Here is a 115343-nt window from a genome sequence, read left to right as displayed (position 1 = left end):
CATTTGTATTACGGTATCGGCCACATCCAAGTAATCACCAGAGCCACCCATAACGATAATGGTTGAGATATCGAGCTCATCACGTAATTGCCCGATACGATCAACCAGAGGGGTTATTGGCTCATCACCTTTCGCCACCAGAGCCTGCATCCGTTCGTCGCGGATCATGAAGTTTGTCGCAGACGTATCTTCATCAATCAGCAGAGTGGAGGCGCCGGACTCGATGGACTCTTGAAGCCAGGCCGCCTGTGACGTTGAACCGGATGCATCTTGTGTGGTGAAGTCCGCGGTGTCTTTGTCCATCGGCAGATGATTGATGTAGTTTGAGAGGTTGAGGTGGTGAACGCACCGGCCATCTTCCGCACGGATTTTCATTGCATTGTAATCCGTAACAATACGTTCACGACCGTCACCCGGAATGTGGTTGTAAATGGATCTCTCTATGGCATTCAGCAACGTCGACTTACCGTGAAAACCACCACCGACAATCAGTGTGATGCCCTTCGGAATGCCCATGCCGAGTATTTTCCCTTGATTCGGCGTATCAAGTTCGATTTGAAGTGCTTGAGGCGACACAAACGCCACGGCTTCTTTCATCGGTAGATCGCAGTTACCAGCGACACGAGGCAGAACACTGCCGTTCCCTACGAACGCAGCGAGATCATGTTCGTCTAACTGAGCACGCAGGGCTTCCTGATCTTCAACCACCTCACAATGTTGGATCAGTGCTACTTTATCAAGCTCTCGCTCCAACGTGGCGCGGCGAAGAAACTTAGGCAAATGGAATGTGAGAATGTTATTGGCTTTCTTACCCAGAACACTGCGGCCTTCAGCGGGCAGGTTAAGACGAAAACGCAGCTCTATGCCTTCTTCGGTAAACAATACCGCGGTGTTATCCAGTACAGTTTGTCCGGTCAGTGCGATGCTGACACTGTTTTCCTGCTTAGCAAATTCAGCGAAACTGCGGGCAATAAAGTCGCGGGCGGCCATCTGATAGGCAGGAGACTCATCCAGAAGCCACTCCAGTCCGGTAAGGGGCCAGGCGCGAAGAGCGCGTAGGCGCGACGCTGAAGCATACGGATCGCCCTGGACGTAATCGATGAACAGACGAAAGTCGCCGAAGTCATATTCACCTTTGATTTGTTGATAGGCGCGGTAGTTTTGTTTTTCTATTTTTTTCAGGGTCGCGGTTAACTGATCCATGATGACTGCCTGGTAAGATGGAGAAAGGCGGGGATTATAGGAATCACCGCCCGGTGAGTAAAGGAGATGATGCTATTGTGGGTAACGAATTTCAATGCTACCAGTGTAATTTTGGTTGTTCAGGCAGGCTTCAAATTCATCATAAGGCATGGGTAACCCATAAAAATAGCCCTGACCAAAGTCGCAGCCTTCTTCAATAATAAACTGCTCATGCTGCTGACTTTCGATGCCTTCGACGGTCACTTTCAGCTCAAGTTTCTTTGCGACGTTGACGATAGAACGGACGATCTCTTTGTCATCATCACTACTGTCCAACTGCTGCATAAAGCTCTTGTCGATTTTAATGGCGTCAAAAGGGAATTTTTTCAGATAGTTGAAAGAGGAATAACCGGTGCCGAAGTCATCAAGTGACAATGTCACTCCTAGTTGGTGCAACGCTTCTAAGCTGTTTTGGGCCACATGTTCGTCTGCAATTAAGCTGCTTTCGGTCACTTCGAGTTCCAGATAATGAGCGGGAAGCTGATACGTATGCAGCAGTTCGTTGACCTGCTCTGCAAACAATGGATTTTTCAATTGCATGGCAGAGATATTCACCGCCAGCTTGAAGTCATCGATACGAGGAGCCCATTCGGCGGCTTTTTCGATCGCAGCCCGTAATACAAAGTTGCCGACTTCAAAAATTAACCCATTTTGCTCCGCCATATGAATCAATGTTTCATTACTGATATCCCCTAGAATCGGGTGCTTCCAGCGCAGTAGCGCTTCCGCTCCGGACCAGCGATGTGTGACGGGGGATACTTTAGGTTGAAAATAGAGTAGCAGGTCGTCGTTGCGTACCGCTTGCAGAAGGTAACCCTCGAGCTGGCTGATGTGTGACTGTGAAGCGGACAGATCCTGTGAGTAAAAGCTGTACTTATGCCCCGAATCTTTACACGACAGCATTGCCTCTGTAGCGTGTTTGAGTAGGGTTGTGCCGTTGATGCCCGGCGTGGCTTTGGCAATCCCGATGAAAGAGTGGAGTAGCAGTTGTTCGCCGTCCACCTCAAATTCCTGATACCCCAGTTCCACCAGCGCCAGACATAAGCGGTGTAAGCTGTCGTCCAGATGCTGACTTTTTACAACCAGAACGATATCGGTAGAGGTCGGTCGCGCCGTAATGGCTTCGTACTGAGAAAGGTCACCCAGGCGTTCCCGATACTGCACCAGCACCTTTTCCCAGATGGAATAACTGTATTTGGACTGTACACGTCGTGCATTGGTGAAGCCGATGTGGATCAGCGCTAATGGTTTGATTTTCTGATCCGCGCTTTTCAGCTGGGTATCCAGCTCGGCTTCGAGTGCTTTTCGGTTGAGAAAACCAGTCCCCATATCATGTCGTTTTCGGTAAGCGACCTCCTGCTCTGCAGCTCGTCGGCGGTCAATCTCCTGATTCAGTGAATAGTTCAGATCGACTAAGTCTTTTGTTCTGGTGTCGACCCTAGAGCGTAACTCTTCATTTAACACCTGGAGTTTCTCTTTCTGGTAGACGGTCGTGAGTTGAGATTCGATTGAGTCACGAAAGCTCGCCAGCAGTTGGCGGTAGAGCTCGTTGAAGTGGTTTTCTTGGGTATCCAGCACGCAAATGGTGCCAAACGGTGAATTGTCTGGCCAGTTTATCGGAATGCCACAATAGGCAATCATACCGAGCGCTACATCGGGGTTATCACGCCACTCGGGATCAGACAGAGCGTTCGGAACCAAGAGTTCACGCTGCTCGTTTATTACCGTTTCACAGTACAAACCTTGTCCTAATGAATCAGAGTCTCCTGTTTTATAGGGATTGGTGGTATTGCTGCTGCTAGAAAACACTTCGATATGCTGATCATGGATACGCATGACCAAGGCTGAGGGAACTTCAACAATGTCAGCAAGCAAATTGACGATCGTCTGCCAGCCGCTGAGCATCTCCGAAGGGATCGATAACTCGCGAGTATTGATTTTTGACATACATTCTTCCTTGTTGCGGCCAAACCGTGCTTCCGTGCACCAGATGTTACGACTAAAACGTCAAGTAATAACGGGCTGCTTTTTTATTTAATTATTATAGAGATTGACAATAATGTACGAAAAAATGCCCCACTTTGAGGTGGGGCACACAAGGAATTGGTCAAGTCTCAGCATTGAGATGAGATTAATAAAGCGTATCAATCCGTAAACGCGGTGAGATCGACATCCTGATTGTAATCCACTTGCTCAAAACCAAAGCCGTTCAGGCGCAGGAACTCCTGTTTATATCCGGCATAGTCACCAAGCTGTTGGAAGTTGCTCTGGTTGAGTTTGCCAAGGAGTGCACGAACTTTTTCCTGCGTATCGGGATTTAACTCCCAGTCATCCATTCTCACCAGCCGTTCTCCGTCGACCGGAACACCAGCCCGGCAGTAGAGTTTTTCCTCAAACAGGCGGTGCATTTGTTCGATACAGCCTTCATGGGTTCCTTTTTCTTTCATGACTTTGTACAAGGCAATCATGTAAGGGCTAAGACCTGGGATAAACACGCTTGCTTTGGTGACTAGGGCCTTACACACCGTGGCATAAGCGCCACCGTTATAGTTTGCCAGTTTTAGATTGAGCGAGTGACTGGTTTGGTGCAGGTCGACCTTGGCACGGCCCAGTGTGCCGTCGAGGTAAATAGAGTGTGTGACCTCGGGGCCAATATAGGAGAAGGCGATGGTTTTGCACCCCTCGGCGATGGAGTCATTATTGATCAGCGTATCAATCCAATCTTCCCAGTCTTCGCCTCCCATGACTTTAATGGTGGCTTCGATTTCCTTCTCTGAAGCGGGCTCCAACTTAGAATCGATCCATTGATCGTTTTCCAACAAAATCGACGATCCCGACACCGGTTCGCCAATCGGCTTAATCGCCGAACGCCAGAGCTCGCCAGTCTCTGGATTTGGTCGAACTCCGGTTGCAAGGCTGTATATCACCAAATCAACTTCGCCTTCAAAATAGGTTTCGATGGCTTCAATCACTTCGTTTCTTACCTGCTGGGAAAAGGCATCACCGTTTATATTGATGGCAATCCGGCCTTCTTTTTCTGCGTGTTGTTTAAAGAAATGATTGTTGTACCAGCCAGCACTGCCAACGCCTTTATCTGACGGGCCACGCTCAAAAGAGACGCCGATGGTGTCAGCATTCGCGCCGAAAGTCAGCGCAATGCGTGCCGCCAGCCCGAAGCCGGATGATGCGCCGAGAATCAGAACGCGCTTCGGGCCGTGGGCGATCGGTTTGGCAGATTTTACGTATTGAATTTGTTGAAGAACGGCTTGTTCGCAGCCGGATGGATGAGCGGAACGTGCAACCACGCCCTGAATAATAGGTTCAATCATCATATGTTGTGCACCTGCCCGGTGTAAGTGATCAGGATAAGTACACAACATAGCGTAAAGTTGCGTAAAGTTTATTGAGCTAAACCATTAAATAGTCAGGCTTAGAGTAAATCGACGATTGAATCTGCGACAAATTCGGCAATCCAGGACTGAGCTTCAGGTTTTGGGTGCAGGCCATCATCCATAATCCACTGTGGATTACTGGTGATGATGCCTTCGAGGAAAAACGGGATCAACGCTACCGAGCGATCAGTGGCCAGCTCAGGGTAAATACCGGAAAACGCTTGGGTATAGCGTTTGCCATAGTTAGGCAGAACGTGAATTTGCATCAGAATAGGCGTTGCACCAGCGGCTTCTATGGTATCAATAATGGTGTTGAGATTCTGCTTAATGATAGGGGGAGCGAAACCACGCAGCCCGTCATTGGCGCCGAGCTCGATCAACACACTATCAGGCTTATGCTGATCCAGCAGTTGTGGCAATCGGGCGAGACCGTTTCCCGTGGTGTCACCAGAGATGCTGCCATTGATCACATCGACCGGTTTGCCTTTTTGTACCAACACATCCGGTAACAAGCTGGGCCATGCTTTTTCAATAGGCATTTGATAGCCTGCACTGAGGCTGTCGCCCAGAATTAACAGTGTTTCAGCACGCGTTTGAACCGAAAATATCAGAATAAAAATCAAGGAAAGTAGTCGAATCATGCAAACATCCGTTATTAAAGCTGAGTCTCTTAGTAAAGTAGTCTCCACTAAACAGGAAAGTTTAACAATCTTAACCGACATAAATCTGGACATTAAAAATGGTGAGAGTGTGGCGATTGTCGGAACGTCAGGCGCAGGAAAATCGACCCTAATGACATTGTTGGCCGGATTAGATACAGCGACCGGTGGAGACGTTGAATTGTTGGGGCAGTCTTTGTCGCAACTAGACGATGAGGCCAGAGCGGCAATCCGCAGTCAGTCCGTCGGTTTCGTGTTTCAGAGCTTCCTGTTAATTCCGAGCTTAACGGCGCTGGAGAACGTAACATTGCCGTGTTTGCTCAAAGGTGAAGAAGAAGACACTGAGCGTGCACGGGAACTGCTGTGTTCTGTTGGATTGGAACATCGGATGGATCATTCACCATCGCAACTTTCGGGTGGTGAACAACAACGTGTTGCTCTGGCACGGGCGTTCATGATTCAGCCTAAGATTCTGTTTGCGGATGAGCCTACTGGCAACCTGGATCAGAAAACCGCAGCCAAAGTTATCGAGTTACTTTTCGACCTCAACCAACAACACGGCACAACGCTGGTTCTGGTTACCCACGATATCAATCTTGCCCAGCGCTGTGACCGCCGACTGCATATCCAGTCAGGTCGGTTGGAGGAAGCATGAGTATGTCTGGCACGGTGAATCAGTCCAATAGACGTATCTGGTCGTGGAGCTGGAATGAAATCCGCCATGGACAGTTGTGGCCCATTTCAGTCGCGTTGACCTTAATCATCGCCTGTATTTTTGCTTTGTCTGCTCTGGCAGAACGCATGGAACAGGTGGTTGTAAAACAGGGGAAAGAAGCGTTAACCGCAGACAGTGTTTACGTCAGCGCCAATCCAGTTCCACCAGCGTTGCAGGCGGCGGCACGAAATCAGCAACTGAACACCTCTGTTATGACACGCTTTGCCACCATGGCTTTTAGTGAACAGGCCATGCAGTTGGTAACCGTAAAAGCAGTGCAAGAAAATTATCCCTTGCACGGTGAGATGCGTTTGTCGGACGGGAAAATAGAGCGCCAACATGTCAAGCCAGGCGAGTTGTGGCTTGATGAACGGGTATTCAATCTGCTTGAGGTCACCATTGGTGACAAGGTCACGTTAGGTGACGCCGATTTTGTGATAACAGGCCGTATCGTTGAAGAGCCAGGCTTGAGCTTCAACCCGTTTCAGCAGATGCCGGCGGTGTTGATCAATCAGGCCGATGTGGAGAAGACCGGTGCTGTGCAACTGGGAAGTCGAGTTCGTTACAGTTTGTTTGTTAATGGTACGGATGAGCAAATTGAAACACTCAAAGCGTCATCAACGTTAACACCGAGCGATCGCTGGCGCGATCAGAACTCAGCCAGTCGGACCAACGAAGTATTCCAGCGTACCGAACAGTATCTGTCACTGACGGTGGCGATAGTGGTGATTATGGCCGCTACGACACTGGTACTCACGTGTCAGCATTACGTTTCGACCAGGAAAAAGACCATTGCTATGTTGAAAAGTCTCGGGGCAAGCCGCCGCTGGATTCGGCGTTGGTTGTCAACCCAGGTACTGATTCTGTCTTTGATTGCTTCTGTCTTTGGCATCATCATTGGCATATTACTTGAAGTTCTCCTGCGCATACCTCTAACGGATTTGTTGCCCAATCCGCTGCCGGGGTATGGAATGGTACCGGCGCTGTTGGCGATTGGGGCCAGTGTGTTGATTGCTGTTCCGGCACTTGGCATCCCGTTGCTGTCGTTGCTGAATATCAACGCGGTCAATGTGATGCAACCTCAGGCTGATGACAAAACCAACCGGCGTTATGCCTGGCTGATACTGGTTCCTCTGCTGCCAATGGTTTACGCCTACAGCGACAATCGTTTGGTGTGGATTGTACTGCTGGGTATTTTAGTGTTGTTCATTGTGCTGGGGATACTGTCGGTGTTGGTGACCCGTAGCCTGACGCGTCTGCCATTGTCGACATCGTTTAAACTGGCGCTAAGCCGCATCAACCGATCCTCTCTGTCTTCCGGTGTTCAGTTTGGCGCACTGGCCCTGTCACTGATGTTGCTGGCGGTTATGTGGCTGGTTCGCACAGATTTGCTTAGCGATTGGCAGCGAACCATTCCTCCTGATGCCCCCAACGCATTTGCATTGAACATCGCTGCTTACGAAAAAGACGCTTACCTCAACACCCTCGATAGCGCGAGTGTCGACCGCTCAGAAGCCTATCCGATTATTCGCGGACGCTTATCGAAAGTAAATGGCGAAGACGCCAAACAAGTCGCCAATGGTGGGGAGGCAAGTGATGCCTTGCGTCGTGAAATTAACTTTACCTGGGCAGACGATGTGCCTGAGCACAACGACTTATTACAAGGGGAGTGGACGGATGAAAATGGGGTTTCGGTAGAGTCTGATGTGGCGACTGATTTGGGATTGATGCTTGGTGATGAACTAACGTTTGTCATTAACGGGCAAACGCTCAGCGCCAGAGTTAACTCAATCCGTCATGTGGAATGGCGAGACATGAAGCCTAATTTTTACTTCATTTTCACTCCGGATGTGCTGAGCAGCATTCCGGCCACCTGGTTGGTCAGCTTCCGGATTGATCAACAGCATGATGCGTTGGTCACGTCATTGTCGCGCAATCATCCCACGGTTAGCCTGATGGATATTCGCAGCATGGGGGCCAAAATCCAGCAGTTATTAACACAGATTGTCTGGTCGACAACTTTGCTTGCGGCTATTGGTGTAGTGGCTGGGCTGTTACTGATTTTCACTCTGCTGCGGCTGAGTTTGTCACAACGCCAAGACGAAATTCGCCTCTACCGGACGTTAGGTGCGAGTAAAAAACGGGTGACACGCACTATCTGGGCGGAGTATGGATTGATGGCGTTGATTGCAGGTGTGGTTGCCAGTTTCGGTTCGGAGCTGGTTGTCGCCGGTGTGATGAAATTTGGGTTTGAATTGTCCCCAGCGCTGCACCTTTCCATGTGGTTAATGTTGCCTCTGGCTACTTTTTGCACACTTTTTGTGGTGGTGAGTAGTTTAATAAAAAGGCTATTAACCCCTGTAAATAAAGAGTTTAGTTAAGTCAAGTCGGGGATGTTTTTCTAGTTATCCACAAAAACAGTGGATAAGCTATGGGATAACTCAAACTGTAGATAACTGGCCATTTGTCCTAGCCCAATAACTACGGACTTTTGGCCAGTTTTGTTATTCACATGGTTAAAAAAACGCCTCTGGCAAATATGTCCGTCAAGCCTTTTTTTTAATTTTTACGTCTTGCAACTGAAATATATCTGAACTAAAGACGCGAAAAAAATGTGATTTTTTTAATGGCATAAAGGCTTTAGAATATCGGCAGAATTTGAGTGTCAGCAGTTTTAATGTCTCACCTAAGTAAACATACATCGCCTGCACACGTCGCCGTGATCGGTGGAGGTGTTGCCGGAGCAACCGCAGCACTGCACCTGGCAGAAAGAGGTGTGCGTGTCTCACTGATCGAAAAAAGTGATGGATTAGTCAACGGACCACCGATCTGTCATTTGCATGCTGGGGGCAACCTCTATCGAGAAATCTCCCAGCAGCAGTGCATCGAACTGTTAAAGCAGTCCATCGAATCTGTACGCTTGTATCGACATACACTGAATGTGAGGCCAACAATTATTGCGGTACCACACAGTGATGGCGGTCAGCCAGAAGAGCTCTTGCCGAGGTTGACAGTGGTTGCTGATTCCTACCGTGAGTTGGTCGAACAGAACGAAGCCAATCGAGTTCTAGGCGATCCTGAAGACTATTATCGAGTTTATGAAAAATCAGAGCTGTTGGCTCTGAAACAACAGGTTCAGCCGAAATGTCCGATCACATTTGATGAATGGATGATCCCGTTTGCTAAACGAGTGGATCTGGAGCAACTCAAGTTTCCAGTAGTGATGGTCAACGAATTTGGTTGGAGTGTATTTCGTTTAGCTGCGACTGCGACACTGGCTTTTGACCAGATGCCACATTGTGATGTTCAACTGAATACGCGTTTGATAAGCGCAAGCCATGATGGCCAAGAGTGGCGCCTGACGTGTAAAGATACTCAAGACAACGTATTCCAACTTAAGGCCGACTATCTGGTCAATGCCTGCGGATACGAAACTGGAAAGTTGGACGATCAGGCCGGGTTTAAACGCAAAAGGCTGGTGGAATTTAAAGCCGCGTATGTTACGCAGTGGCCACAGTGTGAAGAACAGTGGCCCGAAGTGATTTTTCATGGTCCAAGAGGCACGTCAAAAGGCATGGCGCAACTGACGCCATACGCTGACAACGTGTTCCAGTTGCATGGCATGACAGAAGAGATCACGCTGTTTAAAAACGGCTTGGTTGGATCCTCCACCACTTCTTCTCAACCACAGTTGCCCCTTGAGTTGCAACGCAAAATGGACACCGGTTGGTTGGAAGATATCAGCGAACGTCGCAGCGTGCGCGCGATTGAACACGTGGCTCAGTTTATTCCCAGATACCAGACAGCGACGCCAATGGGAAAACCTTTGTACGGCGCGCAGCAGATTCCCGGGGATGATGCGACTTTGCGAGCTGCGGATGTAACGTTTGAAGCCAACGGGTATGCCAGACTGGAGGTGGTTAAGGGTTCATCTGCATTAGAAGCGGCGCGAAAACTCGTGCAGCACTGGCAATTGGATGATGGCGATACGGCTTCTATTGAAGCATTGCACCCGGTGTCTCTGTCGTTAACGGCAGATGCCATCGAAAACCAGGCGATCGTTCTGGCGGAGCAGCGAGGTTATCCGTCTGCGCTGGCTAAAGTGGTTGGGATCAATAACCAAAAAACTTAGCCCACTTGCACCAGGCATCTTGCAGTCCCAGTAAATCGCCTGGTGTGAAACTCACCGACTGACCTGGCTTCGCCTGTGCAAGGCGGGGAAGATCAATTCTGGCTACACAGCCGATTTTGGGGTACCCACCGATGGTTTGTCGATCGTTTAACAGCACGATCGGTTGCCCATCCGGGGGCACCTGAATCGCCCCTAAAGCAATCCCTTCACTGAGTATCGCGTGCTGAGGCGCAGGGATTGTGCTGCCTGTCAGGCGATAGCCCATCCGGCTGCAATGCTGGCTGATCTGGAATGTACGTTGGTACATTGCGTTTTTGGCGTCATTGTCGAACTGATCAAATTGATAGCTTTCAATCACGCGTAACGTGATCGGTAAGTTGTAGTTGGGTTGAAAGCGAAAAGACACCTCTCTCAGTGGCGTATTGCAGCGGTGCTCGTGAAAGTACAGTTGATCACCTTTTTCCAGCGCCCGGCCATTAGAATGTAGACCCCCCAGTTTATCTTTGGCCACTGTCGCGCAGCTGCCCAGTTGCAACGGAACATCGAATCCGCCTTTGATGGCTAAGTATGCTCGCAAGCCATTTTTAGGCAAACCAAAGCTGAGTGTTTGCCCACGGCGCATTATGAATACCGACCAGTTGGGTAAGCGAACTCCATCCAGTTTGGCCTGTAAGTCTCCGCCACATAATGCCAACTGGCATTTGTCTTGCGCAACGAATTCGGCCTGACCCAATGTGATTTCCAGCGCGGCACAGTTGATGTCGTTATCCAGTAAATGATTTGCCCAACTGTAGGCGTAGTCATCCACTGGGCCTCCGGGAACAATACCGATCTGTGTGACGCCGTAACGACCAAAGTCTTGAACCAGAGTTAATTGACCGGGCTTTTTCACCTCTAGGTGAGGGCGGTGTCTCATACAAAATCTTCCTTGTGGATAGTGCCACCCAGTTCGATGAATTCGGCTTGGCTAATGGGTTTGAATCGCACTTTCTGACCAACAGTGAACGGAATCATCGGTTCTTGGTTAGGGGAATAAAGCACCAGTGGGCAGTTGCCGATGATGTTCCACCCTCCGGGCGAACTGTCGGGATACACTGCGGTTTGTTTTTCAGCGATCGCGATGCTGCCTTTAGGCAGTGACAGGCGTGGCGTGTCTTTTCTGGGGAGCTTTAACTGCGGATCGACTTCGGTCAAAAACGCAAAACCGGGCGCAAAACCAATCGCTCCGACCGTATATTGCTTGTCCGAATGAAGGCGAATCACATCCTCGAGTGACAAACCTCTGTCGAAATAAAGTGTTAAGTCCGGCCCGACGGATAGATCGTAGTAAGCCGGAAGCTCAATTGTATCGCTGTGCGCGTTCAGTTGTGGCTGGAGAGAATTGATCAAAGTTTCTGTCCTGGTACAGAAATCAAAGATAGAAATGCGGTGCGGTAAGTAATCAATCAGAATGGTGTTGTATGAGGGGGTAATGTTCATCAACCACTCTGCCAGTTCTGCCTGTAGTGCGTCACTGACGCAACGCACTAACTGAGACGTTTCAGCATTGGGTTCGTGTTCGAATACAATCAGAATGCTGCATTCTGCGATAGGTTCTATTCGGTAATCGAAATCCAATCTGTTACTCCTCTAGGGCCTGACGAATTTTGGCAATCAGTCCGGCTGATGATTCGTTATCGCCGTGCACGCAAATGGTGTCGGCTTCTATCGGGACGACAAAACCATCTTTACTGGTGACTTTCGCGTAACGTGCGATCTGACGTACCTGATTTATGATGTCTTCTTCGCGTGTTAGCACTGCGCCGCTTTCTGAGCGAGGGCACAATGAGCCATTACCCAGGTAGGCTCTATCAGCAAACGCTTCGAATAATAAAGGCACTTCGTATTTGTCCGCGATGTCAAAAAACGCCTGACTGTCAGAGGTCGCCAGGATCATCAGTGGGACATTAAAGCATGACACGGCATCCACGACGGCTTCAAAAATAGCCAGATCTTTCATCATGTCATGGTAGAGCGCGCCATGTGGCTTCACATAGCTGACTTCGGTGTTCTTACTTTCACACAACGCTTTCAGTGCGCCAATCTGATAAATCAGCATCTCACTTAACTCGTTGGTCGGGTAGCTAATGGATCGACGGCCAAAGCCCTGCAGATCCGGATATCCAGGGTGTGCACCGACTTGTACGCCATGTCGGATCGCGAGGTCGATTGTTTGGCTCATTACATGTGGGTCTGAAGCGTGAAAGCCGCAGGCAATGTTGGCCATGTCAATCCAGGGCATGACTTTGTCATCACAGCCCATTTTCCAGGGGCCAAAACTTTCGCCCATATCGCAGTTCAGGGTCAGCGTGGATTTAGTCATTGATGTTCACCATCATAAATCTGGTCCAAAGGGTGATCTGTTTCATTATTCAATCGGTTTATTAAGCGTAAGGTATGCTTTTTCTATAATTTGATACTATTCAATGAAATAATAGCTCAGTTTCATGATGCTCAACACATACGAGTGTTGAGAATCTCATGTCGTTGCAGCAATGGAAATGGCTTGCAAACCAAATTGAGAACAGTACGACAAGTTTGCTGTCATCATTTAATTCTGCCGTAAACGGCAGGGCCGCGGCGTCAGGCAAAATAAAGAATCAATAATTTACGATTGAAAATGGAAGTTTAATCGGGCGAGGTTTGCCTGCTAAGTGTCTGCCAGACACGCCCGGGGGCCTTTAAAACAACAATGAAGTTACTCAACCAACTCTCGCTCAGGAACAAATTGGTTCTGCCAATTATCGTTTTTACAGGAGTGATTTTTTTCGCGTCTCAAGTTTATATGTTCAGATTGAGCCTCCAGCGCGAAGAGACCAATCTTATTGAGCGAGTGACCGTCCTGGCTGGTGGCATTGCGCATAATCTGCATACCTCTTTGTATTCAGAAGACAGCTTGGCTGCTCAGTTAGCCCTGTCCGCGTTCAATGCCGACCCAGACGTACTGGGCGTAAAGCTGTTTACTCGCTCAGGGCAACTGTTTGCCAGCTACGTCAGTCCAGGTTTCAAGTTTAGCCAAGAAGATGAACGGCAATTGTCCGGCCTAACCAGTGGTATTCATATCGGCCAAAATTGCATCTATTCCGCTATTCAAATTCAGTGGGGGGAAAAGAGCATCGCGGTCTTGAAAATGGCCATATCTAAGGATTCCCTGAAGCTGCTCTATCGAACGGCTGTGGAAAACAGTGTGCTGTTTTTGACCTTGATGATCGTCGCGAGTGTTGTGCTCTACCTGACAGTACAAAAATACATTGTGCATCCAGTCTTTGCGCTGAATCGCGCCATGGGGGACTTCATTGATAATCGCAGTCGTCGAATTATGTTGTACCCAGAGTCAAACGACCAGATCGGTGAGCTGTTCACGGCGTTCAACACCATGGTGGAAAGATTAGGTCAGCACGAAAAACGCGTGACGTTTGCGTTGGATAAACTGGAAGTGGAAAAAGCGTTTGCCAATGAAGTAATCGAGACCGTTCAACACGCCTTATTGGTTGTTAATCGCAAGGGGGAAATCGTTCACCACAATGCAGCGAGTCGTGAAGTCTTCAGTTGTACCGATGATGTCATCCAGAACGCCTGTCTGATGGATCTGTTTCGGGTTCCAGATTGCAGCTTGTTCGATGATGCTTTGAATTGTGGCAAAACCTTTGATGATGAACTGGTGTGGGTGACTGATCTGCTGTCTCGGAAAATCTTACTTCAGGTGTCGTGTCGGGTACTTTCCCGATCGGAGCAGATGCTGTTTGCGATTCAGGATGTCACTGAGGAAGAAGCGCACCGCGCACGGCAGAGGCTGGCGGCTGGCGTGTTTGAAAACAGTCACGACGGATTGATGGTGCTGGATCATGATGGTGTCATCACCATGGTGAATCCGGCCTTCAGTCGTATGTTGGGATACCATCAAAACACTGTTCTGGGCAAGCCTCCCGGCGAGGTGATGGACTGGCATCAACTGACCTCTTTGATGCCAACCATAACGGATGCTGCGTTTGAGTACGGCCTGTGGCAAGGGGAGATCTGGGAAAAGCACATCGATGGTCGCCTGATCCCCATGTTTGTCAAAGTGAATCTGATTCAAAATCATGAAAGCAGCTCCGCGTATGATTTAGTGTTTATCTTTTCTGATCTGTCGAGCACCAAAGAGATGGAACGGCTGGAGTATCTCGCGCACCATGACTCTCTGACCGGGTTGGGGAATCGTGCTCAGTTGTGCCGGATTGTCGATGAGCTGCTGGCGAATTTCTCCGAGCACCAAGGATTTGGTGTTCTGTATTTGGACCTGGATGGTTTTAAAGCGGTCAACGATACTTTTGGTCATGATGCGGGGGATGCGGTATTAAAGCAGATCTCCGAACGGTTGTTGTCTCAAGTGCGTGCGCACGACCTCGTCTCTCGTTTGTCGGGCGATGAGTTTGTCATTATTGTGAATCATACTGATCGGGAAAATACCATCAAGCTGGCCAAACGTTTATTGCAGCTGTTTCGTGAGCCCGTTGTGTACCAAGGCCAAACTTTACATGTAGGGTCAAGCGTGGGGGTGTATTATGTGGAGCATGGTAATGAGACGCTGGATAGCATTCTGAAGAAAGCCGATGCCGCCATGTATCGGGCCAAAATGCAGGGCAAAGGTCGATTGGTTTTAGCCTGATGCGTTGCATACAGTAAGAAAACCTCTAAAATACCTTTCAAATTCGTCAGTTGGAAAACAGAATGAAAGTACTAGTGACAGGTGGTATGGGTTACATCGGTAGCCATACCTGCATTCAGATGATTGAAGCGGGAATGACTCCGGTCATTTTGGACAATCTGTACAATAGTAAAGCCAGTGTACTGCCGCGTATCGGTGCAGAAGCGGGAATGACTCCAAAGTTCGTTCAGGGCGATATTCGTGATAAAGCGCTGTTAGTCGAACTCTTAAAAGCACACGCGATTGAGGCCGTGATCCACTTTGCCGGGCTCAAAGCGGTGGGTGAGTCGGTTGAAAAACCACTGGAGTATTACGATAACAATGTGAATGGGACGCTGGTTCTGGTTGATGCTATGCGCAAAGCCGGTGTGAAATCCCTGGTGTTCAGTTCATCTGCCACGGTATACGGCGATCCGGCAACAGTGCCGATCACGGAAGACTTCCCGACCAGCGCGACCAATCCTTACGGGCGCAGCAAATTGATGGTAGAGGAGTGTCTGACGGATTTCCAACAGGCGAATCCGGACTGGAGCATTACTTTACTGCGTTATTTCAACCCAGTGGGCTCGCATCCAAGCGGTCATCTGGGAGAAGATCCTCAGGGGATCCCAAATAACCTGATGCCGTTTGTTTCTCAGGTCGCCGTCGGGCGCAGAGAATGCTTATCTGTGTTTGGTAGTGACTATCCAACCAAAGACGGTACCGGTGTGCGTGACTACATTCATGTAATGGATCTGGCCGATGGCCACGTAGCGGCTCTGCAACGTGTCGGTGATAAGGCAGGGCTACACACCTATAACTTAGGAACAGGTAACGGTTATAGTGTTCTGGAGATGGTCCACGCGTTCGAACAGGCTTCAGGTAAGTCGGTTCCGTATCAACTGACGGATCGCCGTCCTGGAGACATCGCAGAATGTTGGGCCGACCCGGCTAAAGCAGAAGCCGAATTGGGCTGGAAAGCGACACGCTCTCTGGACGAGATGACACAAGACACCTGGCGTTGGCAGTCGCAAAACCCGCAGGGCTACCCAGACAAATAACACGCACAAAAAAGCCACCTCAACGGTGGCTTTTTTATTCTGACTCAGGATTCTTTGTCTTTCCACATGGAAAGCAGCCAGATACAAATCACAGCGACGGCGGCAAAGCCACTAAGGATGATCACAGGCATTGCGCTGTAACCGAGAACGTGCCAGATAACTGATTCTAATGTACTCATTCAGGTTCTCCTTATTCCCAGCCTTCAACGCCATGCATGTCTGGTAAGTTGTGTGCGATACCTTTATGGCAGTCTACACAGGTCTTTTCACCAGATGCCAGAGCGGTTGAGTGTTGTTTGGCGCTACGTGAACTCTGTTCGGAGAAATCCATGTACTCGAACTGGTGACAGTTGCGACATTCAAGAGAATCGTTCTTTTTCAGTCTTGCCCATTCACGTTCTGCGAGATGAGCACGGCGTGCCTTGAATTTCTCAGGAGTATCAATGGTACCAATGGCCCATGCGAACAGTTCTTTAGATGCCTGAACTTTACGCACGATCTTATCTGTCCATTCATGCGGCACGTGGCAATCAGAACAAATCGCACGTACGCCGGAACGGTTCGAGTAGTGAATAGTTTCCTGAATCTCCGCCACAATCGGTGCGTGACAGCCAGAACAGAATTCTTCGGTGTTGGTCGCTTCCATCCCGGTGTTGAACGCGCCCCAGAACAGAAGACCACCAGCAAACCCCATGAAAAGCACAATACCAACGGCAGCTTTACTCGGGCTTGTCAGTCTCTTCCAAAACGCTTTAAGTAGTTTCATAAATCGCCTCTTTTAGTCGATGCCTGAGTTAGCGAAGCGAATCAACGCGTTCATATTCATTTTTGACCAGAGGTTTTGCGTCTGCCTGAGGTACGTGACACTGAAGGCAGAAATAGCGGCGAGGCGACACGTCGGCCAGCACCGCATCTTCACGGTTAACGAAGTGGGTCACACTGATCTTGGTTGCGCCCATTTCACTCGCATTCTTCCAGCTGTGACATGAAAGGCACTTATTCGCATTCAGTGATACTTCATAGTTGCGAATGTTGTGTGGAATCAACGGTGGCTGGTAAACGTAATCACTTTCCAGTGCTTGCTCACGAGGGTATTTCTTCATCGCGTCTGCGGGACGAGTCTCTTCCAGTAAGGTAGTTCCTCTTAGTGATGCGACTCCGCCCACGCCGCCGGGGTTATCCAACTCGGCTTGTGCAATACCGGTGATCACAGCGCCTACAGATATCAGTGCAACAAGTAGTTTTTTCATTTTTGATTCTCCGCCTGATGGCTCAATTCTTTAACCAGGCTGCTTTCGCAGCCTGTACATTCAAAGAGTGGGGGTTAAGCCACTTTGGTGATTTTGACCGGACACTTCTTAAAGTCGGTTTGCTTCGATAGTGGATCCGTTGCGTCAAGAATCAATTTGTTAATCAGAATGCGTGCGTCAAAGAACGGCACAAAGACAAGGCCTTTAGGTGGTTTGTTGCGCCCACGAGTTTCAACCCGAGCCCGCACTTCACCCCGTTTATTCGAAATCAGAACTTCATCGCCGCGGCGCAGGCCTCGTGCAACGGCGTCGTCGTGATGCATAAAGCAGACTGCGTCAGGGAAGGCTTTATACAATTCGGGAACACGACGAGTCATGGTGCCGGTATGCCAGTGTTCAAGCACGCGGCCAGTACATAACCACAGGTCGTATTCTGCATCAGGCACTTCCGGCGGCGCTTCGTATGGCGCGGAGATAATCCAGGCTTTACCATCCGGTTTGCCGTAAAAGTCCCAATCGCTGCCTTTTTTCGCGTATGGGTCGGAACCTTCTTTAAATCGCCACTTGGTTTCCTTACCATCCACCACAGGCCAGCGTAGGCCGCGCACTTGATGGTAACGGTCGTAAGGAGCCAGATCGTGACCATGGCCACGCCCAAAGGTGGCGTATTCCTCAAACAGGCCTTTTTGCACGTAGAACCCAAAATGGTGTGCGTCATCGTTTAATTCGCGTGCTTCCTCAATAGGGAAGGCATCCACCTGACCATTGCGGTAGAGTACGTCGTACATGGTTTTTCCGCGATACTCCGGTTTCTTGGCCAGTAATTCTTCAGGCCACACTTCTTCTATCTTAAAGCGCTTAGCGAACTCCATGAGCTGCCAAAGATCCGATTTTGCGTCACCAATGGTCTCGACTTGCTGATACCAGGCTTGGGTACGACGCTCAGCGTTACCGTAGGCACCTTCTTTTTCTACCCACATCGCCGTCGGCAGAATCAAATCCGCAGCCTGAGCCGTTGCGGTCGGATACGGATCCGAAACCACGATAAAGTTATCGGGATGACGGTAACCAGGTAAACGCTCCGTATTGATGTTCGGACCTGCTTGCAGGTTGTTATTACACTGAACCCAGTAACAGTTCAGGACGCCATCGTTGAGCATGCGGTCCTGTAATACGGCATGGAATCCCGGTTTCGGCGGGATAGTGCCTTCCGGCAATTTCCAAATCTTTTCGGCAATTTCACGGTGTTTCGGGTTGGCGACAACCATATCCGCTGGCAGACGGTGTGCGAACGTTCCGACTTCACGGGCAGTACCACATGCTGACGGCTGACCAGTCAGTGAGAATGGACTATTACCCGGAGTAGCGATTTTTCCGGTGAGCAGATGCAGGTTATACACCAGGCTTTGCATCCAGACACCGCGAGTGTGCTGGTTCATGCCCATTGTCCACAGTGACATTACTTTAGTGTCAGGATCGGCGTACTGTTTGGCCAGAGCGATCAGTTTGTCTGTCGACACGCCAGACATTTCAGACGCTTTTTCTGCGGTATAGGGAGCTACTGACTTTTTGTATTCCTCAAAGGACATGTCAAACATGTCGCCCGAGTTCGGGTGTTTTGCTTTTTGCTGTAGAGGGTCGTTATCGCGCAGTCCGTAACCGATGTCGGTTTGAGCCTGTTTGAAATGGGTATGTTTGTTGACAAAGTCCCAGTTAACCGCATCGTTTTGAATGATGTAGTTGGCAATAAAGTTAGCGATCGCCAGGTCAGACTGTGGATGGAAAATGTAGCCATGATCCGCTAACTCAAACGAACGGTGGTAATAGGTAGATAGAACGTTGACACGAACGTGCGGGTAGCTCAGACGACGGTCAGTGATTCGTGTCCACAGGACCGGGTGCATCTCAGCCATGTTTGAACCCCACAGCACGAATGCATCTGCGTTTTCGAAGTCGTCGTAGCAGCCCATGGGTTCATCAATACCGAATGTACGCATAAAGCCAACCACGGCAGAGGCCATACAGTGACGAGCGTTAGGGTCGATATTATTCGAACGAAAGCCCGCTTTCATTAATTTCGATGCCGCGTAACCCTCCATCACGGTCCACTGACCAGAACCGAACATACCAACACTCGTTGGGCCCTTTTTCTTCAGGGACGCTTTCCATTTTTCAGCCATGACATCAAAAGCGGTATCCCAGGACACAGGCTCGAAATCACCGTCTTTACTGTACTTGCCATCCTTCATGCGAAGCAGTGGCTGAGTCAGTCGATCTTGACCGTACATGATCTTCGACAGGAAGTAACCTTTGATACAGTTCAGGCCTTTATTGACGGGCGCTTCAGGGTCCCCCTGTGTTGCCACAACACGGCCGTTTTGAGTACCGACCAAAACAGAGCAGCCGGTACCGCAGAATCGACAAGGCGCTTTGTCCCAATGGATCTTTGTTTGGTCGGAGCTTGCAATCAGGTTGGTCGCGGAAGCTGGCAGTGTAATGCCTGCCACGGCCGCTGCCGAAGCGGCTGCGTTTGCTTTCACAAACGCACGTCTTGTCATTTTCATACTTCACCCTCAATTTGGGAAATTTGCGTTCCAGTGTCAGAATCCGTGTCGCCCAGGTTGGTTTCAATCTGGTGATAAACCAGCACCGCGCTCAGGACGTTTGGTAAGTTGTTAATGGCATCTATCGTGTCAGTGACAAAACCCTGGTTTTCGGTTTCTAACACCACGACAATTTTGCCTTCCGGGCTGTCACCATAAATCTCTGCGTTTTCAAACGCCGCGATTTGTGTTTTGACGGTTTCCAGGTCTTCCGGTAGGGCATGGACCACCAAGCTTGAAATGTGCACTTCATTTAGTGACATAAATTGCTCTCGTATTTTTTATAAAATATTGCTCACATTGATTGCTGAAGTCGGGCAGACAGAGACGCACGCGCCACAACCATTACATTCAGACAGATCCAATATCGGCTGTGACACCCGGCCGATTTCAGGTTTAAACTTGATAGCCATGGGATCGCAGAGATCGCCACAGCTCCGACAATCGACATTTTGTTTTGCCAGACACTGCTCTGTGATGGTGGCTTTTGCATTCCAAGGCTGTACATCTTTGGCATTAAACAGGGGTTCAGGACATGCTTCGGCACACTGATAACAAAATGTGCATTCGCCGAAGGTGAAATCCACGCTGGGGTAACCACCATCGCCAATCTTGATGATTTGAGTTTCACAAGCACTTACGCATTTTCCGCAGCGTGTACAGCCGTCTACAAACACCTGATTATCAATTAACCAAGGGAGGCGAAGCGTCTGCTCGTTGATGTCTCTGCGTGAAAAAAAGCGTCTTTTTGAAAGATCGACCACTAATCCACCTGCGATAGAGAAACTTAACTAAAGTCTAGTTCACATTTCTCATTAACAAATTGTCATTTATCCATACACAAATTGTAGTTTTTGCCATATTCGTATAAATACCCCCTAAGAGGTAATTAGGATGCAATGTTGTTTTGGATCAATAAATTCCGGAGAGAGTGATCACATATTGTGCCCATATTTACTTAGGAATATGGTAAATAATAAGTCGAAGTGTTCGTGGAATAGAGGTGTGGCTTGAGAGGTCAAGTACAAAAGTCGGTAACCAGTACTATAGCAAAGGCCATGCTGTTGATTCTGCTGCTGTCCGTTGCGACAACCAGCTTTGCAATTATTACCTTGGCTTCGAGCCTGAATGATGCCGAAGCGGTGAACGTGGCCGGCTCTATGCGGATGCAAAGCTATCGTCTGGCTCATGATATACAGAGTCAATCTGATAACTATCAGTACCATATTTTCCAGTTCGAGCGTTCGATCTATTCCAGTTCGATGAAAGCCTTACAGAAGTGGTATGTTCCCGACGACATCACTCAGGATTATTATCGACTGATCGTTCGTTGGCACGAATTGAAAGCTGTGCTGGATGGCGATGGCCGGGATCAGTATCTTGTTCTGGTTGCGGGTTTTGTCACTCAGATCGATGCTTTTGTCTTCAAACTTCAAGAATATTCAGAGAAAAAGCTGATCAATCTGGCTTGGGTGGGTGGCCTTGGATTAGGTGCAGTTTTGTTGGTCAGCATTTTTGTTGTTGATTTCATCCGCAGTGAAATAGTGAGCCCGTTGAAATCATTGGTCGCGGCCAGTGAACAGATCCAATCACGTTCGTTTGATGTTTCGCTGGATGAATCGAGCAGTAATGAAATGGGCATTCTGGCTCGAACGTTTAACCGAATGGCCGCAGAGCTGGGTAAGTTATACCGTGGCCTCGAGCAAGCGGTGAATGAGAAAACGCACAAGTTACAACACGCCAACCAGTCTCTGAAAGTATTGTACAACTCATCACAAGAATTGACGGCGGCACGCATCAGCGTCGACAACTTCCAGGCAATATTGCGTCATATTGTCAGCATTGAAGGTATCACCGGGGTCAGAATTGAAATTGAAGAACCCGGAGAGAAAAATCTGATCCTGGAAGAAGGCGCTTTTTATGGTGAGAACGTCGAGCAGAAGGCGTTGTCTTTAGACGAACATCATTTAGGAACCTTGCAATGGGAATACGGGCTGCCCTGTCCGGACAAAGCGCTGATTGATAACTTCGTCCAGATCTTATCCCGCGCGGTGTATTACAATCACGCACAGCGTCAGGCCGAACAGCTGTTGCTAATGGAAGAGCGGGCGACGATTGCAAGGGAGTTACACGACTCTCTGGCGCAATCATTGTCGTATCTCAAAATCCAGGTTGCTCTACTGAAAAAAGTGATCAACAAACTGCCGCACAGCGAATTTACGCCGAAAACAACGCTGGTTATCGGCGAGTTAGATACCGGTTTGTCTTCTGCGTATACCCAGCTCCGCGAGCTCTTAACGACGTTTCGCCTGACTATAAAAGAAGGTACATTCGGCCAGGCACTGCAAGAGATGCTTGAGCAGTTAAACGAACAGACCAGCGCTCAGATCCAACTGACGAATGAACTGTCTTCGGTCGATTTGGATGTACACCATCAGGTGCACCTTCTACAACTGATTCGTGAAGCCACAATCAATGCCATTAAACATGCGAATGCCTCCTGCATTCAAGTGAGGTGTTTAGCGTTGGGTGACGTTGTCACGGTGTCAGTGAAAGATGACGGTGTTGGCATGAGCGAGCACAATGAAAAAATTAACCACTACGGCATGAGCATCATGCAAGAGCGTGCGAACCGGCTTAATGGTGAGCTGAAAGTCCACTCTTCGCCAGATCAGGGTTGTGAAGTCGTATTAACTTATCAACGTTCAAAGGAAGCAAAGTTTGACAGTGTGTAACGTAATGTTGGTTGATGATCACCCGCTGATGCGTCGTGGGATCAAACAATTACTCGAATTTGAAGACGACTTCAGTGTCGTAGCTGAAGCTAGTAACGGGGCGGATGCAATTGCACTGGCTCATGAGGTTGAACCTGAGTTGATATTGCTTGACCTTAATATGAAAGGGATGTCTGGTCTGGATACGCTTAAAGCGCTCAGAGCGGATGGCTCTGATGCGAGTATCGTGATCCTGACGGTCTCTGACAGTCCCGCGGATATTGAAGCTCTGGTTAAAGCCGGAGCAGATGGCTATTTACTCAAAGACACCGAGCCCGATGAACTGATTGAACTGCTTATACAGGCGGTTGGGGGCGATAAAGCCTACAGTCAGGAAGTTGCCAGATACCTGAGTGACAGCGAAGGCCGCGAAGATATTTTTGACTCGTTGACCGAGCGTGAGACTCAGATCCTGCAAGAAGTCGCACGTGGATACCGAAATAAACAAATTGCAGATCGCCTTTTCATATCGGAATCGACCGTGAAAGTACACATGAAGAGTTTGCTCAAAAAGCTACGGGTTCCTTCTCGTACTGCGGCGACGGTGCTGTATCTGGAACGTTATGGTGACGTGAAGTAAACATCGGATAGAAACAGAAAAGGCGCTCAATGAGCGCCTTTGTTTTTTTGTTTGTTGTTACGTGATTTAGACGTACATCGGTACGAGAACCATAGTACCGATAATCACAGTGGCCAGTCCGCACAATACGGGTACAGAAGTACGTTTCACGACCTCAAACGGGCTGACTTGACCCATACCGGACGTGGCAACCACAACACCGGACACGGGGGAAATGGTTCGGCCCAGATTCGAAGCTTGCAGCATTGGAATAATCAAAAAAGCAGGGTTCAGGCCCATTTTGGCCGCCAGCGATGGTGCCAGTTCGACAAATGCGTAAAAAGGAGCATTACCCGATCCAGTGGCGATGGCTGCGGCCACCGTCAGGGCTGTGAGGATCAGCATCAGAGCCACTCCACCAGCGCCGGCGGTTTCTGCCAGATGAAGCAAGTTGTCAATAGCTCCGATAGACATCAGGCCTTGTGCAAACACCCCGGCAGCTACTAACAGCATGACCACACCTTTGAAGGCATCCGCCATACCCTGATAGCAAGATTCCAGGTCGTCGAGGGTTTTTTGTCCATCAAAACGTTTGGTGACAAAGTCGACTAGCGCACCAATGAAAATCGACAAAACGACGATGGTATAGATGTCAAGATAGAGGCCTTTGATAGTCTCCCCATTAAAGACGAACACGCCAATAATAGGAAGAAAAGGCAGAGCCGCATAGTAGGCTGGTGCATTGACTTCAATTTCAGAGACATCAATGCGCTCCATTAGTGAATTGTCTTTTTTGTCCAGATACTGGTTCCAAAAGAACGCCGCAATAGCCATCACGATGATGGCGCAAATGGAGACAGGCAATACGGTTTCCACGGCAAAAACATGCAGAGCCAGACCGGATTTCTCCGCTGCGATAACTACATCACCTGATGTCGGCGATAAGATGATTGCCGCCGGTGAGGCGCACACGGCCACAGCCGCAGGACGGGAAATGCCCATTGCAGTCATCATTGGGAACAGAGTCGCCATCAAAAGCACACCGAGACCCGTCGCAGAGCTGACGGCCAGGGACATTAAACAAGCCACGATATAGGCAGCAACAAGCAGGATATATGGAGATTTGATGACCGACAATGGTTTCGAAAACTGCTTCACCACCACGTTGTTGGCGCCGATATGGGTCATGTAAGACGCGAAACCGCACAGTAACATGATCTGCATGCCTAAACCGCCACCACGGTATTGGAGCATATATTTCACGTACTCCAGTGAATCGGTCAGCATGTTGCCCGTAGACTGAATGGAGTCAGGTAAAACGGTATGGCCGATAATTCCGGTAAGAATAAGCAGTAATACACCAGCGGTTAGCAGGACACCGGCAGGCTTATAGCCTTTCACGATGAAGTAGCCGACAGCCACAGTCACTACTAATCCAATCAAGAGCTCCAGCATAGATATCTCCGTTAGATTCTGAAAATGATAAATAAAATGTTTCAAACTGTGACTCGAAATGTACAGAAAAGCGTTTTGTAGCACGAGAGCTACTTAAACTTGTCATGATCTAAAACAAGAAATTAACCAATGTGTTAACACTCAGAAGTGAAGATGATTCAATGAGGTAGGGGAAATGTTAATGATGATTTAAGTGTCAATAAAAAAGTGCTAAGTTGATCAAAATGACACAACGCCCAGACTGAACGAAGAGGCAGAGTAAAAGAGACGTTTTTACTATTTAGATATTATTAACCGACGTGCTGGAGCCCTTGAACGATGGCTTGTGGTTCAGCCAGGTAGTAGCCTTGCAACATGTCGATATTCAGGCCTCGCATGGCGTTGAACTGCGCTTCTGTTTCAATGCCCTCTACCACGATCTTCGCGCCTTTATTGCGGATGGTGGTCAACGCGTTTAACAATGGAGATTGTGTTCCGTTCACGTAATCTTGCATCAGGCTGCGATCTAGCTTAACGATCTGTGGGTTTAACAGATTGAGTCGATACTCGTTGGACTCTTCGACGCCGTAATCGTCGATTGCAATATTAAATCCATACTCATGCATACGCTGAAGGGCGTTTTGTAGCAGATCGTCCGATTCAGATTTTGCTTCGATGATTTCCATCACAATGTTGCTGGCATCGATTTGGAGTTCTTTTAGCCGCTTAGCCAGAAGAGTGCACTCAATGTCGGTATACGCATATCGTTCGCTGGCTGCGGGAAGCATATTAATAAACAGGGCGACATTTCTATACGTCGAGAGGCTATAGTTGCGAATGTGCACGACACGAGAAAGGCATTCCAGATTGATTTTGTCTTCCGTGTTGGTTTCTTCGCCAAGAAAAATCGTGTCTGGCATCATGCACTCGCCAGTCAGCGTGTGGATTCTTGCCAGCGCTTCGACGCCGACAACATTTAAATGTTTATCGAAGATCGGTTGAAACACGCTAGACACACGCAGTCCATTGTATATCGCGTAAAACTGTCCCTGAGCATCAACAAACAAGTACTGCAAAATCTGTTTTCGAGTGGCAAGTAGCATTTGACCAAATCACTAATGAGTTAAAGTTTATTCACATAAAGTCTGACGTTCGGTAACCCAGCAATTCCATTTATGGTTACGTTCATCTTACGCAAAACATTTTCTTAACGTTCACTCTTTTTGTCTTATGTTTGAGATTATAAGCAAGAGTGATGAATTTTTATCAGGTGATTGTATTGATATATGAATAACTTAATCATACAGCGAATGCCTTCATCGTGCTGCAGAGGTTTTGATGTGTTTGTAATTAAGTCTCAAAAACGAGATTTGGATCATAGTGGAATGAGGCAACACGCTACCTTTCATCAAAGAAATCTTTATTCCGGATGTATTTTGACATTAAGTGATATGAAAACGGACGAATCAGCCAGGAGCCGAGAGAGCGCCCTAGTCGTATCAGTGTTGGGGTATTTTCGTAAATCCGCCCGTTGTATAGCCAGAGAATTTTACCGACGTGCCAGTAGAAAAAAGGAAGTGGAGGGAGAAAGGTAACGATATCGAGATCGCAGCATACCCGATAAGTTTTGTGACTTAACAGATAACGTCGTTTAAAGCGCAGACCGCCAATAGCCGGTTGTCCAAAAGTAACAACCCGTTTAATCACTTTCGGGTAGTGATGCTCAATGTAGTCGGCTATCACACAACCTATTGCGCCACCGGACGAGTGCCCAGTAACAGAGACTCGCTTTCCTTGCTCAATCAACGGAGTGACAATACTCATCACTCGCTCGAAAACTGATAAACCCAAGGTGTCGTTTTTGTGCGCTGGCAAACTTTCTTGGGTCAGCAAATAGTGGAAGCCAGCGTGAATGGGGTAACTCAAGCCAAAGTTTCGACAGTGCTTCTTCCACATCACCAGATTGAGTAGCCAGTCCCAAATATTATGCGAACCTTTAATGACAATAATGACTTCGTCGGATTCTTTGCTCCAGAGAACGCGAATGTAGGTTTTGCCGAATCGGTTATTGATGATCCGCTGTCCGGTGGGAGAAAAACCATAGCGGGTTTGTTTGAAGACTCGTTGGTAAGCAAGATTGCATAGGACGGCGTAGCGCTCATATTGGTAACGTTTGAGCTTTTTCACTTAACCTGCCTGAATTTATCGACTTAGGCTTAAGTGTCACACCGTCACATGAAAGATTGATGACAAATCAGTTCCATTGAATCACGGCGTAAAGTTGGATGTATTTACGCACGAGTTGTTGATTGTTGGAACGTTTCAAAGGATGAGAAAATTTAATGTAGTAGGGGCTAAGCGCGTATTGCGCTTCAAGCATCTGTGACAGCAGTGAGTCACTTTCGTACAGGCTGATTCCTTGTGCGTTGTAGTCGTCAAGTTCATCCGGCAGTTGTCCTGTCCACCAATGCAGAAGTTCTCGGCTCTGTTTACTGCGGCTGATCCAATGATCGGAAAGCAGCAGCAATAAATCGTTGGGTTGAATGGCGTAGCCGTATTCCTGCTGCCATAAACCAATTTGTTTCATTAATTTGTGTCGACAGCCGTTTCCAGCACTGACCAGATGAGAGGTCAGGACCCAGACGGTGCCGGCATCTGAGCTGACGCGGTAATGGTGGGGAAGATCGTTGTTCTGATGAATGTCCATTGGTGCGTATTCGCAACCGTGACCAAACTCATGGAGCGTACGAGAAAGGCGTCTGGCAAAGGCAAGCCCCAAGTGATGTTCACTCATTCCACCGTTATGTATGGTTGGGTAATGTTTTTCGCACAACGCCATGCAGTCAGCCTGAAATTCGTTCACACTTTGAATCAGCACATCCAGTAGCAACGCATATCTCCTCGAAATGAGCACAATGCTCAATATCAGCAAAGCGTACCATAAAAATTTCAAACCACTCGTCTAAATTTCGCAACTTCATGATCTTTCCCGTTATTTACATCACGAATTTTTGTTATTCAAACCCGCTTATGTCCAAGTTGCTGACTGAAAACTGTTAGGATTGGGTCAATTGATCACTTAGCCGATAGGCGAAAAATAGAGAGCCTTCGTTACACATTAAGAGAGAATGAGCATGTCAGAGATTGAATTTACCCACGAACAAAAACAAGCCATGGCAGAAGCACTGCAACGCTTCCTTGAATCCGAGTGCGATACTGAACTGGGACAGTTCGATGCGCTTTTTCTGGTGGACTTTATCAACAAAGAACTGGCGCCAGCGTTTTATAACAAGGGCGTTTCGGATGCGAAGAGTGCTCTGGAACGTAGAATGTTGGACATCAGCGATGACTTTTATTCGATCGAGAAAGATTCGAAGTATTAACCATGATGTAACGCTTTGTTACATGTTTGACTGCGGTTTTTTCTTAGATGAGAGACAAAAACAATAGTGATTAACTTGTTAATATTATTGGCCTTTCGTTGATCTATCTAGGCTTGTCACAAGTGAGCGAAAAGTTGTTCGAAATATTTGAATAACTTATTCAGGTTACTAATATTCCCACATTGTAAATATTGGTAAATACTGTGTTACGCCAATGAGATAAATCGCTATGATAGACATTCTCATTCGGCGCTGGGCACATTTTGGAAACTAAAAATGAGTACAGAAGTTAAAAACTATAACGCGATGGTACGGGCAATCCACTGGATATCAGCGGCCGTCATCATTGGTATGTTTGCTGTTGGTTTGTGGATGGTTGATCTGACTTACTACAGTCAATGGTACAAAACTGCACCTCACTGGCATAAGTCGGTTGGTATCATATTAGCGGCGGTCACAATTTTCCGGATCGTCTGGAAGCATGTAACTTTGTCTCCAAAGGTGGAGGGCAAAGCTTACGAGGTTATCCTGGCTAAGCTGGCCCACAGTGCGATTTATTTATTGCTGCTGGTTATCTTTATTTCTGGCTATCTGATCTCGACAGAAGATGGTCGCGGAATCGATGTATTTAACTGGTTTACCGTCCCAGGAGCGGGGGCGTTTTTTGAAGGTCAGGCAGATACTGCCGGTACCATTCATTATTACGCTGCCTGGGCTCTGATTTTACTGGCCGCGCTGCATGCTGTCGCGGCACTCAAACATCACTTTATTGATAAAGACAACACGCTACGCAAAATGATAGGAGCTTCGAAATGAAAAAAACGTTAATTGCTACCGGATTGGCTATGGCAGTTGCACTGCCTTTTGGTGCAAGCGCAGCGGATTATGTAATTGATTCAAAGGGCGCTCACGCGTCGGTTAACTTTAAAGTCAGCCATCTTGGCTACAGCTTTATCAAAGGTCGTTTTAACAAGTTTGAAGGCGATTTTTCTTACGATCCAGCGAATATTGCAGCCTCTAAAGTCAATGTAACGGTCGACACCAGCAGCCTGGATTCTAATCATGCTGAGCGTGATAAACACATCCGTAGCTCAGACTTTATTGATGCAGGTAAATTCCCATCAGCAACATTCACCAGCACGAAAGTGATTGATAAAGGTGATGGCAACTTAGATGTTATGGGTGATCTGACTCTGCATGGCCAAACAAAACCAATCACAATCAATGCACACTTTGTGGGGGCAGGTAAAGATCCATGGGGCGGTGAGCGTGCAGGCTTCTACGGCACCACCCGTCTTGAACTGGCAGATTTCAATATTGCAGTAATGGGTGATTCGAGCTACGTAGACATGGAACTGCATGTGGAAGGCGTGAAACAATAACGCATTTTGCTTTGTCAAGTAGCCCCCGCATTGCGGGGGCTTTTTTGGTTAAGCGACTTATTTCCCAACCAAAAATCGGTTAAGCCAGTTCGAGTTTGGTTTCACTTTGGTGCTGAACTCGTTCGCCATAAACGGGTCGTAGTGCGGCCAATACATGCTCACGGGTTACCACGCCAACAAACTCACCATCGTCCAGCACAGGCAGCAACTGCGGTTTACTGACTTTCATCGCTTTAGCTCGCTCTTCCAACGATAATGATGTCAGGCGAGTGGCGATGCCCATACTGCTTGTCGGGTATAACTGCTCTTTGTCGATGCACATGAATTCCACAACATCGACCAGGCGGTCATTTGCATTGACTGCAATCACATCTCGCGACATCAGGTCGACAACTTTCTGGTCTTTTTGTGGAATGTAATCCTGGCACCACAGATCAACCATGACATCGTGTGCTGAAAAGAAGCCGACTAATCGTCCTTGCACGTCACATACTGGCGCGCTGGTTAAATGCGTATCGAGCAGGCTATCAATCGCTTCTGGTACCGGCATGTCTGCGCTCAGCGTGATAGGGTGGATGTTCATGATGTCACGGACTGAAACTTCTGAGCTCATAATGGTTTCCTTTTCTGATGTGATAGTCGTGGTCGTGCTGATAGGTGTGATGGTCGCGGACTTTAATTGCGGTCGTCGATAAATACTCCAGTTGGCTAAGCCGACTAAAACCGCGCCCCCTACGATGTTTCCAAACGTCACCGGGATAAGATTGGCGGTAATAAAGTTCGCTACGGTTAGATCCTGAAACTGCATTGCTTCAAGGCCCAGTTGCGCCCAGAAACTTTCAGGTGCAAAGGCATGAATGGTAATGCCAAGTGGGATCATGAACATATTGGCGACACAGTGTTCAAAACCACTGGAGACAAACATTGCCACTGGCATAATGGTCATCGCCGCTTTTGTCATTGCGTTAGCCGAGCTGAAGGTCAGCCATATTGCCAGACACACCAACAGGTTACATAAGACGCCAAGAAAAAAGGCTTCCAGAGTGGTGTGGTGCAATTTGTGCTGGGCAATATTGAGCGCATTCAGACCCCATTGACCATGATCCATCTGATACAACCCGGCACCTGAGACGATAAACAGCAGCGCCATTGCACCGATGAAATTTCCCAGATAGACCTTCCCCCAGATAGACAGCATTTTGCGCAGGCTAATCTGCTTGTTGGCCCAGGAAATCGAGGAGAGGACGGAACTGGTAAACAATTCACCGCCACAAATGACAATCAGTATCAAGCCCATGCTGAATGCCAGCCCGCCAACCAGACGAGTTAGCCCCCAGCCAGCGTTCCCACTGCCTGTCGTCACCGTGATATAGAAAAGAAATGCCAGGCCGATAAAAGCACCGGCCATCACCGCTAAACTCAGCGTCATACCGCTGGTTTTTTTTGCCTTGCTGATCGCGAATTTTTCTGCTTCAGCCATCATCTCTGATGGAGAAAACAACTGGATGTTATTGGATTGGGTGGTCGACATACGCACTCCCTAATCTATTTTTCATTATTACCTCCTTTTCAAACAAGACATTATGTCCGTTTGCCAGAGCAGATTAGGATGGGAAGCGATAGAGGTAAAATTGATAATGTTTAAAAACCTTATCAAAATTATTGATATAGGTGATTTTCACCTTACAATGAAACCGTTTGCTCATGATCAGGCATGAGAACAAGGTCAAATCACCAACGGAAAAGGATGGACAGTGCGGTACTCATTAAAACAACTTGCAGTATTTGATGCCGTCGCAGATACAGGCAGCGTCAGCCAAGCCGCAGACAAGCTTGCACTGACACAATCGGCGACCAGTATGTCGCTTGCCCAACTGGAAAAAATGCTCGGACGGCCCCTGTTCGAACGTCAGGGCAAACAAATGGCGCTGACGCATTGGGGGATGTGGCTACGACCTAAAGCTAAACGATTATTACAAGACGCCCAGCAGATCGAAATGGGGTTCTACGAGCAGCACTTACTCAGTGGTGAAATTCGTCTGGGCGCCAGCCAGACACCAGCGGAACATCTGGTGCCTGACCTCATCAGTATTATTGATAATGACTTTCCTGAAATGCGCATTTCTCTCGGAGTGAAAAGCACCAATGGTGTGATTCAGGGGGTATTGGACTACAAATACGATCTCGGCGTGATAGAAGGGCGATGCGATGATAATCGCCTCCATCAAATGGTGTGGTGTCGCGACCATCTTACGGTTGTCGCATCTGCGCATCACCCGTTTGCCAAACGAGAAACGGTCAGTCTGGCACAGCTCGAGCAAGCCAAATGGGTGTTGCGTGAGCATGGTTCTGGTACGCGCAAAGTCTTTGACAGCTCAATCCATCATTTGATTGAAGATTTGGATGTCTGGCGTGAATACGAGCACGTACCGGTGCTGCGCTCTCTGGTTGCCAACGGCCCCTATCTGACCTGTTTGCCTTATCTGGATGTAGCCAAATTTATTCACAGTGGCCAACTGGTCGCGCTTAACGTTCCTGAGTTGGATATGGAACGAACCCTGTCGTTCATTTGGCGCTCGGACATGGCTGAAAACCCGTTAGCTGAATGCATCAAACGGGAAGGTTTAAGAATGATGAAAGGGCAGCCTACAGTGTTGTAAGTTGGGGGTAATAACCACCGCGTATCCATTCATCAAAAAAATTGATGGAAGCCATTTGCAATTCATGTCATGGATTCGAATACGATATTTATAACGATAAATGTTGAATAAACGTTTGCGTAGACATAATGATGAAAACCTATGTCCGAATTGAATTCTAATTGTGATCTTTGTCAGGAAAGTTGTTCGATTTGGTTTTAATATTCTCGCTTGATTCACTGATGTTGCACAGGCCTGATGGGGTCGTTGGCACACGCGAGGAATATATGAATACACTGGTTGCTATTTCGTTAACTACCGGAATTTTATCTGGTGTTTGGGGATGGATAGCTGTGTCATTGGGCTTACTTTCCTGGGCTGGGTTTCTGGGCTGCACTAGTTACTTTGCTACACCAAATAGTGGACTGAAAGGTTTGGGCGAAAGCCTGCTCACCAACATGACGGGGGTGTTTTGGGCAATCGTGATCATCAAATCGTCGCAGTATATCAGCCTGGAAATTCTGGGTTATGTGATTACCGCGATTGTGGCTTTCTTTATGTGTATTCAGGCTAAGCAAGCCTGGCTTGGGTATATCCCGGGCACGTTTATTGGTTCGTGTGCCACATTCGCAGCTGGCGGTGATTGGCAACTTGTGGTGCCGTCCCTGCTGCTAGGTGGCCTGTTTGGTTATCTAATGAAAGCCTCAGGATTGTGGTTACACCAGAAATCAACCCAACCTAAAGTGAGCTCAAAGGTAGTCGCTGAGACGCAATCTCAGTGAGGGCAGCTTGAGGTTAACCCCCGATTGATTTGTATCAGCACATTGCAATTATATTAGATACAGGCACTCCATGATGGAGTGCCTTTTTTTGCTCGGTGCTTGCCAACCTTAAGTGTTGCCGTTTGCCATGGTAATGACTCGTTTAAGCGTCCAGCGCAGTAAAAGTGGGATGCATTCCATGCCACGTTCTTCACAATGCGACACGATGGCCAGAGCCAGATCCGGTTTGGCGTGCTTCTTGAGCACCCGAGTGACCACTTTTTTGGCTGGGATCGGATGGTCGTGCGGGATCTTCACCATGTCTTTGAAGAAATTTTCAAATCCGTGGGCGTATAAATAGTGTTCGATGTCTTTGTCCGGCAGCTCAGTCAACCGGTGACGTTCCTGATCATGCCCCAGCATGTTTCTGACCGTATGCGCGTATTTTTTACCTGCCGGGTCACCGTCGGTCACCACGTGCCAGTCAATGCCAAAGGCTTTTGCGACCTTGATTAGAGATTTTAACCCGGATTGGGCAAATTCAATGATTTGTACTCCTTCTGCTGCCAGGTTGTAACCACATTGATTCGCCAGTTCGTTAAAAAGCCAGACTTCGGTTTCACCTTCAACCAGTAACCAGCATCGGGCGAACAGAGCGCCCGAGCGATGAAAGCGGATGTGGAATCCGATGCGGCGCAATTCGTCTTTGCCTAACCGTTGAGTGGGCAAATAAGTCGCGACGGTCCTGTCTGACTGACGAACCAGGCGCCGGATCGAATTCAAAGGCAACTGACGCAGTAAATCGGCACTGTTGGTGGTCAGAATTTTTTGCATGGGCAGAAGTTGCAGCAAACTCCAGGCGCGTGCCAGGTGAGTCGGGTGAAGCCGGCCTTCTGGGTCTTCAATAATCAATAGCGGCCGCGCGCAGCGACGCAAATCATTGGGCCCTTTGGCTTGCAGATAAGCATTCAGCAGCCCCATTAACAGCAGCCGGGTCTGCTTGTTGCGAGTTTCTTCAACAATTTTACTTAGATTGCTGTCGCTGGGCGAAGAAGTGAAGAACACACCGTCCCGTTGTTTTCTCGGGTTTTTACGACTTTGACTTTTGAAAGAGAAGTAGTGCTCAATCAATGAGTTCATCGATGCGAGACTGCTTTTCATTTCGCCTTTGTTCACGTGTCCGGGAATCGCCATTAGTCGTCGACACGTGTTATTGATGCGTTTTTCAACACGCGCGTTAACCGGGTCAGTGGAGCTGATTGGGCGATCAAAGCGGCGTGAGTCGCGCAAGCGAATCACCGGATGTAAGCTCATCAACTCTTTTGCCAGTTTGTCAGCATGGTGTAACGATTTGGGATTGCCTTTGGCATCTAGGAACGCGTAGGTGGTGGTAATGTCATACAAGTTTCTTGATGCACTGATCCGGTAGTAAATCCGGTGATTTCCGTCTTGATCTTCGACCCACAATGGTTTGATTCTTCGATATCGACCGGCTTTCAACTCATGCCTGTCGCTGGCGATCAGGCTGAGTACAATTTGCAGATGCTGGGTTTGAGGATGTGAAATCGAGTAATCGACATGAAAATCCATCATCTCAAATTGATAAAGTTCGCCATCCGCTGGCAGTGCGACGGACAGGGCGTCGAGCAAGGATGACTTGCCCCAGGTGTTTTCGCCAATCAATGTCGTCAACTCATCAAACGACAATGACAGGCGACGAATGCCACGGAATCCTGAAATTTCTACTCTATCTAACTGCATACTGACATTCCTTGCTGTTCCGGGGAGCTGCGAACGAAGGCGCTGAGACGGGTGAGATGCAAAAAAAGAAGGCACGCTCGATGTCAACGTTCATTTACAGCAAGTTAGTTGCTTACTATTAAGCATAATTGAAAAAATCAATATAAGCAGATATTTAGCTCACAGAACCTTGTGATGCACGTCGGTGTTATACAGTCAGTCGTCTGCTTAAATAAATTTCTTTGCATCCTCGTTTCATAAAAGTCACGATTCTGTCATGATCGGTGCGCTAGGATGGAATGGAATAAAAGAGAAAGAATATGACACAAAAAAGCAATAAACCGGTGAGATTGACACTGGCACACATTAATGACACCCATTCCTATTTTGAACCAACGTCACTGCAGTTAGACCTGACCATCCACGGTCAACGCATTCATCCATATGTCAGTGCAGGTGGTTTTGCCCGTATCGCCACACGCGTGGGTCAGCTTCGTGATGATGCTGTGCGGATGAAACGCGGTTTCCTTTTCCTGCATGCTGGGGACTGTTTCCAGGGGACACTGTATTTTTCGCTGTTTAAAGGTAAGGCGAATGCCGACATGCTCAATGCGTTAAATATTGACGCGATGACACTGGGAAATCATGAGCTGGATATGGGAAATGAACCAGTCGCGCATTTTGTTGAACGTATCCGTTTTCCTTTTCTAGCGGGCAACTGGGATCTGAGCAACGAAAGCCCGAGTAAGGCTGCCACAATAGGTTCTCATCCGCGCGTTCACAGTTATCAACCACACACAGCAACGGCCGATTGGATAACGAAAGATATTGACGGCGAAAAGGTCGCTATTTTTGGTTTGTCCCTCGACAAAATGGTGGGCATTTCTAACCCGGATTCAGATACACCTTTTGTTGATGCAACCGAAACGGCCAAAAGAACGGTTGCTGCGATCAACGCACAAGGCATCAATAAAATTATCCTTTTAAGCCATCTTGGCTACGACGCCGATTTGGCTCTGGCTGAGGTAGTGAACGGGATATCCTTGATCGTCGGTGGCCACAGTCACCGCCTTCAAGGCGATTTCAGTGACATTGGCCTTGAAAAAGACGATGAATACGGTGTTCGCATCAACGATACGTATGTTGTACAGGCCGGATATCATGCATTAAGCATCGGTCATTGCATGATTGATTTTGATGCAAGCGGGCGAGTTGCTGCATTTCACGGTCAGAACGAATTGTTGTTGGGACGTCGATTATTTTTGGACGCTAGCATGAGTGAAACCGGCGATGATGAAACGCATCATGCGGCGTGTGATTATCTTAATAACCATCCTAACGTCGTCGTGTGCAAGAAAGATAAAACCGTTCAGGGGATCCTGCTGGACAAATACATTCCACGCGTACGCAAACTGCAGCAACAAATCATTGCTACCGCGGATGACATGCTCCGGCATGTGCGGATTCCAGATGATAAAGGTCCGAGCCAGTTGGCTCCTCTGGTGGCAGAATCGTTCCACTTCGCCATGAACCAGCGGGGAATGAACGTACAGTTCGCGATTCATAATGCTGGAGGGGTGCGTAACTCGCTGAATGCCGGTGACGTCTCGGTTGCCGATATTGCCGGAAAGTTACTGCCGTTTGCCGTTCCGATCGGTGTATACGAAGTTCTAGGACGTGATGTTGCCGCTGCGCTGGAAGGAGCCATCAATAATGCGACTAACAATGGTGTGGAAGGAACTGGTTCGGGTTCGTACCCTTATACGTTTAATCTGAGTTACGAGTATGATGCCAACGCTGAAGCCGGAAAACGTATTTGCAATCTAAAGCTATACTCGCCGAACGTAGGTTGGCAAGCTATTGAATATGATAAGCTTTATCGCGGCACTTCATCGGCTTATACCATGAAGGGCAAGGAAGGCTATGAAGCATTACTGAACATGAAGGGCGATGGCCTGGTCACATGCGTGTCGATGGCGGATTGTTTTATTGAGCTGTTAAGTGTAGAGCCAACCAAGCTAAACAGAAAGGACAAAACTGAGGTGGTGATTAAATAACCTAGTCTGGCACGCTTGTTGCTCTGGTTAGATCGGCGTTTCATTTCATCAGGAACTGTCTGAATGACCGGAGGAAATATGTGGAGACGCGACTGGATTGACATAGCTCTGGTAGTAACATGGGTCGGTGTCTGGTCAGCCTTAGTTTATCTGGTACCAATGGGTGGTATCTGATTAACAACAATTCATCTTATCTTTGTCCTAATGAAAAAGGAGCAGGAAATCTTGCTCCTTTTTGATTTTTTCATAGACGTAAAGCCATCGGAGGATTAGAATTCGCCCTGTTTGGGGAGTAGTCGCCTCTGGTTTACTTATCGTCATCTCGTTAGGCCTCTGTCTATCCGGTAAGTATAAACTTCGTCTCTTTGAGTACGTGGTTTCGACGAGACCAACGCAATCAAGGTTGATCGTGTTTGATCAGCCATTGTTGTTTGCGGACGGTTTCTGAACTCGGTTGATTACACCAACAGGATCCTTCCGCTCAAAGGAGGACTCATGACCCCAATGACCTATCTGGGCTTCGGCCTATTGACTCTCTTCCTCGTATCGCTTGACGTCTGGCAGACGCGTGGTGGAAAAATCACCATTCGCAGAGCGGTTGTCTGGAGTGTGTTCTGGTTTCTTCTGGCGTTCCTGTTTGCCGCTAGCATTTATTTGTTCTGGGATCTCTATGCGCCGGGCAGCAATTATTCAGCTGAAAAAGCCACGGTATCCTTCATTACTGGCTATCTGCTAGAGAAGTCACTCAGCGTCGACAACTTGTTTGTATTTGCGATTATTTTCCATCAATACTCTGTACCTGAATCTCTGTGTCCGCGTGCGTTGTTATGGGGTGTAGTTGGTGCACTTTGCCTGAGAGCGCTCATGATTGCCGTAGGTGCTCAGTTACTGGCTGACTATCACTGGCTTCTTTATGTGTTTGCCGCCTTCCTGATTTGGACAGGTATTCAACTGGCGATAGATAAAGGTGAGGAAGAACTCAGCCCAATGCCAGAAAAACTGATACGAAAGTTTGCCCATGTATCCAGTGACTTTCGTGGTAATGCGCTATGGACTAAAGAGCAGGGGACGTGGATGGTAACACCGATGATGATCGTCGTCGTTGTAATAGCCTTTATGGATGTGATGTTTGCACTGGATTCCATTCCGGCGATTTTTGCAGTCACCCGCGAACCGTTCCTGGTTTTGGCGGCAAACGTATTTGCATTGTTGGGGTTGCGTTCACTGTATTTTGTATTGCAGGGGATGATGGATAAGTTTATTTATCTCAAACCGGCGTTGGCGTTCATTATGATGTTTATTGGTGTAAAGATGCTTTTGGTCGGGACTCAGTGGGAGATTCCAACCGTTCTGTCTCTGACCGTACTCTTAGTGACCATGGTGATTGCTGTGATCGCATCGGTGATCCAAGACAAACGGAATCAGGCTGAGGCAACGGCCAAACAGCAGAGGTAGATTACCTGTATTGATGGTAATTTATTAAGAGTTAACAAATTTTCTTGTAACCGTTTTGTTAACTCTTATTGGCACAAATTGTCAGGGTGAGAATTTATTAAGCGATTTCGGTTATTTTGTCATACTTATTCATGTTTTAAGGATAATAAAAAATCGCTCTGTTAATACATTGTTTCATTAGAAAAACTAATCTTGTTTTTGAAATTTTGTCATTTTTTAACCAATGAAACATCGCCTAGAATTCATCCCATCAAAACAAGTTAACTATTTGAACCGAGAGGCAATTATGGCTCAAGCAATGCAAATAAGCACAATCGCTGCAAGCACCTCTATGGACAAAAAAACCTACGCGGTTAACTTCAAAGGACTGATTGCACATCTACTGGATATTCTGTTTGTAGACAATACACCACGTACTTATCACGCATGTGATTTGTCTGGTCACCTGCAAAGAGATATCGGCCTGTCTCGTTAGTATCACAGACAGACTCAATAGATAGCTCGAAAACCAGCTCACGAATGAGCTGGTTTTTTTATTTGAAAGCGAAGCCAAAACCCCTGACGGTCTTAATCTGTTTTGGAGACGACAGGAAAGGGAACGGACAGCAAAAAAGCTATTTATTTTGGCTTGGGTGACGTTTTCGCTTGGAGCCGCAGAATGGATTTACGCCGGTGAAAATAGAGGGATGCATTTTCAGCATGATTTTGTCGCTTTGGGGCGACAACAACAAAACGGCAGGATGAAGTAGCCGTTTATGTTAAAAAAGGAATAACAAGGCGCAGTGATTGTTGTCTGACTGACTCATCCAGGTGAAATTCGTCCGGTTCGGAGGGGGGTAAGCGAAGCGTGCTGGAATGAAAGGCGCCGAAGCGCCTTTTAAACATTATTTCTTACGGCAGTATTCTGCAATGACATACATTGCCTGACCGTTCACCTTGCCCTGAATATGGGTTGGATCCGTGTCAGAAACGTTGATGTTGCGAACAACCGTGCCTTGTTTAATCACCTGGCTTGAGCCTTTGATTGGCAGGTCTTTGATGATAGTAACATCGTCGCCTTTTTTCAGTTCAGCGCCATTGACATCACGCGGTTTTTCCTGGTTTTCATCCAGACCTTGCTCCGCCCATTTAGCAACTTCTTCGTCCATGTACATCATGTCAACCAAGTCTTGCGCCCAGCCTTCACCAGCAGCGCTTAGACGCTTAAGCTGACGCCATGCCATAACTTGTACCGGAGCTTCCTGGCTCCACATACTGTCGTTCAGACAGCGCCAGTGGTTTACGTCTACCGTTTCTGGGTTTTCGATTTGACCTTTACAGGTATCGCACAGTATCACTGCATGATCGACAGTAATCTGAGAGTGTGGAGCGACAACAAATGGCGCAAGAGGAGATTCTGCACCACACAGTTCGCATTTTGAGCCACAGCGTTCTAATAGAGTTGTTTCAGTAGACATAGTTACCCACCTAATAAAAATTGTGAGGCGGTATTATCCACTTTACGCACAGAAAATAAAGGGGTATTGGGACGATTACGACGCGATTGTTACGTAAAATACACAAATACGTTCAGTATTTATGCCTAATAACCCTCTGTTTTATAATGAAATGCTTGTCCTTTTGTTGCGTTGTCACTTTTTGTGGTTGGCTTTACCAGACAGGGACCGACAGGCATAATAAGTGGGTTAAACATGACCAGAGTGATGACATTGGAACTATTTTCAACAGAATTTTTGGGTAAGTCTCTGCGTCTGGAAGGCTCAATGGCCGGATGGCAGCAACTTTTTTGGGATAACAATCTTGTTTCTCAATTGAATGCGGATGCTGAGCGCGGACACCAGAGTTTTCATCAATTTAACCTGATTGCCGGGGAGCACGAGTTGGTGTGTGCTGTCGATGTCAGTTTGAATTGGCAACCCTTCAATATTGAGTATTCTGCGACGGTTAATGGAGAGACAGTATGCCAGGGCGCGAGAAACGAAAAAGACATTGAACGTCAGACTCCGCACACACCGCCACCCAGCGAAAAACGCTTTAGTCTGATTGGTCTGATTTCTCTGGGAATGAAAGCTCTGAAAAGCGCGAAATTGATTAAAGTCGTTCTCGCTTCCGCGAGCTTAGCGGCATATTCCTGGTTATTTTCCTTTCAGTTTGCTTTAGCGTTAATCGTGTGTCTGGTATTCCATGAATACGGACATATTCGTGCCATGAAATACTTTGGTATGCAAACCAAAGGCATCTATCTCGTCCCTTTTCTGGGTGGGCTGGCGTTATCAGATGAGAAAATTAACACACGCTGGCAAGATGTGGTGATTTCCATTATGGGGCCTTTGTTCGGCCTGATATTGTCTCTGTTGCTGATGGTTGCCTACTGGGTTACCGGCAACCTGTTTTTCGCTGGGCTTGCCACGTTTAACGCTTTTTTAAACCTGTTTAATTTACTGCCGATTTTGCCACTTGATGGCGGTCATGTATTAAAAAGTATCAGTTTTTCAATGAATAGCGTGGCCGGGATTGTGATCTGTGCGCTTGCCGCAGTGGGAGGTGTAATACTGAGCTATTCGCTGGGGCTGACGCTATTTGGCTTTTTGCTGATCATGGGCAGCATCGAAATCTTTTTGGAGTGGCGGGGGAGACACCATAGTCACCTATTACCTCTGGATCGTTACGGCCAAATAGTCTCCACCGTGTGGTACATCGGGCTGGTTGCCGCATTGGTTGGCATTATTTGGTATTTCGCTTCGACGGGCGATGCTTTGTTGTCTCTGCCAATGCAGATACTTGGCACGTAAACAAAAAGAGGGAGCGGACAGCTCCCTTTTTTGACTAGCCGCAGTTAGGATGCGACACATTATACGCGGGTAACTTTTTGATTGTATCCTGTAAGTCTTTAATTCGTGTACTGTGGGAAGGGTGTGTTGAAAGCAGCTCCGGAGGCTGCTTACCACCCGAGGCTTTATCCATGTTCTTCCATAATTCAATACTTTGGTTTGGATTGAAGCCCGCTTTGGCCATGAGATCCAACCCCATTACATCGGCTTCCGACTCTTGAGTCCGCCCATAAGGGAGGATCACACCGTACTGAACACCAACTCCGAGTGCCGCCATCGTTAATCCTTTGTACTGAGCGTAATTGGAAGCGCCGAGAGCAACGCTGGTGATCTGCAACCCGGTGTTAGCGAGTTGGCTTTGTGACAGCCTTTCGTTGCTATGCTCAGCCAAAACGTGGGCGATTTCATGGCCAATAACGGTGGCGAGTTGGTCTTCATTTTTAGCCACGCCCAGTAGCCCGGTGTATACGCCGATTTTCCCCCCTGGGAGGGCAAATGCATTGACCTGTTCACTGTCAAACACGACCACTTCCCAGTTTTGGAATCCGGCTTGTGGTGGAACTTGAGACGTTACCGCTTTCGCAACACACTGGACATACGCATTGGTCTTCGCATCTTTACTGATCTTTTGATCCTGTTTCATTTGTTCGAATGATTGAGAGCCTAACGAACTCATATCTTGATCAGAAAACAGCAATATTTGGTTTCGTCCAGTTGGAGAGGCACTGCACGCAGTCAAGCCTACTGCTCCCGCCAACACCGCTAGCTTTGTCCATGTTTTCATGGCAGTCTCCATATGCAATTCACTTTTGGACAATCATAACATCTTGTTAGAATAGACAGAAATACCATAAGACGGACAAAACGAATGAGTATCTGGAAACGTCCTATCAGTCTGGAACGTCTGAACGCTACAAACAAAAATACGATGATGGAGCATCTTCAGATCGTCTACACCGACATCGGTGAAGAAAGCATCTCTGCGACGATGCCTGTGTGTCATTTCACTCATCAACCTCTGGGAATGCTGCATGGCGGCGCATCGGTTGTACTGGCTGAAACGCTGGGCTCTGTTGCTGCAAATTTCTGTGTGGATGACGACAATTACTGTGTTGGGTTGGATATTAATGCTAACCACATTCGTTCGATGCGATCTGGTTACGTCACTGGAACTGCGAAACCTATCCACATCGGTGTGTCGACTCAGGTTTGGCAAATTGAGATCACTGATGAGCGTAGTCGCTTGGTGTGTACCAGTCGTCTGACTATTGCTGTCAAAAAGACTCGCAACACGAAACAGCAACTTAAGGTGTAACTATGATCATTGAGTTTTCATCTGGCAAAGTTATTGTGACTGTCCATGAAGTGGTTATCCGCCTGGCTGGCGATCACCGAACGACATTGCATGCACAAACCGATGCGATTCAATTGATTGGACGCGGTGCGAACGTTATTTCTGCGGTCGGGAGTGAAACCAAGTGGTCGATTAAGCTTGATAACGAACAACAACTGCGCGATATCGCCACTGAGATCGGGTGTGATATTGAGTAATTTCCGGCACTTATTGCATAACCGGACTAAAATAAGGAAACTAGAGTAAATTATAACTAACGTGAGTTTTCCTCTTTATGGGAAGTCCAAGATTAAGAGTCCAGTTTGAGACTTTATTTGAGCACTATGACGGAAAAGATTGTGGTGTTCAGTTGGAAGAAATTACCGATATTCTGTTTTGTACCCGTCGTAACGCCCGTATCGTACTGAACAAAATGGAGGAAGAAGGGTGGATTGAGTGGCATCCTTCTCCAGGACGGGGAAAACTCTCGCAACTGATTTTTAAGCGTAGTCGGACGGATGTCAGTGAAAACCTGGCGCGGCGTTACCTGGAAGAAGGAAAAATCGGTCAGGCCTTGAGGGTGTTGGATGACGACCCAGCCAAATTGGCCCAGGTTGTTGAAAGCTATCTTGGTGTTCAGCATCAAGAAGGCTTACAAGTGGTTAGGCTACCTTACTACCGACCACTGTCGATGCTGAACCCGTACAAACAAATGCGCCGTTCAGAGCAACACATTGCCCGTCAGATATTCAGTGGGTTGACTCGCCTAGACGAAAGCGAACAGTTACAACCCGACTTAGCACATAGCTGGGAGCAAATCAGCGCCATTCATTGGCGTTTTTATATCCGGCCCGGGGTGCGATTCCATAACGGCCATCTGCTGTCTGTCGATGTCATAAAAAGTAATTTCGAAACATTAAAAACCACGCGCTTGTTTGATCATATTGATACCGTTGACTCACCGTCTGAGTGGGTTGTCGATATCCATCTGAGCAAGCCAGATCATGCTTTACCACTTATGTTGGCAGAAGCGTGCGCCAAAATATTACTTCCTGAATCTGAACGAGCAGAAAACTTTGATCAGTTTCCGATTGGCACAGGGCCGTATAAAGTTATTCAAAATGACGAAAAGCGTCTGATTTTACAGGCATTTGATAGCTACTTCGGTTTTCGTCCATTGCTCGACCGTGTGGAAGTTTGGGTGATTGATGAAGTGCATTCGTCCATGATTTTCCCAAGTTTAAGCAGCCCGATTAAACCGGAAGGGAATGCGTTCAGTGACGAGGTCGACCTCGATCCTGGTTGTACTTATCTGTTGTTGAACCGGAAAAATGGTGCCGCCGCGGACGATAGCTGGGCATCGTACTTATGTAATAAACTCAATACGCTTAACCTGTTCAGGCAGCTTCCGCAAGACAAGATCGTGGAGCTGGGGGTACTTCCTGCTCACGGGTTAAAACCGGGCTGGTATCACCAAACACTGGCTGACGACAATGTTTTGCCGCCAGGGGTGAAGAAAATCACCATTGCTTATCACGGACAACACCCGATGTTTCCTACATTGGTTAAATTGATCGAGAGCACTCTGCGAAGAGATCGTCTCGAGGTGGAGTTGATCAAATATGATCTGACGGTTGCAGATACGCGAGATGTAGATATCTGGATTAAACCGATGGGGATCGCAAATCACAGAGACGACGCGTTAGCTGGTTGGCTGCTCGACTACAGTGATATAGAAGCTCTAAGTAAACCGGAGGATTTTGAATATTGGTCGACGCTGGTGGATGAATGGCGTGCGAAGGCACACACGCTCTTTCCTGCTAAGGCGCTGGCGAAGTCACTGGTCGAGCAGATGCAAATTGTTCCTATGTTTCATTGCTGGCTTGGAGTCAGCAAAGATCAGTGTGGCTCTCTGCAAAATGCAAAATGTAACGCACTTGGTTGGTTTGATTTCAGCCAGGTATGGGTAAAACCGGAACTATTGGGAGGGCAGTTGGATGGCAAAGCCAAACAAGAAACAACCAACGAAAACGGTTAATATCTTTTGCAGTCAATGCAAAACCCAACTTTATAAATACCGGAAAGGGGGAAAGGGCGCGCTGGTAAAGTGCTTTATTGAGCGAATTGTTTATGACTATACAAAAATGCCTTGTATCTGCCCGGGATGCGGACTGGAATTTGCTCGGCAAACTCTGATCCGTGGGACGCCTGCCTTTAAAATGGTGGGCGGGAAAGTCACCATGAAATAGTTAATTTTTGTAGCGTTTTGTGCGACTTCTGCCAGAGGATAAATGTTGAAAATAGGAACCTCATAGTGCTTTTTGATCTACGTCGATAAAAATCGTAAAAATCTCGTTAACAGGTATCTTATTTTTGTAAAGGTGTTAGACTAACCTTGTTTCTAGTTAGAAGCCCTTAATATTACTGTCCATACTGAGGTGTTGCTCATGGAGCTAGGTCTAATCATCGCTTTCATCATTGCTTCTGCTGTGATGGTTAAAAAAGAGATGGCGAGCTCAAAATAATTGATTTCATTCATCATTTTATCTTTTCCTTTCGAATGAAAACAATAAAAAGCCAGCATTGCGCTGGCTTTTTTGTTTCTGCTATCAGAATTGATAGTCTACCGAGATACCCCAATTGCGTCCCGGCTGCGACTTAATGTCTTTGCTGAAGGTTGAGTGGCTATCTGTGCCTGATACATCATTGTACAGCCAGTATTTCTTATCTAAAGCATTAAACAAGCCAGCGCGCAGTGTCAGATCTTTCATCGGTTTGTAATAGCCGGTCATATCCACAGTGGTGTAACCCGCGACATCCAGGTTATCTTCAGATTGCCAGTCATCTTTGCTGGCGACCATTTTTACGTTCGCTATCGCGCCATAATTATCTCGCTCTAATCCAAGCCCTACAACACCAGTGAGTGGGGCTACGCTATTGATTGAGTTGCCGGTTTTTTTGTCTTCACCATCTGCATAGGTTATGGACAGCCGTGTATACATTCCTTGTGGCGCGTTAAATGCACTGTCTAAATGCACAGTGGTGCTAAATTCCGCACCGTAAATGCGCACTTCGTCTAGGTTCTTCTTCGTGATGACGTCTTTTCCGCCTTCTTCACCGGTTTTTTCTTCCGTAATGAAATCACGGTAATCATTATAGAAAGCGGTAATTTCGAAGTTGGCAGACGGGTTTTGTCCACGGAAACCCATTTCATAGGCCAGGCTTTTTTCTGCTTTCAGGTCTGGGTTGGCTTCGATGATCGCACCTTGATTGTAAAAGTAGTAAAGATCGTAAACAGTCGGTGCTTTAAAGCCCTGACTGATCTGGCCAAATACCGAAAGCTGATCATTCAAGTGGTAGACCGATCCTAGACGACCGGTAAAGGCATCGTCTTTATTCGCCTTGTACGAGGTTGTGTAACCATCGTCTGTTGAAGGATCTGCCTTAAAGTTGTCATAACGCAGGCCTGCGGTCAGGATAAGCTTGTCTTGTAGGAAATACGCCTGATCCTGAACAAACAAACCCCATTGCGTGACATTGGCATCGGGAATGCCTGTGCTGCCGGGAGATACGGTACCGGCATCGAGTTTGTGATCCGTATTATCAAGCTCAAACTGATTGTAAAGGTAATTCATGCCGTAGGTGAACTCGTGTGCATTCCCCAGAATATCAACCAGTTTGGACAGCTGAGTGTCAAACTGGACGGTTTTGTCTGAGGCTTCTCGTTCGCGCATACGGCGACCGTTAAAAGGGGTTGTGTCGTAGTTTTTATTCAGTGAACTCGAATCCTGATAGTTAACAGACCAGTTTAGCAAGTCAGCAAGCAGTGTGTTCATCATCATCTGATGCTCGAAGCCAACACGCAGTCGTTCATTGGTATCTTTATTGTAGTTATCCGTATACGTGAACCCAGGCATGATGCTATAGCCGTTATAGTTCAGTTCATCTTCATCATAGCGTTTGTTGTAATACTCAACCGTCAGGCCGACACGGTTGTCATCATTCACTTGGTAAAATGCTTTAGCGAGGAGGTTACCAAGCTTACTGTCAGCCGGATTTGCGGCGCCTCTGTCTGGTCCTTCAATGTCTGCTCCAGAGCTGTGTGTTTCAGTTTCGTGGCCTTGAGCGTATGTTGCCATCAACAACGTTTCTAACTTGTCCTGACGCATCGCCCAGGTAAGTGTGGTTTTGTATTCTTCATTGGCGGACATGTAACCGGATTTGATCCCAAATCGATGCTCATTTCCGTCGGTGATTAAGACATCATCAGGTTTTTTGGTTCTCAACAGAACCGCACCTCCCATGGCATCAGAACCGTATAGAGTTGAAGAGGGGCCTTTATTGATCTCTATATTCTGTAGTGTGTCCACTTCGATAGCATTGGGATACTTGCGTTGTTCACTGGCACCAGGGTTGTACGGTACAGGTTGCTGTACGCCATCAACCATAGTTTTTACACGACTGCCTTCAACACCACGAATATTAAAACCAGCAATGCCAAATCGGCCCGAACCTTCCACTTCGACACCAGGCGTGTATTGCAACGCCTGTTTGAGGTCAGTGGCTAGGGTGTCGTCGATTTGAGCAGATGAAACGGTTTCAATGGAAGAGGAGACATCCTTTTTGTTTTGTTCTGTTCGGGTTGCCGAAACCACAACTTCATCAAACAGTGAGTAGTCTTCCGCGAAGGCTGAAGGAGAAAGTGCGATCAGAATTGACGCAGACAACAATGATTTTTTATACATTTATAATTACCTTAAATCCAATTCAGGTAGAAACAACGGGCGTCATTCTATTAGATCTAAATGATAATTACTATCGTTTGCATTTGCGTAGGGCTAAATTTGTTCTTTAAGTTTGAACTGACATTCTGTAATCTGCTTTTATTACATTGACTTAGAAAATGAATGTCATAAGTTATAAGTATAAAACCAAGTCATATGTGTGATTAGAGTCACATAAAATAATCGATCACTCAATAAGGAAGCCGAACTTGCAAAGTCCAATTACGCTTGAAGCACTGCATATACTTGACGCTATCGACAGGCGAGGAAGTTTTGCTGCGGCAGCAACAGAGCTTAATCGAGCCCCATCATCTTTGAGCTATCAGATTCAAAAGCTTGAACAAGATCTGGATATTATGATCTTTGATCGTTCGGGACATCGGGCGAGCTTTACTGACGCCGGTAAGCTTATCCTTGAGCGGGGCCGGGCTATTCTGACTGCAACCGAAAAGCTGGTGCATGATGCCAGTGTGCTGGCAAATGGTTGGGAACTCGACATCACCGTCGCATTTGATGGCATCATTCCGATTCACAACTTTTTCCCTATGGTTGATGCGTTAGGCAATGTGAGCAAAACACGAGTGCGTTTACAGGAGGAAATCCTGGCGGGCTGCTGGGAATCTCTGGCTGAGGGCCGCGCTGACCTGCTGGTTTGCCCAAGAATCGATTCTTTGCCCCATGATGTGAAAGCCGAAACTATCGGTGAAATGAGTATGATTTGGGTGGCAGCAAGCGATCATTATGTGCATAAGCGTTCGGGGCCGTTTGACGATACAGCACGTGAAAAATATCGTGTGATCGCCATCGCGGATACCGCCAGAGAACAACCCGCCATGAGTGTGAACATTTTGCAGCGCCAGCCACGTCTGACCGTTACCAGTTTTAGTGCCAAAATAGAAGCCCTGACCGGTGGTCTGGGGATCGGAACCTTGCCGTCTCATGTGGCTCAGCCCTTGATTGAACAAGGAAAGTTAAAGCAAATCGCGGATACGGATGAAACCGGTATAGAAATTATTCTGGCATGGCGACGCAATAAAATTGGTGAAGCAAAGTCTTGGTGTATCCAGTATCTGAAAAAAAATTGGAAACTGGCCTGAATTCTGCGGCGTCTTTGCCTGACACATTACCACCCACCCCAGCGTCAAAACGACAGTGGGGTGGTGACTTTCCTAAATTTTCTATTCAGCATTTAACGGCAAGACCATATCGGCGGTACCATCCTCAAAGTGCACGTCCAGCGCAAATCCCATCTTCTGCGCCAACATCAACATGCCTCGGTTCGATGGCATGGTCATCCCCGACATTTGTTTGGTACCTTTTTTCTGACAGTAATCAATGATCTTGCGCATCAGTATCTTACCGAGACCTTTACCTTTTAGATCGGAACGAATCAATATCGCGAATTCAGCATCGGTATTCTCAGGATTAATCAGTGCTCTGGAGACGCCGAGAATCGAAGGGTGCCCTTCGATATCATGCTCGACAGCGACAAAGGCCATTTCCCGGTCATAATCGATTTGAGTCAAATTCGCTAATGCTTCGTGATTAAATTCGCCCACATCGGAAAAAAAGCGCTTATATAAATCCTCTTTCGACACCCGATGAATAAACGCTGCATGATCCGGTTCATCTTCCGGAAGGATCGGACGAATTAATATTGTGTCGCCGTCTCGCAATGTCACGTGTTCTTCAAATTCAACGGGATAGGGGCGTATAGCGAGTTTTGTTTGCGCATCACCTTGATAGCGTTGCAGAACAAGATCGGCGTCCAGAATGATGAAATCATTTCCATTAGCCAGAACTGGATGTATATCCAGCTCATGAACTTCCGGGCAATCTACTACCATTTGCGAAATTCTGACCAAAAACTCTGATAGACCAGTGATATTCATTGGTTCAGGCAGCTTTTGCAGTCGGATTTTGCCACGTTTAATTGCGCGCACAATAAGATAGCGAGCCAGCGTCATATTTAATGGGGGGAGTGCCGCCTCTGCATCAAGTGCCTCATCCCACTCGGATCCACCTTGGCCAAGCAAGATCACGGGGCCAAATGTTTCGTCGGTTTTCACTTTGATTCGAATCTCTTCCCCTCCTGCTAGTTTTGCCATGCCTTGCACTAACAAGCCGTGAATATTGGCTGATGGGTAGGAAAGTTGCGTTCTATCTAGTATCGCTTGGGCGGCGCTGGCCACTTCCTGACTGTTACGAAGGTTCAGCATGACGCCCTGAACGTCAGATTTATGAGCAATATCTGGCGAGCGCAGTTTCACGGCTACTGGGTATCCGATTTGTTCGGCGATGTGCACCGCTTCGCTGGTATCCGAGGCTAACCAGGTGGGGAGCACGTTAAAATCGAAACACGCTAAAAACTTACCAATCTGATGAGTGTCCATGGATACTGTGCTTTTATCCAGTAATCTTTCTTCTATCCACTTTTTGGCGGTATTCAATTCTGCAACATGAACAGGTTCGGCAGTTGTTGGCGTTTCCATCAGTTGCTTCTGGTTACGCCGATACTCGACTAAGTGCATGAAAGCGGTCACCGCGCTTTCTGGAGTCCGATAGGTTGGTATCCCGGCTTGAGTGAAAATTTGCCTGGCCGGCTTTGCGGTCAACTCTCCTGACCAGTTAGTGAGAATATTGAAACGTTTATGCCGTGGGTGTGATTTGATCGCATCGACGACTGCCAGTGCGGTGTGCTCGGAATGAGCAATAGCCGAGGGGCTGTGCATAATAAGCAGGGCATCCGCACAATCGCTGTCTAAAACCGCATTGATGGTTTTCACATAACGCTGTTGGCCTGCATCACCAACCATGTCGATCGGATTTCGATGTGACCAACTTTGTGGCAGCACATGACTGAGCTGGTCATAAAGAGGAGGATCCAAATCGGCCAGCTTGCCGCCACGTTCCAGCAAAGTGTCGACGGCCATGATCGCCGGACCGCCACCGTTAGTGATAATCGCTAACCGCTCACCACGTAGAGGGACGGCATGAGTTAAGGTCTCAACAGCGGCAAACAATTCGTGCGTATTCTTTACCCGCAGCATCCCGGTTCGGCGGATTGCTGCATCATAAATGATGTCCATGGTGTCGGCGCCGCCAGTATGAGCCTGAGCTGCCTCTCGACCCGCTTTCGTCCGACCGCCTTTTAAAACCAGGATACGACGGTTACGTGAAGCGGCACGCGCTGCAGACATAAATCGGCGAGCATCCTGAATGGTATCCACATACAGAAGGATAGCGTCAGTGTGACTGTCTGTGCTGAGGCAATCTAAAAGATCTGAAAAGTCGATATCTGCTGCATTGCCAAGGGAAATAAAAGCCGAGAATCCAATATCTTTATCATTCGCCCAATCGAGTATGGTGGTACACACCGCTGCTGATTGAGAGATAAACGCGATATTGCCTTTACTGGCTGTCACCGGAGAAAACGACGCGTTGAAGTTCAACCAGGGGAGAATCAATCCAAGACTGTTGGGGCCAAGAACCCTTATCCCAGCTTGTTTGGCAACGCGTAAACACTGCTCTTGTATAGAAAGACCGCTTGCATCAATCACGTGCATGTCGGACGACAATACCACAGCCGATTTCACACCTTTGTCTGCCAACTGACGAAAGATGTCGAGATTCCGCGATGCATGCGTACATAAAACGGCAATGTCCGGCACCATAGGAAGTTGATTCACACTCTTGTAGGCAAGCACACCACACACAGAAGGGTACTTAGGAGTAACAGGCATGATTGCGCCTTCAAAACCACCCTGGAGTAAGTTTTTCATCACAATGTTTCCTGCCCGTTCACTGTTAATGGACGCGCCTATTACAGCAACTGAGCGGGGTTTGAGCAACGCAGCGAGTGTGTTCATAATTCACCAGTAATGGCCCATTTATGACCATAGATTAACCAAAGCCAAGGCAGCAAGCTGCGCCTTTTAATATCACTGTGATCGAATGCGCATCTTTTGCGTGTCACTTTGTGTTCAAAGTCACAGGTATGCTTAGATATTTTGATGATTCGGGTTGATTCTACGCAGCTCTAACGGCATGATTTACATTAGTTTCTATTATAGGCGTTCGAGATTTCATGAAAAAATTAGCAATTGTTAGCTTGTCTTTGGGTTTGGCCGCTTGTGCCTCAGATACGTATATTACTGACGTCACCTCAGAGAGCTACCGAGAGGACTACACTACCGCTAAAGTTGAGCAGCCAGTAGTGACAAAGGACGGTACGGTTAATGGGATCACTGAAAACAACGTCGTAAAAGCCAAACCCGCACCGCAAAAACCGATGACGAAGCCACAACCAGTCGCAAAAAGTAGTACGACTGTCGCTTTGAAACCGCCATCCGCTAAGCAAAAAGCCATGAGTTCTCGTTATGGTTACACCATTCAAGTAGCCGCTGTCGGTTCACAGAATAAAGTGGATTCGTTCGCTCGCCAACTACCAGCTAATGGCCAACCTATCTGGGAAAACTATAAAGTGGTAAACGGAACAAAGTGGTATACCGTTTTGTTTGGTGATTACGCGACTCATGCAGAAGCGCAAGCTGCGATTGCCAACCTGCCAGCCAACTTCCGGAACCTGAAGCCATTTGTGAAAAGCATCGATAAAATCAAAAACTCTGAGTTTCCAACGTTGAATAAGCTAAACTAACTGAAAGTTGACAGGAAAGGGGCGAAAGCCCCTTTTTTATGTTTAACAATTAGGCGAACAGGCTGAAACATTAAACCAAATACAGTACGACCGGTGTAAGTTGTGACTGAATTGATTATTATGGTTCCCACTTAATCGGTTGTATCACGGAAAGATTTTAAATGGCTAATACGACTATTCTTTTATTATGTGGCGGTGGCTCATCCGAGCACGAAGTGTCACTCGTTTCTGCAGACTTCGTACAAGCTCAGTTGAGTATGACTCCTGGCTTTGATGTCATTCGAATCGAAATGAAGCACGACGGTTGGTACTGTGCCGATGGCGAGCTGGCTTACCTGGATACCAATACAGGTACAATCAACACGGACTCCTTCTCCAAGCAGGTCGAGTTTGTTGTTCCTTGCATTCACGGTTTTCCAGGGGAAACCGGTGATATCCAGTCGATGCTCGAGCTGGCCGGCATTCCTTATTTGGGTTGTGGCCCGGAAGCCAGCACCAACAGCTTCAACAAAATCACCTCGAAGCTCTGGTACGACGCCTTAGGGATTCCCAATACCCCGTATTTGTTCCTGACCGACAATAATGAACAGGCTTATGCTCGAAGCTCAGAAGCGTTTGATACTTGGGGACAGGTGTTTGTTAAAGCAGCGAGACAAGGTTCATCCGTCGGTTGTTACAAGGTCACAAATAAAACGGATCTTCAAACTGCCATCAATGATGCATTTGGATACTCCGATCAGGTTCTGGTTGAAAAAGCAGTCAAGCCAAGAGAACTGGAAGTGGCAGCTTATCAAATTGACGGCGAACTCTTTGTCACGAAACCAGGAGAAATCATCGCTCCTGAGGACGTGTTTTACACCTATGAAGAGAAGTACAGTACAGACAGCCATTCAGTCACTGAAGTTGAAGCGAAAGATCTGACGGATGAGCAGCAACGTATCATCCGGGAAAGTGCGCTAAAAGTGTTTACACATATGAAGTTGCGCCATTTATCTCGCATCGATTTCTTTTTAACCCCAGACGGTGATATCTACTTGAATGAGGTAAATACATTCCCGGGAATGACGCCAATTTCAATGTTTCCTAAAATGCTGCAGCACAATGGCCATCAGTTCCATGAGTTTTTGGCCAGTTGCGTTTATGAATCCGTTAAACGTTGATTCACTCGAGTGGTTTAAACGATAAGTAAGCCATCTTCTCAGCCTCTGCAGCCGCTTTGTTACCAGTATACTGATAAGGCATTGCAGGGCTGAGCCATCGACCAAATTCTTGAATCTCTCTGACTTTCAATCCTCTCTTAGCCAACTCTTTTGCCGCGCCTACCCGCATCGACTGACCTGAAAATTGAATCGAAACGCCAATAATGTTACTTACCGAACGCACAACACGGTAAAGGGATGAGTCGTCCATCAGGCTCAATGATATATTGCCATGTCGATCGATGGCTCGGAATGCTGGTCCGGTGGAATAGGGAAGTGCGGTAAACCATTTAGTCATGCTGTCCCTAGCGGGAGCACTTAAACGATACGTTTTGTCTCCGATAGAGAGTGTCATGCCCATTTCGGTATCGGAAAATTGCTCCAGATTAAGATTCCTGACTTCATTGCGTTTCAATGCACATTCGAACATCACATAACAGAGCGCGAGGTTACGTAGATCCCGAATAGACTTTGAGCGTGATAAAGCATTGTCCAACGCCCCCATATGTTTGGCGTTAAAAGCGGCAGCCTGAGTCGCATCACCATGTTTGGTTAAACGCAGACCTGACAATGCCGATTTCACCACCGAGCTTGACGTCGGATCTTTCTGAACCAATATGCGATGAATAACACTTATGGTGACGGTGTAACGTTTAAGGGTGGCGTATTTTCTTATTCTGGCTTCTTTTTCCAGAAACAAACGAACAGCTGTTGTCGAGCTGGGCAGTGATTTGACTCGTTTTGAACGACAAAACTCACTAAAGAGGTTCCAATCTTTGGTCATCGCCATCAGCGAGTTTCGCGCATATTGATGATAGGTAAGCTCATCCAAATCTTGAAGCGTGATCCCACTATTAAATTTTATTAACCAACAGGTTAATTCTTCGGAATCTGTGATCTCGGGTAGATTTTTTTTCATTCTGACGCAATATAACTATGAGTCTTGGAACTAAATATACTTGATAACCATAGATTTACAATTATTATTTAATAGAACAACTGGACAGATAAGATTCTATATGGCTGTAGCTAATTATAGAGGTTTTAACCTCAAATCAGCCGGTGGCACAATGGATATTTGGCAAGTCCAAATTAAGAACCATGTGTTATCTGGTAACCTTGCTGCTGTAAAAAAGAGTATCGATTGGTTTTGTGATACAGCGACCATTATCGATCCTAAAGAGTTCAGCTCCGTGGGACGAAAAAAAACCGAAAGCGGGAAGCCTTCATCAGAAGATTTCCATGGTTTTGTGCTTAAAAACGATACAGGAGAACCAAATACTTGGTATTGCATGTTCAATGGTAGGTTGATCAAGGGTTCAAAGATTGCTATTCAAAAGCATATCGAGGCATACTTAGTGGCTAAGCAAAAAGCCCAGATGCAACAGAAGAAGTAATCTTATGACTCTTGTATATTCCACTGAAGTCGGCCGAATTAAGCCAGAAGAGCAAAAAGCAGAGCGACCTAAAGGCGATGGTATCGTACGGATCCAGCGTCAAACAAAAGGTAGAAAAGGAAAAGGCGTTTGTATCGTTTCAGGTTTGGATATGGATGATGCTCCACTTAAATTGCTCGCCGCTGAACTGAAGAAAGTGTGTGGTTGTGGTGGTTCAGTGAAAGACGGCACGATTGAAATCCAGGGCGACGCCCGTGATAAAATTAAAGCGGTACTCGAGAAGAAAGGCTTTACGGTTAAGTTGGCCGGAGGTTAACCCTCAAAGCCATGAAAAAGAGCGCGTGATGCGCTCTTTTTATTATGAATTATTCAGCGGTGATCACCGCCATGACCAGCTTGCCATCTACACGAACCGGACCATCTTCTTTAGCCCCCAATGTGTACTCAAATACTCCAGTTTTCATACCACCTTGCTCGCCGTGCAGCATCAGCATCAACATATCACCAGGTTCTACAGGCTCGGTCAGTATCGCTGAAACGTCTTTATTTTCACCCATTTTGAGCGGGGCATAACCCACGACTGGGCCAGGCTTCATAGCGCTGTCAGTACGATGAACCACAAGCCAGCCGTTTGCATCAGCATGAATCATGTCAGCGGTAACGGTTCCGCCAGACACATCCTGATTTGTACCCTTAACATCCTGTGCTGCGCTGACCGTTGCCGACGCGCCGAGTAGCAGGGCGAGGAATCCTAACTTTTTAAGAGAGTTCTTAAAATGAATATTCATAATCTTTCCTTGTATATAGGTTTGAATAACCGTACTGCTGAACGACTGGTTAGCCGTTATAAAGCTTACGACACACAAGGTGAAAAGTTCATCCGATATTAAACTATTTTCTTATTCGCGTAATAAACAGTTGAGAATCGCAGATTAACAAACTGTTTATTAGCTATTTTATGGTAAATACAGTTATGTTTAATCTGAGCCACCTTAAAGTTAGTAAGGGGAGCAAAACGAATCAGAATCCAAGCTAACTCATAGTTAATTTAACATAAGATAGATAATACGCATTTAAGCTGTGTGTGCAATTTAGTAATATCCTTTTAAAATGTCCTCTTCTGCTTAATGAGCATGTTGATCTTTGAGGGCCTCACCGGTGCTAATTCTCATGAGTGGCCGAGACATTAATCGTTTTTAAGTTCAGGACATTTAAATGGGATTCGGATTCCCTAACTTAAGTTACCTTAAAATTTTAGTGACTTTAGAATCCAGTACTTTAAAACCAACGGTCGTATTGCTTAGAAAGCTGCGAACCGAAGTAACATCAAGGCGCATTTTGTGGATTACGTTGTTACGCATTCTGACAAAGAGAATTCCGGAACAAACACCTTGTCATTTGATGACGTGCACGCGCGTTAGACATCCATCATTTGATGGGCTCTTATCATTGCGTCTAAGAGATACAGAGTAAACTGTTACTAAATTCCTACAGCTAAAAAAAAGCCACTCCTTCCAGTGGCTAAAAGTGACGCCGATACGACACAGTAAGAAGATAATGTCCATGAAACAAAGAACACGCTTACTGTAACCTAAACCTCCAAATGCAACCACATGTATATTTCATTTTTGAGACTATAACGTCGCAATCCTGTAACTGACGTTTCCATCGTTTTCCCTTTCTTGAATGTGGTTAACCAAACCAACGTCGTGACATCGTCACAACGTTTAGTGACGACATGATATATGCGAGTACTCACCACTTTTAAAATGACTGGTTTTATTGATGATGAGTGACAACGTAAGCTGGCAGGATAAATCACTAGGTTAATTGTCTTACCTTGAGGATTGTGTAATTAAGTTACATCTACACCTTCAATCCAGATCTTTCCAGGTAATTATATTGCGTTATCTTGTTGTTTATAAAGAGTATATTTGGATTTCCATGGTTTTGTAAGTCTTACATGGTGACTTACAAAGCATTCAACTATTTTTGAAGTGAAGATTTACTTAGGCGATAACTCAACTAAATAAGGAATTTAGAGACACTAAATTTAGTTATATTGCATTAGAGACAAAAAAGGACGGTTAACCGCCCTATTCTTTGTCTTTCTGCTCTTGTCTGATTTGTTCAGCCACAATTTTGATGGCTTCACCAGTGCTTATACCCGTTGCCATTAGCTGTTGGATTCGCTCTACAGCTTCTTGTTGCTCTTGGTGGGACAGTGTCGGAATATCGTTAAACATAAAAAAGGCTCCTGTGGAAAAGGAGCCTGACTATAAACGTAAATACGTTGTTCTTCCACTATTAGTAGCTACCCAGGAAGTTGAGGTATACCCCCATCGCATCTTCGTTAGTGTAACTGGCACCGATATCCATTTGGAATAAGTTGAGTGGTGAAAGACCAATACCGGCTGTTACCGTTCCATCTTGGTCACTGTACGCTAAGTTTTTCTTATAACCCGCACGCAGTTGCAATTGACGCAGGACATCGATTTCTCCACCTACCCTAATCCACTGGGTATTGTCATCAAAATCTTTATAGCGTTCTTCTTCATTCAGATCGTAATCGACACTCAGTGTAAAGTAGTCTGCGACGATACCGGCACCAACGGTGTACTGCGGTTTCATCTGGTATTCGTATTTCAACGTTCCGCCATTACGTGAAGCAATGGTTTTCGTTTCGATGTCTCGGCTGACCAGGTTAGTGGCAGCAAAGCCAATTCGAAATGGGCCGTAAAACCAAAGTGCACCCGCATCCATGTTGAACATGGTTTCCGCTTTGTCGTTGTCTCGGATGTCTTTGATATCGTAATCATCTAAGCTGGCTTCATAAACGTAGGTGTAGATACGCTGAAGTTTCGGTGTTACACCAAAAGCAATGTGCTGCTCTAAGAATGTCTGATATTTTGCCAATGAGATACCGGCCTCCGCTACGCCAATCGAAACGGCGTTAACCGTCGAGTTGCGAGCGCGTGTTTCGATATCGGCATCATCAGAGATTTGCGGAGTCGCGTACGATTCCGTGTAAAGTTTGCCAAACACGTTTGCGGCCACAAATTTGTTCGGAATCGCAAACGCGACAGCGCCACCTAAGTCAGCTTTGACTTCAGTACTTGTAAGGTTATCAAGTGACTGTTCCAGTTCAGGAATTCGGTTCGGATCCTGACTGTCGATAAGATCGGACACGCGATCGAGTTCATCGACCATGCCATCTTCATCGTTATAGGTTAAGCCTACGCTTGGGATCAACATACCAACATCGTCGTTACGTCGATAGATGGCAGTTAACGCAGGGTTGTAGAAAGGCGCAGTTAAAAAGTTTGCTGACACAACACCGACACCACCCATGGCTTCACCACGGGCTTCGATAGCGTAGTTGGCTGCAGATGCAGAACCGGTAGCAAGGAGAATCGAGCAAGTTAAAAGTTTTATAGAGGTTTTCATAGTCGTTATATAGTGTCCACTTCCGTATGGGTTATAACGACCTATTCTCTATTAACTTTAGTTATTCCTCTACTGAAACATCATAGGTCTTACTAATAATTTGGGTTTGTTCCACAATTATTGGACCTTGCCAGCGTTGATGTGTCATAGAAATCGCTAACACATAACGCGCCGGAGGAACGTTGACCAATTCCAGTGATGTCGGATAATCGGATTCGTACGTCTTAGACCATACCTGGTTGTATGAACCATCAACGTAGTCGTAAAACGCAACATTGAGTTTCGGCAGCGGACAGTACTTATTCAGCAAAGCGTTTTTCTCAACTCGCCACTGATCTTTCGAGGCCCAACGTACGGTGTATTTGGCTTTTGGGTCGCCGAGAATCAGCCAAGAGCTCCACGACGTTTGGTCTTTGGCGGTCACATCAATTCGATAAAGCCCCATCGAAACACGACTGTTTAGGTTGTAGCGTTTCATATAAACTTTTTCGTCACTGTTCGCCGAGGGCCCAGCGTCACTGATGGTCATTTCATCGTCGGCAGACATCGATTTATCGACCCACTTTTTCAGTGTTATGTCTGCCAACTCTTTGTTGGTGCGGATTTCTACACTGGCTCGGTAGGCATCTCGGCCGGGGCTTTGGATATCGGTTCTTCTGACTAAAACCGATTTTATCCAGTCTGGTAACGGCTTGTTTTCTAGGCTTTTGCCACAATCGACATCAAATGACTGGACAATTAAGTCATTTAGGTGAGGCTCAATTGATGGATTCGTTTCTTGTTGCCACACTTCAACCAACGATGAGAACATCGAAGGTAAGTCATTGTCGAGCAGGTGCTGATGGGCCTGAGTCAATGGTGTGTTTTTTTGAAACCAATCGACTGCTTGGGTTTGAAAAGGCGCGCATACCAGCGCGCCAATCAGCCAGTAAGAACCTCGCATTGATTACGCTTTCATCTTGTAACCAACACCACGCAGGGTTTCAATTTCTAACCCTGGTAATTTTTGGCGTAACTGAAGTACGTGCGTATCTACGGTGCGAGTTGTCGGGAAATGGTTGTAGCCCCATACGTGATCCAACAATTCATCACGAGTGAACACGCGACCAAGGTTACTGGCAAGGAAAAGCAGCAAGTCAAACTCAGTACGAGTCAGTGTGACAGACTCCTCTTTGTAAAACACTTCGCGAGTGGCTTTGTCGATCACCAAGTGTTCGGTTTTCACTTTTGAGTCGTCTTGTGCATCTGATTCCGGTAGACGTAACTGAGCACGAATACGAGCAAAAAGCTCGGCTTCGGCAAACGGCTTCGTCAGATAATCATTGGCTCCGGCATCCAAACCTGTCACTTTGTCTTTTACAGTGACCAGCGCCGTCAGCAGGATGACAGGAACGTCTTTAATCTTTTTCCATTCAGGAAGATGCTGAACTGAATCGCCATCAGGAAGCTGGCGGTCCAGGATAACCAGATCGGCTTTATCCCAATGCTGCGCAACGCCCGCGATAGTTTCAGAGTGGAAACATTCATATCCCGCTTGCTCTAAACTAACCAAAAGGCCATCAGCTAGGTTTTTATCGTCTTCAACGAGAAGCAACGTCTGTTTCACAAGGTATCTCCAATATAAAAGTGGTTGGTGGTCCGGCTAGGGTCATCTTTCCGCCCATTCTGCCGACCATCGACTCTACGATAGTTAATCCTAAACCAAGCCCGGCCTTGCTCACAAATGGCTTTTTCAACTGACGCCAGTCCTTGTGAGTGAGTTCGCCTTGGTCAATAACTTTTACGGTAATGCCGTTGTCTGTTGTCGCCACATCCAAAGTAATAGGTGGAACACCATACTTAACCGCATTACGAATCAGGTTATCAATACATGTACCCAGCCAGTAAACATTAAGCTTAGCAGCGACATCTTTGTTTATGGTCAGCTTAATGTCACCTTCAAACTCTTCTTCAATTTTAAATGATAACCACTCTTCTATCGATGGCACCCATTCGGTCGCTAAAGGTTTACTGTCTGATTGCAAATAGTCCTTACTCGCCTCAGCGAGTTGCCGCAAACGACGCGAGTCTTCGCAAAGTCGCCGAAACTCATCGTATACCGTTTCAGGCAGTCGCTCAAATTCACGCCGGAACCCTTCCACAGTCAGTGACAAGCTGGCAATAGGTGTTCTCAGTTCGTGTGTCAGGATTTGAAGAATCAACATGCGACTCTTCATTTCCTTGCGTTTTGTATTCCATCGATAAACCGACCAACCCAACACCAACAAAATGTTGGCGATCACCAATATGACCATACTGATGCGCAAAATGTTGGCGTGATCTTCGACATTCCAACACAGGTTACCTCGTTGGACAAAACAACTGGTCGATTGGTTCGATAAAGAAAAGCTTAATCCGGCCTGGCTTATATTCGCCTTCCAGACATCTTCAGGAAAAATATAATAACGATCCCCTTGCCTCAACCAAAACTCGCCACGTTCCATAAACATGCTCGCACCGGAAATCAGAGCCGTGATCGCATCTTCATCCATGCGCTGTAAACGCCCAAGCAACGTATCGTTGTCGGCAAGTGGGCGTTCTGAGATTTGCATGTATTGCTGGAGTTCATCCTGCTTGTCCGGGTATTTCTCCACATAGCGAGCTGCATAAGAGCCTCCCCCCGGATGGACAAGCCCGCTGCGTGCGAACCAACGTGTACTTAACTTTGTGCCTTTACAAATCGCGCGGGTGAACACCAAAGGTTCGGTAATTAGCGGGCTTAACGGTAACTTGCCAGTACAGGTCTTAGCCAACTGGTAAAGTTGCTGAATATCTTTCAACGGATATTGGGATGTCTGAGGCAGCATCGACTCGGGAGTGATCAATCGGGTTGGATATTCTGTCTGAATCACCCGGATATCATAAGAGACGGTGGCTGAAGAGGTATCAAAGAGATCGACGAACTTGTCAATACGCTCAGGCAGCGAATCGGCACTCACCTGCATAGAGGCAAACGCAAATAGCGTGAATATGAATTTAGATGCTGCTTTAATCAAGGGTATTTGTTCAAATTCAGTACGTTACGATAACTATAAGGCATTATGTACCAAGAATACATGTGAAATGTAATATTGATGTCAATAATGTGTTCTTTAAAAAACAAGAAGCCAGCAAAATTGCTGGCTTCTTTAAGCGTTAACTTCAGTTTATAGCGCTTTCGATATGGCGTCTACACTGTCTTTGGCATCGCCAAACAACATATGGGTATTGTCCTTAAAGAACAACGGGTTTTGTACCCCAGCATAACCAGTATTCATTGAACGTTTGAACACAATGACGTTCTGCGCGTTCCAAACTTCGAGGACAGGCATACCGGCAATCGGGCTGGTTGGATCTTCCTGAGCGGCTGGGTTGACCGTATCATTTGCACCAATGACCAGAACTGTATCGGTATCACCAAAGTCGTCGTTGATTTCGTCCATTTCCAGAACAATATCATACGGGACTTTCGCTTCGGCTAGCAGCACGTTCATGTGACCAGGTAAGCGCCCTGCTACAGGGTGAATCCCGAAACGAACGTTTACGCCTTGTGCACGAAGCTTCTCCGTGATCTCATGTACTGGGTATTGAGCCTGAGCAACCGCCATGCCATACCCCGGAGTGATGATCACTGACTTAGAGCCTTTCAGCATATCAGCGACATCTTCCGCAGTAATTTCGCGGTGCTCGCCATGATCCACATCGCTGGAAACCACCACTTCCTGACCAAAACCGCCGGCAATTACGCTAATAAATGAACGGTTCATCGCCCGGCACATAATGTATGACAGAATGGCACCTGAAGAACCCACTAATGCTCCCGTTACAATCAGTAGATCGTTCGCCAACATGAAACCGGCTGCGGCGGCTGCCCAGCCAGAGTAGGAGTTCAGCATCGAAACGACGACTGGCATATCCGCCCCACCGATGGACGCCACCAGGTGGTAACCAAAAGCAAACGAAATCAACGTCATAACGATTAAAGCAAACATACTGCCTTCCGCTTTGACAAAATAGATCATCAGGAGCGTAGAAATTACAACGGCCGCCAAATTCATTTTATGTTTGTGCGGCAAGTTTAGCGGTGAAGATGAAATGATCCCGCGTAATTTACCAAATGCGACCACCGAACCGGTAAATGTGACGGCACCGATAAAGACGCCCAGAAACACCTCCACCATGTGAATGACGTGTTCTGCGTGTATACCGGCCAGGTCTGTCGATACTGGCGCTGGTGGCTCAAGATAGCTGTTGTAGCCCACTAATACGGCGGCCATACCAACAAAGCTGTGAAGAATTGCCACCAGCTCTGGCATCTCTGTCATTTCGACTTTCTTAGCGAAATGAATACCGATCCCGCCACCGATCACCATTGCTAAGATGATCCAGGCTAGGCCTTGTGCCCCTGGGCTGAAGATCGTCGCGATCAAAGCGATCGTCATCCCTGCGATGCCGTAATAATTACCGCGTTTTGCTGACTCTTGCTTCGACAAACCAGCCAAACTCAATATGAAAAACAGAGCAGCAACGATATAAGCCGCCTGTACTAATCCTGCAGACATATGTTACTCCCTATTTAACGGTCTTTACGGAACATTTCGAGCATACGTTTGGTCACGGTAAAGCCACCAAAGATATTAATGCTCGCAATGAGAACAGCGATAAATGAAATGAAGGTCACTAAACCGTTCCCCTGCCCAATTTGCAGTAAAGCACCAACGACGATAATGCCTGAAATCGCATTGGTCACCGACATCAACGGGGTGTGCAGGGAATGCGTGACATTCCAGACAACGTAATAACCGACTACACAAGCCAGAACGAATACCGTAAAGTGAGACAAAAATGCTGCGGGTGCGACCGATGCCACCCAGGCAAAGGCAGCCACACCGATGGCGACACCCGCCAGTTTTTTCACTGGTGACGCTGGCTCTTGTGGTTTCTCATCTTTCTTGGCAGATTCCACAGCTTTTGTCTGAGGCTGTACAGAAACCTGAATCGGTGGCGCTGGCCAAGTAACTTCCCCTTCTTTCACTACCGTAACACCACGAATCACCACATCATCAAAATCGATATTGACAGTGCCATCTTTTTCTTTGCAAAGCAGTTTCAGTAGGTTTACCAGGTTGGTAGCGTAAAGTTGCGATGATTGCGTTGGCAATCGGCCAACCATATCGGTATAACCAACAACTTTAACGCCGTTGTCCGTCGTGATAACTTTATCGGCCTGGGTGTATTCACAGTTACCGCCATTAGCGGCTGCAAGATCGACAATCACACTGCCCGCTTTCATGCTGTCGACCATTTCTTTGCTGATCAGCTTCGGCGCAGGCTTGCCAGGGATCAAAGCCGTGGTGATAATGATGTCGACGTCTTTTGCTTGCGCAGCGTAAAGCTCAGCCGCTTTCTTATTGAAATCATCGGACATCTCTTTCGCATAGCCGTCGCCAGAGCCAGCCGTTTCCTGAAAATCGACAGTCAGGAACTCAGCCCCCATCGATTCGACTTGTTCTTTCACTTCCGGGCGAACGTCAAATGCGCGCACGATAGCCCCCAGACTGCCTGCCGCGCCAATCGCCGCCAAGCCGGCAACACCAGCCCCAGCGACCAGGACTTTAGCAGGAGGCACTTTACCCGCTGCAGTTATTTGCCCAGTAAAGAATCGCCCGAATTCATGTGCAGCTTCGACGACGGCACGATAACCTGCGATATTCGCCATTGAAGACAAGGCATCAAGCGCCTGAGCTCGTGAAATACGAGGGACGGCATCCATGGCCATTACATTGATGTTTTTGCCTGACAGTTTTTCCATTAATTCAGGATTTTGTGCAGGCCAAATAAAACTGACTAACGTTGCGCCCTCTTTTAACAACGCAATTTCATCAACTTCGCCCTCATAGAGTGGCGCATTCACTTTTAGAATGACATCTGAAGACCAAACGTCTTGTTTGGAAACAACGTTTGCCCCCGCCGCCTCAAATGCAGCATCATCGAAACTAGCCAGCACCCCCGCTTGCGTTTCGACAGAGACATCAAATCCCAGTTTTATTAGCTGCTCTACCGATTTCGGCGAGGCAGCTACTCGCGTTTCACCCGCGAGTATTTCTTTTGGCACACCAATTTGCATAGCGATTCCTTGACTATTGGCAGAATGACTTATCCGTTTTTATCGGACCAAAAAATGAACTGCAAGTACTTTGTAACAAAAATACAAAATATCATGAGTTATAACCGTATGTAATGAATCATCTTGCTGACAAGATTGTAAGAAAACAACGTATTCTTGACTCAGCAGAGGTCAAACCAGTAACAAAAAAGTTCAAATTAAACAGTAGATTACAATCGTATTACATATAAAACGAGCCATAAGAATATCGACTTATGGCTCATAAAATACTGATTGGAATCAAAGAGAAATTTGATAAATTAGAAAATGTTATCGCCCATTTGATCGATAAACATTTGCGCCTTTTTCAGCATGAATTCATTAGCATCGCTTTCTGAGGCTAGGACATCAGAACGAATAAAGCGATGTGTTTTTACTTCACCATCGATTTCTTTGGTTATCCGACCGGCAATCCGATATTGACCGCCTTCTGCTATCGCTTCCTGATAAATCAGAAAACCTTTGTATTCTACTGGCTCTACCTGTTTTGGTTCTTTTGGTTGACTGCCACAAAACAGGCGTGAAAATAGACCCACTCACTACTCCTTAAGAACGTTTAATATTAATGATTGGTTTCTCGTACCACTCCAGCGTATCGCTTTCACCCTTATTTGACGAACGAATAAACGGAATGTGTTCGTCGCGATTCTGACGTCGATCGTCAATGATCATTGACTCGGCAGCGAATACTGCATCTTCCGCCGCCTTTTGAAGTGACAACATTTTATGCTCAGGCAAGGCTGACAAAAAATCAATATCGTACCGAATATAGACCGGACGAAGCTGACTAAGCGCCAGGCATGCAAGGTCAGCGAGCTGATCATGAGTAAAGTGGTTGGCGTAAGCTTCCCGGGTCAGAACCTGGCCGACCAGCGTCTCCATATAGTTATGAACATCCACACTAATTTGCATAACGTCATTCCTTCGCAACAGGATTAAACAGGTTAATTTATAAACATAGACCAACTTTTACTCTGATAGTTTAGTAAAAAGCTTGGCAATTCAATAAATAGAAGTATTCTTATACTCAATTTTCGAAATTGTTATATTCATCGGGCCGAGTTTTTCGTTTTATGTCGTACTCCATAGTCACTACGAACTGGTTTCGTTTAGCGTTTCCGCTATTGCTGGTTACGCTGCTATGGACAGGTATGAGCAATGTCATCACGGTGACACAAGCTAATATAGGATTCGCGTCACATCTTCCCTACATTATTCTGGGATCAGTTTTTACCTTAGGCCACTTTTTTAAGCAAAGTCGAATCTCTATGATTTCTGCTGCGCTTATTTTATCTTATTGGGTGATCCAGGTCAGACTTCAAAGCCCTCTCACCACGGGCTCAACGCTGTTAGAACTCTCTTTATTAGCCTTTTTACTGCCCGTCGCCAGTTTTTTGGTTTATCCAATGAGTGATACGGGCATCAATAGTCGTACATTTGGTGTTTATATACTGGTTCTGCTGATGTTCGTCTTTTGGGCATACCTCATTGTGGCTCACTACAACGACGGAGGCTTCAGCACGTTCAGCAATGCATTTCTTTACTATGTGCCACAGATATCGCGCCTTCCTTTGATTTTAGTGCTCTACCTGGCTGCTCTGGTTGGGATCAGTGCCATTCTTGTATTGCGTAATAATCGGATTGTTGATGTTTCCGTCTACTCAGTTGTGTCGTTAACCAGCATCACGTTCATCTTTTTTCACGTTCACTACGTCTCCAGCACGATGTTTTCAGTCGCCGGTATCTTGTTGCTCATTTATCTGCTCTCAGCAAGCTACGAGCTGGCCTTCAATGACCGGCTGACTGGTATACCAGGACGATTGGCATTAGACGCTGATTTACGCCACCTTGGCCGACACTTTACTGTCGCCATGGTGGATATTGACCACTTTAAATCATTCAATGATACCTATGGTCATGATACTGGCGACGACGTTTTAAAGCTGGTTGCTTCTAAGCTCACCAAAGTGGGCGGCCGGGCGCGTGTCTACCGTTACGGGGGCGAAGAGTTCACCGTATTATTCAAAGGTAAAAATGCCGATGAAGCCACCTCGCATCTCGAAACATTGAGGCAATCTATCGAGGGCTACGAAATGTACCTTCGCGACGACAGTCGGCCGAAGAACGATAAACAAGGCTTGCGGCAGCGTGGCAAAGCGAAAAAACGTGAATCGGTGAGCGTGACCATCAGTATTGGTTATGCCGATAGCAAAACAAGCCGCAAAGCCGAAGAAGTCATGAAACGCGCCGATAACGCGTTGTACAAAGCAAAAGAGAAAGGTCGCAATCGGATTGAGAAAGCTAAGGCTTAATCTTGATTAAAAAACAACACGATACTACCGCCCTTGTAATCGGACCCGTAGTTAACATTGATACCGATGCCGATATTATCGATCCAGTCTGCTTCGAATGGCGGCGTCATGAGCCAGCCGATGGACGTCTCGTAGTAGTAGTCTGTGCCAAACTCACTCGGCGTGTCTCCACCCAAGTCAATTCGACTGATACTGGCATATAAAGACTGCAACGAGTTTCCCCACTGCGTGATGTTGTAAAACAGTTCTGCTCCGTTAGAAACATACCAGCCTTCCGGGTTACCCACATTGCCACTATTGGCATCACCCCAGCCATAACCATAAAAATAGTGCCATGATGAGACAACTTTCCATTTACCCCACTCCGGCTCGTCGTGATACTCGAATTTTAGCGTGGGTTCATAAATGTTGGACCAGGCAGACACATCGACTAAGCGGTCTTTCAGAAAAACATCTATCAATTCCTGTGATTCTAAGCTATTGGCAGTAAAGTCATTTTTATAATGAATCAGATGAGTGCCTATACCCGGGATGAGTCGCCAGTTTTCAGTCAGGTTCATACGATAGCGATAGGCCGCAAAACCAGAAATGATCGTCTCTTTTAAGTTGTCTTCTGGCACGTCGCCCTGAAGTAACTGGGTATCCGAATCAGTGAAAATGCCCGACAGGCGGAGATAAATACGATGTTGGTTGTCTGAGTCGGGCTCATCAAACTCAAACGTGAGCGGGATGGCCACAACCGAATTTTGTTTCCGTCGCTCGACAGCATCATCCGAGCCCAGATTTTCGTTGTCGAGATTTAATGCCCGATTAGGATTAAAGTCGTTCACCCCGAATTTAATGACATCGGTATCAGTCAGCACGACAACTGAGGCAAATCGATGTTCAAACGATTTGATTATCGCGTCATCCAACTGATTCGCTGAGATCTGTTGTGAAGCGGTAAGCACGCTAAAAAACAGCGCTACTCGATAAGTTAAGAAGGTCCGTTTCATCGTTTCCTGTACAGCAAGTCTTAGAGAAGACTATCCAGTTCTTTCCAAATCAGACACGACTACAAAGCAGTTTCGCCCGTTACTTTTCGCTTGATACAGTGCATCATCGGCGGCGCCGTAAATATCTTCATTAGATTCACGCCCTTTGGGCAAAATACTCAACACGCCAAGTGACACCGTCACGTAAGGTGTGCCATGATTGTAGTCATGCGGATACGCGACGTCTTTAAACCGGTCCATGATGCGTTGCGCTGCCTGGCTCGCCTGCTCCAATGACGTATTCGCCAGTAAAACAACAAACTCCTCACCGCCATATCGACCTACAAACTCACCGCTGCGGCTAAATAGTTTAGACGTTTCCTGAGCAAGTCGAATTAAGCATCGGTCTCCTTCAAGGTGGCCGTAATTGTCATTAAATGCTTTGAAATTATCGACATCAAACAAAAGCATGCCAAGTGGCAACTCCTGCCGTCCATGCCAGGCGATCAACTCCTGCAATTTGTCATCAATAAACCGGCGGTTGAACACTTTAGTCAGCCCGTCTTCGTTAACCTGCTGTTGTAAGACGTGATTTAACTCTTCAAGTTTTGCCGAAGTCTTTTTCAACTCACGACGCATGAAGGCTATCCGCTGCATGGCACGTAGCTTAGAGTTCAGTACGATTTTATCGACCGGCTTAATAAGGTAATCGTCTCCCCCGGCATCAATGGCTTTCGCGATCATACTCGGTTCATCATGACCACTGAGGAAAATGATCGGCACCCACTCCGGGTACAATCGTCTGATCTCGTGAGAGAGCTCGAAACCGTCCATTTCCGGCATCGAAATATCAAGTAGCACAAGCTCAGGGTCAAAGTCACTGTATAGCGCCAAGGCAGCACGACCACTGGAGACAGCTTCGACAGTATGACCAAGCTGTTTCAAGCGAATCGCAAGCTGCATTCTGTCCAGCTGAACATCGTCAACCAGTAGAATACGCATTGATGAACCCGTTTCACTCATGTAAGTACCAGAAATAATTGGATATATTTAGATATAGCACAGCAGCCTCTTTGTTGCACCGTGTATTATCAATAACTTGCTTTTAAATTATCTAAGCACCAAGCAGTAAAGGAGCAAACCCCGGCAAAGTCACTTAAAGTTGTTTGATTTTCAGCATTTATCTGTTGATATCACGCGCTAAGATGAGTTTGAGTATTGACTTTTCGCTGTGAGTTTTTAGGATCGCCCTTTTTCGATACGAGAATATGTCAATGTCTGACACCAACCAAACCGAACAACAAACTGTCGATCTGGAAACGATTTCTCCTGAACTACGTCAGGTAATCGAATTTGATCAGGTGCCTGAAGCGATGCACTTCATGGTTTCCTCTATTCACGAAGTGTCAGAAGAAGCCGTACGCGAAGCTTGGGACTCACTGCCTGCCAGCGCACAGAATGTGCTCGACAACTTCGAGCAATTTCACTCTCTGATTTCTGTGAGTCAGGCTTTTGCTGGCGTTAACGTGATGGAAGAGTTCCCAACGCTTAACCTGCCGAAAGAGATGACGGAAGAGCAGAAAGAACAGTACCGCGCAGAACTGCTGGATGAAGTGCTGCACAACTGTGTGAAGGATATGGTGAAACAAATCAAGAAAGCTCGCCGTGATCCTATTCTGAAGAAAGACTTCAAAGACGTATTCGTCAAATAAAATCAAAAATCAAGCCGCGTTCACCGCGGCTTTTTTATTTCAGTGCGTTAAGGCAACATCCCGTTGCGTCACGCTCACCCCTTTAACCTGGGCAAACACCTGCATCCCGACATGTAAGCCAAGTTCATCTCTGGCCCAGGCAGTTACCGTGGCCCATAGACAGCACCCTTCACCCAACGCCAGTTTTATCGCCACGCTTTGCTTATCGCCTCCATGGCGACGAGTTTCTAGCTCCACAATCTCAGCCGGTAATATATTCCGGATAGAAGTCGAGCGCGGTTTCTCCAAAGCGAGTGAGACGTCATTGGCCCTGACCTGAAGACGGACCGATGTGCCCACTAGAGCATCTATTCGCTGAACCCAAAGATGAACACCCGTCGCCAACTTAAGCTGACTCAACGCGTAGTCGTCATTGTGCGTCTCGATTGAAGCTTCAAACAAAGAGCTTTGATCAGAAAAAGACTGCCAAGGGCGCATTGCTTTGGTTGACCAAACCTGTTCTACCGGTCCAGAAGTCACCGCCTGACCGTCGTCGATGATCACTAAATAGTTCGCCAGTCTTAGGATCTCATTCAAGCTGTGAGTGACATACAGAATTGGGATTTGAACCCGATCGGCTAGTTCTTCCAGAAATGGCATCACTTCACGTTTACGTGGCATATCCAGAGAGGCGAGAGGTTCGTCCATTAACAAGATATCCGGTTTTGCCAGTAGCGCTCGGCCAATGGCCACTCTCTGCTGTTCTCCGCCAGACAGCTCGCTTGGAAAGCGGTCTAACAACGGTTCAAGGGCTAACAACTTGATGATGGTTTCCACGTGGTCAGGATCCATCTTCTTAACGCCATAAAGCAGATTGCCTTTCACCCGGTAGTGAGGGAACAAACGCGCATCCTGAAACACATAGCCAACGTTACGTTTGTGGACTGGTACATCAAGGTTCTTCAATGACGAAAACAACGTTCGGTCTTGAACCACTATCTCACCTTCATCTGGTCGCAATAGGCCTGCAACCACGTTGATTAAAGAGGTTTTTCCGGCTCCGGAGCGGCCAAATATGGCGGTAATGCCGCTTGCTGGTAAATCCAAATCAATGTCAAAGTGCGTGTCGCCCAATACCAGGCAATATTTTACCCGAAGCAATGTCATCGCACGGCCCCCAGACGTTTCGCTGTCCGACGTGCCATCCATTCCGAGATGAGTAGTGACGCTAATGCGATCACGATAGAGATGGCGCACAAACGTGCCGCTTCGAGCTCAGAACCGGGGGTTTCAATAAAATTATACATTGCCAGAGGAATGGTTTGTGTTTCGCCAGGAATGTTGGAAACAAAGCTGATGGTAGCGCCAAACTCACCTAGGCTACGTGCGAAAGACAACATCGTACCAGTTATGATGCCGGGAATCGTGAGTGGTAAGGTTATTGTCATGAATACCCGCCATGAAGAAGCTCCCAGTGTTGCTGCAGCTTGCTCTAGTTTCGTGTCGACACTTTCTAAACTAAGACGAATCGAGCGCACCATTAGAGGAAGCGCCACCACAATACATGCGAGCGTGGCGCCTTTCCAACTGAAACTGAAGACTAAACCAAAATGTTCTGCCAGCCACGCTCCCAATATACCTTGCCTGCCCATCAGGACAAGCAACAAGTAGCCGATCACAACGGGAGGAAGCACCAAAGGTAGGTGAATCAGGCTATCGAGTAAGCCTTTACCTATAAATTGCTTACGCGCCAACATCCAGGCCAACGCAATACCGATCGGTATTAACCATACGATGGCGTAAAACGCGACTTTTAAGCTCAGCAGCAGAGCTTGGTATTCATATTCAGATAACAATGCTTATGCTCTTAGTTAAATCCGTACTTATCGAGGATCGCTTTACCTTGTTCGCCGTTGAGGTAATCGACAAAAGCCTGGGTTTGCGCATCCTGATTGAAGACCGCCATGGGATAACGTATGGGCGTATGCAAGCTATCGTCAAATTCCCGAACAATGCTGACCTTGTCCGACAGCAACGCATCTGTTTTATAAACAATGCCGAGATTGGACTCTTTACGCTCTACCAATGCCAGCGCCAAGCGTACATTGCTGGTCGGAGCCAGATGTTTTTCAAGCTCTGGCCAAACCTTCAGAGCTTCTAAACTCTCTCGACCATAAATGCCGGCCGGAACGGCCTGTGTGTTGCCTATCGCCAGTCGGGTTGGACCTAACGCATGAATCCAGGAGTCGGCACTCTCCAACACCAAATTCGTATCGCCACCTTTCGGCTCTATCACAACCAGTTTGTTGGATGCCCACTCAGTGACAGCGTCACTATTTATCATCTCTTTATTGATCAGATAGTTAACCCACTTTTCATTGGCTGAGACAAACACATCCGCCGGCGCGCCATTCTCTATCTGACGTGCTAGCGCTGACGATCCGGCGTAAACGGGAACAACCTTGATGCCATCATGACTACTTTCATAACTGGTGATCAAATCATTCAACACATTTGTCATGGAAGAAGCAGCATAAATGCGCACGTCCTCAGCGGATGCGGAAAAACTGATGGTTAGCGCAACAAACGTTGCTATATAAGGTACTTTCATTGTGCACTCTTTTGTAGCTGGGGCCATAACAAACTCAAATCGAGACACTGCTCAACAGCGTCGGCAATTTGGTCTATCGCTTGTTCTTTCATTGTTTCATGTGATTGCAGCTTTACGGCTTCACACCCTGCCCACTCACAAATCAGTTGCAGTGCTTCAGGGCTGTCTAATATACCGTGCAGATAGGTCCCAAAGATTTGATTGCAATCACTGATTTCACCGTCTGTTGTGGCAGCATCCAAGATCACAGGGCTCGATCCAGAGGTTTGAGTGCGACCAACATGTATTTCATAGCCTTTGACGGGAACGGACCGGGTGTTCAAAGTAAGTGACCCGGTCACATTAGTGAGCGCTTTTTGCTTAGTTAATACCGTTTCAGCGCTCAATAGTTCAAGTCCACGGCTGACTCCAGCAGGGCCTTCTACGCCGTATGGGTCATCAATAGTACGTCCCAACATCTGGTAGCCACCGCAAATCCCCATGACTTTTCCCCCTAGGCGCAGATGGCGCTGAATGTCTTTATCCCATCCCTGCTCTCGGAGGTACGCCAGATCTGCGCGGACCGATTTTGTCCCAGGCAAAATGATCAAATCAGCATGGCTGAGGCGTTCACCTTTACCCACATAACGTAAATTGATATCAGGGTTTAAACGCAATGAATCGAAATCGGTATGATTGCTGATCCGAGTAAAAACAGGGACGACAACATTTAACTTAGCGCCTGAATTCAGATTTTGTTGGGTAGTGATGGCGTCTTCCGCTTCTAAGTTAAAACCATGAAGATAAGGCAGAACCCCGATCACAGGTTTGCCGGTTGTTTTTTCCAACCAATCCAAGCCCGGTTGCAAAAGCGAAATATCCCCGCGAAAACGGTTGATGACAAAGCCTTTGACGCGCTGCTGCTCTGATTCAGACAAAAGCGCCAGCGTACCGAATAAATGCGCGAACACTCCGCCCCGATCGATATCGGCAATGATGATCACCGGAACGTCAGCCTCTTCTGCAAACCCCATGTTCGCGATATCGTTTTCTCGCAAGTTGATCTCTGCCGGGCTACCGGCACCTTCAACAACCACACAGTCATACTCACGACATAAAATATCAAAAGACTCCAGAACCGTGGGCAACGCAATCTGCTTATAATTTTGGTAGCCCACCGCTTCCATGTCCTGTATCGCCTTCCCCTGCAAGATGACCTGCGCCCCTGTATCTGAGTTTGGCTTGAGCAAGACCGGATTCATATGCACGGATGGATCAATACGACATGCCTGGGCTTGAACAGCCTGCGCGCGTCCTATTTCGCCGCCATCAGGAGTGACGGCACTGTTAAGTGCCATATTTTGCGGCTTGAAAGGGGCAACGTTTACCCCTTTTCTGTTCAGCACACGGCATAAGCCTGCCACTAACGCACTTTTCCCTGCATCAGACGTTGTCCCCTGAACCATCAGAGTGCGAGGTGATAAATCCATAACTATTCCAAAAACTTAAATCTACGCCTCTATAATACTCACATCCCTGCTGGTGTCTCAATAAATGAATAGAGTATGAATGGCCTACTCACCAAGGGTTCAAGTGCTGCGTGTTGTAATTCCACCATCAAACAACCATATATAAGGACACAAAAGATGAAAAAGACGATAATTGCACTTACTGCCGCTCTAACCCTGTCACCAGCTCTTGCCCTGGCCAACTCTACTCAGACAGGCATCCAATACAACGGTCCGGTAGAAGTCAGTTCTGTGAAACAACTGCTGGCCGATGCCAATATGTTCACAGAAAAAGATGTCGTGGTAGAAGGCCATTTGCTGCGTCAGGTTCGTAAAGACACCTTCATTTTTTCTGATGGTGATGGCGAAGTCCAAATCGAATTCGATGATGACATTCATTTCAACACACCGCTCAATGCAGAGACTAAAGTGCGTTTATACGGCGAGTTTGAAGGTGGTCAAACACCGGAAATTGAAGTCGAGCAGGTTCAACTGCTGTAAAGTCGTTCGAATACAGCTCCAGATTGGTAAACTGGTCTGCTTTTTGCAGACCTTTTTATTAACGCCAAAAATCAATCACATCCATCTGGAGTTGTAATGAACAAACAACGTTTCGCTGTCTGCCTGGCAGCGCTGGCAAGCTCTCTGCCTCTTTCCGCACAAGCCAACAATTTTGACTACAACTTTTTCGAAGTGCGCATGGGAATGAGTCCGGAAACCGCTGGTGTAGAAGCCAGTACTTTGATCACTGAAAACCTTCACCTGGTTGGCCGGATTGATTCAAAGTTGGATCACGACTGGGACGCTGCGGCGGGTATTGGGTTTAACGGTCCGATCAACCAATTTGCCGATGTATACGGACAACTGTTGGTACACAATATCCAGGAGTCAGAAGAAGACGGTGATGACAACAATACACAAGCAGAAATTAACATTGGTGTACGTCTGTGGCTAAGCGATCAACTAGAGGCAACCGGCCGCATCGGTAAAAATGATGAACGCTCTGTGTTTCATGCCGGGGTGCGTTTCCACTCCACCAATCAATTGTCTTTATCAGCCGAAGCTCGCAACAATGGTGTGTATGGCCCGCAGGCTGTCATGTCGGTTCGCTTCCAATACTAAGTCTGTGACAAAGGAAAAGGTAGCCGACGCTACCTTTTTTGTTGCCTTACCACAATTTTTCTCGGTATCAATTCTATTCCGGGGTTGTAGCGCTTGGCCGTCGCATTTAATGCCAGCTCAAGGGCACTGTCGGCGATTAACTCAAACTGTTGTGGTAGAGAGTTAATTTTTATCGGTAGGAAATCCAGTAAACGGTTGTCACCGAAAGTGGCCAACTGTATCCGGTGCATTAACTCGGGGTGCTCAAACAACACATCCAAAACGCCTTCGAGCAGCGTGTATGACGTTGTAATAAGAGCCTGAGGGATAGTATTATCGCTTACCCACTCTTCAAACACTTTTTTACCATCTTCACGGTTGAAGTGTTGACCATAGCCGACCTGAAAGCGTTGTCCTGCTTTTTTGACCGCGGCTTCAAATCCCAATTGACGCTCACGGGAGATATTAAGTTCTGGCAATGCGCCAATTAATCCAAAATTAGTGACGCCGTCACATACTAAAGATTGTGTTAATTCAAATGCTGCGCCGAAATCTTCACTGATAACACACGAAAAATATTCGTCGTCTAAAGGACGGTCAATCGCAATCACCGGTGTACCCGATTTTTGTAACGCGAGGTAAAACTCGCTCGCGTCTGGCATCGCACTGGCAACAAACAACGCATCAATACGACGACTCACTAACGCATCTGCGACTTTCTTTTCCGTTTCTGGATTGTCATCAGAGCAACCAATCAGAATCTGGTAATCTGCGCTACGCGAATTTTGCTCAAGCAGTTTTGCCAGACGTGCATAACTGGTGTTCTCCAGATCCGGAATGATCAGACCAAAGGATCGACTGTTCCCTGCCCGCAATGAGGTTGCGGCGTGATCCGGACGATAATTGTGAGCCTCAACCACCGCCATAACTTTTTGCTGAGTCTTTTCACTAATCCGATATTTCTGGGCCTTACCATTGATGACATAACTGGCCGTCGTTTTCGACACACCGGCTAATCTGGCTATTTCATCAAGTGTCATATCAGTGCCTTTAATTTGTGGTGTTGATCAAATATCACCACATTCGATCTTAGGATTATTTGCATTATAAGCTGAAACGTTTCAGCATAAAAGCTGAAAGGATTCAGCAAAATCAAATTTGTGAAATAGATTGAGGAAATCAATCAATAATCAGCAAATGCACCTACACTCATATTTTGATGCGTGTGTTTTGCTGAATTTTTTTGAAAGAGTGCTGAAACGATTCAGCTAGCCGTTCAGTAAGGTTCAGCTGCGCACTCGAGGGATAGAACACATCAGCGCTCTGTTGCTGATAAGCAGAATATAAGAGGCAATTATGCTCCAGTTAACTATTCAGGATATCACGCTTAATCAATCGCATTCCTCAAAGCAGGATGCGATCCGCGCGATTGCACAGCAACTCTCAGATAAGGGGTTGGTGGCCGACGGGTACGTTGAAGGTATGCTCAACCGCGAAGCGCAAAATTCAACCTTTCTTGGAAATGGAATCGCGATCCCACATGGCACAACAGACACTCGCGATATGGTTAATCATACTGGCGTTGCCATCCAACACTTTCCTCACGGCGTTGACTGGGGCGACGGTAATACGGCATACATCGCGATTGGTATCGCTGCAAAATCTGATGAACATCTGGGCATCCTGAAACAACTGACGAAAGTGCTTTCCGCAGACGGTGTTGAAGAACGCTTAAAAAATGCCGGCAGTGCCAATGACATTATTGCACTGCTGAACGGTGAAGTTCAGCTTGAAGCTGATTTTGACGCATCCTTGATCCAACTCTCCTTCCCTGCCAGTGATATGGTGCAAATGACGGCGGTAGCGGGAGGCCTGTTAAAAAATACTGGATGTGCAGACAATGAATTTGTCGCTGAACTCGTGACCAAGTCCCCCACTCATCTTGGACAAGGACTGTGGTTAACCAGTTCAAACAAAGCGGTCAAACGTACCGGTATGTCACTGGTTACCACAGCAAATCATTGTGAATATGAAGGTGCACCTGTGAAAGGCTTAATCGCTTTTGCTGCATGCAACGCTGCACACCAGAAACAACTCGACATTCTCGGCCAACTGGTCTTTGAAGGTCGACAAGATTCGATTCTGAGCGCATCCGCCGATCAACTGCTTACTCTATTTAGCGGAGAAGAGGAAGCAGCATCAAATGACACGCAAGAAGCCTCTTTCGGTAACACGGCGATCTTCAAAATTCGCAACTCGCATGGTCTACACGCCCGTCCGGGAGCGATGCTCGTCGCCGAAGCGAAAAAATTCGAATCAACCATCAAGGTGGCCAATTTGGATGGTGATGCCAAACCGGTGAATGCCAAGAGCCTGATGAAAGTGATCGCCATGGGCGTGAAACACGGACATCAGTTACAGTTCACCGCCGAGGGACCAGACGCTCAGCAGGCGCTGACCGCCATTGGCACAGCGATAGAATCAGGTTTGGGTGAAGGTTGAGGTGCTGAGTATGGTCAATAAAGTCGTCACGATAACGTTAAATCCGGCCTTAGATTTAACCGGAAGCCTCGACACGCTGAATCCCGGCTCGGTAAGCCTGGTCAGTCATAGCGATCTGCATGCGGCAGGCAAAGGTGTGAATGTCGCTAAAGTCTTATCTGACCTGGGCGCACAAGTTACCGTCACCGGTTTTCTCGGCCGGGATAACCAAGAAATGTTCTGCCAATTGTTTGCTCAAATGGGCGCAAATGATCGCTTTGTGCGGGTTGAAGGCTCGACTCGTATCAACGTCAAATTAGTTGAACACAACGGTTCGGTCAGCGACATCAACTTTCCCGGCGTGACGGTCACCGAATCCGCGATGGCTGAATTTGAACGCACCCTGCTTGCGCTTTGCGAAGATCATGAGTTCTTTGTGCTCGCCGGCAGTTTGCCTAAAGGAGTGAGCCCCGAGCAGTGCGCCCGTTGGATAAAACTCTTACACAGCAAAGGCAAAAAAGTTTTATTCGACTCAAGCCGTGCTGCCTTAAGTGCGGGCTTGGACGCTCACCCATGGCTGATTAAACCAAATGATGAAGAGCTGTCAGACTTTGTTGGCCGAACACTGACTTCTGCAGAGGAGTGTCAGTCGGCGGCAATGACACTCTCCGAGAAAGGCATCGACAATATCGTGGTCTCCATGGGAGCTGATGGCGTCATGTGGCTCAATCAAAATGAGTGGTTACGCGCACAGCCTCCTCGCATGCAAGTCGTTAGCACTGTGGGTGCCGGAGATACCTTAGTTGCCGGGCTTTGCTGGGGCCATATGCAGAACCTGCCGAAAACCGAATTACTGTCGTTCGCAACGGCTTTATCTGCCCTCGCCGTTAGCCAGATAGGTGTTGGTGTGGACGACATCCAAGAAGTTCAATCCCTACAAAAACAAGTAAAAGTACAACCGCTTTCTCCAGTAGAAAGCTAAAGGACAAAGGTCGATATTATGAATATAGCGATTATCACAGCCTGCCCTAGCGGCGTGGCCAACAGCATTATTGCTGCCGGTCTGCTGGACAAAGCAGCGAAAGCGCTGGAGTGGAATGCTTCGATCGAATGCCAGTCGTCGGTACTCGATTCTCAGCCAATAAACTCAGAAAAAATCAACGATGCAGACGTGATTGTGATTGCAGCGAATACGCCAGTCGATGACACGCGTTTTGTCGGCAAGAAAGTCTACCGTGCTGACATCAGTGCATGCACTCATGACCCAAAAACGTTTCTACAAACAGCAGCGGCCAAAGCGGAATTACTCACGACTGCAACCACCACTATTTCGCCAGCTCAGGTTGATTCATCAGCCAGCAAAAAAATCGTGGCGATCACTGCTTGCCCAACAGGCGTGGCTCACACATTTATGGCGGCGGAAGCACTGGAGGAAGAAGCCACTCGTCGAGGGTATCAAATCAAAGTAGAAACCCGAGGTTCTGTTGGCGCGAAAAATCAGTTAACCGAAGAAGACATCGCTCAGGCTGATCTGGTCATCATTGCCGCTGACATTGAAGTGCCACTTGATCGTTTCTCTGGTAAATCTATGTATAAAACCAGTACCGGTTTGGCACTGAAGAAAACCGAACAAGAACTCGACAAGGCCTTCAATGAAGCCACAGTTTATCACCACAGTACTGGCACGAGCACAGGCAGTGGTGTTACTGAAGAGAAAAAAGGCGTGTATAAACACCTGATGACAGGGGTTTCACATATGCTGCCTGTCGTGGTTGCGGGTGGTCTGATCATTGCCCTTTCGTTTGTGTTTGGTATTGAAGCCTTCAAAGAAGAAGGGACACTGGCGGCGGCGCTAATGAGCATTGGCGGTGGTTCAGCGTTTGCTCTGATGATCCCGGTACTTGCAGGGTATATTGCGTTTTCTATCGCCGACCGTCCGGGTCTGGCACCTGGCCTTATTGGCGGAATGTTAGCTAGCTCGACCGGCGCAGGCTTTTTGGGCGGTATTGCCGCAGGCTTCATCGCGGGTTACTCAGCTAAATTTATCGCAGATAATGTCAAGCTACCTCAATCGATGGAAGCCCTTAAGCCTATTCTGATCATTCCGTTCATTGCGAGCTTGTTCACCGGCCTTGTCATGATTTACGTGGTGGGTGGTCCAGTGTCTGGCATCATGGCTGCAATGACAGAGTTCCTAAACAACATGGGCTCAGCGAATGCCGTGCTGTTGGGTGTTATTCTGGGCGCAATGATGTGCTTTGATCTGGGCGGTCCAGTTAACAAAGCTGCATACACATTTGGGGTCGGCTTGCTGGCCTCTCAGACTTATGCACCAATGGCGGCGATTATGGCGGCCGGTATGGTTCCGGCACTGGGCATGGGGCTGGCGACCTTCCTGGCCAAAGATAAATTTGAAGCGGGCGAACGTGAGGCAGGTAAAGCGTCCTTTGTTCTGGGGCTGTGCTTTATCTCCGAAGGTGCGATTCCATTTGCAGCAAAAGACCCTATGCGAGTCATTCCAGCCTGTATGGCAGGTGGCGCACTGACTGGTGCTCTATCTATGTTGTTTGGCGCGAAACTAATGGCACCTCACGGTGGTCTGTTTGTGCTGTTAATCCCAAATGCGATAACACCGGTACTGATGTATTTGGTTGCGATCGCTGCCGGTACACTGGTTACTGGCTTTGGCTATGCATTTATGAAAAATCGCAGTGGCAGCAAAGCCAACAAACCTGCCGAAGCGTAAATTTGCCTACCCCCGACTATTCAGGCATTCAGCACCTCCTTTCCGGAGGTGCTTTTTTATCTAACTCTCCTGTAGGCAACTACACTGTGGGAGTAAACCGTTATCACACAGCAGATATTTTCCGCCAGGTCGTGCCGCGCCAATAGAGTGCAATTGCCACATGACCGTTCACGCATTTGGTGCAATGAGGTAAAGCACGTTAAGTATATTCATGATTATTAAAGCGTACTTGGATTGGCTTAAATCTTGTAGCGGGTACCAAAAAGGAAAATACATTGCACTGTTTCAGGGAGAACCAAGATGCAAGATACTCTTACCGTTGTACTCGCCGGAGGAATGGGATCACGACTCAGCCCTCTCACGGATGACCGCGCCAAACCTGCCGTCCCCTTCGGAGGGAAATACCGCATCATTGATTTTACGTTAACCAACTGCCTTCATTCCGGCCTACGACGTATTCTTGTCCTAACTCAATATAAGTCGCACTCACTACAAAAGCACTTGCGTGACGGCTGGTCTATTTTTAACCCAGAGCTGGGCGAATTTATTACTGTAGTGCCCCCACAGATGCGTAAAGGTGGCAAATGGTACGAAGGAACGGCTGACGCGATCTACCATAACCTGTGGTTGCTCAGTCGCAGCGACGCTGAGTACGTAGTTGTGTTATCTGGAGACCATATCTATCGCATGGACTATGCCGCCATGCTACAAGAACACAAAGAAACGGGTGCCGAGTTGACCGTTGCGTGCATGGACGTTTCGGTAGATGAAGCCAGTGCGTTTGGCGTTATGGCGGTTGATGACTCGCATCGTGTCACCTCATTCGTCGAAAAGCCAGACAATCCCCCTTCAATGCCAAATAACCCCACGCGTAGTCTGGTATCAATGGGTATCTATATTTTTAATATGAGTACATTGCAGGCAGCACTGGAAGAAGACGCCCATCTAGAGGATTCGAGTCACGACTTTGGGAAGGATATCATTCCGAAACTGATCGGTCAGCAAGGCGTCTACGCTTACCAGTTCGGCCGGGATAAGGGACGAGTCGCGGCAGATAAATACTGGCGCGACGTGGGAACCATTGACTCCTTCTATGAAGCTAATATGGACTTGCTCGAGCCGGTTCCTCCGATGAATCTCTACCAACCCAACTGGGCAATACGAACTTATGAACCTCAGCTACCGCCTGCCCGAACGGTCTCCTCAGGTTCGGGGAATGAAGGAATATTCATTAACTCCATGATTTCTAACGGGGTCGTTAATTCCGGAGGTTCTGTTCAGCACTCGATCATTTCATCGAGTGTTAAGATCAATGATGGCGCCACAGTCGTGGACAGTATTTTATTTGACGATGTCGAAGTCGGCGCAGGTTGCCAGTTGGTCAACTGCATTATAGACAAGCACGTGAAGATCCCGCCCGAGACTCAGATAGGTTTAAACCGCCTGGAAGATGCGCAGCGTTTCCATATCTCAGAAAAAGGAATTGTTGTGGTTCCGGAGAGCTATCAATTCTCTTGAAAAAGAGTAGTAGAGCGAATCTTGCGTATCAATAAAAGAGCCACCGTTTGGTGGCTCTTTTTTACTTCGGATTAAGGACAAGTCACTTCGTCCCAGAACCAGTTTGACTGGGTTGGTGTATCCCATGTTCCAGGATTGTTTTTCGCGACAAAACATTTGCTGTTGTACGTCACGGTATCGCCGTTGCTAACTTGAGTGACACCCGGCTCCCACTGAATTACCGTACCACTTCCGGTGTCACCGCCACCGTTATCTCCGCCATTGTTGCCACTGGAAAGATCGGCCAGTGGTAAGTCAGGTTGTTCAAACTTGAAGGCGTAATCCACGCCGTTGATCTTCACGCTGTAGTTCGCAGGGCCAGAGATTGGCAGGTAGTACACCATATCCAGTTCATACGTTCCTCCAGCCGGTAGTTCCTTCCATGATGGCAGTGAGAACGCAACACGGTGCATCGTACCATCTAAGCCACCAATATTGTTACCACGGCTATGGCCTGATGCAATCACCTGTAAGCCGCCTCCCGACTGATCTTTTGCGTTGTCCGGTGTCGATACAGGAATATCAAACTGGAACTCTGTGCCACCAGGGATGGATTGTCCGGTGTTGTTGGTAAACGTGATCTTCGGATTAATTGGGTAGTTTTGATCACCCACTTTGAACCCGCCAACAGACACTGCAATATCCACTGCTTCTGTAGCAATAGCACCCGTGGCAACTTTATTTCCGTAAGGTGTCGCCGATTTGAACTTATCGTAGATAGCCTTGGTCATGGTGTTACCCATGTGATACTCACCATTGCCGGTTGCACAAGCCTGTTCCGTTTCATCAACACTGGTGCGATTTCCATTGGCATCCAGAACATAGCAGTTGTAGTCACCCGCCAGCTCCCAGAACATGATACCGCCAATTTCCTGGTCAATAACGTAGTCAGCTTTAACGTTGACCGACGCTTCATCTTCGGTCGAAAGGAAAACCTTCTTATCGTTGTTCCACAGCCATGGTGCCACCGCTACGCTGTCGTAATGACGGGTGTACTGACCAACCAATTGATCGGTTGGGTCATTAACTGGATCCAGCTTATACGCTTCTGCGTAAGAACCCCAAATGCCTTTCTCAAGGTTTTTGGCATGCCACATCGGGTTAGAACCAGCCCCCATTTCGTTGCCTTTAGGATCGGTGTCGTGCCACATATTGTCGATGCCGACAGCACCGTAACCACAGTTGTTTTTCTCGCCCTCCCCAGTACCTGCCGGGCATTCAGACTGATTTGGTAGTGCTGCACGGCCCCACAGGCCATCAGTGCCACCCGTTACACCTTGCCATCCGCGAGTATAATAAGGAACGCCGATATTGATACGGCCCGCAGGCATAGAGCCACGGAAATAGTGGTAAGCCCAATCGGTATTCAGGTAACCAATACCACCGTACTGCGCTGTGGTGTAAACACTCCACTGAGCCAGCTCTGAATCTTCACCAGTATCATACAACGCCGCATTATGTCCCACGTGATCGTTCCATGCACCATGCAGGTCATAAGACATGATGTTGACGTAGTCAAGGTATTTGGTCACATCAAACGTTTCCATACCACGCAGCAGATAACCCGAAGACGGCGCCGCGATAGTCAGCATATAGTGGTGACCATCTTGAGCCGACGCTGCATCCAGCTTGGCGCGAAGAACTTTCATTAACTCTTGATAAGACGCCCACAAATATTGGCGACGTGGTTCCATGAAGTCTTTGTCATATGGGTTGCCCGCCCCCGCCATGGACGTTGGGTATTCGTAGTCGATATCCAAGCCGTCAAACTTATATTTACGCATCATTTCGACAGCAGACGTCGCAAATTTCTCAATACCGGCATGGTTGATAGAACCATCTGCATTGGTTGTCATGGTGTAGAAACCACCATCTGCAATACGCTCACCATTGGTGTCAAAGTGACCGCCAGTTTCTGCCCAGCCGCCGATCGAAATCAGGGTTTTCACATCATAGCGCTCTTTGTAAGTTGCCAGAGCGCCAAAGTGACCTTTGAAACCAAGGGCTGGGTCAATATCAACGCCATTCCACTCTTTGCCTACAGCGGCGTTGTTCGGGTCATTAACATCACCGATATTCACTTTTCCGTCTGAACCGATGCTGACGAAGGCATAGTTAATGTGCGTCAGTTGTTCCCATGGAATGTCTTTCACTAAATAGGCAGCTTGAGGATCATCACCGCTACGCCAACTGGTAAAGTAACCAATGACACGTCGAGGGTGATCGACGCCCATTTTCTCACGGCCTTCCTCATCATAAATCGTACAGTAAGGAACGTTCACACCTTCGGTCTGATACAGACCATCCGGGCGACAATTTGCAACACTCGGTGCGCCATTCACGGTAAGCGTCACCAGAGACGAATCTGTACTGGCGCCAAGGTTATCCGTCGCTTTCGCGTAAACAGCCAAAGCACCGCTTTGCGTCGTCGTATAGTCCAGTGAGTACGGTGCACTGGCAACTGTACCGACCAATGTTCCGGCTACATAGAAATCAACCTTGTCAACACTGCCATCGGTATCAGCAGCATCAGCCGTCAAGGTGACCACCTCTCCCAATTCAACTTGTGTCGCAGATACTGCAACGCTCACCGTTGGCGATTCATTACCAGGCTGCGAAGACGATACTGTCAGCGTCACCGAACTTTCTGGGCTAACGGCGTCTTTATCATCATATGCCATCACAGCGAAAGTATGACGGCCTGCGGTTGCCGTCCAGGACGCTGAATATGGCGCACTGCTGACTTGCTGCACCACCACGCCATCAACCATAAAGTCGACGCGCGCAACTGTACCATCAGTGTCTTGAGCACTTGCAGAAAGAGTGACAACGTCACCCTCGGTAATTTGATCTGAGGCTAACGGACTGAGTAGCGAGGCGCTTGGCGACTCATTCGGGTCGATTGGCCCGGTATCGCAGGTATCAATGACTTTCCAGTGTGCGTAATCACCGTTTGAGGTTTCTGGATCATTTGCCTGAGTCCAGTAGTTTGCCTGGTAGACGGTACCGTTTTGTTGTACTTGTTCGCCGCCGTTGTAGATTGTTCCTGCATCCCATTCTGGAACGCCAGTACAATCAACGGCTGCGTAGCTGCCGAATGCCATCAAGCAGGATGCTGTCAAAGTGCTGAGCGTAAACACGCTTTTGCCTACTTTTCCGTTACGATGCATAATTGCCTTTCCCTTAAGTAGTTGTTTCACATAAAAATAAATATTCTCAGTTCTGTAAGAACACTTAAAATCTCAAGTAAAACAACTCTAGGAGAGTTAACGAAAATTACACGCAAAATATGTGATATTTATATAATCACTCGCAATATATTGTTGTGGCAATGTAACGCCACCCTACTTAATTTGCATCGATAACTTATTTTCTTTTATTTTGAGCATCTAAAAAAAGCCCGCATTTCATGATGAAAATGCGGGCTATTGGAGCGAGATTGACTAGATCTCTATAGGGGTTAAGAGAATTATGCATCAAACCAAATTGTTAAAAAACAGTAAACAACCAACAGGTTAGTTTCCTCTTTTATAAAAGTTGCGAGTCAGTTCGCTCTCACTCCACTTGGTGTCTCGTTGAAATGACGTTTGTACTCACGACTGAACTGCGACGAGCTGGTATAACCCACCAAACGTGCCGCATCATTCACACGACGTCCTTCAAAATGAATCAGTTCTCTGGCCTTATTGAGTCGCACCTTTTTGATGTATTGCAATGGTGATTCAAGCGTCACAGAGCGAAAAGCAGTGTGAAACGCGGAAATACTCATGCTTGCTTCTTCCGCTAACGCCTGAACCGTCAGTGTGGACGAATAATCTTTGTGAACTTTATTGAGCGCTTTGGCAACCCGTGCATAGGCCCCCTCATGCTGCGCCAGATCAAACAGCACGTACCCCTCTTCGCTGGTCAATGCGCGAAACACCATTTCCTCCAACAGTATTTCTCCCAACATTTCGGCCTCCAGATCATCACACAGTGCTTCCACCAGACGCTTGCAGGAACTCAGCATCCTGTCATTCATATGAACGGATCGTAAACCAGGCCCCTGTTTATGTCCCGTGCGCGGAGAGTGGCGATAACCAATAGCCTCAAGTTTGTTCACCATACGATGTAGCAGTTTAGGATCAATATCGATATTGAGTCCCAACAGCGGTTTACCATCCACAGCATGCGCTTCACACTCGAGCGGCATCGGAACCCCCACCACCAGATAGTCCTCTGGCCCGTAACACACGGGCACATTGCCGATATGTATATTCTTACATCCCTGGCCCAAAATAATGATGCCAGACTGATAAACAAATGGTGTGCGCTTATTGCCCGTGCTACTGCGATAAACCGTTACGCCGCGAATCGCCGTCGGTGCAATTCCTTCCAGCTCATCAAGATGATGTTTGTCTATGTACACTTGCAGCAGTTGACCAAGACTTTTCATAAGCCCCTCCCTATCGAACTGTACAATAGATTATCGAATTTGTAGAAATAGGCAATATAAATGGAGAAATTGGTATTTAAAGCTCCATCCTCAAGGACTAATATGCACACATTCCATTTATGAAAATCCATTGCACACCATCAAAAAGGGAAAGTAATGAACTTTACATACGTCAACCCAACACAAATCATATTCGGTCAGGGGCAAATTTCATCAGTCGCGACGACAATTCCTCAGCAGCAAAAAGTCCTGGTTATTTATGGCGGTGGCTCGATTAAGAAAAACGGCGTTTACGATCAGGTTGTCGACGCCCTACAACATCATCAGTGGACTGAATTTTCCGGGGTTGAGCCGAACCCAACCAAAGAAACTCTGGACAAAGCGGTAGCTATCGCAAAAGAACAAGCGATCGACTTTATCCTTGCCGTCGGCGGTGGATCCGTCATTGATGGTTCCAAGTACGTTGCGGCGGCGGCAAAGTATGACGGTGATGGCTGGGACATCATGACCCGGAAACACCAGGTGACGGAAGCCCTGCCGATTGGCGCTATCCTCACACTGCCAGCAACCGGTTCAGAATCCAACATGGGGGCGGTGATCACCAAAGCAGAAACCCACGATAAACTTCCGTTTATGTCTCCGGCGGTTCAGCCTAAGTTCGCCGTCATGGATCCAGATGTGATGAAAACCCTGCCTGAGCGTCAGTTGTTAAATGGTATCGTTGATGCCTGGGTTCATGTTTGTGAACAATACCTGACCATGACGGGTGATGCGATGGTTCAGGATGGCTACGCAGAGGTATTATTGCGTAACCTTAAAACTCTGGGTGAACAGTTCGACCAACGCGACAATGACACCTGGCGCGCCAATCTGATGTACTCCGCCAACCAAGCGCTCAATGGTTTGATCGGCAGTGGTGTGCCTCATGACTGGGCAACGCATATGATTGGCCATGAGTTAACCGCTCTGTGGGGCGTCGATCACGCACGCTCGTTAGCAATTATTCAACCATCGTTGTTGAGAAATCAGCTTGACGTGAAACGCGCCAAACTCGAACAGATGGGTCGCAATGTATTTGGATTGGCTCAATCCGCTCACCTGGCCGAGCAAACTATCGATGCCATAGAAGCCTTCTATCTTTCGTTGAACGTACCAACCAAACTGACGGAACATGGTGACGATAAAAACGCAGCCATCGAAGCGGTGATTTCCCAACTCGAAGCGCACGGTATGACCCAACTTGGTGAACATCAGGCAATCACGTTGCCCGTTTCGCGTAAGATCCTTGAAGAAGCCATCGCGTAAATTCAAATAAGTATGAATTATCAGTCGCTTTTAGCCACGTAAGCGATAAAATAAAAAGCAGTGTACAAAACGTACACTGCTTTTTTATTAACGGAGCACCTATGTGGCTGGCAATCGGACTCACAGCACTTATTCATATTCTATCTATTGATCGTGGCCCTAAATGGATCTTTTACCTATCCAAACCAACACCCATAGTGTTGATGATGGCGGTTATCTTCCATTCCGATATTGCCTCACTGGGATACGCGCAGTGGATTCTTGCAGGCTTAGTTTTGTCCGCTATCGGGGATGTGTTTCTGATGCACCCTAAAGACAAGTTCGTCCCCGGTTTGCTGAGCTTTTTACTGGCGCATATTGCCTATGCCATTGGGTTTTCTGAGTTTGCCAACCCGCAAATCACTCACTGGATTCCTATCTTGTTGCTGTGCAGCGGCGTGATCGTGTTTCTTTTCCTGCTGCCAAACCTTGGCAATATGGCCATTCCGGTGGCCTTCTATATCTTGGTCATCATGGTTATGACATGGTGCGCGATGGAATACTGGCACGACATTGGCAGTCAGTCAGCGAGCCTTGCCATGATGGGGGCGTTCATTTTCATGTTGTCTGATCTAGTGCTGGCGATTGACCGTTTCCGCTCAACCTCAAAATTTTCCCGCCACGTCATCATGGTTACATATTACACAGCACAAGCTTTAATTACGCTCTCTGCGGTCGCGCTTTCTACGCGGGTTCTGACGTTTTAACCAGGTAGCGATAAATTAAATCATCGTATAAAACGCCGCCAATTTGGTAGGCGTTTTTCTCTCTCTCAAATAACTTAAAGCCACATTTTTCCAACACCTTACGTGAAGCGATGTTGCCGTCTGTGACGATCGCCGAAATTTTTTCTACCGGGAAATTTTGCTCAACATGCCTGACTAAAGCCACCAACGACTCGGTGCCATAACCCAACCCGTGGGACTCCGGCAATAGCATATAGCCAATCTCGACATCCGCTTCGCCTTCTTCTGAAACGCATAACCCGGTTACGCCGATTGCTTTCCCAGACCATTGTTCACGAATAACCAGACACAACCAATGTTTTGATCCCCACTGCCAGACAGGCAAGCGTGACTCAAACCGACGGCGAATGTCTTCAACTTCCGGCTTATCAAATGCATATCGAATCACTTTCTCATCTTGATGAAGACGCTGAAACAATGCCCAGTCGTCCTTTGTTAACTGAGTCATAGATAGTCTGGCTGATTCAATATTGAGCATAAAATTCTCCGGTTATTGGGTATAGTCCTTGAGTGCCTGAGTTGACTGAATAAGCAATGTTTCCAGGCGGAAACGATTGACTGAATAGTCCTGGCATGCGGTTTTGCTGGTTTCGATATCACGACACAATGCCATCAGAGTGTTCAGACCCAGACTCGCCGCCGACCCTTTGAGTTTATGTGCCAGCGCTGTCACGCCATCCTGATCATGCCTGCAAGCGGACGCGTCCAGATAAGCAACGGTTTGTTTAGCTGTCGTCTCAAACATACTGATGATTTCCTGAACTTTATCAAGTCCTAAAATACGAATATCAGAGTCAATCACCGAGGTATCCAATATTACATCATCATCATGGCTTTCATTGGGCGTGTTCTCAGCCCCTGCTGTTACGTAATTTCCTGCCAATGCTTGCTGGATAGAATCAGAAAGTTCATCTTTATCCAAGGGTTTGGGTAAGTACCCATCAAAGCCTGCTTCTAAGTAGGATTCCACCTCTTCACGAAACACATGTGCAGAAACAGCCACATACTTAGTGACAACGTCACTAGAAATGGACAAATCCATCTCACGCAGTTCTTTCAGCAACTCAACACCATTGATGTCCGGCAGGTTGATGTCCAGCAAGACGATATCAAAACGGTGAGCCACAAAGGCTTCTTTAGCCTGATGTCCATCTTCAGCCAGAGTCACGTCATGGCCAAGACTTGTCAAAAAGCCTTCAGCAACCAGACTGTTAACATCATTATCTTCTATCAGCAATACCGAAGCTTTCTTGTCCGCGCTATATGGCGTTTCCTGCTGTTGCTGAGAATGCCCCTGGGTCAGTGGAATGGTAAAGCCGAACCGACTTCCCTGACCCAGTTCCGATTCAACAAAAATCGCGCCGCCCATGGCCTCAACGATACGCTTACTAATGGCAAGACCTAATCCAGTTCCGCCTCTGCTGGAGATACCACTTGACGCCTGGGTAAATGCGTCAAATAAGGTTCGTTGTTCTTCGGCTGAAATCCCTACCCCTGAGTCGCTAACATCAAACAATAACTGCCCTTGGTTATCTGGGTCTTCACTGATGTAAACGTCCACATAACCGTTTTCAGTAAATTTAATTGCGTTGCCAATCAAATTCGTCAGGACCTGGCTGATGCGTGTCCTATCCCCGAACCAATCATGAGCAAGTTCGGATTCCAATGTCACGGTCAACTCTAATCCTTTTTCTTCCGCTCGTCCTTTGTACAACTCGGCAACGTCAGTCACCATGCTGCGGAGATTAAAATCGTCTGGCCTAATTTCGAGATATCCGGCTTCAATTTTCGAATAGTCCAGGACGTCATTGAGGATAGCCAACAAGGTCTTGCCGCTGCGATTGATCACATCGACATAGTGACGTTGCTTCCGATCCAGCGAGGATTCCTGCAATAGACGCGCGGTACCCAATACCCCATTCATCGGCGTACGAATTTCGTGACTCATCGTGGCGAGAAACGCCGATTTTGCGCGGCTGGCCTGCTCCGCATCGGCTCTGGCCTTGGCGTGATTCGTCACTTCCTGATTCAACTGCTGATTGGCCTGCTGAAGCTGGCCGGTTCGTTCCGTTATCAACTCTTCCAGATGCTCTTTGTGTTGCAGCAGCTCTCGCTTTGCCTCCGCTTCACTTTCCGCCACGATCTTTAATGCCTGAGCGGTATTTCTGGCGGTGATAATCGCTCGTCCCATTTGCGCCAGTTCGTCATGCCCCTCAGCTTCAATATCCAATTTAAGCTGGCCTTTTGCGATGGATAACAACGCTTGCGAATACCGGTTCAAACGTTTAACCACTGAAATGTAAACCACTTTCCAGACAATGATGACCGCCGCCAACAGACCCGCTAACGTCAGCGCCAACAAAGCGATCTGAGCAAGCTGTAAGGTGCTTTTCAGTTCCGATATGGCTTGAGTTGTCGTCTGATTTGACGCATCCACCAATTGATTAACGGTGGTGTTAAGCGCTGAAAACTGCGCTAGCGTATCTTGCATTAATTGATGAAGTTGCTGCTCATTGTCATAGCGCTGCTGTAAAACATCAAACAACAGCTGCTTCTGTTCCAGTTGCCGCAACAATTGAACCATTTGCTGTGATCGAGTCGGATCCTCAACCGCCTTAACACGCCGCATCATGATAAGGAGGTTCTCAGAGAACGCCTGTCGAATGTGCTGAATGCGTGAAGCATCAGTCACAGTGCGAGTTTCCTCAATCTGATTGAGCATTTTAAACGCAAGCAGGTGCAATTCATGCAAACGTTCAGAAAGATCGAGATCGACTTCCACCAGCGCATCAAGGGCTTTATATGCTTCGGTGGTATCTTGCTTATCCAACAGATCATAGATGTGCGTGACATTGGCCACGGCAATAGTGCTGGTATTCAAAACCTGTGTGCGGGTCAGTTGCTCAAGCTCCAGGCCGATCTTACGCATCTCCTTCACTCGTTCATTCAGGTCTTCAGCAAGCTGAAGTTTTTCTTCCACCAACACTCCCAGGTTCGCCAGAGTATCAATGATGTTTTGCACATCGGCAGCCAGTTTATCGAGCAAACCGGCATCAAAAGAATCGGAACCCAGCGCACCGATATGTTCAAGGAGAGTTTGAAGTTGGCTGAACAAAGCGTCGCCGGATTGTTGACGCTGTACCTCGGTTTTTGCATTTGACAATACCTGAACCGACGCGATAATCCGGGAGCTTAATTCCGCGACCTGACGCGCTTCGATCATTGCCGGGATCGCTGAATTCACCACGTTGCGCTCTGTTCTGGCGACCGATGAAAAGCCAAACATCCCAACTAAGGCTGAAGATAATACCAGCAGCGCCATAATCAAAAAGGCGAACAACAATTTCCGACCGATGCTGGCTCTGGCTAATAACATTCTGAAACTTCACTTCTTTACACAGCGGGAATACGCTATATTTTTGCAGTGTTTACACTGCTATGCCAACGAATTGATCAATGTCTCTGACTAAACGCTCCTTTTCTTTCGTCGTAGGATGTCTTTTTATCTTACCGTCTCTACAGGCGTCGGCGGCCACCTCCTCAAACACCGTATTTAAAATGTGTGCGCTCTATCCGCATCTCAAAGATTCCTACTGGCTGTCGGTAAACTACGGAATGGTCGAGCAAGCGCGAAAACTGAATGTCGACCTACGTGTGCTGGAAGCGGGTGGCTATCCGAATGAGGCAAAACAGCAAGAGCACATTCGTTTATGCGTAAAATGGAAAGCCGACGCCATTCTTTTGGGGACTGTGGCACCTGATTTGTATCGCGATACCTTAACTCAGCTCGCAGGGTCGACGCCGATCTTTGCAACCGTCAATCAACTCAATCTCAATGATGCTGGTGTATCAGCGCTGAAAGGAGAAGTTGGCGTAGACTGGTATTCGATGGGATTCCAGTCCGGCCAATACCTGGCAAAACAAGCGGCAACCAAAACAGACGCTCTTCGGGTATTGTTGCTACCAGGGCCTCGCTCCAGTGGTGGAACCAAACCGGTAATCGAAGGTTTCTATCAGGCCATAAAAAAGAGCCGTATCGAGATCGTCGCCACCGAATGGGCAGACAACGATAAAGAGTTACAACGCAATTTTGTGCAAAAAGCCGTGGAAGACGGAGCTATTGATTATATAGTTGGTAGTGCCGTCGCCATAGAGGCCGCCATCAGTGAGCTACGATCTGCCGGAAAAGTTGACGAAATTGGGTTGGTGTCCACCTATCTCAGTCATGGCGTCTATCGTGGTCTGTTGCGGCACAAAGTTGAATTTTCGCCGACAGATAAAATGGTCGAACAAGGCCGCTTGTCAGTGATGCAAGCTTATGATTATTTGAGCGGGAATCCATTCTCCCCCGTTCAGGCCCCCGACATCGCGCCCCTGACACCGGAGAATTTGGATGAGAGTGTGATCAGCGATTCGCTGTCCCCGTCCAAATACCGACCGGTATTCCGGGTCAAACCCGAATCGCGTGACACATATTAGGAAAGTTAGGACAAGACATGAAGAAAACCATACGTACAATGCCAGCCCACAAACATATTGCGTTGGTCGCACACGACAACTGCAAACCTGAACTACTGCGCTGGGTTGAAGAAAACAAAGAAAAGCTACAACGTCACTTCCTTTACGCAACGGGCACCACCGGCAGCATGCTGAGTAAAGAAACCGGGTTGGCGATAAAGAGCATGATCAGTGGTCCAATGGGCGGCGATCAGCAAATCGGTGCATTGATCTCTGAAGGGAAAATAGATGTGCTGATTTTCTTCTGGGATCCGCTGAATGCCGTACCTCATGATCCGGATGTAAAAGCACTCTTGCGTATTGCCAGTGTGTGGAACATTCCTGTGGCCACCAACCGAGCGTCGGCGAAGTTTGTTTTTTCCTCTTCTCTGCTCGAAGAAGAAGTCGATATTGAAGTGCCCGACTATCAAGCCTATTTAAGCGATCGTACCTGATATAAACAAGCCCCGCGATGCGGGGCTTGTTTATTTCTATTTCTGTTTGATCACCGGGTAATCTCCGTCGAGTAACTCTTTGACAAAACTGGACCCGCTGGCCGAGTGCGTAATCCAGACTTTCTCTTTTGCCCGAGTCATTGCAACGTAGAACAAGCGCCGCTCTTCTGCGTGCGGGAAATCATCATCCGACTTGGTCAACGCCGCATCCAGGTGCAATGATTTCTCTTTGGCCGGGAATTGCCCTTCATCCACCGAAAGAATAATCACGTAGTCAGCCTCTTTACCCTTACTTGCATGGCACGTCATGAACTCTATCGATAGCAACCCATAGTGTTTTTGCCAGTCTGCCAACAACTCCGGTTTGTGGTAATGATTACGACCAAGTAACAACACGGTTTTCTTGCCTTTTGCGCTTCGATTCAGTTGGTCCAGAATCTTCTCAACATTGTTTGACGGTGCCGTATAGACTGCCTTGGCTTTCTGCTCCTTGTGACTGCGTAGCGCTTTTGGCAACTGAGCCGGGTTAGCCTGAATAAACTGATTCGCGACATCACCAATTTGGTTATTAAAACGGTATGTCGTATCCAAATAATGCACCGTCGAATACGGGAAGCGGTAATCGAAGCCGGTGGTCAGGTCGACATCAGAACCGGCAAACTGATAAATAGACTGCCAGTCGTCACCAACGGCAAACAAAATACACGGCTCTGTGTCTTTGCCTTTTTCACACAAGGCTTCAATCAATTCAAGTCGCTCTGGTGAAATATCCTGATACTCATCAATCATGATGTATTTCCACGTTGGACGATAACGCCCACGTTTCACATACTGAGTTGCACGGCGAATCATGATGTTGAAATCAATCTGGCCCGTCTCTTTAAGCATTTGTTGCCAGGCTTGATAGCATGGCCATACTAGGGATAATTCGCTGTTTAAGCGCGTATATTCCGAATGGCTGACCAGTTTTTCTTGCAGATCTTTCTTGGTCGCGCCCATTGCAGCCAATTGCATCATCTGTTTCTCCAGCCAGGCGATCAATTTCGGGTTCTCGACCTGACTACCCAGCTCGTCATCACCAGCCAGATAAGCAATTGGCCATTGAGAGAGATGCTTCTGCCAACGTTTAAAATTGGTTGGTGTCATCCAGTGCTTCTTCAGCCAATCGATACACCAAGCTTTTCGCTGATTATCATCCACTGCCAGAGGGGAAACCACCACGCTCGTTTCTTCAACCTGATTCAGTATCTTAAGGCCAAGCTGGTGGAAAGTATTCACGCTGATACCGTCGGTAGACATACCGAGTTTATCGTCTAAACGCTGCCTCATTTCTTGCGCAGCATCACGGCCAAACGCTACCATCAGGATATCTTCTGCCTGTGCCAAGTGGCTTTGTAACAGATAAGCGACCCGTGCGGTCAACACACTGGTTTTGCCAGAACCGGCCCCCGCCAGAATCAGGTTATTATCGTCGTTCAGCAACACGGCAAACTGTTGAGACAGGTTAAGTGGTGAAGACTCCAGTTGCGAAAAGAGCACTTCCCAATTGGGACGCTCATTTTCAAGCCAAGTGTGGTTACGCTCTGATAAGGTTTCATCCGTGTCTTCAAGCCAGGGCGTCAGAGCAGCCATACGCTCCGGCATTCTCTGACATGCTTCAGCCAGAGACATATGCATGCCGGTCAAATTTTGATTCACGGTATCAATCCAGCGTCCAACACTCGAATGAGAAAGGAACGACGGCAAACGGCGTAGACGCGTCAGCTCTTCTTCCCATTCAGGGAGATGTTGTGACAACTGACGACACTGTTCATTGTGCCAGTGTTGGTACTTGGCTACCGCATGGCGGGCAAACTCTCGGCACTGACGCCAGGGCAATCCCTGTACGACCCAGGCACGTTGCACTCCGGTCTCTTCATGGGCGAAAAATTTCATTTCTCCCCACAGCAATCCCCTTTTGAGCGCCACTTTTCCGTTCCATACATTGAACGGAATCCGCTCTTCACTCATCGCAGAAGATAAAACAATCAGCTCGCTGTCGAGCTCAACTTGATGATATTCGTTTTGAATAAGGTACTTTGCAGTCTTATTAGCACTTAGCTGCATTACTTTTTTGCCTGTCGATTCGGTTGCCGTCATGATATAACAATCAGGATCAGGGATGAAAATTTAATGTCAATATTTGCATTGACGATTATATCTACAAACAGTCTCATTTTTTTATCTGTGTCAGTATGTTAAGCCCTCAATACGGGTTATTGTATAGGTTAGAATTTTTCAAAGTTGAGCCATTGTGAATTTTACCAACCAGTTGCGCCTTTATTGGGCAAATAAAACCATCAACTACTGCCTGCTTATTCTGATCACTCTGCTCGGCGTTGTCATTCCGGCATGGCATTTTCAGCTCGACAGAGAAATCATCCCGCTCATTCTCGGCGTCATTGCGGCGGCACTGGCGGAGAGTGACGCCAGTTTCACCGGTCGTCTGAAAGCGGTCACTCTCACCTTTGTCTGTTTTGGTATCGCGTCGCTTTCCATCGAAATACTGTTTAAGCTGCCTTGGTTATTCGCCGCTGGCCTTTTTATCTCAACCTTTGGTTTTATTATGCTGGGAGCCGTAGGCCCAAGATACGCCAGCATCGCATTTGGCTCCCTGCTGATCGCCATCTACACCATGTTAGGTGCCCATGAAAGCACCGACATTTGGTTTCAACCCGCGATGCTGCTGACGGGGGCAGCCTGGTATTACTTTGTTTCAATGATCTGGCATGCCTTCTGGCCTATGCAGCCAGTTCAGCACAGCCTGGCAAACGTCTTTGAGAAACTGGCCGATTATCTGGAGTCCAAAAGCCACCTTTTCCACCCCGTTAGCGAGTTGATTCCTCAGCCTCATCGTATCGCGGAAGCCAAGCTCAACGCTGCCACAGTGACCGCCTTGAACCAGTGTAAAGCTACCTTATTGAGCCGTTCAAAGCGTGGCCACGTTGATGGTGCCAGTGACCGTTTTCTTAACATTTATTTTATGGCACAGGATATTCACGAACGCGTCAGCTCCAGCCATTACCGCTATCAGGAACTGGCCAAAGAGTTTCAGCGTTCGGATGTGATGTTTCGTTTTGAACATCTGCTGCAAACGCAGGCTTTTGCCTGTCGCGAAATTGCGCAGTCGATTCGCCTCGGAAAAGAATACCAGCATATGAACGCTTCGGTGCTTGCGTTAGATGAATTGCAAAGCGCGATGACCTATCTGCAGGAACAAAAGAATCCGCAATGGAAAAGTCTTCTGGCTCAATTAAGCTACCTGTTCAATAACCTTGCAACGGTTGAAAAGCAGCTCAACAACATCAACAACCCGGATGCAGAGAGTAAACCGGAAGAAGATGTACTTGATGACACCGAAGCGCACTCATTGAAAGCCATGTGGCAGCGAGTTCAGTCGAATCTCAACAAAGAATCCTTGCTGTTTCGCCATGCTCTGCGCATGTCTCTCGCGCTGACGCTCGGCTATGGCATTATTCAAGTATTCGATATCGACAGAGGATATTGGATCTTGCTGACTACACTGTTTGTCTGCCAACCCAACTATGCCGCGACACGCCAGAAACTGGTGGCCCGAATTGCCGGCACGCTGGCTGGCCTATTGATTGGGGTACCGCTGCTGACGTTTTTCCCGTCACAGGAAAGCCAACTGGTGTTGATCGTTCTCTCCGGCGTCATGTTTTTCGCGTTTCGTATCAACAATTACGGATTTGCGACCGGCTTTATTACTCTGTTAGTCCTGTTTTGTTTCAACCAGCTTGGTCAAGGTTTTGCCGTTGTATTGCCTCGCCTTGGAGATACGTTGATCGGTTGTGCGTTGGCCGTCGCCGCCGTGGTATCTATTTTCCCTGACTGGCAGTCGCGTCGGTTGCATAAGATCATGGCAGATGCGATTGGTGCGAACAAAGATTATCTGGCTCAGATCATCGGTCAGTACCGCATTGGTAAAAAAGACAACTTAACTTATCGTATCGCGCGTCGTTCTGCTCACAACAACGATGCCAACCTAACTAATGCCATCAGCACGATGCTGGCAGAACCGGGGCGTTACCGCGCGGCAGTCGACGAAAGTTTTCGTTTCCTGACATTGAACCACGCCCTGCTCAGCTACATCTCCGCTTTGGGTGCCCACCGCACCCGAATCAATGATGAGGCCATACATCAATTAGTACTTGATGCGCATCGGGCCATTCACCGACATCTGGATATTCTTTACACTCAGCTCAATGATCACTGTGATACCTGTGACACCAGTGATATCGACGATTCAGGTCTGGAAAAACGTCTTTCTGAGTGGCGCGACGAAGATGACAGCTCCGCTCGCATGGTGCTGCAACAGTTGCACCTGATCCATCGAATGCTGCCTGAAATGCATTCTTTGGCCAGCAAATTCGCGGTCCGCGTAGACTCTCCGGGATCAAACAGTTAAGCGACAGGATCTTGTCTCTCTCACGAATCCTTGACATTAGTTGACATTACTCGGACAAAAAAACAGCGTTCGATACCTAGTATTAACTCAATAGTCATTTATTTGAAGGTGGGAGCATGGAAGGAGACATCTCTTACTGCGGTGAACGTGTATCGCGACACCGACCGATGCTGGGAGAGAGCAAGATGAACATGCAACAGTTTGAAACGTTGAAGAATCAACTCAAAGAACTGACGCCGCAACAACTGAAACAACTGCAGTGTGAAATCAGCAGCAATCTGTCACGCTCTGACGAAGGCCTGCTGACTGACGAAGAAATGTCACTTATTTCCAGCTTGTTTTCCTAATCAAATCTACTAGTTTATCAGTAGAGAGAAGGAGTCACGGTCATGTCAGTGTCTGCGGTTTCAAACAGCTACCCTATCCTACACAACGCTTTTAAACAGGCGGATGAAGCTGCGGCTGAAATCAACTCGGTAACAACCAGCTCGTCAAACGCTCTTGAATTCAATAAAGTCGATACCAAACCAGTTGAAAAGTCAGATGATGACCTCGCATCATCGTTGGTTAAACTTAATCAGGCAGAACTTTACGGTAAAACCGGAACCACAGTTAGGCAACGTGAGCGAGAAATGATCGGCTCTTTGCTGGACGTTCACATCTGAAAACTTCACACATTTGTTGCAAAACGTATTGTGCCCGTTGTATTTCGTCGTCGGTTCTCTACAATCACGACAAAATCGATTGATACCCAGTTTTATGCCCAAATTTTCTTCTGACATTGTTAGCCAAACCTCGCCGCTTGCTCCACATACTCAACCAAACCGTATTCACCAATCCTTACAGAGTCGGAAACATAAGCCTGAGCGTAAACTGTGCCCTAGCCCACTACTCTCCGATAAGCATTTGGAAAGACGTTGGCGTATATTGTCAGAATTAACCGATCAGACAGTATTACTGGATAGCTTTACCCAAGCCCATTACGACGCCTATCAGGGAAACATTGAGCATTTCATCGGCACGGTCAACGTCCCCGTCGGAATTGCCGGTCCTTTGCGTGTCAACGGCCTGTATGCACAGGAGGATTACCTGGTGCCGCTAGCAACCACCGAAGCCGCCCTAGTCGCCTCTTACCACCGTGGGGCCAACCTAATCACCGCTGCGGGCGGCGCAAGTGCCATGCTGATTAACGAAGGGGTGAGTCGCACTCCTGTCTTTGCTTTCGACTCTCTGGCCGATGCAGGTCTGTTTGTCGCTTGGGCGGTCGCACAATACGAACAGTTCAAAGAGATAGCGGAAGACACCACATCCCATGGTCAACTCAAAGACATGAACGTCAATATCGAAGGCAATCATGTCTATCTGGTGTTTGAGTATCTGACAGGGGATGCTTCTGGTCAAAACATGGTAACCATTGCTACCAATGCCGTGTATCGATTTATTCTGTCACACAGCCCAATCGTTCCGGTGGAAGCGTTTCTTGATGGAAACCTGTCCGGCGACAAGAAGCCAAACGCCCATACTTTGCGTTCTGTGCGCGGTAAAAAAGTGTCTGCGGAAGTGATCATTGCAGCCGAATTGGTAGAGAAATACCTGCATACCAGCGTTGCACGCATGGTCAGCTTCGCCAATAAGACCACCGTAGGCGGACTCCTAAGCGGTAGTGTTGGTATCAATGCTCACTACGCAAACGCCCTGGCGGCGTTGTATATTGCCTGTGGTCAGGACGCCGCGTGCGTCTCTGAATCGTCAATCGGCATCTCACGCATGGAAATGAGACAAGACGGCGCACTCTATGCCAGTGTTACGTTGCCCAATATCATGGTCGGCACAGTTGGCGGAGGGACAGGATTACCGACACAAAAGGCGTGTCTTGATATTCTCGGCCTATCCGGCTCAGGCAACGCGAGAGCGTTTGCAGAAGTCACCGCCGCCCTATGTCTGGCCGGTGAACTCTCCATCGTAGGCGCATTCTGCGCGGAGCATTTTTCCAGAGCGCATCATAAGCTTGCCCGAGGCCAGGCCAAGTCTTAAGCCAGTATCGGGCTTCGTGATATTCAAGGATGAATGTCACCGGGATAACAAATCTTCATTTCCAAATCGCTTTGTCAGTGCAATTTCAGAGCTTTAGACATATATTTTGTGTAACGTCCCTATAAAAACGATTTCCTATGGCGTCAGTAACCCACTCTATCGATAAATTAATTAACCTGTTGAAACCTGGCATGCGGTTGTCGGCCAAAATCGAATTCGGCCCAGACGACGAATACGCCTTCTCGTCACAATATATCGGTTGTAAGCCTGACGGTTATTTGTTGATCGATTTACCAATGAAAGCGCGTGAAGCGCTGTTAATGCGAAAACTGGAAAACGTATTGATTGTGGTTCGCGGTATCACTCAAACCAAGCTTGGTAACGTGATCGCGTTTAAAACTTCCATCCTGACTCAAACCAACAAACCTGGTTGCTTGCTGTTTCTGAGAATGCCACAGCACTTCGCCTCCAAACCAATACGAGAACATGAGCGCTATAACCTTCATATTCCCGCGACGCTCACCCATAACACAGTGTCTTACGAGTCGCATCTGATTGACTTTTCTGTTTCTGGCTGCGCTTTTTTTGTAAAGGGAGAGAACGAGTTAGAAACGCAGAGTATGATAACGGTAGACAGTGAATTGAACGATCTGCTCCCAGAAGATATCCGTTATCAAGTGGTCAGTATCAGCCGATATGCAAACGGGCACCGCTTGGGGATAAAGTTTGAACCCGTACTGGAAATGAGCGACGATCTTCGAACGTGCTTACTTGAAAAAGTCTATGAGCTGGAGTCTGTCTGATCAGCCGTGATAGAACATATTTTTATAATGCACAAACGCCTGATTTAACGCTTTTTCTTTAATCGGTTTGACAATCACATAGTTCGCCCCGGCAGTGAGAAACGCACGCTTGGTATCCATCATACCATCTGCGGTACAGGCGTAGATTGGGATGTCGAGATTCAAATCATCACGAATCATCTTCGTCGCTTCAATCCCCCCCAGATTGGGCAGCTGGTTGTCCATTAACACCAGATCAATGTGAGGATTCTGCTTTAGATATTCAATCGCCGCCAAACCGTCTTTTACCCATATCACCTCCATCTTGTATTTCTTACAAAATGCCTGCGCAATGAACGCATTGGTGTGATTGTCTTCAACGAGTAAAACTTTTAATTGTCGGTCAAATAACAGCTCCTGATCGCTGACCTGCTCGCCGGATTCCTCGACAGAGGAAGCAATACGCATTGGTGTTGGCAGTACAAGTTCAAATCGTGAACCCAGACCTAGCTGACTCGACACTCGTATCTCACCATCCAGTAACTCCATCAGACTCTTGACGATAGCCAGCCCCAATCCACTGCCACCGTATTCACGAGTGGTGGTCGATTCAGCCTGAACAAACGGGTCGAAAATCGACTGCAACTGAGATTCTTCCACTCCGATCCCTGTGTCTTCTACCACGATGTTCAGTAGCGACTCACCTTGAGTGCTTTTACTGGCAGAGACATTCACGTGCACTTGCCCTTCATGAGTAAACTTGACCGCGTTGCTGACCAGATTGAACAGCACCTGATTGAGTCGGACTTGATCGGTAAACAGCAGTACATCTTCACTCAGATCATTGCTGACTTTGAGGTCTATGTGTTTTTCAAGACACAAGGGCGAGAAGATCTTCTCAACCGATGTAAGTAACTCAACCAAACGGAACTCAGATTTTTGAATATGAAACTTGCCCTGCTCTATTTTGGAGAAATCCAGAATATCATTCAGAACTGCTAACAAGTGTTCACCACTGTTGCACAAAACATTGACCTGCTCGAGCTGATCGCTGTCGCGAACGGAGCTTTTCAGCAGTTGAGAGACACCCAAGATGCCATTGAGCGGTGTGCGTAATTCATGGCTCATTTTGGCCAGAAAATCTGCCCGCACACGAGCCGATTCTTCAGCCTCCTGACGAGCGGCTTCACTCTGTTTCTCTGCTTCAATCAGACTGGTGATGTCTTGTCCTTGTGTAATAATGGTGTGGGTTTTCCCCTGAATCAGGATCGGAGACAGGTTCCACCGGAAAACTTTGTTGCCGAGTGGCAGGTTGATACCCGTCAATGTCGCACCGGTATTACACATCTTGATTTGTGGCATTAGTTTGGAGACCAGCTGCTCGAACGTATCGTCGTCTTCTGAATCAAAATAACTGTGCGCAGCCGGGTTCATTTTTACCACCTGACCACCGCTGTCCCACAAGATAATCGGAGATAAAGAGAACTTGAACAGATCTTCAAAGCGCCGCTCTTGTTCGTACAAACGTTTAAACGCCAACTCCAGTGTCTGGCCAAATTGATGGAACTCTTCAACGTCCGACTCCGGAGAAGGCGCCACAATCTTGTTGTCGACCGCATCCTGAGTAAACGTCATCAGTCGGTCGAGTTCATCTGACACCCGCTTATTGAGCCAGAGTCGCGTAAGCGCCGCAAAGATAAAGATGGCAATCAAAACAACAGCAACCCAGAAATAATGACTACTGGCGAGAGCTGAAATCTGAGTGTTGTTCGTGATCGTATAAATGGACAGATACGTCGGTGTGGTGTTGATCAAAAGATCCGTTTTCGACACCACAAAATTGCGGTGCTCCGGACTCTGTGAGTAGTGAGAAAGTACATCAATACCACTGTAGCCAGCCCGATTTGTGATGGTCGAGGCAATAACTTCTGAGCCAACCGACATGATCACATTGTCCGCTTTCGCACTGTCTCTTAATGTACTGACCAACCCATAGTTGTTGTTCAGGACAATACCGATGTACAGCAACCCCATGACCTCTCCGGTATTCACGTCAATAATCGGCGTTTTTCTCAACATCAGATAACGAGTGCCAAGGGTTGAAGGCACCTGACTCAGATGCCAGTTGCTACTGACGGACATCGCTTTGGCCATCAAAGGCAGTTGCTTGGTATCGATACCGTAAAATTCATGGTTGGCGTCATCCCAGGCAAGTTTTCCATCCTGAATAACAAAACGGAAGTCCGGCACCAACTCAGGGACGGTTTGATCAATACTGGCGAAGAAGGCATCTAAAGTGTCGTAATGACGAGCTCGCAACGCGATGAGCAGGCTATCACTACGGCTGTATGCATCTTGCTGAACCTGAAGTGCCGTCAGTCGGAAGTCAAAAAAGGATTGCACTAAGCTCGAGGTTTGCTGATTTGATCGTGCAACCTCTTGTGAGATGATCTGTCGGCTGACCTGATAGTTTTGAAACAATACCACCAGAATCAACAGACCATTAATGATAAACACCGAGCGTGTGATTAACGCGGCCAGCCGGTTACGCTTCGGCATCCTTTTTAGACTGAACTTCATGTATTAGTTATCTGAGTAACGAAATGCTCTCGCTTTCAGTTTGTTGATGCGTTGTGCTTTATCTTCAGACGTCACCAATTCAAAATCACCGGAGTAGGCATGAGGTACCGCTTTGCCTTCCAGATCCCATTTGATGGCTTCTGCCATCGCGATACCTGTATCATCGTTCATCCGCATCACCGTGACGTCTAAATCGCCCTTTGCCAGCGCATCCAGTTCAGCAGAGCCGCCGCCCCAACCATTCAGAACGATGTCCTGACGGCCAAGATCTTTGAGTGCATCCGCTGCGCCGAGAGCCACATCGGTCGAGCATGCATAAATGAATTTGATGTTCGAATCTTTCTGCACAGCAAGCTTGGCCGTGCTGTAACCGCTTTCTCTGGTCGCCTGTGTGTAAAACGACGAACTGAGCGTGTAGTGATGGACTTTGCTCATGGCTTCAATAAACGTATCGCCTCGTGCATCACTCACATAACCTTCCGAAAAATACAAAACGGAGTAAGAGGTGTCCTCGGGGAAACGCTTAAGAAAGTACTGCTCTAACACTTCTGTACCGCGTAAGTGATCAAAACCAACGTAGAGAAACGGCTGACGTCCATCCCAGTTCCTGACGGGAGTTGTGATGTTTTGCAGAATCAGCTTAGTGTCCGTCGAGCCCAATACGTGCTCAACAAACTTACGGTGCCGGGTCGTATCTAAAGTGAAGATCAGATAATCTGATTTGTTTTTTACGGCTTCCATCAACGATAAGCTTTGCTGACGGACATCAATATTTGGTCGGGTAAATACCTGATTGATTTGGTAAGGGATGCCCAACTTTTCCATACGCATCTCAAATGCTTTGATATTACGCACCCAATAATCGGAGATCTGCTGCCCTGGATAAACAACGGAGATTTTGATCGGTTGATCGACCGTTGCCGCTAGCGGCACGGGACGCTCACGTACAACGTCCACCAACTGACTGGTCAACGATTTTTGGCGTGGATTGGAATCAAGATAATCCTGATATTGCCAGTAATCGTTGAGAATTTGGGCTGGATTAGAAAAAGTCGGTGAAGAAAATGAGGCTACAGCGGCCAAAGTTATTATTTTGCGTTTTAGCATTGACGTCCTCTTTACGGGTGCAACCGGCCTATCCCACCGGAGAAAGCTACCGCTTTTCATTTATTGTTGAGACGACCAGACAAGAGTGCAATAACCCTATAAAAATTATAGAAATAACTACACTCATGTGCTCACTTAAACTTTAAGTATGGCCTGTCAATACAGAGCTGCAAAGTGAAAATTCGCAAAAGTGAATCACATGCTCAAGTTCTGGGCACTGTGCCACTTTTCTCGACGTAAATGATGAGGAAAGCCACGAGAGAAAGGTGCAATTGATTTTATAATTAACTGAAATAATTAATAAAATTAACCTTTCCCGAACAGATAGATAAGGTATTTATATTAACCCAAGGCACGATAAGGTTACCTGCCCGGCCACCAGTTGTTCTTTTTGCGCTTTAGAAAGTTGCTTGATAGCGTATTCAATTTTGAGCGCTTCGCTCCGTGAATCCGTCAGCTTAACACTCCATTCGAGTGTTAACGGGCCACGACCTTTTAACGCCTTGGCCCCTTGTCCACGACTGTGCTGATCAAAACGTCTGTCGACATCGGTCGTAATGCCGCAATACAGCGCATTAGCTTGCGTTCTGATCAGGTAGATATACCACAGACTCGACATTTATTGTGTCAGTGCGTTGACCAGTTCACGCAACTCACTGACTTCAGCCTGAAGTTCAGAAACTTGCTGCTCAAGCGATTCAATTCGCTCTTCGTGTACACTTGCTGACGCTGTTGGTTGGTGTCCACCCGACTGGGCTTGCAACGCTTCTACATCCACCTCACCACAGAACAAATGTTGATAGCGCGATTCCCGTTTGCCAGCTTCACGAGGCAATTTGACCACCAGGGCACCCGCTTCACGACCGGCCATCGCCTCTAACACAGCTTCCACTTCTTTCACATCATTAAAGTGGCACAAACGATTAGTTCGGGTACGCAGTTCACCAGGCGTTTGCGCTCCGCGAAGTAGCAAGCAGCACACGATCCCTTTTTCTTGCTCATTAAGTTTAAGATCACCAAATTCGGTGTTGCAGAAGCGATGTTGAAACTTATTTGCGCGACTGTTAAAGCCGCTTTCATCACTCACCAGACGGCGCGAAATCAACGCTTCGACGGCATCCTGAACATCAGCGTCAGACAGCGACATCACTGGATCACGGTTGCTTTTCTGGTTACAAGCTGTCGTCAGGCTGTTTAGGGTGAGTGGGTAGTAGTCCGGCGTCGTGACTTCTTTTTCTATCAGACAGCCAATAATTCTGGCTTCAACTGCGCTTAGTTCGATATTCATGGTTCAATCCTTATTCTTCTTTCACCACTTCGCGCCTAATGCTCGCCAAGCAGCGGGACTTTACGCAACTGTCCGTCCTCATCAACAATGACGATGGTCGCTCGATTGAGCTCTATCTCCGTCACCTCCTGACGAGTCCTTTCTGTTTTATAAGCATCGCTCAGCTTTCTGGATTTGTTAGCCGGAGTGGGATTTTTTTCAGATTTGGGAACAATGATCTCTGAGGTCAACATCACTCATTCACATCAGTGTCATTACTAGGAGCCCTAATATAGCGCTACCTCCGACAGAAACAAGTGTTTGCGTGTGAAACACGCTGACTTGCTGATGTTTTAAACAATTCCTTAGTTTCTCGCCTATCGCATGGCATATAAAAGTTGTAAACAACCGCGGCTCTCAACGCTATTGATATAAAGAGTATGTATAGAAAAAGGCAAACCTGCATCAGATCACAGAATTACCGCCCTGCAGCTTTTAGTTTTAGCCCGAAGTTATCTGTCTAACTTCATCTTTTTGCTTTTCGAATACACCACTTACGGCTTGTTCAACTAAAAGAGCCGCAGGAATCATTATGATAACGACAAAAACAGGAAGTGACGCTCCACGTGTTGATTCTCCAGCCGTTTGGAGATCTTCAGACACAGCGTGGATGCTTGGTTTGTACGGTACGGCCATCGGCGCAGGCGTGTTGTTTCTGCCGATAAACGCGGGGATAGGTGGGCTGATGCCGCTGTTAATGATGGCGGTACTGGCCTTCCCATTAACGTATTTTTCTCACCGCGGACTCGCGCGGTTTGTGTTATCCGGCAGTCAACAGAGCAACGACATCACCGAAGTGGTTGAAGAGCATTTCGGTGCGCGAGCCGGTAAACTGGCCGCCCTACTCTATTTTATCTCGATTTTTCCCATACTATTGGTTTATGGAGTATCTCTGACGAATACCGTTGAGAGTTTCGTGACTCACCAAATGGGAATGATTGCTCCCCCTAGAGTTGTGCTTTCGGTCACCTTGCTTGCTGGTGTCATCGGCATAGTACGTTTTGGTGAAGAAATCATTGTTCGAGTAATGGGAGTGCTGGTGTACCCATTTGTCGCAGTTTTGATGTTGTTGGCGGTGTATCTGATCCCTCATTGGAATGGTGAACTGTTTTCGACGTCATCTATCGTGGCATCCGCAGCCAGCGGAAAGCTAGGTATGACATTGTGGCTCGCCATCCCTGTTATGGTCTTTTCCTTTAGCCACGTACCCATCATTTCTGCGTTCGCGAAGTCCAAACGGAAAGAATATGGCCCGTCGCTGGTGGATCAAAAGTGCTGTGCGATTCTCAAACGTGCACACTTTATGATGGTGGTCACGGTAATGTTCTTTGTCTTCAGTTGCTTATTGACGCTGTCACCACAGCACCTGCTAGAAGCCAAACAACAAAATATCACGATACTTTCGTATCTCGCCAATCATCTGGGTACGCCATTGATCGGTGTGGCAGCGCCGATCATTGCTTTCGTGGCGATCACCAAATCCTTTCTGGGCACATATATTGGTGCTAAAGAAGGCTTTGTCGCTCTGGTGAATCGAACACCCCGTATTAAAAATCAACCTTTGAAAGAAAATCAATTAAATGACCTTGCCGCTCTGTTTATTTTACTCTCGGTTTGGTTTGTTTCTACATGGAATCCTTCTGTACTAGGGATGATAGAAATGATTAGCGGGCCGATTCTGTCATTAATATTATTTCTTCTTCCTATGTATGCTATTCACAAGTTACCTTCACTAAAAAAACACAGAAATAAAAACAGTAACACTTTCGTTATTTTAATAGGCATTGCGGCTCTATCTTCAACGTTATACAGCCTGATATAAGTAATAAACCAAACGCTCAACACAAGAACTTTTACATACACATAAATACCTTGTTCTGCGCACTGTTTATTCTGTTCGCAGAACAAGGATGGGTGAATTAATATGGCTCGTTCAACAACACTCCCTACGCAATTATCAACCACCACCTGGCGACAATCCGACACTATGTGGATGCTCGGACTCTATGACACCGCCATTGGCGCTGGTGTACTCTTCCTTCCCATCAATGCGGAGGTAGGCGGATTACTTCCGTTACTGATAATGGCGATCCTCGCCTTTCCAATGACATATCTGCCATCATATACAACCTGGACACTCTGTTCTAAAGGTGCAAAAAGCCGCGTTCAGCGGCTTTTTTATTATCCATTTAACAATACCGATTTTTGGGCAAAAAAAAACCAGCCTCGTTAGAGGCTGGAAAAGACAATATTTCGCCAGATTAGACAAGTTTTAAATGATTACACTTATACGAGAAATTTCCTAAAATAGGAAGGTTTTCAAGTCAGTTGCTCTTAAGAGACATTATATGGTGTCAAATAAAACCCCTTCAGAACAGTTCTATAATTACGTATTAAACTCAATAAAATGTCAGAATAAAGTCATGAGACAACAAATAAGAACTATTAAAAGAACAAAATTAATTTATATAAACCAATAATGTAAAGATAAAATAAACAATCGATGATTAGTATAAAGCTTTTATATAAAAATAATAATGACATTGAAAATAGAGCCTTAAAGCTGTATAGAGAAATATATTACTAATTATATTTATTTAAGAGCTATCATTTCATGAAAAAAACCTTAATTAATATTTTGTTTATTATCATTATTGTTAGTGTTATTTTGCCATCGTTTGTTTTTGCCTCAACAGAAATCAATACGTTGGCTTCGAGTCAGCCAGCCTCTCCTTTAACAGCGCAACAAATGTTTCATGACGCTGACCTGGTGGTCAAAGGCGTCATGCTGAGTCTGATCGCGATGTCTGTCGTGTCCTGGACTCTGTTTATCGCCAAAACCTGGGAGCTAAGCCGCCTTAAACGAACGCAGTCTCAACAAAAACAGGTAATTGCTATGGCAAGGGATGCCCAACACGCAGATCTCCTTTGTCGCAAAGCTGGTATCAGTTGTCCGATGCTCTCCGTTGCCGTCAACGAGATGGCCAGCAGCAATAGCATGTATTGGCGTGAACTACAGGATCGAATCAGCACACTTTCCTACCAATATATTTGTGCTCTTAAAATTCAGGCCAATAAACACACCGGAGTGTTGGCGACCATTTCTTCCACGGCGCCTTTTATTGGCTTATTTGGCACAGTATGGGGAGTAATGAACAGTTTTATGGGTATCGCCACGACTCAATCAACCGACTTGTCTGTGGTTGCTCCCGGGATAGCAGAGGCCCTGCTTGCAACAGGTGTCGGGCTTTTCGCCGCTATCCCAGCTGTCATCATCTACAACTATTTCATACGACAGATCCACACAATCGGTTATCTGGCGAACGATATTGCCATAGCGATTGATGTCCTGACTTCCCGCAGTTTGAGTAAGAGCCATGAGAAAGCACTACACGTCTGATGATTGCAACGAAAACAACGAAATCAATATCACTCCTTTTATCGATATCTTACTGGTGTTGCTCGTCATTTTTATGGTAACCGCATCCGTAAGCACAACACACATGAATATACGGCTTCCCGAACTATCGCAAAAAATGTCACCCGTGACGGCTCCCCCCACCAGCATCACGATAAAAAACGCCGAGAATTCACTGTTGGTTGACGGTCATAAGGTGCTGCTGAGTGAGTTACCAGACACATTATCTGACTTGGTGCCTGACACAGAAGTAACCATTTTCGTCAGTGCAGACCGCGCTACCGCTTACGCGCGTATCATGGAGGTGTTAGACACACTGCAACAATTGGGTTACACCAGCATTTCACTGATGGCAAATTCGAAGTAAAAAGGCCCCGGTTCGATACCGTGAGAACGTTCATCAAAAGTTAAAATTATCAGAATTTCGTTGTGATATTGCAGCGCTACGCTGGTTTTAAACAAGAGTGGCGACAATTTCATCAAGAGAATGAAAGGATTGATCTTAGGGCTGTTATGCGCAGGCATGTTGTGATTTAATCATTGACAGTTAATGTAAATTCTGGGGAAAGGACCTATGAGTAGTGTATTTGAAATCGTAAGTCAGGCACGCCGAAAAAATAAACTGAAACGTGAGCTATTGGATAATGAGAAAAAAGTTCGCGACAACCGTAAACGTGTTGATCTGCTTGAAAACTTGCTGGACTACATCAAACCAGACATGAGCCATGATGAAATCGTTGCGATCATCAAAAACATGAAAGCAGACTACGAAGACCGTGTAGACGATCACATCATCAAAAGTGCTGAAATTTCAAAAGAGCGCCGTGAGGCCAGCCGTCGTATTCGTGAGCTAACTGAAGCCGACAAGCAAGTCACTCAAGGCAAAAAATAAGTCAGGTGAATGATTCAGCAAGCCCGCAAATACGCGGGCTTTCTTGTATACAGGGAATTTATCTTTCAACAGTATTGGTAATTACATTTTTGATAATAGCGTTAAACGTTTGCGTAATCGCTAACCTTCTCCGTTCATTATTTTGGGGCTTTTATCACACATTTAGCACTGTTATAGTTCAAACCAGTTAATTAAACAGACCATTCGAGGCATGGAGCTTCCTCAATAATCTCACGAAGAGAAGATTGGTACCCACACTGACACTGTGCGGCATATACAAGAGGGTCAAATAATGGACATGAACATGGTTGAAATTATGGGTTACGCAGCCTCTATTATGGTGGCGATCTCGCTCACCATGAAAGACATCGTCAAACTGCGCGTACTTAACTTTATTGGTTGTGCACTTTTTACCGCTTACGGTCTGATGATCGATGCATGGCCAGTTGTTGTGACCAACGGTTTCATTGCCTGCGTCAACGTCTACTTCCTGACTAAAATGCAACAAGAAAAAAAAACCGGCAGTAGCGCTGAAAACGTTGCATAACAACTAATCAAATGAACCTAAAAATCCCCGGAGAGCGACTCTGGGGATTTTTGTATGTATCAAATGTCATCTGGTAACTTTCGTTGTGCGTAACGCAAAGGATAGCGAGTACTTGGTCGGAAGAATGGTACCAGCTTGTGAGCCAGTTTTATGATTATATTGGTCGGCGCATAGCTGTAACGCTTAGCATCAATGACCCACGTTCCATTACACTGATTTAACGTATGCAATCCATCTGGAAATGGGGCCGACGGTGTCAACTCCTGCCATTCCCTCTCTCGATATTCATCGCGACTGAGCGACTCAATACGCATCAATAGAATGGAACGGCCGTACACTGAACCTTCTGATGTCTGTGCTACCCGGAAAAGTTGACTGTTATGCTGCAAAATTGCACCGCCGTTTCGGCCACTTTGAGGACTATCCGCAATCGGAGACTGGGGGTGTTCAAAAAACGTTGACGTCAACTCATCAGCCCGGAACAAACGCTGCTTGGTTGAGGCTTCATTGCTGGACGTAAAAAGGTAACAGCCATCCTGATTCGGATACAGAACACTGTCAACATACTCGTGACCAGAAAGCAAATCCCGGACATAAATAAACTTTTGATTTTCCGGTTCAAAACGGTACAGCTTAATTACTTTTTGATCCGACGTTTCCGGTATCAGATACAACTCGCCCTGATACTCAAACATATAGGGAAACGAAACATGCCCATTCTGTGCATTGATATCGCTAAAAAAATCGTATTCCTTGCCTGCTAAGTCGAAACATTTCAGTTTCCCCTGCCCGACGAAATAGCTATACACTTCAAATGCGAGATAAGGCAGGCCATCAAGCTCGAATAAAAACGGATCCGCCTCAAACGAATAACCGGCGAAGTTGTACCAGCGTACCTTCTGATAAAAATCCGCGTCTGTAAAATGGCTGTCTCGTACCACACCGATCTGCCATTCCTCCAGACGAAACAACTTATCCACTATCGCTTTGAGCATCCGTTTGCTCCTCCTTAAATGCCAGACAGGTCTTTAAACCAATCCCACACACCAAATGAGAAGTGCTTGAAAACATCAATACCAAGCGCCGACTTGATCAGATATAACGCCAGCAGTGCCAGTACAATAATCGCGACAATCCCCAACGTAATGGTCGCGGTTAACAAAAAATTCAGCAGCCGCGATTTCTCATACCGAACGGCACGCCGCCGATCGCGTCCTGCAAGTAACACGAAGTAATAACGTTTACCAATCCAGGGAATGGTTTTCCTGACATCCAGAGGATGCCGGGTGACTAACCCCATCGCATCGATGGTTCGTTCAATTTCGTTGCGCTGCGACTCATCCAGACTATCTGCCACGTCTTTATCCAGCATGTGATAGAACTGCTTAACGGCTTTACTTCGGTTATCGATCACTCTTTTACTTTCCTGCTGCTTTGTTCCAGACATTCAGTGTCTGCTGAGCTATTTCTGCCCAGTTGTATTTGCTGAGATACGCTGAGTAATCACAGCGCTCCCCGATGTGGGCCTGTTGTAACTTATCGGCTAAGGCATCCACGTCCGATACAGGGAAGTACACGCGATCTTCCAGTTTCACTTCTTTATTCGCGGGGATATCACTGACAATAGCTGGCAGTGAATATGACATTGCCTCCAAAAGCGCTATAGGTAACCCTTCATGGTAAGACGGCATCACATATAGCCCAGCCTGAGAGAATATGGTCTGTAACTCATCACCACTGACAAAACCAGTCAACTGCACGCCTGGTGTCGTTTCAGCCCGGTGTTTCAAATTCTCACTGTATGGCGTCGGATGATCAGCGTCGCCGACCAAAACCAAAGGTTTTTCAATGTCCGCTTTCTGATACGCACTGATCAGGTCATGGAAACCTTTTTCTTCAACAAACCGTCCAACAGCAACAATATACGATTTCTCGGCCAAACCATGTTTGGTCAAAATTTTCTGCTGAACGCTCGCATCTATAGGTCGTGGTTCTCGCACACCGTTATGTATCAAATGAGCATTAAGGCGACCGTATTTTTGTTTTATTAAATGATTGATCACTTCTGAAATGACGATAACATCATTGGCATAGGTCACCGCCATTTTTTCACCAAGTTTGAGTATCGCTTTGGCAAACGCTCCCCACTTCTGGCGATCATAATCAGGGCCATGATGCGTGAAGACTACCCGCTTGCCCAGTAATCTTAACAGTGGCACAACCAACCCTGGACCAATAGCGTGTACCTGAACCACTTTTGATCCATCAGTCAGGGTGGTGAGAGCGGCCAGAATGGAATGCAAGATGGCTTCCAGCGATTTCTTTTGGGGTGCCCAAACCGATTTAAGCTGAACCCCATGATACTCGCTCCGCGTGTACTGCACATAAGGTGATCGTGCAATCACAGTAATGTCAATGTCTGACTGGCTGGCCATTTCCGGATAGAGGTTCTGACAATGGGTTTCCACTCCGCCTAACACATCGGGTATTCCGCGCGTGCCGAGTACAGTAACTTTCATGACGTTTCTCCTACCAGAGATTGATACAATGCCAGCAGATGCTGCTGATGCGTAGTTAAGGTATATTTTTCTTCAAAGCGATGACGCGCATTAACCCCGAAACGATCAACCAGCTGTGTGTTGTTCGCCAGGTTGTCCATGGCACTTGCCAAAGATTGCGCATTGCCCGCTTCGAATAACCGCCCTTCAATGCCGTCACGAACTTGCTCAGGAATACCGCCGATATCAGCCCCTATCACTGGCTTGCCATACGCCATGGCTTCAATTACCGACATAGAACAATTCTCGTAGCATTCAGACGGTACAATTACCGCCGTTGCATTGCGAATCAACGCATGCAGCTCATCACCACTTTTAAACCCGAGCATATCGATATTGTCATACCGTGCACTGATCTCGTCATACAACGGGCCGTCACCGACCAACTTCAGTGATATATGACGCTGGCTCAGTTGATAAGCATCGGTCAACGTTGCTACGCCTTTTTCTTTACTCAGGCGTCCCAGATACAGGAAGTAGCGGCCATCTTGCGACTGTGATGCATCAATGGATTCATCGATACCGTTGACGATCACCTCGATACGATTATCCGGCAACTTCTGGCGAATAATCTTCGCCAGAAACTCACTCGGAGAGACAATCACATCTAACTGGTGATAGTTTTTCGCCAGCGACTGAAATGTTGCTTCTATCGACAACAATAAACTCTTAAACGCAGAGCCTTGCTGGCAACGGTAACGAAATGCGTTCCATACGCTTCCTTGCAGACATGCTTCGCAGGTGTGGCCATCCCGGTACATCGTGTAGCTCGGACAAGCAATTTTCGTGTCGTGTGCCGTTAGTACTGTCTTGCAACCATGATTATGCGCAACTTTAATAATCGATGGCGTCAATTGATGATAAATATTGTGGAAGTGGACAATGTCCGGCTGCTCCTGCTTTAGGAGTCGTGCTAGCTTTTCACACGCCTCCGTATTATGAATAAAGTGGATGGCCGTCTGTATCTTTGAAGAAAGCGAGTGCCCACCATGATAGTCGACGTTACTGACGAAAAAGTCTGAGTATGGCGATTGGAGATTGTTTTCATGTTGCATCGCAAAATCAACCACCTCGATGCCCGCTTGTTTTACCCGTTGCCGCTCCTGAAAAAACACCGTTTCAGCGCCACCTTTGTGAAAGAAAAACTTATTGACCATCAATACTTTCATCTCATCTCTCTCTCACGTTGTGTTCTGGTGCAGCCATTGGATCTTTGACCGGACGAAACAGTCCAACAAAGAATCCGACAGAATGCATGCTGAGATTCAAGATGCTATAAGCACCGGCTTTAACAGAACGATTCCGCACAGTTTTAAGGATAAAAAAGCCCAATAATGGGATCAGCGCGAATCCCACTAATGCCGGATTCAGACTCAACAGAGACAACGCAATCAGAGTGAGATAGCCACCAAACAGCAAGGCATTTTTTACCGTGAACAAAGCTTGCTTAAAATGCGACTTACCAAACGCGCCTCGCAGCAACTCGCCCGAACCGAACAGATAGCCGCTGCGCCAACGGTGGGTGAGCAACGCCAATGTCGACAGATCATAAGAGTGGTGGTAAAAGTATGGCACATTCAGACGATGCAGTTTATAGCCGGCTAACGTCAGGCGCATACCCAGTTCGGCTTCTTCATACGAATGCAGGTTTCGGTTGGTCAGGTAACCTATATCATCAACGGCGGCTTTACGATACATTCCGCCACCACCAAGGTGGTCGCAGTCTCCGATCGGATAGATTGTCGCCAGTCGTTGCTTACGTGACTGAAACTCGTAGCTGACGGCCTCATCCATTTCAACCGTGCCGGCAACGCCTGCGTATTCCGGGTTTGTCTGCAAGAAATCCAAAGCCAGGCGAATAAAACCGGCTTCAAGCTGCATGTCACCGTCCATCAGCAACAAAAACTCTCCCCGAGCATGCAAATACCCCAGTTGATGTCCGACCCCACAGCAACGTTCATCCGCACGACGTAACGCGATCACCGTAGCCCCATGCTGCAAAGCGATCTCCTGAGTGGCGTCGGTCGACAAACTGTCCGCAACCAAAATTTCGTAAGGCAAACTTAACGCATCCAACTGAGTCCGGATACTTACAATGGTGTTGGCGATACCAGCCTGCTCGTTAAATGTTTTGATGATCACGCTGATCATTGGTTTTTCAGTCATATCACTGCGTGCTCGCGGTTAAAACAGACTTTCGGATGACCAAAATGGCCCCCAGTGAAAAATAAAAAAGAAATTGATACATAGGTGTTAGCATCAGAATCTGGCTGTACGGCAAGCTCAACAGCCCGGCAAAAATAAACGCAATATATGCGGGCTGCCAGGACAGCAGTTGCTTATCCGTATGGTTTAGCTCTTGGCTGGCGAGCAACGGCCTAGGAAACGCAATCTGGACGGCGTATAAGACAGTCATCACGTAGAACAGGGTTCCAAACAGGCCGATTTCCCACAACATCATACTCAACGATGTCGAGTCCAACAGCAGGTTAAATACGATGTTGAGGAAACCGGGCGCGACGCTACTGCCGTGGTTTGTGGCGTTCAACCCATACCCAAACAACTGACTTGGTAACCCATATAAATCGCTGTTGTTGAACCAGAAAAACAAGGTAGTTAAACGTCCTAACTCCCCTGACGGCATCACGTAATTGGGGTCAAAAATGTAGTCGAGTGATGTGATAAAAATATCCAGTGCGCTGGTGGTCGGATCCGCGCCGAGCGAAGAAACGTATGACGCAGCCAAAATTGCAATCGCAATCGCGATCAAACTGAACACGCCACCAATGATGGCCAACATCATTTTCAAATCGTAGCGCTTCATTCCCGCCACATAACTTGGTGCAAACCAGACAAACGCCAGAAGCAAAGGTGAAATCAAAATAACAAATTTCACCTCACCTACAATGCACAACAAAAAGGCGGCGCCAATATGCAGGGCGGTGCTCTTTTTGCTGGCGACGCCATGTTTGTATTCTGAGAGCTTAAGCAGCATGATCAGCATACAAAAAAGCCCCATGGCCGCAGTATTTCCGCCTCCCATAGGATCGCCACCAAATGTGCCAACCACGGAATCCCATTTTTCGTATTCACCTTTAAACGCGACTCGCTGGGGTACTACCACTAAGATTTGATACGCAATTACCGGAAACTGAAGGTAGAACACCCAATACAACGCTTTTGTTACACGATACAACTGTGACTCACGGCAGAAACCAAGCAACATGCAAAGCATCACCAAGCTCAACGCCAGCTCATTTTTGAGTCCAACAATGGTAACAGTGAGCCCACTTTGCAAGACGGTCGATATCACCGCCATCGCAAAGAAGCCAACAAACAGCGTCATCGTGGCAAGCTCTTGGGGGTCAAGAGCGAACGCACTGTAACGCGTCTGCATCATCAACAGCCCAAGCATTAG

General features: G+C 47.3%; 103 protein-coding genes and 1 pseudogene (2 of these 104 cut by a window edge). 48 read left to right on the top strand and 56 right to left on the bottom strand.

The genetic code is table 11. From position 1 onward, the window contains the following. The 4 genes from VPR01S_RS10600 to VPR01S_RS10585 all read right to left on the bottom strand — a co-directional run. Nucleotides 1–1203 carry the 5' portion of an ABC-ATPase domain-containing protein gene (locus VPR01S_RS10600; protein ID WP_021705328.1) on the bottom strand. 456 nt of this gene lie to the left of the window's left edge, so the window shows 1203 of its 1659 coding nt (coding positions 1–1203); it begins with the start codon at nt 1201–1203; the stop codon falls past the left edge of the window. Nucleotides 1204–1275: 72 nt separating this feature from the next. Continuing rightward, nucleotides 1276–3189 (bottom strand): sensor domain-containing phosphodiesterase, encoded by a 1914-nt coding sequence (locus VPR01S_RS10595; RefSeq protein WP_021705327.1) that lies wholly within the window; start codon nt 3187–3189, stop codon nt 1276–1278. A 197-nt stretch (nt 3190–3386) separates the two neighbouring features. Further along, entirely contained in the window at nt 3387–4574 is a 1188-nt protein-coding gene (gene fabV / locus VPR01S_RS10590) for an enoyl-ACP reductase FabV (protein WP_040902564.1), read from the bottom strand. Between the two features lie 98 nt (nt 4575–4672). Beyond that, nucleotides 4673–5275 (bottom strand): arylesterase, encoded by a 603-nt coding sequence (locus VPR01S_RS10585; protein WP_021705325.1) that lies wholly within the window; start codon nt 5273–5275, stop codon nt 4673–4675. Between VPR01S_RS10585 and VPR01S_RS10580 the strand changes: the two genes are divergently transcribed. From VPR01S_RS10580 to VPR01S_RS10570, 3 genes are all read left to right on the top strand, one after another. Further along, nucleotides 5274–5948, top strand: coding sequence for an ABC transporter ATP-binding protein (locus VPR01S_RS10580; RefSeq protein WP_021705324.1), 675 nt, complete (start codon nt 5274–5276; stop codon nt 5946–5948). The two genes, VPR01S_RS10585 and VPR01S_RS10580, sit on opposite strands and share 2 nt — an antisense overlap. Before the next feature lie 2 nt (nt 5949–5950). Continuing rightward, nucleotides 5951–8389: an ABC transporter permease gene (locus VPR01S_RS10575; protein WP_040902563.1), complete on the top strand. Its 2439-nt coding sequence runs from the start codon at nt 5951–5953 to the stop codon at nt 8387–8389. 296 nt (nt 8390–8685) lie between these two features. After that, complete coding sequence (locus tag VPR01S_RS10570; RefSeq protein WP_021705322.1) at nt 8686–10140, top strand: FAD-dependent oxidoreductase; 1455 nt, start codon at nt 8686–8688, stop codon at nt 10138–10140. Here VPR01S_RS10570 and VPR01S_RS10565 read toward each other — a convergent pair. The 3 genes from VPR01S_RS10565 to VPR01S_RS10555 are packed head-to-tail and all read right to left on the bottom strand — an operon-like array spanning nt 10121 to nt 12502. Then, complete coding sequence (locus VPR01S_RS10565) at nt 10121–11056, bottom strand: 5-oxoprolinase subunit C family protein (RefSeq protein ID WP_021705321.1); 936 nt, start codon at nt 11054–11056, stop codon at nt 10121–10123. The two genes, VPR01S_RS10570 and VPR01S_RS10565, sit on opposite strands and share 20 nt — an antisense overlap. Further along, complete coding sequence (locus VPR01S_RS10560) at nt 11053–11757, bottom strand: 5-oxoprolinase subunit B family protein (RefSeq protein WP_021705320.1); 705 nt, start codon at nt 11755–11757, stop codon at nt 11053–11055. Before VPR01S_RS10560 ends, VPR01S_RS10565 begins: the two co-directional genes overlap by 4 nt. 4 nt (nt 11758–11761) lie before the next feature. Further along, nucleotides 11762–12502 (bottom strand): 5-oxoprolinase subunit PxpA, encoded by a 741-nt coding sequence (locus VPR01S_RS10555; protein WP_021705319.1) that lies wholly within the window; start codon nt 12500–12502, stop codon nt 11762–11764. Nucleotides 12503–12964: 462 nt separating this feature from the next. Between VPR01S_RS10555 and VPR01S_RS10550 the strand changes: the two genes are divergently transcribed. After that, entirely contained in the window at nt 12965–14827 is a 1863-nt protein-coding gene (locus tag VPR01S_RS10550) for a diguanylate cyclase domain-containing protein (RefSeq protein ID WP_237668139.1), read from the top strand. Nucleotides 14828–14889: 62 nt separating this feature from the next. Continuing rightward, nucleotides 14890–15906 (top strand): UDP-glucose 4-epimerase GalE, encoded by a 1017-nt coding sequence (galE, locus tag VPR01S_RS10545; RefSeq protein WP_021705317.1) that lies wholly within the window; start codon nt 14890–14892, stop codon nt 15904–15906. A 44-nt stretch (nt 15907–15950) separates the two neighbouring features. Here galE and VPR01S_RS22255 read toward each other — a convergent pair whose 3' ends face one another. From VPR01S_RS22255 to napF, 6 genes are all read right to left on the bottom strand, one after another. Continuing rightward, nucleotides 15951–16085: a TIGR02808 family protein gene (locus VPR01S_RS22255; protein ID WP_021705316.1), complete on the bottom strand. Its 135-nt coding sequence runs from the start codon at nt 16083–16085 to the stop codon at nt 15951–15953. A gap of 11 nt (nt 16086–16096) precedes the next feature. Then, nucleotides 16097–16672 (bottom strand): NapC/NirT family cytochrome c, encoded by a 576-nt coding sequence (locus VPR01S_RS10540; protein WP_021705315.1) that lies wholly within the window; start codon nt 16670–16672, stop codon nt 16097–16099. 28 nt (nt 16673–16700) lie between these two features. After that, on the bottom strand, nt 16701–17156 hold the full coding sequence (locus tag VPR01S_RS10535) for a nitrate reductase cytochrome c-type subunit (protein WP_021705314.1): 456 nt from the start codon (nt 17154–17156) through the stop codon (nt 16701–16703). 74 nt (nt 17157–17230) lie between these two features. Continuing rightward, nucleotides 17231–19720: a periplasmic nitrate reductase subunit alpha gene (napA, locus tag VPR01S_RS10530; protein ID WP_021705313.1), complete on the bottom strand. Its 2490-nt coding sequence runs from the start codon at nt 19718–19720 to the stop codon at nt 17231–17233. Then, nucleotides 19717–20022, bottom strand: a complete 306-nt coding sequence (locus VPR01S_RS10525) for a chaperone NapD (protein ID WP_021705312.1) — start codon at nt 20020–20022, stop codon at nt 19717–19719. Before VPR01S_RS10525 ends, napA begins: the two co-directional genes overlap by 4 nt. 18 nt (nt 20023–20040) lie before the next feature. Then, nucleotides 20041–20523, bottom strand: a complete 483-nt coding sequence (gene napF, locus VPR01S_RS10520; protein ID WP_021705311.1) for a ferredoxin-type protein NapF — start codon at nt 20521–20523, stop codon at nt 20041–20043. Nucleotides 20524–20769: 246 nt separating this feature from the next. Between napF and narQ the strand changes: the two genes are divergently transcribed. Both narQ and VPR01S_RS10510 read left to right on the top strand, forming a co-directional pair. Next, a complete protein-coding gene (gene narQ / locus VPR01S_RS10515) occupies nt 20770–22494 on the top strand; it encodes a nitrate/nitrite two-component system sensor histidine kinase NarQ (protein ID WP_040902562.1) in 1725 nt (574 codons plus the stop codon). After that, nucleotides 22481–23113: a response regulator gene (locus tag VPR01S_RS10510; protein ID WP_021705309.1), complete on the top strand. Its 633-nt coding sequence runs from the start codon at nt 22481–22483 to the stop codon at nt 23111–23113. Before narQ ends, VPR01S_RS10510 begins: the two co-directional genes overlap by 14 nt. Before the next feature lie 66 nt (nt 23114–23179). On the opposite strand, the gene dcuC is transcribed toward VPR01S_RS10510, so the two are convergent. The 4 genes from dcuC to VPR01S_RS10490 all read right to left on the bottom strand — a co-directional run bounded on the left by dcuC (nt 23180) and on the right by VPR01S_RS10490 (nt 27416). After that, the gene (gene dcuC / locus VPR01S_RS10505; RefSeq protein WP_021705308.1) at nt 23180–24547 is read right to left on the bottom strand and encodes an anaerobic C4-dicarboxylate transporter DcuC; all 1368 of its coding nucleotides are present in this window, start codon (nt 24545–24547) and stop codon (nt 23180–23182) included. Between the two features lie 290 nt (nt 24548–24837). Continuing rightward, entirely contained in the window at nt 24838–25629 is a 792-nt protein-coding gene (locus tag VPR01S_RS10500) for an EAL domain-containing protein (protein ID WP_021705307.1), read from the bottom strand. 295 nt (nt 25630–25924) lie between these two features. Beyond that, entirely contained in the window at nt 25925–26713 is a 789-nt protein-coding gene (locus VPR01S_RS10495) for a lipase family protein (RefSeq protein ID WP_021705306.1), read from the bottom strand. A gap of 67 nt (nt 26714–26780) precedes the next feature. Then, on the bottom strand, nt 26781–27416 hold the full coding sequence (locus tag VPR01S_RS10490; RefSeq protein ID WP_021705305.1) for a hypothetical protein: 636 nt from the start codon (nt 27414–27416) through the stop codon (nt 26781–26783). Nucleotides 27417–27660: 244 nt separating this feature from the next. Here VPR01S_RS10490 and VPR01S_RS10485 point away from each other — a divergent pair, with 244 nt between their 5' ends. The 3 genes from VPR01S_RS10485 to VPR01S_RS10475 all read left to right on the top strand — a co-directional run bounded on the left by VPR01S_RS10485 (nt 27661) and on the right by VPR01S_RS10475 (nt 29291). Further along, nucleotides 27661–27909, top strand: a complete 249-nt coding sequence (locus tag VPR01S_RS10485; protein ID WP_040902561.1) for a DUF2164 domain-containing protein — start codon at nt 27661–27663, stop codon at nt 27907–27909. Between the two features lie 276 nt (nt 27910–28185). Continuing rightward, nucleotides 28186–28725 (top strand): cytochrome b, encoded by a 540-nt coding sequence (locus tag VPR01S_RS10480; RefSeq protein ID WP_021705303.1) that lies wholly within the window; start codon nt 28186–28188, stop codon nt 28723–28725. Then, entirely contained in the window at nt 28722–29291 is a 570-nt protein-coding gene (locus VPR01S_RS10475) for a YceI family protein (RefSeq protein ID WP_021705302.1), read from the top strand. Before VPR01S_RS10480 ends, VPR01S_RS10475 begins: the two co-directional genes overlap by 4 nt. 79 nt (nt 29292–29370) lie before the next feature. Here the strand turns inward: VPR01S_RS10475 and focA are convergent, their stop codons facing one another. Further along, nucleotides 29371–30822, bottom strand: coding sequence for a formate transporter FocA (focA, locus tag VPR01S_RS10470; RefSeq protein ID WP_021705301.1), 1452 nt, complete (start codon nt 30820–30822; stop codon nt 29371–29373). A 223-nt stretch (nt 30823–31045) separates the two neighbouring features. Here focA and VPR01S_RS10465 point away from each other — a divergent pair, with 223 nt between their 5' ends. Continuing rightward, nucleotides 31046–31951 (top strand): LysR substrate-binding domain-containing protein, encoded by a 906-nt coding sequence (locus VPR01S_RS10465; RefSeq protein ID WP_021705300.1) that lies wholly within the window; start codon nt 31046–31048, stop codon nt 31949–31951. A 266-nt stretch (nt 31952–32217) separates the two neighbouring features. Next, nucleotides 32218–32712: a DUF1097 domain-containing protein gene (locus VPR01S_RS10460; protein WP_021705299.1), complete on the top strand. Its 495-nt coding sequence runs from the start codon at nt 32218–32220 to the stop codon at nt 32710–32712. A gap of 108 nt (nt 32713–32820) precedes the next feature. Here the strand turns inward: VPR01S_RS10460 and VPR01S_RS10455 are convergent, their stop codons facing one another. Beyond that, on the bottom strand, nt 32821–34452 hold the full coding sequence (locus VPR01S_RS10455) for an ATP-dependent endonuclease (RefSeq protein WP_021705298.1): 1632 nt from the start codon (nt 34450–34452) through the stop codon (nt 32821–32823). A 299-nt stretch (nt 34453–34751) separates the two neighbouring features. On the opposite strand from VPR01S_RS10455, the gene VPR01S_RS10450 reads away from it, so the two are divergent. From VPR01S_RS10450 to VPR01S_RS22785, 3 genes are all read left to right on the top strand, one after another. After that, nucleotides 34752–36488, top strand: a complete 1737-nt coding sequence (locus VPR01S_RS10450; protein WP_021705297.1) for a bifunctional metallophosphatase/5'-nucleotidase — start codon at nt 34752–34754, stop codon at nt 36486–36488. Nucleotides 36489–36983: 495 nt separating this feature from the next. Further along, nucleotides 36984–37943: a TerC/Alx family metal homeostasis membrane protein gene (locus tag VPR01S_RS10445; protein WP_021705296.1), complete on the top strand. Its 960-nt coding sequence runs from the start codon at nt 36984–36986 to the stop codon at nt 37941–37943. A 286-nt stretch (nt 37944–38229) separates the two neighbouring features. Next, a complete protein-coding gene (locus tag VPR01S_RS22785; protein ID WP_021705295.1) occupies nt 38230–38418 on the top strand; it encodes a hypothetical protein in 189 nt (62 codons plus the stop codon). 409 nt (nt 38419–38827) lie between these two features. Here VPR01S_RS22785 and VPR01S_RS10435 read toward each other — a convergent pair whose 3' ends face one another. Continuing rightward, a complete protein-coding gene (locus tag VPR01S_RS10435; protein ID WP_021705294.1) occupies nt 38828–39400 on the bottom strand; it encodes a PhnA domain-containing protein in 573 nt (190 codons plus the stop codon). 252 nt (nt 39401–39652) lie between these two features. Between VPR01S_RS10435 and VPR01S_RS10430 the strand changes: the two genes are divergently transcribed. Beyond that, a complete protein-coding gene (locus VPR01S_RS10430; RefSeq protein WP_040902582.1) occupies nt 39653–40735 on the top strand; it encodes a site-2 protease family protein in 1083 nt (360 codons plus the stop codon). Nucleotides 40736–40769: 34 nt separating this feature from the next. On the opposite strand, the gene VPR01S_RS10425 is transcribed toward VPR01S_RS10430, so the two are convergent. Further along, a complete protein-coding gene (locus VPR01S_RS10425) occupies nt 40770–41558 on the bottom strand; it encodes a M48 family metallopeptidase (protein ID WP_021705292.1) in 789 nt (262 codons plus the stop codon). Nucleotides 41559–41642: 84 nt separating this feature from the next. Here VPR01S_RS10425 and VPR01S_RS10420 point away from each other — a divergent pair, with 84 nt between their 5' ends. The 4 genes from VPR01S_RS10420 (at nt 41643) to VPR01S_RS22250 (ending at nt 44356) form a co-directional block, all read left to right on the top strand. After that, complete coding sequence (locus tag VPR01S_RS10420; RefSeq protein ID WP_021705291.1) at nt 41643–42089, top strand: hotdog fold thioesterase; 447 nt, start codon at nt 41643–41645, stop codon at nt 42087–42089. Nucleotides 42090–42091: 2 nt separating this feature from the next. Next, complete coding sequence (locus VPR01S_RS10415; RefSeq protein ID WP_021705290.1) at nt 42092–42325, top strand: DUF3389 domain-containing protein; 234 nt, start codon at nt 42092–42094, stop codon at nt 42323–42325. Nucleotides 42326–42402: 77 nt separating this feature from the next. Beyond that, the gene (locus tag VPR01S_RS10410) at nt 42403–44145 is read left to right on the top strand and encodes an SgrR family transcriptional regulator (protein ID WP_021705289.1); all 1743 of its coding nucleotides are present in this window, start codon (nt 42403–42405) and stop codon (nt 44143–44145) included. Continuing rightward, nucleotides 44105–44356, top strand: coding sequence for a hypothetical protein (locus VPR01S_RS22250; protein WP_021705288.1), 252 nt, complete (start codon nt 44105–44107; stop codon nt 44354–44356). The genes VPR01S_RS10410 and VPR01S_RS22250 overlap by 41 nt, the downstream gene beginning before the upstream one ends. A gap of 360 nt (nt 44357–44716) precedes the next feature. On the opposite strand, the gene VPR01S_RS10405 is transcribed toward VPR01S_RS22250, so the two are convergent. Further along, nucleotides 44717–46852, bottom strand: a complete 2136-nt coding sequence (locus VPR01S_RS10405; RefSeq protein ID WP_021705286.1) for a TonB-dependent hemoglobin/transferrin/lactoferrin family receptor — start codon at nt 46850–46852, stop codon at nt 44717–44719. A 248-nt stretch (nt 46853–47100) separates the two neighbouring features. Between VPR01S_RS10405 and VPR01S_RS10400 the strand changes: the two genes are divergently transcribed. Further along, entirely contained in the window at nt 47101–47988 is an 888-nt protein-coding gene (locus VPR01S_RS10400) for a LysR family transcriptional regulator (RefSeq protein ID WP_021705285.1), read from the top strand. Between the two features lie 81 nt (nt 47989–48069). Here VPR01S_RS10400 and VPR01S_RS10395 read toward each other — a convergent pair whose 3' ends face one another. Then, nucleotides 48070–50760: a bifunctional acetate--CoA ligase family protein/GNAT family N-acetyltransferase gene (locus tag VPR01S_RS10395; protein ID WP_021705284.1), complete on the bottom strand. Its 2691-nt coding sequence runs from the start codon at nt 50758–50760 to the stop codon at nt 48070–48072. A gap of 218 nt (nt 50761–50978) precedes the next feature. On the opposite strand from VPR01S_RS10395, the gene VPR01S_RS10390 reads away from it, so the two are divergent. Both VPR01S_RS10390 and VPR01S_RS10385 read left to right on the top strand, forming a co-directional pair. Continuing rightward, complete coding sequence (locus VPR01S_RS10390) at nt 50979–51548, top strand: SPOR domain-containing protein (protein ID WP_021705283.1); 570 nt, start codon at nt 50979–50981, stop codon at nt 51546–51548. A 161-nt stretch (nt 51549–51709) separates the two neighbouring features. Further along, nucleotides 51710–52708, top strand: coding sequence for a D-alanine--D-alanine ligase (locus VPR01S_RS10385; RefSeq protein WP_021705282.1), 999 nt, complete (start codon nt 51710–51712; stop codon nt 52706–52708). 1 nt (nt 52709) lies between these two features. Here VPR01S_RS10385 and VPR01S_RS10380 read toward each other — a convergent pair whose 3' ends face one another. Then, a complete protein-coding gene (locus VPR01S_RS10380; protein WP_021705281.1) occupies nt 52710–53666 on the bottom strand; it encodes a site-specific integrase in 957 nt (318 codons plus the stop codon). 100 nt (nt 53667–53766) lie between these two features. On the opposite strand from VPR01S_RS10380, the gene VPR01S_RS10375 reads away from it, so the two are divergent. After that, the gene (locus VPR01S_RS10375; RefSeq protein WP_021705280.1) at nt 53767–54144 is read left to right on the top strand and encodes a DUF3319 domain-containing protein; all 378 of its coding nucleotides are present in this window, start codon (nt 53767–53769) and stop codon (nt 54142–54144) included. A gap of 4 nt (nt 54145–54148) precedes the next feature. Then, nucleotides 54149–54460: a stress response translation initiation inhibitor YciH gene (yciH, locus tag VPR01S_RS10370; RefSeq protein WP_021705279.1), complete on the top strand. Its 312-nt coding sequence runs from the start codon at nt 54149–54151 to the stop codon at nt 54458–54460. Nucleotides 54461–54509: 49 nt separating this feature from the next. Here yciH and VPR01S_RS10365 read toward each other — a convergent pair whose 3' ends face one another. The 10 genes from VPR01S_RS10365 to VPR01S_RS10325 form a co-directional block, all read right to left on the bottom strand. After that, complete coding sequence (locus VPR01S_RS10365) at nt 54510–54932, bottom strand: DUF7282 domain-containing protein (protein WP_021705278.1); 423 nt, start codon at nt 54930–54932, stop codon at nt 54510–54512. A gap of 1308 nt (nt 54933–56240) precedes the next feature. Next, entirely contained in the window at nt 56241–56390 is a 150-nt protein-coding gene (locus VPR01S_RS22245; RefSeq protein WP_021705277.1) for a YoaH family protein, read from the bottom strand. 61 nt (nt 56391–56451) lie between these two features. Then, entirely contained in the window at nt 56452–57591 is a 1140-nt protein-coding gene (locus VPR01S_RS10360; RefSeq protein WP_021705276.1) for a conjugal transfer protein TraF, read from the bottom strand. A gap of 61 nt (nt 57592–57652) precedes the next feature. Continuing rightward, complete coding sequence (locus VPR01S_RS10355) at nt 57653–58534, bottom strand: DUF2861 family protein (protein ID WP_021705275.1); 882 nt, start codon at nt 58532–58534, stop codon at nt 57653–57655. A gap of 3 nt (nt 58535–58537) precedes the next feature. Next, nucleotides 58538–59197 (bottom strand): response regulator transcription factor VxrB, encoded by a 660-nt coding sequence (gene vxrB / locus VPR01S_RS10350; protein WP_021705274.1) that lies wholly within the window; start codon nt 59195–59197, stop codon nt 58538–58540. After that, nucleotides 59172–60575 (bottom strand): sensor histidine kinase VxrA, encoded by a 1404-nt coding sequence (gene vxrA, locus VPR01S_RS10345; RefSeq protein WP_052035748.1) that lies wholly within the window; start codon nt 60573–60575, stop codon nt 59172–59174. Before vxrA ends, vxrB begins: the two co-directional genes overlap by 26 nt. Before the next feature lie 201 nt (nt 60576–60776). Beyond that, entirely contained in the window at nt 60777–62171 is a 1395-nt protein-coding gene (gene pntB, locus VPR01S_RS10340) for a Re/Si-specific NAD(P)(+) transhydrogenase subunit beta (RefSeq protein ID WP_021705272.1), read from the bottom strand. A 14-nt stretch (nt 62172–62185) separates the two neighbouring features. Further along, nucleotides 62186–63736 carry a Re/Si-specific NAD(P)(+) transhydrogenase subunit alpha gene (locus VPR01S_RS10335; protein ID WP_021705271.1) on the bottom strand — a complete coding sequence of 517 codons (1551 nt, stop codon included), beginning with the start codon at nt 63734–63736 and terminating at the stop codon, nt 62186–62188. Nucleotides 63737–64035: 299 nt separating this feature from the next. Further along, entirely contained in the window at nt 64036–64311 is a 276-nt protein-coding gene (locus tag VPR01S_RS10330; RefSeq protein ID WP_021705270.1) for an HlyU family transcriptional regulator, read from the bottom strand. A 10-nt stretch (nt 64312–64321) separates the two neighbouring features. Further along, the gene (locus tag VPR01S_RS10325; RefSeq protein WP_021705269.1) at nt 64322–64687 is read right to left on the bottom strand and encodes a late competence development ComFB family protein; all 366 of its coding nucleotides are present in this window, start codon (nt 64685–64687) and stop codon (nt 64322–64324) included. A 161-nt stretch (nt 64688–64848) separates the two neighbouring features. Between VPR01S_RS10325 and VPR01S_RS10320 the strand changes: the two genes are divergently transcribed. After that, nucleotides 64849–66087: a GGDEF domain-containing protein gene (locus VPR01S_RS10320; RefSeq protein ID WP_021705268.1), complete on the top strand. Its 1239-nt coding sequence runs from the start codon at nt 64849–64851 to the stop codon at nt 66085–66087. Here VPR01S_RS10320 and VPR01S_RS10315 read toward each other — a convergent pair. Next, the gene (locus VPR01S_RS10315; protein WP_021705267.1) at nt 66084–67082 is read right to left on the bottom strand and encodes a Solitary outer membrane autotransporter beta-barrel domain; all 999 of its coding nucleotides are present in this window, start codon (nt 67080–67082) and stop codon (nt 66084–66086) included. The two genes, VPR01S_RS10320 and VPR01S_RS10315, sit on opposite strands and share 4 nt — an antisense overlap. 30 nt (nt 67083–67112) lie before the next feature. Next, nucleotides 67113–68084: a GGDEF domain-containing response regulator gene (locus VPR01S_RS10310; protein WP_040902560.1), complete on the bottom strand. Its 972-nt coding sequence runs from the start codon at nt 68082–68084 to the stop codon at nt 67113–67115. Nucleotides 68085–68335: 251 nt separating this feature from the next. Between VPR01S_RS10310 and VPR01S_RS10305 the strand changes: the two genes are divergently transcribed. Then, the gene (locus VPR01S_RS10305) at nt 68336–68773 is read left to right on the top strand and encodes a DUF3069 domain-containing protein (protein ID WP_021705265.1); all 438 of its coding nucleotides are present in this window, start codon (nt 68336–68338) and stop codon (nt 68771–68773) included. A 39-nt stretch (nt 68774–68812) separates the two neighbouring features. Here VPR01S_RS10305 and modC read toward each other — a convergent pair whose 3' ends face one another. The 4 genes from modC to VPR01S_RS10285 are packed head-to-tail and all read right to left on the bottom strand — an operon-like array spanning nt 68813 to nt 72832. Beyond that, a complete protein-coding gene (modC, locus tag VPR01S_RS10300; RefSeq protein ID WP_021705264.1) occupies nt 68813–69919 on the bottom strand; it encodes a molybdenum ABC transporter ATP-binding protein ModC in 1107 nt (368 codons plus the stop codon). Next, complete coding sequence (gene modB, locus VPR01S_RS10295; RefSeq protein ID WP_021705263.1) at nt 69916–70608, bottom strand: molybdate ABC transporter permease subunit; 693 nt, start codon at nt 70606–70608, stop codon at nt 69916–69918. The genes modC and modB overlap by 4 nt, the downstream gene beginning before the upstream one ends. 11 nt (nt 70609–70619) lie before the next feature. Beyond that, on the bottom strand, nt 70620–71363 hold the full coding sequence (gene modA, locus VPR01S_RS10290) for a molybdate ABC transporter substrate-binding protein (protein WP_021705262.1): 744 nt from the start codon (nt 71361–71363) through the stop codon (nt 70620–70622). Next, complete coding sequence (locus VPR01S_RS10285; protein WP_021705261.1) at nt 71360–72832, bottom strand: cobyric acid synthase; 1473 nt, start codon at nt 72830–72832, stop codon at nt 71360–71362. Before VPR01S_RS10285 ends, modA begins: the two co-directional genes overlap by 4 nt. Nucleotides 72833–72988: 156 nt before the next feature. On the opposite strand from VPR01S_RS10285, the gene VPR01S_RS10280 reads away from it, so the two are divergent. Together VPR01S_RS10280 and VPR01S_RS10275 are read left to right on the top strand one after the other, a co-directional pair. Then, the gene (locus VPR01S_RS10280; protein ID WP_021705260.1) at nt 72989–73351 is read left to right on the top strand and encodes a YgiW/YdeI family stress tolerance OB fold protein; all 363 of its coding nucleotides are present in this window, start codon (nt 72989–72991) and stop codon (nt 73349–73351) included. Nucleotides 73352–73447: 96 nt separating this feature from the next. Continuing rightward, entirely contained in the window at nt 73448–73972 is a 525-nt protein-coding gene (locus tag VPR01S_RS10275) for a hypothetical protein (protein WP_021705259.1), read from the top strand. 29 nt (nt 73973–74001) lie between these two features. Here VPR01S_RS10275 and cra read toward each other — a convergent pair whose 3' ends face one another. Further along, nucleotides 74002–74991: a catabolite repressor/activator gene (gene cra / locus VPR01S_RS10270; RefSeq protein ID WP_021705258.1), complete on the bottom strand. Its 990-nt coding sequence runs from the start codon at nt 74989–74991 to the stop codon at nt 74002–74004. 316 nt (nt 74992–75307) lie between these two features. Here cra and fruB point away from each other — a divergent pair, with 316 nt between their 5' ends. The 4 genes from fruB to glgC all read left to right on the top strand — a co-directional run bounded on the left by fruB (nt 75308) and on the right by glgC (nt 80696). Next, nucleotides 75308–76453, top strand: coding sequence for a fused PTS fructose transporter subunit IIA/HPr protein (fruB, locus tag VPR01S_RS10265; RefSeq protein ID WP_021705257.1), 1146 nt, complete (start codon nt 75308–75310; stop codon nt 76451–76453). Nucleotides 76454–76463: 10 nt separating this feature from the next. Continuing rightward, on the top strand, nt 76464–77414 hold the full coding sequence (pfkB, locus tag VPR01S_RS10260; RefSeq protein ID WP_040902581.1) for a 1-phosphofructokinase: 951 nt from the start codon (nt 76464–76466) through the stop codon (nt 77412–77414). Between the two features lie 18 nt (nt 77415–77432). Then, nucleotides 77433–79178, top strand: a complete 1746-nt coding sequence (fruA, locus tag VPR01S_RS10255; protein WP_021705255.1) for a PTS fructose transporter subunit IIBC — start codon at nt 77433–77435, stop codon at nt 79176–79178. A 300-nt stretch (nt 79179–79478) separates the two neighbouring features. Then, a complete protein-coding gene (gene glgC, locus VPR01S_RS10250) occupies nt 79479–80696 on the top strand; it encodes a glucose-1-phosphate adenylyltransferase (protein ID WP_021705254.1) in 1218 nt (405 codons plus the stop codon). Between the two features lie 71 nt (nt 80697–80767). On the opposite strand, the gene VPR01S_RS10245 is transcribed toward glgC, so the two are convergent. Both VPR01S_RS10245 and VPR01S_RS10240 read right to left on the bottom strand, forming a co-directional pair. Beyond that, nucleotides 80768–83905 (bottom strand): chitinase C-terminal domain-containing protein, encoded by a 3138-nt coding sequence (locus tag VPR01S_RS10245; RefSeq protein WP_021705253.1) that lies wholly within the window; start codon nt 83903–83905, stop codon nt 80768–80770. 374 nt (nt 83906–84279) lie between these two features. After that, entirely contained in the window at nt 84280–85170 is an 891-nt protein-coding gene (locus tag VPR01S_RS10240; protein ID WP_021705252.1) for an AraC family transcriptional regulator, read from the bottom strand. A gap of 156 nt (nt 85171–85326) precedes the next feature. Between VPR01S_RS10240 and VPR01S_RS10235 the strand changes: the two genes are divergently transcribed. Beyond that, nucleotides 85327–86475, top strand: coding sequence for an iron-containing alcohol dehydrogenase (locus VPR01S_RS10235; protein WP_021705251.1), 1149 nt, complete (start codon nt 85327–85329; stop codon nt 86473–86475). Nucleotides 86476–86576: 101 nt separating this feature from the next. After that, nucleotides 86577–87221 carry a lysoplasmalogenase gene (locus tag VPR01S_RS10230; RefSeq protein WP_021705250.1) on the top strand — a complete coding sequence of 215 codons (645 nt, stop codon included), beginning with the start codon at nt 86577–86579 and terminating at the stop codon, nt 87219–87221. On the opposite strand, the gene VPR01S_RS10225 is transcribed toward VPR01S_RS10230, so the two are convergent. Beyond that, nucleotides 87199–87738, bottom strand: coding sequence for a GNAT family N-acetyltransferase (locus VPR01S_RS10225; RefSeq protein ID WP_021705249.1), 540 nt, complete (start codon nt 87736–87738; stop codon nt 87199–87201). The genes VPR01S_RS10230 and VPR01S_RS10225 overlap by 23 nt on opposite strands. 12 nt (nt 87739–87750) lie before the next feature. Beyond that, entirely contained in the window at nt 87751–90636 is a 2886-nt protein-coding gene (gene torS / locus VPR01S_RS10220) for a TMAO reductase system sensor histidine kinase/response regulator TorS (RefSeq protein WP_021705248.1), read from the bottom strand. An 80-nt stretch (nt 90637–90716) separates the two neighbouring features. Between torS and torT the strand changes: the two genes are divergently transcribed. Together torT and VPR01S_RS10210 are read left to right on the top strand one after the other, a co-directional pair. Continuing rightward, on the top strand, nt 90717–91739 hold the full coding sequence (torT, locus tag VPR01S_RS10215; protein ID WP_021705247.1) for a TMAO reductase system periplasmic protein TorT: 1023 nt from the start codon (nt 90717–90719) through the stop codon (nt 91737–91739). Nucleotides 91740–91756: 17 nt separating this feature from the next. Then, the gene (locus VPR01S_RS10210) at nt 91757–92212 is read left to right on the top strand and encodes a methylglyoxal synthase (RefSeq protein ID WP_021705246.1); all 456 of its coding nucleotides are present in this window, start codon (nt 91757–91759) and stop codon (nt 92210–92212) included. Between the two features lie 36 nt (nt 92213–92248). Here the strand turns inward: VPR01S_RS10210 and helD are convergent, their stop codons facing one another. Continuing rightward, nucleotides 92249–94318, bottom strand: coding sequence for a DNA helicase IV (helD, locus tag VPR01S_RS10205; protein ID WP_021705245.1), 2070 nt, complete (start codon nt 94316–94318; stop codon nt 92249–92251). A 187-nt stretch (nt 94319–94505) separates the two neighbouring features. On the opposite strand from helD, the gene yccS reads away from it, so the two are divergent. From yccS to VPR01S_RS10180, 5 genes are all read left to right on the top strand, one after another. Continuing rightward, nucleotides 94506–96680: a YccS family putative transporter gene (gene yccS / locus VPR01S_RS10200; RefSeq protein ID WP_021705244.1), complete on the top strand. Its 2175-nt coding sequence runs from the start codon at nt 94506–94508 to the stop codon at nt 96678–96680. Nucleotides 96681–96796: 116 nt separating this feature from the next. Next, on the top strand, nt 96797–97027 hold the full coding sequence (locus VPR01S_RS10195; RefSeq protein ID WP_021705243.1) for a hypothetical protein: 231 nt from the start codon (nt 96797–96799) through the stop codon (nt 97025–97027). A 42-nt stretch (nt 97028–97069) separates the two neighbouring features. Further along, the gene (locus VPR01S_RS10190; RefSeq protein WP_021705242.1) at nt 97070–97345 is read left to right on the top strand and encodes a hypothetical protein; all 276 of its coding nucleotides are present in this window, start codon (nt 97070–97072) and stop codon (nt 97343–97345) included. A gap of 94 nt (nt 97346–97439) precedes the next feature. Next, on the top strand, nt 97440–98714 hold the full coding sequence (locus VPR01S_RS10185; protein WP_021705241.1) for a hydroxymethylglutaryl-CoA reductase: 1275 nt from the start codon (nt 97440–97442) through the stop codon (nt 98712–98714). Nucleotides 98715–98851: 137 nt separating this feature from the next. Continuing rightward, nucleotides 98852–99517 carry a PilZ domain-containing protein gene (locus tag VPR01S_RS10180; RefSeq protein WP_021705240.1) on the top strand — a complete coding sequence of 222 codons (666 nt, stop codon included), beginning with the start codon at nt 98852–98854 and terminating at the stop codon, nt 99515–99517. On the opposite strand, the gene luxQ is transcribed toward VPR01S_RS10180, so the two are convergent. The 4 genes from luxQ to VPR01S_RS10160 all read right to left on the bottom strand — a co-directional run bounded on the left by luxQ (nt 99518) and on the right by VPR01S_RS10160 (nt 104471). After that, entirely contained in the window at nt 99518–102076 is a 2559-nt protein-coding gene (gene luxQ / locus VPR01S_RS10175) for a quorum-sensing autoinducer 2 sensor kinase/phosphatase LuxQ (protein WP_021705239.1), read from the bottom strand. Between the two features lie 3 nt (nt 102077–102079). Then, a complete protein-coding gene (locus VPR01S_RS10170) occupies nt 102080–103183 on the bottom strand; it encodes an autoinducer 2-binding periplasmic protein LuxP (RefSeq protein WP_021705238.1) in 1104 nt (367 codons plus the stop codon). Between the two features lie 337 nt (nt 103184–103520). Next, entirely contained in the window at nt 103521–103802 is a 282-nt protein-coding gene (locus tag VPR01S_RS10165; RefSeq protein ID WP_021705237.1) for a GIY-YIG nuclease family protein, read from the bottom strand. Further along, on the bottom strand, nt 103803–104471 hold the full coding sequence (locus VPR01S_RS10160; protein WP_021705236.1) for a YceH family protein: 669 nt from the start codon (nt 104469–104471) through the stop codon (nt 103803–103805). A gap of 571 nt (nt 104472–105042) precedes the next feature. Between VPR01S_RS10160 and VPR01S_RS10150 the strand changes: the two genes are divergently transcribed. The 6 genes and pseudogenes from VPR01S_RS10150 (at nt 105043) to VPR01S_RS10120 (ending at nt 109367) form a co-directional block, all read left to right on the top strand. Beyond that, nucleotides 105043–106332: an SLC5/6 family protein gene (locus VPR01S_RS10150; protein WP_021705234.1), complete on the top strand. Its 1290-nt coding sequence runs from the start codon at nt 105043–105045 to the stop codon at nt 106330–106332. A gap of 102 nt (nt 106333–106434) precedes the next feature. Then, nucleotides 106435–106623 (top strand): annotated as a pseudogene (locus tag VPR01S_RS22240) (HAAAP family serine/threonine permease); the annotation flags it as partial. Between the two features lie 501 nt (nt 106624–107124). Beyond that, nucleotides 107125–107910: a tonB-system energizer ExbB gene (gene exbB / locus VPR01S_RS10140; protein ID WP_052035744.1), complete on the top strand. Its 786-nt coding sequence runs from the start codon at nt 107125–107127 to the stop codon at nt 107908–107910. After that, complete coding sequence (locus VPR01S_RS10135; protein ID WP_021705231.1) at nt 107888–108295, top strand: ExbD/TolR family protein; 408 nt, start codon at nt 107888–107890, stop codon at nt 108293–108295. Before exbB ends, VPR01S_RS10135 begins: the two co-directional genes overlap by 23 nt. Nucleotides 108296–108502: 207 nt before the next feature. Then, nucleotides 108503–108820 (top strand): DUF496 family protein, encoded by a 318-nt coding sequence (locus VPR01S_RS10125; protein ID WP_021705230.1) that lies wholly within the window; start codon nt 108503–108505, stop codon nt 108818–108820. A gap of 292 nt (nt 108821–109112) precedes the next feature. Beyond that, nucleotides 109113–109367 (top strand): YgjV family protein, encoded by a 255-nt coding sequence (locus tag VPR01S_RS10120; RefSeq protein WP_021705229.1) that lies wholly within the window; start codon nt 109113–109115, stop codon nt 109365–109367. A gap of 59 nt (nt 109368–109426) precedes the next feature. Here VPR01S_RS10120 and VPR01S_RS10115 read toward each other — a convergent pair whose 3' ends face one another. The 6 genes in view from VPR01S_RS10115 to VPR01S_RS10090 are tightly spaced (at most 14 nt apart) and all read right to left on the bottom strand, a layout consistent with a single transcriptional unit that may run on beyond the window. Continuing rightward, nucleotides 109427–110362 (bottom strand): glucosamine inositolphosphorylceramide transferase family protein, encoded by a 936-nt coding sequence (locus tag VPR01S_RS10115; RefSeq protein WP_021705228.1) that lies wholly within the window; start codon nt 110360–110362, stop codon nt 109427–109429. A gap of 14 nt (nt 110363–110376) precedes the next feature. After that, complete coding sequence (locus VPR01S_RS10110) at nt 110377–110814, bottom strand: hypothetical protein (RefSeq protein ID WP_040902556.1); 438 nt, start codon at nt 110812–110814, stop codon at nt 110377–110379. Further along, the gene (locus tag VPR01S_RS10105) at nt 110786–111886 is read right to left on the bottom strand and encodes a glycosyltransferase family 4 protein (RefSeq protein WP_021705226.1); all 1101 of its coding nucleotides are present in this window, start codon (nt 111884–111886) and stop codon (nt 110786–110788) included. Before VPR01S_RS10105 ends, VPR01S_RS10110 begins: the two co-directional genes overlap by 29 nt. After that, nucleotides 111883–113094, bottom strand: a complete 1212-nt coding sequence (locus VPR01S_RS10100) for a glycosyltransferase family 4 protein (RefSeq protein WP_021705225.1) — start codon at nt 113092–113094, stop codon at nt 111883–111885. The genes VPR01S_RS10105 and VPR01S_RS10100 overlap by 4 nt, the downstream gene beginning before the upstream one ends. 1 nt (nt 113095) lies before the next feature. Continuing rightward, complete coding sequence (locus VPR01S_RS10095; protein WP_021705224.1) at nt 113096–114091, bottom strand: glycosyltransferase family 2 protein; 996 nt, start codon at nt 114089–114091, stop codon at nt 113096–113098. Nucleotide 114092: 1 nt separating this feature from the next. Continuing rightward, a protein-coding gene (locus VPR01S_RS10090) for a hypothetical protein (RefSeq protein WP_021705223.1) crosses the window boundary here: on the bottom strand, nt 114093–115343 show its 3' portion. Its footprint extends 123 nt past the window's final position; 1251 of the gene's 1374 nt are visible here — the last part of the coding sequence; its start codon lies off the right edge, out of view; it ends in the stop codon at nt 114093–114095.

Source organism: Vibrio proteolyticus NBRC 13287 (assembly GCF_000467125.1).
Taxonomy (GTDB): Bacteria; Pseudomonadota; Gammaproteobacteria; order Enterobacterales; family Vibrionaceae; genus Vibrio; species Vibrio proteolyticus.
The sequence above is the reverse complement of the archived record's forward strand: the minus strand, read 5'-3'. Positions and strand labels throughout refer to the sequence as shown.

What these genes read in the sequence shown, in the direction of transcription:
- vxrA (WP_052035748.1), bottom strand. Translation starts at nt 60,575, where the DNA reads ATGCAGGTGAGTGCCGATTCGCTGCCTGAGCGTATTGACAAGTTCGTC.
- VPR01S_RS10150 (WP_021705234.1), top strand. Translation starts at nt 105,043, where the DNA reads ATGATAACGACAAAAACAGGAAGTGACGCTCCACGTGTTGATTCTCCA.
- VPR01S_RS10110 (WP_040902556.1), bottom strand. Translation starts at nt 110,814, where the DNA reads ATGTCTGGAACAAAGCAGCAGGAAAGTAAAAGAGTGATCGATAACCGA.
- VPR01S_RS10550 (WP_237668139.1), top strand. Translation starts at nt 12,965, where the DNA reads ATGTTCAGATTGAGCCTCCAGCGCGAAGAGACCAATCTTATTGAGCGA.
- VPR01S_RS10435 (WP_021705294.1), bottom strand. Translation starts at nt 39,400, where the DNA reads ATGTCTACTGAAACAACTCTATTAGAACGCTGTGGCTCAAAATGCGAA.
- VPR01S_RS10100 (WP_021705225.1), bottom strand. Translation starts at nt 113,094, where the DNA reads ATGAAAGTATTGATGGTCAATAAGTTTTTCTTTCACAAAGGTGGCGCT.
- VPR01S_RS10325 (WP_021705269.1), bottom strand. Translation starts at nt 64,687, where the DNA reads ATGCAAATTAGTGTGGATGTTCATAACTATATGGAGACGCTGGTCGGC.
- VPR01S_RS22245 (WP_021705277.1), bottom strand. Translation starts at nt 56,390, where the DNA reads ATGTTTAACGATATTCCGACACTGTCCCACCAAGAGCAACAAGAAGCT.
- VPR01S_RS10375 (WP_021705280.1), top strand. Translation starts at nt 53,767, where the DNA reads ATGGCTGTAGCTAATTATAGAGGTTTTAACCTCAAATCAGCCGGTGGC.
- torS (WP_021705248.1), bottom strand. Translation starts at nt 90,636, where the DNA reads ATGTTATTAGCCAGAGCCAGCATCGGTCGGAAATTGTTGTTCGCCTTT.
- modA (WP_021705262.1), bottom strand. Translation starts at nt 71,363, where the DNA reads ATGAAAGTACCTTATATAGCAACGTTTGTTGCGCTAACCATCAGTTTT.
- VPR01S_RS10320 (WP_021705268.1), top strand. Translation starts at nt 64,849, where the DNA reads ATGTCGTACTCCATAGTCACTACGAACTGGTTTCGTTTAGCGTTTCCG.
- dcuC (WP_021705308.1), bottom strand. Translation starts at nt 24,547, where the DNA reads ATGCTGGAGCTCTTGATTGGATTAGTAGTGACTGTGGCTGTCGGCTAC.
- VPR01S_RS10580 (WP_021705324.1), top strand. Translation starts at nt 5,274, where the DNA reads ATGCAAACATCCGTTATTAAAGCTGAGTCTCTTAGTAAAGTAGTCTCC.
- VPR01S_RS10185 (WP_021705241.1), top strand. Translation starts at nt 97,440, where the DNA reads ATGCCCAAATTTTCTTCTGACATTGTTAGCCAAACCTCGCCGCTTGCT.
- VPR01S_RS10585 (WP_021705325.1), bottom strand. Translation starts at nt 5,275, where the DNA reads ATGATTCGACTACTTTCCTTGATTTTTATTCTGATATTTTCGGTTCAA.
- pntB (WP_021705272.1), bottom strand. Translation starts at nt 62,171, where the DNA reads ATGTCTGCAGGATTAGTACAGGCGGCTTATATCGTTGCTGCTCTGTTT.
- VPR01S_RS10195 (WP_021705243.1), top strand. Translation starts at nt 96,797, where the DNA reads ATGGAAGGAGACATCTCTTACTGCGGTGAACGTGTATCGCGACACCGA.
- VPR01S_RS10575 (WP_040902563.1), top strand. Translation starts at nt 5,951, where the DNA reads ATGTCTGGCACGGTGAATCAGTCCAATAGACGTATCTGGTCGTGGAGC.
- VPR01S_RS10315 (WP_021705267.1), bottom strand. Translation starts at nt 67,082, where the DNA reads ATGAAACGGACCTTCTTAACTTATCGAGTAGCGCTGTTTTTTAGCGTG.
- VPR01S_RS10360 (WP_021705276.1), bottom strand. Translation starts at nt 57,591, where the DNA reads ATGAAAACCTCTATAAAACTTTTAACTTGCTCGATTCTCCTTGCTACC.
- exbB (WP_052035744.1), top strand. Translation starts at nt 107,125, where the DNA reads ATGAAAAAAACCTTAATTAATATTTTGTTTATTATCATTATTGTTAGT.
- glgC (WP_021705254.1), top strand. Translation starts at nt 79,479, where the DNA reads ATGCAAGATACTCTTACCGTTGTACTCGCCGGAGGAATGGGATCACGA.
- VPR01S_RS10480 (WP_021705303.1), top strand. Translation starts at nt 28,186, where the DNA reads ATGAGTACAGAAGTTAAAAACTATAACGCGATGGTACGGGCAATCCAC.
- VPR01S_RS10095 (WP_021705224.1), bottom strand. Translation starts at nt 114,091, where the DNA reads ATGACTGAAAAACCAATGATCAGCGTGATCATCAAAACATTTAACGAG.
- VPR01S_RS10190 (WP_021705242.1), top strand. Translation starts at nt 97,070, where the DNA reads ATGTCAGTGTCTGCGGTTTCAAACAGCTACCCTATCCTACACAACGCT.
- yciH (WP_021705279.1), top strand. Translation starts at nt 54,149, where the DNA reads ATGACTCTTGTATATTCCACTGAAGTCGGCCGAATTAAGCCAGAAGAG.
- VPR01S_RS10405 (WP_021705286.1), bottom strand. Translation starts at nt 46,852, where the DNA reads ATGTATAAAAAATCATTGTTGTCTGCGTCAATTCTGATCGCACTTTCT.
- VPR01S_RS22255 (WP_021705316.1), bottom strand. Translation starts at nt 16,085, where the DNA reads ATGAGTACATTAGAATCAGTTATCTGGCACGTTCTCGGTTACAGCGCA.
- VPR01S_RS10525 (WP_021705312.1), bottom strand. Translation starts at nt 20,022, where the DNA reads ATGTCACTAAATGAAGTGCACATTTCAAGCTTGGTGGTCCATGCCCTA.
- VPR01S_RS10485 (WP_040902561.1), top strand. Translation starts at nt 27,661, where the DNA reads ATGTCAGAGATTGAATTTACCCACGAACAAAAACAAGCCATGGCAGAA.
- VPR01S_RS10165 (WP_021705237.1), bottom strand. Translation starts at nt 103,802, where the DNA reads ATGTCGAGTCTGTGGTATATCTACCTGATCAGAACGCAAGCTAATGCG.
- VPR01S_RS10535 (WP_021705314.1), bottom strand. Translation starts at nt 17,156, where the DNA reads ATGAAAAAACTACTTGTTGCACTGATATCTGTAGGCGCTGTGATCACC.
- luxQ (WP_021705239.1), bottom strand. Translation starts at nt 102,076, where the DNA reads ATGAAGTTCAGTCTAAAAAGGATGCCGAAGCGTAACCGGCTGGCCGCG.
- VPR01S_RS10280 (WP_021705260.1), top strand. Translation starts at nt 72,989, where the DNA reads ATGAAAAAGACGATAATTGCACTTACTGCCGCTCTAACCCTGTCACCA.
- VPR01S_RS10105 (WP_021705226.1), bottom strand. Translation starts at nt 111,886, where the DNA reads ATGAAAGTTACTGTACTCGGCACGCGCGGAATACCCGATGTGTTAGGC.
- VPR01S_RS10475 (WP_021705302.1), top strand. Translation starts at nt 28,722, where the DNA reads ATGAAAAAAACGTTAATTGCTACCGGATTGGCTATGGCAGTTGCACTG.
- VPR01S_RS10415 (WP_021705290.1), top strand. Translation starts at nt 42,092, where the DNA reads ATGATCATTGAGTTTTCATCTGGCAAAGTTATTGTGACTGTCCATGAA.
- VPR01S_RS10395 (WP_021705284.1), bottom strand. Translation starts at nt 50,760, where the DNA reads ATGAACACACTCGCTGCGTTGCTCAAACCCCGCTCAGTTGCTGTAATA.
- VPR01S_RS10170 (WP_021705238.1), bottom strand. Translation starts at nt 103,183, where the DNA reads ATGCTAAAACGCAAAATAATAACTTTGGCCGCTGTAGCCTCATTTTCT.
- pfkB (WP_040902581.1), top strand. Translation starts at nt 76,464, where the DNA reads ATGGTCAATAAAGTCGTCACGATAACGTTAAATCCGGCCTTAGATTTA.
- VPR01S_RS22785 (WP_021705295.1), top strand. Translation starts at nt 38,230, where the DNA reads ATGGCTCAAGCAATGCAAATAAGCACAATCGCTGCAAGCACCTCTATG.
- cra (WP_021705258.1), bottom strand. Translation starts at nt 74,991, where the DNA reads ATGACACTTGATGAAATAGCCAGATTAGCCGGTGTGTCGAAAACGACG.
- fruB (WP_021705257.1), top strand. Translation starts at nt 75,308, where the DNA reads ATGCTCCAGTTAACTATTCAGGATATCACGCTTAATCAATCGCATTCC.
- VPR01S_RS10125 (WP_021705230.1), top strand. Translation starts at nt 108,503, where the DNA reads ATGAGTAGTGTATTTGAAATCGTAAGTCAGGCACGCCGAAAAAATAAA.
- focA (WP_021705301.1), bottom strand. Translation starts at nt 30,822, where the DNA reads ATGTCGACCACCCAATCCAATAACATCCAGTTGTTTTCTCCATCAGAG.
- fruA (WP_021705255.1), top strand. Translation starts at nt 77,433, where the DNA reads ATGAATATAGCGATTATCACAGCCTGCCCTAGCGGCGTGGCCAACAGC.
- VPR01S_RS10210 (WP_021705246.1), top strand. Translation starts at nt 91,757, where the DNA reads ATGAAGAAAACCATACGTACAATGCCAGCCCACAAACATATTGCGTTG.
- VPR01S_RS10235 (WP_021705251.1), top strand. Translation starts at nt 85,327, where the DNA reads ATGAACTTTACATACGTCAACCCAACACAAATCATATTCGGTCAGGGG.
- VPR01S_RS10365 (WP_021705278.1), bottom strand. Translation starts at nt 54,932, where the DNA reads ATGAATATTCATTTTAAGAACTCTCTTAAAAAGTTAGGATTCCTCGCC.
- VPR01S_RS10445 (WP_021705296.1), top strand. Translation starts at nt 36,984, where the DNA reads ATGACCCCAATGACCTATCTGGGCTTCGGCCTATTGACTCTCTTCCTC.
- helD (WP_021705245.1), bottom strand. Translation starts at nt 94,318, where the DNA reads ATGCAGCTAAGTGCTAATAAGACTGCAAAGTACCTTATTCAAAACGAA.
- VPR01S_RS10565 (WP_021705321.1), bottom strand. Translation starts at nt 11,056, where the DNA reads ATGAGACACCGCCCTCACCTAGAGGTGAAAAAGCCCGGTCAATTAACT.
- VPR01S_RS10120 (WP_021705229.1), top strand. Translation starts at nt 109,113, where the DNA reads ATGGACATGAACATGGTTGAAATTATGGGTTACGCAGCCTCTATTATG.
- galE (WP_021705317.1), top strand. Translation starts at nt 14,890, where the DNA reads ATGAAAGTACTAGTGACAGGTGGTATGGGTTACATCGGTAGCCATACC.
- VPR01S_RS10425 (WP_021705292.1), bottom strand. Translation starts at nt 41,558, where the DNA reads ATGAAAACATGGACAAAGCTAGCGGTGTTGGCGGGAGCAGTAGGCTTG.
- VPR01S_RS10305 (WP_021705265.1), top strand. Translation starts at nt 68,336, where the DNA reads ATGTCTGACACCAACCAAACCGAACAACAAACTGTCGATCTGGAAACG.
- VPR01S_RS22250 (WP_021705288.1), top strand. Translation starts at nt 44,105, where the DNA reads ATGGCAAAGCCAAACAAGAAACAACCAACGAAAACGGTTAATATCTTT.
- VPR01S_RS10455 (WP_021705298.1), bottom strand. Translation starts at nt 34,452, where the DNA reads ATGCAGTTAGATAGAGTAGAAATTTCAGGATTCCGTGGCATTCGTCGC.
- torT (WP_021705247.1), top strand. Translation starts at nt 90,717, where the DNA reads ATGTCTCTGACTAAACGCTCCTTTTCTTTCGTCGTAGGATGTCTTTTT.
- VPR01S_RS10385 (WP_021705282.1), top strand. Translation starts at nt 51,710, where the DNA reads ATGGCTAATACGACTATTCTTTTATTATGTGGCGGTGGCTCATCCGAG.
- VPR01S_RS10225 (WP_021705249.1), bottom strand. Translation starts at nt 87,738, where the DNA reads ATGCTCAATATTGAATCAGCCAGACTATCTATGACTCAGTTAACAAAG.
- napA (WP_021705313.1), bottom strand. Translation starts at nt 19,720, where the DNA reads ATGAAAATGACAAGACGTGCGTTTGTGAAAGCAAACGCAGCCGCTTCG.
- VPR01S_RS10230 (WP_021705250.1), top strand. Translation starts at nt 86,577, where the DNA reads ATGTGGCTGGCAATCGGACTCACAGCACTTATTCATATTCTATCTATT.
- VPR01S_RS10240 (WP_021705252.1), bottom strand. Translation starts at nt 85,170, where the DNA reads ATGAAAAGTCTTGGTCAACTGCTGCAAGTGTACATAGACAAACATCAT.
- VPR01S_RS10180 (WP_021705240.1), top strand. Translation starts at nt 98,852, where the DNA reads ATGGCGTCAGTAACCCACTCTATCGATAAATTAATTAACCTGTTGAAA.
- VPR01S_RS10355 (WP_021705275.1), bottom strand. Translation starts at nt 58,534, where the DNA reads ATGCGAGGTTCTTACTGGCTGATTGGCGCGCTGGTATGCGCGCCTTTT.
- VPR01S_RS10595 (WP_021705327.1), bottom strand. Translation starts at nt 3,189, where the DNA reads ATGTCAAAAATCAATACTCGCGAGTTATCGATCCCTTCGGAGATGCTC.
- VPR01S_RS10245 (WP_021705253.1), bottom strand. Translation starts at nt 83,905, where the DNA reads ATGCATCGTAACGGAAAAGTAGGCAAAAGCGTGTTTACGCTCAGCACT.
- VPR01S_RS10115 (WP_021705228.1), bottom strand. Translation starts at nt 110,362, where the DNA reads ATGCTCAAAGCGATAGTGGATAAGTTGTTTCGTCTGGAGGAATGGCAG.
- fabV (WP_040902564.1), bottom strand. Translation starts at nt 4,574, where the DNA reads ATGATGATTGAACCTATTATTCAGGGCGTGGTTGCACGTTCCGCTCAT.
- VPR01S_RS10335 (WP_021705271.1), bottom strand. Translation starts at nt 63,736, where the DNA reads ATGCAAATTGGTGTGCCAAAAGAAATACTCGCGGGTGAAACGCGAGTA.
- VPR01S_RS10160 (WP_021705236.1), bottom strand. Translation starts at nt 104,471, where the DNA reads ATGAATATCGAACTAAGCGCAGTTGAAGCCAGAATTATTGGCTGTCTG.
- modC (WP_021705264.1), bottom strand. Translation starts at nt 69,919, where the DNA reads ATGACATTGCTTCGGGTAAAATATTGCCTGGTATTGGGCGACACGCAC.
- VPR01S_RS10450 (WP_021705297.1), top strand. Translation starts at nt 34,752, where the DNA reads ATGACACAAAAAAGCAATAAACCGGTGAGATTGACACTGGCACACATT.
- VPR01S_RS10570 (WP_021705322.1), top strand. Translation starts at nt 8,686, where the DNA reads ATGTCTCACCTAAGTAAACATACATCGCCTGCACACGTCGCCGTGATC.
- VPR01S_RS10275 (WP_021705259.1), top strand. Translation starts at nt 73,448, where the DNA reads ATGAACAAACAACGTTTCGCTGTCTGCCTGGCAGCGCTGGCAAGCTCT.
- VPR01S_RS10555 (WP_021705319.1), bottom strand. Translation starts at nt 12,502, where the DNA reads ATGACTAAATCCACGCTGACCCTGAACTGCGATATGGGCGAAAGTTTT.
- VPR01S_RS10135 (WP_021705231.1), top strand. Translation starts at nt 107,888, where the DNA reads ATGAGAAAGCACTACACGTCTGATGATTGCAACGAAAACAACGAAATC.
- VPR01S_RS10460 (WP_021705299.1), top strand. Translation starts at nt 32,218, where the DNA reads ATGAATACACTGGTTGCTATTTCGTTAACTACCGGAATTTTATCTGGT.
- VPR01S_RS10285 (WP_021705261.1), bottom strand. Translation starts at nt 72,832, where the DNA reads ATGGATTTATCACCTCGCACTCTGATGGTTCAGGGGACAACGTCTGAT.
- VPR01S_RS10420 (WP_021705291.1), top strand. Translation starts at nt 41,643, where the DNA reads ATGAGTATCTGGAAACGTCCTATCAGTCTGGAACGTCTGAACGCTACA.
- VPR01S_RS10410 (WP_021705289.1), top strand. Translation starts at nt 42,403, where the DNA reads ATGGGAAGTCCAAGATTAAGAGTCCAGTTTGAGACTTTATTTGAGCAC.
- VPR01S_RS10500 (WP_021705307.1), bottom strand. Translation starts at nt 25,629, where the DNA reads ATGCTACTTGCCACTCGAAAACAGATTTTGCAGTACTTGTTTGTTGAT.
- VPR01S_RS10380 (WP_021705281.1), bottom strand. Translation starts at nt 53,666, where the DNA reads ATGAAAAAAAATCTACCCGAGATCACAGATTCCGAAGAATTAACCTGT.
- VPR01S_RS10540 (WP_021705315.1), bottom strand. Translation starts at nt 16,672, where the DNA reads ATGAAACTACTTAAAGCGTTTTGGAAGAGACTGACAAGCCCGAGTAAA.
- VPR01S_RS10390 (WP_021705283.1), top strand. Translation starts at nt 50,979, where the DNA reads ATGAAAAAATTAGCAATTGTTAGCTTGTCTTTGGGTTTGGCCGCTTGT.
- VPR01S_RS10310 (WP_040902560.1), bottom strand. Translation starts at nt 68,084, where the DNA reads ATGAGTGAAACGGGTTCATCAATGCGTATTCTACTGGTTGACGATGTT.